The organism is Sulfitobacter indolifex (genome assembly GCF_022788655.1).
GTDB lineage: Bacteria > Pseudomonadota > Alphaproteobacteria > Rhodobacterales > Rhodobacteraceae > Sulfitobacter > Sulfitobacter indolifex.
In genome coordinates this window covers 1,910,700-2,024,111 of sequence record NZ_CP084951.1, presented here as the reverse complement: position 1 = coordinate 2,024,111, position 113,412 = coordinate 1,910,700, and the positions used below count along the sequence as shown (strand labels likewise).

At 58.9% G+C, this 113,412-nt stretch carries 104 protein-coding genes, 3 tRNA genes, 1 pseudogene and 1 riboswitch (2 of these 109 running past the window's edge); of the genes and pseudogenes, 55 read left to right on the top strand and 53 right to left on the bottom strand.

All coding sequences use genetic code 11. The features are described from left to right. The 9 genes from DSM14862_RS09885 to DSM14862_RS09845 all read right to left on the bottom strand — a co-directional run. Positions 1 to 401 carry the beginning of a YihY/virulence factor BrkB family protein gene (locus DSM14862_RS09885; RefSeq protein WP_007120128.1) on the bottom strand. 547 nt of this gene lie to the left of the window's left edge, so only the first 401 of its 948 coding nucleotides appear in the window; it begins with the start codon at positions 399 to 401; the stop codon falls past the left edge of the window. A gap of 75 nt (positions 402 to 476) precedes the next feature. Beyond that, on the bottom strand, positions 477 to 1,748 hold the full coding sequence (locus tag DSM14862_RS09880; RefSeq protein WP_007120127.1) for a DUF3618 domain-containing protein: 1,272 nt from the start codon (positions 1,746 to 1,748) through the stop codon (positions 477 to 479). Beyond that, on the bottom strand, positions 1,738 to 2,136 hold the full coding sequence (locus DSM14862_RS09875) for a phage holin family protein (protein WP_007120126.1): 399 nt from the start codon (positions 2,134 to 2,136) through the stop codon (positions 1,738 to 1,740). Before DSM14862_RS09875 ends, DSM14862_RS09880 begins: the two co-directional genes overlap by 11 nt. Beyond that, positions 2,133 to 2,738, bottom strand: coding sequence for a hypothetical protein (locus DSM14862_RS09870; protein ID WP_243254235.1), 606 nt, complete (start codon positions 2,736 to 2,738; stop codon positions 2,133 to 2,135). Before DSM14862_RS09870 ends, DSM14862_RS09875 begins: the two co-directional genes overlap by 4 nt. Positions 2,739 to 3,019: 281 nt before the next feature. Beyond that, complete coding sequence (locus tag DSM14862_RS09865) at positions 3,020 to 3,820, bottom strand: lytic murein transglycosylase (protein WP_007120123.1); 801 nt, start codon at positions 3,818 to 3,820, stop codon at positions 3,020 to 3,022. A gap of 96 nt (positions 3,821 to 3,916) precedes the next feature. Beyond that, the gene (locus DSM14862_RS09860) at positions 3,917 to 4,147 is read right to left on the bottom strand and encodes a hypothetical protein (RefSeq protein WP_007120122.1); all 231 of its coding nucleotides are present in this window, start codon (positions 4,145 to 4,147) and stop codon (positions 3,917 to 3,919) included. A gap of 85 nt (positions 4,148 to 4,232) precedes the next feature. After that, positions 4,233 to 4,823 carry an exopolysaccharide biosynthesis protein gene (locus tag DSM14862_RS09855; RefSeq protein WP_007120121.1) on the bottom strand — a complete coding sequence of 197 codons (591 nt, stop codon included), beginning with the start codon at positions 4,821 to 4,823 and terminating at the stop codon, positions 4,233 to 4,235. A 154-nt stretch (positions 4,824 to 4,977) separates the two neighbouring features. Further along, on the bottom strand, positions 4,978 to 6,384 hold the full coding sequence (gene glnA, locus DSM14862_RS09850; protein WP_007120120.1) for a type I glutamate--ammonia ligase: 1,407 nt from the start codon (positions 6,382 to 6,384) through the stop codon (positions 4,978 to 4,980). A 47-nt stretch (positions 6,385 to 6,431) separates the two neighbouring features. Beyond that, the gene (locus DSM14862_RS09845) at positions 6,432 to 6,770 is read right to left on the bottom strand and encodes a P-II family nitrogen regulator (protein ID WP_007120118.1); all 339 of its coding nucleotides are present in this window, start codon (positions 6,768 to 6,770) and stop codon (positions 6,432 to 6,434) included. A gap of 212 nt (positions 6,771 to 6,982) precedes the next feature. Between DSM14862_RS09845 and DSM14862_RS09840 the strand changes: the two genes are divergently transcribed. Beyond that, positions 6,983 to 7,837, top strand: coding sequence for an NAD(P)H-hydrate dehydratase (locus DSM14862_RS09840; protein ID WP_007120117.1), 855 nt, complete (start codon positions 6,983 to 6,985; stop codon positions 7,835 to 7,837). Here the strand turns inward: DSM14862_RS09840 and DSM14862_RS09835 are convergent. Further along, complete coding sequence (locus DSM14862_RS09835; RefSeq protein ID WP_007120116.1) at positions 7,834 to 8,355, bottom strand: Hint domain-containing protein; 522 nt, start codon at positions 8,353 to 8,355, stop codon at positions 7,834 to 7,836. The genes DSM14862_RS09840 and DSM14862_RS09835 overlap by 4 nt on opposite strands. A 133-nt stretch (positions 8,356 to 8,488) precedes the next feature. Here DSM14862_RS09835 and DSM14862_RS09830 point away from each other — a divergent pair. Next, a tRNA-Leu gene (locus DSM14862_RS09830) sits at positions 8,489 to 8,572 on the top strand. Positions 8,573 to 8,635: 63 nt separating this feature from the next. Here the strand turns inward: DSM14862_RS09830 and DSM14862_RS09825 are convergent. From DSM14862_RS09825 to DSM14862_RS09795, 7 genes are all read right to left on the bottom strand, one after another. Next, positions 8,636 to 9,565 carry an AEC family transporter gene (locus tag DSM14862_RS09825; protein WP_007120115.1) on the bottom strand — a complete coding sequence of 310 codons (930 nt, stop codon included), beginning with the start codon at positions 9,563 to 9,565 and terminating at the stop codon, positions 8,636 to 8,638. Positions 9,566 to 9,626: 61 nt separating this feature from the next. Further along, a complete protein-coding gene (locus DSM14862_RS09820; RefSeq protein ID WP_040701399.1) occupies positions 9,627 to 10,436 on the bottom strand; it encodes an MBL fold metallo-hydrolase in 810 nt (269 codons plus the stop codon). Next, entirely contained in the window at positions 10,436 to 11,242 is an 807-nt protein-coding gene (locus tag DSM14862_RS09815) for a TatD family hydrolase (RefSeq protein WP_007120113.1), read from the bottom strand. The genes DSM14862_RS09820 and DSM14862_RS09815 overlap by 1 nt, the downstream gene beginning before the upstream one ends. A 13-nt stretch (positions 11,243 to 11,255) precedes the next feature. Next, the gene (locus DSM14862_RS09810) at positions 11,256 to 12,368 is read right to left on the bottom strand and encodes a DNA polymerase III subunit delta' (protein ID WP_007120112.1); all 1,113 of its coding nucleotides are present in this window, start codon (positions 12,366 to 12,368) and stop codon (positions 11,256 to 11,258) included. 52 nt (positions 12,369 to 12,420) lie between these two features. After that, positions 12,421 to 13,065, bottom strand: a complete 645-nt coding sequence (tmk, locus tag DSM14862_RS09805) for a dTMP kinase (protein ID WP_007120111.1) — start codon at positions 13,063 to 13,065, stop codon at positions 12,421 to 12,423. Further along, the gene (locus tag DSM14862_RS09800) at positions 13,062 to 14,252 is read right to left on the bottom strand and encodes a D-alanyl-D-alanine carboxypeptidase family protein (protein WP_007120110.1); all 1,191 of its coding nucleotides are present in this window, start codon (positions 14,250 to 14,252) and stop codon (positions 13,062 to 13,064) included. Before DSM14862_RS09800 ends, tmk begins: the two co-directional genes overlap by 4 nt. 22 nt (positions 14,253 to 14,274) lie before the next feature. After that, positions 14,275 to 15,258 (bottom strand): SPOR domain-containing protein, encoded by a 984-nt coding sequence (locus tag DSM14862_RS09795; RefSeq protein WP_007120109.1) that lies wholly within the window; start codon positions 15,256 to 15,258, stop codon positions 14,275 to 14,277. 169 nt (positions 15,259 to 15,427) lie between these two features. On the opposite strand from DSM14862_RS09795, the gene DSM14862_RS09790 reads away from it, so the two are divergent. Further along, positions 15,428 to 15,517, top strand: a tRNA-Ser gene (locus tag DSM14862_RS09790). A gap of 117 nt (positions 15,518 to 15,634) precedes the next feature. On the opposite strand, the gene DSM14862_RS09785 is transcribed toward DSM14862_RS09790, so the two are convergent. The 4 genes from DSM14862_RS09785 to DSM14862_RS09770 all read right to left on the bottom strand — a co-directional run bounded on the left by DSM14862_RS09785 (position 15,635) and on the right by DSM14862_RS09770 (position 19,100). Then, entirely contained in the window at positions 15,635 to 16,198 is a 564-nt protein-coding gene (locus DSM14862_RS09785; RefSeq protein WP_040701332.1) for a hypothetical protein, read from the bottom strand. A 102-nt stretch (positions 16,199 to 16,300) separates the two neighbouring features. Next, entirely contained in the window at positions 16,301 to 17,680 is a 1,380-nt protein-coding gene (locus tag DSM14862_RS09780; RefSeq protein ID WP_007120106.1) for a DUF6161 domain-containing protein, read from the bottom strand. 98 nt (positions 17,681 to 17,778) lie between these two features. Beyond that, positions 17,779 to 18,345 (bottom strand): hypothetical protein, encoded by a 567-nt coding sequence (locus DSM14862_RS09775; RefSeq protein ID WP_007120105.1) that lies wholly within the window; start codon positions 18,343 to 18,345, stop codon positions 17,779 to 17,781. A gap of 224 nt (positions 18,346 to 18,569) precedes the next feature. Beyond that, positions 18,570 to 19,100 (bottom strand): hypothetical protein, encoded by a 531-nt coding sequence (locus tag DSM14862_RS09770; RefSeq protein ID WP_131541685.1) that lies wholly within the window; start codon positions 19,098 to 19,100, stop codon positions 18,570 to 18,572. Positions 19,101 to 19,644: 544 nt separating this feature from the next. Here DSM14862_RS09770 and DSM14862_RS09765 point away from each other — a divergent pair. Continuing rightward, positions 19,645 to 20,052, top strand: coding sequence for a hypothetical protein (locus DSM14862_RS09765; RefSeq protein ID WP_131541684.1), 408 nt, complete (start codon positions 19,645 to 19,647; stop codon positions 20,050 to 20,052). 791 nt (positions 20,053 to 20,843) lie between these two features. On the opposite strand, the gene DSM14862_RS09760 is transcribed toward DSM14862_RS09765, so the two are convergent. Continuing rightward, entirely contained in the window at positions 20,844 to 21,533 is a 690-nt protein-coding gene (locus tag DSM14862_RS09760) for a recombinase family protein (RefSeq protein ID WP_007120101.1), read from the bottom strand. Here DSM14862_RS09760 and DSM14862_RS09755 point away from each other — a divergent pair. The 11 genes from DSM14862_RS09755 (at position 21,509) to DSM14862_RS09705 (ending at position 36,897) form a co-directional block, all read left to right on the top strand. After that, on the top strand, positions 21,509 to 23,722 hold the full coding sequence (locus tag DSM14862_RS09755; protein WP_322790837.1) for a class I SAM-dependent DNA methyltransferase: 2,214 nt from the start codon (positions 21,509 to 21,511) through the stop codon (positions 23,720 to 23,722). The two genes, DSM14862_RS09760 and DSM14862_RS09755, sit on opposite strands and share 25 nt — an antisense overlap. Before the next feature lie 736 nt (positions 23,723 to 24,458). Then, positions 24,459 to 25,358 (top strand): cation diffusion facilitator family transporter, encoded by a 900-nt coding sequence (locus DSM14862_RS09750; RefSeq protein ID WP_243254231.1) that lies wholly within the window; start codon positions 24,459 to 24,461, stop codon positions 25,356 to 25,358. A 185-nt stretch (positions 25,359 to 25,543) separates the two neighbouring features. After that, the gene (locus DSM14862_RS09745; protein WP_131541682.1) at positions 25,544 to 26,143 is read left to right on the top strand and encodes a hypothetical protein; all 600 of its coding nucleotides are present in this window, start codon (positions 25,544 to 25,546) and stop codon (positions 26,141 to 26,143) included. A 462-nt stretch (positions 26,144 to 26,605) separates the two neighbouring features. Continuing rightward, positions 26,606 to 27,223, top strand: a complete 618-nt coding sequence (locus DSM14862_RS09740; protein WP_007120096.1) for a hypothetical protein — start codon at positions 26,606 to 26,608, stop codon at positions 27,221 to 27,223. Positions 27,224 to 27,341: 118 nt separating this feature from the next. Beyond that, positions 27,342 to 27,848 (top strand): hypothetical protein, encoded by a 507-nt coding sequence (locus tag DSM14862_RS09735; protein ID WP_131541681.1) that lies wholly within the window; start codon positions 27,342 to 27,344, stop codon positions 27,846 to 27,848. Positions 27,849 to 28,119: 271 nt separating this feature from the next. Continuing rightward, the gene (locus DSM14862_RS09730; RefSeq protein ID WP_040701328.1) at positions 28,120 to 28,527 is read left to right on the top strand and encodes a transposase; all 408 of its coding nucleotides are present in this window, start codon (positions 28,120 to 28,122) and stop codon (positions 28,525 to 28,527) included. A 77-nt stretch (positions 28,528 to 28,604) separates the two neighbouring features. Next, positions 28,605 to 28,874, top strand: a complete 270-nt coding sequence (gene tnpB, locus DSM14862_RS09725) for an IS66 family insertion sequence element accessory protein TnpB (RefSeq protein ID WP_243254372.1) — start codon at positions 28,605 to 28,607, stop codon at positions 28,872 to 28,874. 55 nt (positions 28,875 to 28,929) lie between these two features. Next, positions 28,930 to 30,522, top strand: a complete 1,593-nt coding sequence (tnpC, locus tag DSM14862_RS09720) for an IS66 family transposase (protein WP_243254230.1) — start codon at positions 28,930 to 28,932, stop codon at positions 30,520 to 30,522. Positions 30,523 to 31,277: 755 nt separating this feature from the next. Beyond that, a complete protein-coding gene (locus DSM14862_RS09715; protein WP_007120090.1) occupies positions 31,278 to 34,211 on the top strand; it encodes an ABC transporter transmembrane domain-containing protein in 2,934 nt (977 codons plus the stop codon). Positions 34,212 to 34,490: 279 nt separating this feature from the next. Continuing rightward, the gene (locus DSM14862_RS09710; RefSeq protein WP_040701327.1) at positions 34,491 to 35,114 is read left to right on the top strand and encodes a GNAT family N-acetyltransferase; all 624 of its coding nucleotides are present in this window, start codon (positions 34,491 to 34,493) and stop codon (positions 35,112 to 35,114) included. 85 nt (positions 35,115 to 35,199) lie between these two features. Continuing rightward, positions 35,200 to 36,897 (top strand): adenylate/guanylate cyclase domain-containing protein, encoded by a 1,698-nt coding sequence (locus DSM14862_RS09705; RefSeq protein ID WP_007120088.1) that lies wholly within the window; start codon positions 35,200 to 35,202, stop codon positions 36,895 to 36,897. A gap of 31 nt (positions 36,898 to 36,928) precedes the next feature. Here DSM14862_RS09705 and DSM14862_RS09700 read toward each other — a convergent pair whose 3' ends face one another. The 4 genes from DSM14862_RS09700 to DSM14862_RS09685 form a co-directional block, all read right to left on the bottom strand. Further along, positions 36,929 to 37,417: a hypothetical protein gene (locus tag DSM14862_RS09700; RefSeq protein ID WP_007120087.1), complete on the bottom strand. Its 489-nt coding sequence runs from the start codon at positions 37,415 to 37,417 to the stop codon at positions 36,929 to 36,931. Between the two features lie 75 nt (positions 37,418 to 37,492). After that, complete coding sequence (locus DSM14862_RS09695; protein WP_007120086.1) at positions 37,493 to 38,749, bottom strand: gluzincin family metallopeptidase; 1,257 nt, start codon at positions 38,747 to 38,749, stop codon at positions 37,493 to 37,495. A 68-nt stretch (positions 38,750 to 38,817) separates the two neighbouring features. Beyond that, the gene (locus DSM14862_RS09690; protein WP_007120085.1) at positions 38,818 to 39,594 is read right to left on the bottom strand and encodes a TfuA-like protein; all 777 of its coding nucleotides are present in this window, start codon (positions 39,592 to 39,594) and stop codon (positions 38,818 to 38,820) included. Beyond that, positions 39,591 to 40,826: a YcaO-like family protein gene (locus DSM14862_RS09685; protein WP_007120084.1), complete on the bottom strand. Its 1,236-nt coding sequence runs from the start codon at positions 40,824 to 40,826 to the stop codon at positions 39,591 to 39,593. Before DSM14862_RS09685 ends, DSM14862_RS09690 begins: the two co-directional genes overlap by 4 nt. A gap of 231 nt (positions 40,827 to 41,057) precedes the next feature. On the opposite strand from DSM14862_RS09685, the pseudogene DSM14862_RS09680 reads away from it, so the two are divergent. Beyond that, a pseudogene (locus DSM14862_RS09680) lies at positions 41,058 to 41,701 on the top strand (IS6 family transposase). A 284-nt stretch (positions 41,702 to 41,985) separates the two neighbouring features. On the opposite strand, the gene glf reads toward DSM14862_RS09680, so the two are convergent. Further along, positions 41,986 to 43,095 carry a UDP-galactopyranose mutase gene (glf, locus tag DSM14862_RS09675; protein ID WP_040701323.1) on the bottom strand — a complete coding sequence of 370 codons (1,110 nt, stop codon included), beginning with the start codon at positions 43,093 to 43,095 and terminating at the stop codon, positions 41,986 to 41,988. 106 nt (positions 43,096 to 43,201) lie between these two features. Between glf and DSM14862_RS09670 the strand changes: the two genes are divergently transcribed. Then, entirely contained in the window at positions 43,202 to 44,413 is a 1,212-nt protein-coding gene (locus tag DSM14862_RS09670; RefSeq protein ID WP_040701321.1) for a glycosyltransferase, read from the top strand. Between the two features lie 270 nt (positions 44,414 to 44,683). Here DSM14862_RS09670 and rsgA read toward each other — a convergent pair whose 3' ends face one another. After that, positions 44,684 to 45,718, bottom strand: coding sequence for a ribosome small subunit-dependent GTPase A (gene rsgA / locus DSM14862_RS09665; RefSeq protein WP_007120080.1), 1,035 nt, complete (start codon positions 45,716 to 45,718; stop codon positions 44,684 to 44,686). Between rsgA and DSM14862_RS21800 the strand changes: the two genes are divergently transcribed. From DSM14862_RS21800 to rlmF, 3 genes are all read left to right on the top strand, one after another. Beyond that, positions 45,685 to 45,816, top strand: a complete 132-nt coding sequence (locus DSM14862_RS21800) for a hypothetical protein (RefSeq protein WP_279291261.1) — start codon at positions 45,685 to 45,687, stop codon at positions 45,814 to 45,816. The genes rsgA and DSM14862_RS21800 overlap by 34 nt on opposite strands. 84 nt (positions 45,817 to 45,900) lie before the next feature. Continuing rightward, positions 45,901 to 46,230: an arsenate reductase family protein gene (locus DSM14862_RS09660; RefSeq protein WP_007120079.1), complete on the top strand. Its 330-nt coding sequence runs from the start codon at positions 45,901 to 45,903 to the stop codon at positions 46,228 to 46,230. A gap of 378 nt (positions 46,231 to 46,608) precedes the next feature. After that, on the top strand, positions 46,609 to 47,535 hold the full coding sequence (gene rlmF / locus DSM14862_RS09655; RefSeq protein WP_007120078.1) for a 23S rRNA (adenine(1618)-N(6))-methyltransferase RlmF: 927 nt from the start codon (positions 46,609 to 46,611) through the stop codon (positions 47,533 to 47,535). 12 nt (positions 47,536 to 47,547) lie between these two features. Here rlmF and DSM14862_RS09650 read toward each other — a convergent pair whose 3' ends face one another. Both DSM14862_RS09650 and DSM14862_RS09645 read right to left on the bottom strand, forming a co-directional pair. Then, positions 47,548 to 48,537 (bottom strand): YHYH protein, encoded by a 990-nt coding sequence (locus DSM14862_RS09650; RefSeq protein ID WP_007120077.1) that lies wholly within the window; start codon positions 48,535 to 48,537, stop codon positions 47,548 to 47,550. A gap of 215 nt (positions 48,538 to 48,752) precedes the next feature. Further along, a complete protein-coding gene (locus DSM14862_RS09645) occupies positions 48,753 to 49,640 on the bottom strand; it encodes a MurR/RpiR family transcriptional regulator (protein WP_007120076.1) in 888 nt (295 codons plus the stop codon). A gap of 189 nt (positions 49,641 to 49,829) precedes the next feature. Between DSM14862_RS09645 and DSM14862_RS09640 the strand changes: the two genes are divergently transcribed. Genes DSM14862_RS09640 through DSM14862_RS09630 form a run of 3 tightly spaced genes read left to right on the top strand, consistent with a single transcriptional unit; the run spans position 49,830 to position 52,171 of the window. After that, positions 49,830 to 50,072 (top strand): FAD-dependent oxidoreductase, encoded by a 243-nt coding sequence (locus DSM14862_RS09640; RefSeq protein ID WP_243254228.1) that lies wholly within the window; start codon positions 49,830 to 49,832, stop codon positions 50,070 to 50,072. Between the two features lie 3 nt (positions 50,073 to 50,075). Then, the gene (locus tag DSM14862_RS09635) at positions 50,076 to 50,846 is read left to right on the top strand and encodes a BKACE family enzyme (protein ID WP_007120074.1); all 771 of its coding nucleotides are present in this window, start codon (positions 50,076 to 50,078) and stop codon (positions 50,844 to 50,846) included. After that, positions 50,843 to 52,171 carry an aspartate aminotransferase family protein gene (locus tag DSM14862_RS09630; protein WP_007120073.1) on the top strand — a complete coding sequence of 443 codons (1,329 nt, stop codon included), beginning with the start codon at positions 50,843 to 50,845 and terminating at the stop codon, positions 52,169 to 52,171. Before DSM14862_RS09635 ends, DSM14862_RS09630 begins: the two co-directional genes overlap by 4 nt. Before the next feature lie 281 nt (positions 52,172 to 52,452). On the opposite strand, the gene DSM14862_RS09625 is transcribed toward DSM14862_RS09630, so the two are convergent. From DSM14862_RS09625 to DSM14862_RS09565, 13 genes are all read right to left on the bottom strand, one after another. Further along, positions 52,453 to 53,205, bottom strand: coding sequence for an ABC transporter permease (locus DSM14862_RS09625; protein WP_007120072.1), 753 nt, complete (start codon positions 53,203 to 53,205; stop codon positions 52,453 to 52,455). After that, on the bottom strand, positions 53,205 to 53,942 hold the full coding sequence (locus DSM14862_RS09620) for an ABC transporter ATP-binding protein (protein WP_007120071.1): 738 nt from the start codon (positions 53,940 to 53,942) through the stop codon (positions 53,205 to 53,207). The genes DSM14862_RS09625 and DSM14862_RS09620 overlap by 1 nt, the downstream gene beginning before the upstream one ends. Further along, positions 53,939 to 54,622: a TenA family protein gene (locus DSM14862_RS09615; protein ID WP_007120070.1), complete on the bottom strand. Its 684-nt coding sequence runs from the start codon at positions 54,620 to 54,622 to the stop codon at positions 53,939 to 53,941. The genes DSM14862_RS09620 and DSM14862_RS09615 overlap by 4 nt, the downstream gene beginning before the upstream one ends. Next, positions 54,619 to 55,566: an ABC transporter substrate-binding protein gene (locus DSM14862_RS09610; protein ID WP_007120069.1), complete on the bottom strand. Its 948-nt coding sequence runs from the start codon at positions 55,564 to 55,566 to the stop codon at positions 54,619 to 54,621. The genes DSM14862_RS09615 and DSM14862_RS09610 overlap by 4 nt, the downstream gene beginning before the upstream one ends. Positions 55,567 to 55,603: 37 nt before the next feature. Further along, positions 55,604 to 56,566 carry a HesA/MoeB/ThiF family protein gene (locus tag DSM14862_RS09605; protein ID WP_007120068.1) on the bottom strand — a complete coding sequence of 321 codons (963 nt, stop codon included), beginning with the start codon at positions 56,564 to 56,566 and terminating at the stop codon, positions 55,604 to 55,606. Further along, the gene (locus DSM14862_RS09600; protein ID WP_007120067.1) at positions 56,563 to 57,159 is read right to left on the bottom strand and encodes a thiamine phosphate synthase; all 597 of its coding nucleotides are present in this window, start codon (positions 57,157 to 57,159) and stop codon (positions 56,563 to 56,565) included. Before DSM14862_RS09600 ends, DSM14862_RS09605 begins: the two co-directional genes overlap by 4 nt. After that, positions 57,156 to 57,917, bottom strand: coding sequence for a thiazole synthase (locus DSM14862_RS09595; protein WP_007120066.1), 762 nt, complete (start codon positions 57,915 to 57,917; stop codon positions 57,156 to 57,158). Before DSM14862_RS09595 ends, DSM14862_RS09600 begins: the two co-directional genes overlap by 4 nt. A gap of 3 nt (positions 57,918 to 57,920) precedes the next feature. Then, complete coding sequence (gene thiS / locus DSM14862_RS09590; protein WP_007120065.1) at positions 57,921 to 58,118, bottom strand: sulfur carrier protein ThiS; 198 nt, start codon at positions 58,116 to 58,118, stop codon at positions 57,921 to 57,923. Then, complete coding sequence (locus tag DSM14862_RS09585) at positions 58,108 to 59,088, bottom strand: FAD-dependent oxidoreductase (RefSeq protein WP_007120064.1); 981 nt, start codon at positions 59,086 to 59,088, stop codon at positions 58,108 to 58,110. The genes thiS and DSM14862_RS09585 overlap by 11 nt, the downstream gene beginning before the upstream one ends. Continuing rightward, positions 59,081 to 59,884 carry a bifunctional hydroxymethylpyrimidine kinase/phosphomethylpyrimidine kinase gene (gene thiD, locus DSM14862_RS09580; RefSeq protein ID WP_040701317.1) on the bottom strand — a complete coding sequence of 268 codons (804 nt, stop codon included), beginning with the start codon at positions 59,882 to 59,884 and terminating at the stop codon, positions 59,081 to 59,083. The genes DSM14862_RS09585 and thiD overlap by 8 nt, the downstream gene beginning before the upstream one ends. 66 nt (positions 59,885 to 59,950) lie before the next feature. Then, a riboswitch (TPP riboswitch) is annotated at positions 59,951 to 60,047 on the bottom strand. A 111-nt stretch (positions 60,048 to 60,158) separates the two neighbouring features. After that, positions 60,159 to 63,488, bottom strand: coding sequence for an error-prone DNA polymerase (locus DSM14862_RS09575; protein ID WP_007120062.1), 3,330 nt, complete (start codon positions 63,486 to 63,488; stop codon positions 60,159 to 60,161). Next, the gene (locus tag DSM14862_RS09570) at positions 63,488 to 64,975 is read right to left on the bottom strand and encodes a Y-family DNA polymerase (protein ID WP_007120061.1); all 1,488 of its coding nucleotides are present in this window, start codon (positions 64,973 to 64,975) and stop codon (positions 63,488 to 63,490) included. Before DSM14862_RS09570 ends, DSM14862_RS09575 begins: the two co-directional genes overlap by 1 nt. Continuing rightward, positions 64,923 to 65,657: an ImuA family protein gene (locus DSM14862_RS09565; protein WP_131541679.1), complete on the bottom strand. Its 735-nt coding sequence runs from the start codon at positions 65,655 to 65,657 to the stop codon at positions 64,923 to 64,925. The genes DSM14862_RS09570 and DSM14862_RS09565 overlap by 53 nt, the downstream gene beginning before the upstream one ends. A 138-nt stretch (positions 65,658 to 65,795) precedes the next feature. Here DSM14862_RS09565 and DSM14862_RS09560 point away from each other — a divergent pair, with 138 nt between their 5' ends. Continuing rightward, a complete protein-coding gene (locus tag DSM14862_RS09560; protein WP_007120059.1) occupies positions 65,796 to 66,434 on the top strand; it encodes an SOS response-associated peptidase in 639 nt (212 codons plus the stop codon). On the opposite strand, the gene DSM14862_RS09555 is transcribed toward DSM14862_RS09560, so the two are convergent. Further along, on the bottom strand, positions 66,431 to 67,861 hold the full coding sequence (locus DSM14862_RS09555) for a UdgX family uracil-DNA binding protein (protein ID WP_007120058.1): 1,431 nt from the start codon (positions 67,859 to 67,861) through the stop codon (positions 66,431 to 66,433). The two genes, DSM14862_RS09560 and DSM14862_RS09555, sit on opposite strands and share 4 nt — an antisense overlap. Then, entirely contained in the window at positions 67,861 to 69,096 is a 1,236-nt protein-coding gene (locus tag DSM14862_RS09550) for a putative DNA modification/repair radical SAM protein (RefSeq protein WP_007120057.1), read from the bottom strand. Before DSM14862_RS09550 ends, DSM14862_RS09555 begins: the two co-directional genes overlap by 1 nt. A 227-nt stretch (positions 69,097 to 69,323) precedes the next feature. Between DSM14862_RS09550 and dctP the strand changes: the two genes are divergently transcribed. The 14 genes from dctP to choV all read left to right on the top strand — a co-directional run bounded on the left by dctP (position 69,324) and on the right by choV (position 84,682). Then, positions 69,324 to 70,295 carry a TRAP transporter substrate-binding protein DctP gene (gene dctP / locus DSM14862_RS09545; protein WP_007120056.1) on the top strand — a complete coding sequence of 324 codons (972 nt, stop codon included), beginning with the start codon at positions 69,324 to 69,326 and terminating at the stop codon, positions 70,293 to 70,295. Positions 70,296 to 70,302: 7 nt separating this feature from the next. Then, positions 70,303 to 70,797, top strand: coding sequence for a TRAP transporter small permease (locus DSM14862_RS09540; RefSeq protein WP_007120055.1), 495 nt, complete (start codon positions 70,303 to 70,305; stop codon positions 70,795 to 70,797). Position 70,798: 1 nt separating this feature from the next. After that, positions 70,799 to 72,115 carry a TRAP transporter large permease gene (locus DSM14862_RS09535; RefSeq protein ID WP_007120054.1) on the top strand — a complete coding sequence of 439 codons (1,317 nt, stop codon included), beginning with the start codon at positions 70,799 to 70,801 and terminating at the stop codon, positions 72,113 to 72,115. A gap of 159 nt (positions 72,116 to 72,274) precedes the next feature. Continuing rightward, positions 72,275 to 73,792, top strand: coding sequence for a malonate--CoA ligase (locus DSM14862_RS09530; protein WP_007120053.1), 1,518 nt, complete (start codon positions 72,275 to 72,277; stop codon positions 73,790 to 73,792). A gap of 226 nt (positions 73,793 to 74,018) precedes the next feature. Continuing rightward, positions 74,019 to 76,877: a monovalent cation/H+ antiporter subunit A gene (locus DSM14862_RS09525; RefSeq protein WP_007120052.1), complete on the top strand. Its 2,859-nt coding sequence runs from the start codon at positions 74,019 to 74,021 to the stop codon at positions 76,875 to 76,877. Between the two features lies 1 nt (position 76,878). Next, the gene (locus tag DSM14862_RS09520) at positions 76,879 to 77,226 is read left to right on the top strand and encodes a Na+/H+ antiporter subunit C (protein WP_007120051.1); all 348 of its coding nucleotides are present in this window, start codon (positions 76,879 to 76,881) and stop codon (positions 77,224 to 77,226) included. Then, positions 77,223 to 78,767 (top strand): monovalent cation/H+ antiporter subunit D, encoded by a 1,545-nt coding sequence (locus DSM14862_RS09515; protein WP_007120050.1) that lies wholly within the window; start codon positions 77,223 to 77,225, stop codon positions 78,765 to 78,767. Before DSM14862_RS09520 ends, DSM14862_RS09515 begins: the two co-directional genes overlap by 4 nt. 1 nt (position 78,768) lies before the next feature. Further along, positions 78,769 to 79,269 (top strand): Na+/H+ antiporter subunit E, encoded by a 501-nt coding sequence (locus DSM14862_RS09510; RefSeq protein ID WP_007120049.1) that lies wholly within the window; start codon positions 78,769 to 78,771, stop codon positions 79,267 to 79,269. 68 nt (positions 79,270 to 79,337) lie between these two features. Further along, a complete protein-coding gene (locus DSM14862_RS09505) occupies positions 79,338 to 79,553 on the top strand; it encodes a K+/H+ antiporter subunit F (RefSeq protein WP_243254371.1) in 216 nt (71 codons plus the stop codon). Then, positions 79,550 to 79,945, top strand: a complete 396-nt coding sequence (locus DSM14862_RS09500; RefSeq protein WP_007120047.1) for a Na+/H+ antiporter subunit G — start codon at positions 79,550 to 79,552, stop codon at positions 79,943 to 79,945. The genes DSM14862_RS09505 and DSM14862_RS09500 overlap by 4 nt, the downstream gene beginning before the upstream one ends. A gap of 120 nt (positions 79,946 to 80,065) precedes the next feature. Next, complete coding sequence (locus tag DSM14862_RS09495; RefSeq protein WP_007120046.1) at positions 80,066 to 81,697, top strand: caspase family protein; 1,632 nt, start codon at positions 80,066 to 80,068, stop codon at positions 81,695 to 81,697. Between the two features lie 128 nt (positions 81,698 to 81,825). After that, on the top strand, positions 81,826 to 82,746 hold the full coding sequence (locus DSM14862_RS09490) for a choline ABC transporter substrate-binding protein (RefSeq protein ID WP_007120045.1): 921 nt from the start codon (positions 81,826 to 81,828) through the stop codon (positions 82,744 to 82,746). Between the two features lie 86 nt (positions 82,747 to 82,832). Beyond that, on the top strand, positions 82,833 to 83,666 hold the full coding sequence (gene choW, locus DSM14862_RS09485; protein ID WP_007120044.1) for a choline ABC transporter permease subunit: 834 nt from the start codon (positions 82,833 to 82,835) through the stop codon (positions 83,664 to 83,666). Beyond that, positions 83,663 to 84,682 (top strand): choline ABC transporter ATP-binding protein, encoded by a 1,020-nt coding sequence (gene choV / locus DSM14862_RS09480; RefSeq protein ID WP_007120043.1) that lies wholly within the window; start codon positions 83,663 to 83,665, stop codon positions 84,680 to 84,682. The genes choW and choV overlap by 4 nt, the downstream gene beginning before the upstream one ends. 76 nt (positions 84,683 to 84,758) lie before the next feature. Here choV and cueR read toward each other — a convergent pair whose 3' ends face one another. Together cueR and DSM14862_RS09470 are read right to left on the bottom strand one after the other, a co-directional pair. Continuing rightward, positions 84,759 to 85,154 (bottom strand): Cu(I)-responsive transcriptional regulator, encoded by a 396-nt coding sequence (gene cueR / locus DSM14862_RS09475; protein WP_007120042.1) that lies wholly within the window; start codon positions 85,152 to 85,154, stop codon positions 84,759 to 84,761. 9 nt (positions 85,155 to 85,163) lie between these two features. Continuing rightward, positions 85,164 to 87,689 (bottom strand): heavy metal translocating P-type ATPase, encoded by a 2,526-nt coding sequence (locus DSM14862_RS09470; RefSeq protein WP_007120041.1) that lies wholly within the window; start codon positions 87,687 to 87,689, stop codon positions 85,164 to 85,166. A 283-nt stretch (positions 87,690 to 87,972) separates the two neighbouring features. Here DSM14862_RS09470 and DSM14862_RS09465 point away from each other — a divergent pair, with 283 nt between their 5' ends. Further along, positions 87,973 to 93,198 (top strand): DUF11 domain-containing protein, encoded by a 5,226-nt coding sequence (locus DSM14862_RS09465; RefSeq protein ID WP_007120040.1) that lies wholly within the window; start codon positions 87,973 to 87,975, stop codon positions 93,196 to 93,198. A gap of 54 nt (positions 93,199 to 93,252) precedes the next feature. Here the strand turns inward: DSM14862_RS09465 and egtB are convergent, their stop codons facing one another. Both egtB and DSM14862_RS09455 read right to left on the bottom strand, forming a co-directional pair. After that, positions 93,253 to 94,515 carry an ergothioneine biosynthesis protein EgtB gene (gene egtB / locus DSM14862_RS09460; RefSeq protein ID WP_007120039.1) on the bottom strand — a complete coding sequence of 421 codons (1,263 nt, stop codon included), beginning with the start codon at positions 94,513 to 94,515 and terminating at the stop codon, positions 93,253 to 93,255. 368 nt (positions 94,516 to 94,883) lie between these two features. Beyond that, a tRNA-Thr gene (locus tag DSM14862_RS09455) sits at positions 94,884 to 94,959 on the bottom strand. A 127-nt stretch (positions 94,960 to 95,086) separates the two neighbouring features. On the opposite strand from DSM14862_RS09455, the gene DSM14862_RS09450 reads away from it, so the two are divergent. Further along, positions 95,087 to 95,962, top strand: coding sequence for a hypothetical protein (locus DSM14862_RS09450; protein ID WP_007120038.1), 876 nt, complete (start codon positions 95,087 to 95,089; stop codon positions 95,960 to 95,962). Between the two features lie 3 nt (positions 95,963 to 95,965). Here DSM14862_RS09450 and DSM14862_RS09445 read toward each other — a convergent pair whose 3' ends face one another. Together DSM14862_RS09445 and DSM14862_RS09440 are read right to left on the bottom strand one after the other, a co-directional pair. Then, positions 95,966 to 97,372 (bottom strand): pyridoxal phosphate-dependent decarboxylase family protein, encoded by a 1,407-nt coding sequence (locus DSM14862_RS09445; protein WP_007120037.1) that lies wholly within the window; start codon positions 97,370 to 97,372, stop codon positions 95,966 to 95,968. Beyond that, the gene (locus DSM14862_RS09440; protein ID WP_007120036.1) at positions 97,369 to 97,566 is read right to left on the bottom strand and encodes a hypothetical protein; all 198 of its coding nucleotides are present in this window, start codon (positions 97,564 to 97,566) and stop codon (positions 97,369 to 97,371) included. Before DSM14862_RS09440 ends, DSM14862_RS09445 begins: the two co-directional genes overlap by 4 nt. On the opposite strand from DSM14862_RS09440, the gene hpaR reads away from it, so the two are divergent. After that, on the top strand, positions 97,559 to 98,011 hold the full coding sequence (gene hpaR / locus DSM14862_RS09435; protein WP_243254227.1) for a homoprotocatechuate degradation operon regulator HpaR: 453 nt from the start codon (positions 97,559 to 97,561) through the stop codon (positions 98,009 to 98,011). The genes DSM14862_RS09440 and hpaR overlap by 8 nt on opposite strands. Positions 98,012 to 98,023: 12 nt before the next feature. Here the strand turns inward: hpaR and DSM14862_RS09430 are convergent, their stop codons facing one another. Beyond that, positions 98,024 to 98,902, bottom strand: a complete 879-nt coding sequence (locus tag DSM14862_RS09430; RefSeq protein ID WP_007120034.1) for a 2-dehydro-3-deoxygalactonokinase — start codon at positions 98,900 to 98,902, stop codon at positions 98,024 to 98,026. Between the two features lie 171 nt (positions 98,903 to 99,073). On the opposite strand from DSM14862_RS09430, the gene DSM14862_RS09425 reads away from it, so the two are divergent. The 14 genes from DSM14862_RS09425 to DSM14862_RS09360 all read left to right on the top strand — a co-directional run bounded on the left by DSM14862_RS09425 (position 99,074) and on the right by DSM14862_RS09360 (position 113,287). After that, complete coding sequence (locus DSM14862_RS09425; protein WP_007120033.1) at positions 99,074 to 101,365, top strand: bifunctional salicylyl-CoA 5-hydroxylase/oxidoreductase; 2,292 nt, start codon at positions 99,074 to 99,076, stop codon at positions 101,363 to 101,365. Next, positions 101,362 to 102,093 (top strand): SDR family NAD(P)-dependent oxidoreductase, encoded by a 732-nt coding sequence (locus tag DSM14862_RS09420; protein ID WP_007120032.1) that lies wholly within the window; start codon positions 101,362 to 101,364, stop codon positions 102,091 to 102,093. Before DSM14862_RS09425 ends, DSM14862_RS09420 begins: the two co-directional genes overlap by 4 nt. Next, a complete protein-coding gene (locus DSM14862_RS09415) occupies positions 102,090 to 102,551 on the top strand; it encodes a MarR family winged helix-turn-helix transcriptional regulator (protein ID WP_007120031.1) in 462 nt (153 codons plus the stop codon). Before DSM14862_RS09420 ends, DSM14862_RS09415 begins: the two co-directional genes overlap by 4 nt. After that, entirely contained in the window at positions 102,541 to 103,341 is an 801-nt protein-coding gene (locus DSM14862_RS09410; protein ID WP_007120030.1) for an enoyl-CoA hydratase family protein, read from the top strand. Before DSM14862_RS09415 ends, DSM14862_RS09410 begins: the two co-directional genes overlap by 11 nt. Before the next feature lie 49 nt (positions 103,342 to 103,390). Continuing rightward, positions 103,391 to 104,542, top strand: a complete 1,152-nt coding sequence (locus tag DSM14862_RS09405; RefSeq protein WP_007120029.1) for an acyl-CoA dehydrogenase family protein — start codon at positions 103,391 to 103,393, stop codon at positions 104,540 to 104,542. Then, positions 104,539 to 106,161: an AMP-binding protein gene (locus DSM14862_RS09400; protein ID WP_007120028.1), complete on the top strand. Its 1,623-nt coding sequence runs from the start codon at positions 104,539 to 104,541 to the stop codon at positions 106,159 to 106,161. The genes DSM14862_RS09405 and DSM14862_RS09400 overlap by 4 nt, the downstream gene beginning before the upstream one ends. Continuing rightward, positions 106,158 to 106,985, top strand: a complete 828-nt coding sequence (locus DSM14862_RS09395; protein ID WP_007120027.1) for a tryptophan 2,3-dioxygenase — start codon at positions 106,158 to 106,160, stop codon at positions 106,983 to 106,985. The genes DSM14862_RS09400 and DSM14862_RS09395 overlap by 4 nt, the downstream gene beginning before the upstream one ends. Further along, positions 106,986 to 108,176 (top strand): kynureninase, encoded by a 1,191-nt coding sequence (gene kynU / locus DSM14862_RS09390; protein ID WP_007120026.1) that lies wholly within the window; start codon positions 106,986 to 106,988, stop codon positions 108,174 to 108,176. An 87-nt stretch (positions 108,177 to 108,263) separates the two neighbouring features. Continuing rightward, on the top strand, positions 108,264 to 109,409 hold the full coding sequence (locus DSM14862_RS09385) for an ABC transporter substrate-binding protein (protein WP_007120025.1): 1,146 nt from the start codon (positions 108,264 to 108,266) through the stop codon (positions 109,407 to 109,409). A 95-nt stretch (positions 109,410 to 109,504) separates the two neighbouring features. Beyond that, positions 109,505 to 110,422 (top strand): branched-chain amino acid ABC transporter permease, encoded by a 918-nt coding sequence (locus DSM14862_RS09380; RefSeq protein WP_007120024.1) that lies wholly within the window; start codon positions 109,505 to 109,507, stop codon positions 110,420 to 110,422. A gap of 1 nt (position 110,423) precedes the next feature. Continuing rightward, complete coding sequence (locus DSM14862_RS09375; protein WP_007120023.1) at positions 110,424 to 111,407, top strand: branched-chain amino acid ABC transporter permease; 984 nt, start codon at positions 110,424 to 110,426, stop codon at positions 111,405 to 111,407. Positions 111,408 to 111,423: 16 nt separating this feature from the next. Next, positions 111,424 to 112,179: an ABC transporter ATP-binding protein gene (locus DSM14862_RS09370; RefSeq protein ID WP_040701378.1), complete on the top strand. Its 756-nt coding sequence runs from the start codon at positions 111,424 to 111,426 to the stop codon at positions 112,177 to 112,179. Continuing rightward, the gene (locus tag DSM14862_RS09365; RefSeq protein WP_007120021.1) at positions 112,176 to 112,865 is read left to right on the top strand and encodes an ABC transporter ATP-binding protein; all 690 of its coding nucleotides are present in this window, start codon (positions 112,176 to 112,178) and stop codon (positions 112,863 to 112,865) included. The genes DSM14862_RS09370 and DSM14862_RS09365 overlap by 4 nt, the downstream gene beginning before the upstream one ends. Positions 112,866 to 112,888: 23 nt before the next feature. After that, positions 112,889 to 113,287, top strand: a complete 399-nt coding sequence (locus DSM14862_RS09360; RefSeq protein ID WP_007120020.1) for a RidA family protein — start codon at positions 112,889 to 112,891, stop codon at positions 113,285 to 113,287. Between the two features lie 57 nt (positions 113,288 to 113,344). On the opposite strand, the gene DSM14862_RS09355 is transcribed toward DSM14862_RS09360, so the two are convergent. Continuing rightward, positions 113,345 to 113,412, bottom strand: the 3' end of a protein-coding gene (locus tag DSM14862_RS09355) for a metal ABC transporter permease (RefSeq protein ID WP_007120019.1). The gene runs 727 nt beyond the window's last position; 68 of the gene's 795 nt are visible here — the last part of the coding sequence; its start codon lies beyond the right edge, outside the window; it ends in the stop codon at positions 113,345 to 113,347.

The following is a 113,412-nucleotide window of genomic DNA, read 5'->3' as shown; positions in this document are numbered from 1 at the left end:
TCGTAGGCGACGTTGAGACCTTCCATCAAACTGCCCACACCTTTCGAAGCTGAGTAGAGCGCAAGCCCGACACCAATCAGAAAGGCCCAGCCCAGACCGGTTTCTTCGGACCCTGTCACGGCGATGGCCTGATCAAGGATGATCGTTGCAGCTTCTTCGGGGATAAGCCGGGTAATCGCTTCTAGCTGTTCGGTAACCTGCGCGGGCTCCATCACCAGACCAGCAAGCGCCATCAGCGCGGTGACGGCGGGAAAAATCGCCAAGAGCGCGTAAAACGCCACGCCAGCGGCAACCAATGACACATGGTCGGCCGCGATCTCGTCCTTAACCCGGAATAAAATGTCTTTCCATCCGGGGGCCGGTATCTCAATCGGCGTCTCCGCTCCACGTCCGCGCGCCATAGGTGTACCTCTGTCTTTTTGGAATTTATTAGAAAAAATGCCCGCCCCCAAAGTAGGGGACGGGCTGTGAGTGGATTAGCTTTTAACGTCGCCCAGCTTTTGCTTATCAGCTTCGTCTTTCGCTGCATCGGCCACGCGCTGGCCGCTTTCTTTGGCCTTTTTCACCGCGGCGTCGGCGGCGGTTTCTTCGTCGGCTGCGGCATCAGCGTTGGCTTTGGTCTCTTTCAAGACTTTGCCTGCTTCATCTGTCGCGGCCTTGGCCACTTTACCAAGCTTTTCGCGCTCGTCAGCGTAGATACGCTCGGCTTCGCTAAAGAGCGCGTCGCTATGCTCGCCCATATAGGTGTCTTCGGTGCGGCTGCGGGGCAGGGCGGCGCCGAAGGCGGCACCAACGGCCAGCGCCAGTGCACCAGCGACCAAGGGATGCTCTTCGAACATGTCGGAAGCTCGCTCGCGGCCCTGACGGGCATAGCGACCACCAGCGTCCCAAGCGTCCACTGCACGGGCGCGGGCCATAACGATCCGCTCGCGGGCTTCTGCGCTCATCTGCTCGGTGCCTTCGGATAGGCGATCCCGCAGCGCATGTGCGCGCTCGTTGGCGGCGCTGGCACCGTCGCGGACGCTGTTCGCGGCACCGCTGGCTGTGCTGCGCACACTAGCGACAGCAGAGCTTGCACCGTATGATGCGCGATCACGGGCATAACGCGCACCGCTTGCAACGGACGACCCGGCAGAGCGGGCACCATCGGATACCGAGCTTGCAGCACCCTTCACGCCACCCGCGGCAGAGCTTGCAGCACCCGAGACACCGCTTGCCGCAGAGCCTGCAGCGCCTTTGACGCTACCAGCGGCAGAGCGGGCACGATCACCCAAGCCCCGGCCATCGTCATCATCGTGATGTACGTCGCGGGCCCATGCGGGCACGTTGTCAGTTGCGTTGCGCTCAGAGCCATAGCTGGATGCATAGGCGCTTGCAGGGGCAGACGAACGGCGAGCGTCGCGCACGGCGGGGCGATTGTCGGTGTTTGTCACGGGAACTGGCACGGGATGTGCGCGCTCACGGTCAAGACCTTCATAGCCACGGTTGTCGCGGGTGTTGCCGCTGCCGAAAACCAACCATGCAAGGCCAGCGCCTGTCAGTGCCAGAGCCACCGGGTTGCGCTTGGCCGCTTCAGAGACCGAGCGGCCCCAGTCGCCACCATGCTCGCGGAACTGATCCGAGAACTGGCGCGCGATGCCTTCGACCGAAAAGCGGTCTTGCAGATCGTCCAGAGTGTTGGCCAAACCGGCGCGCTCCCGTTCGATTTCGCGTTCAATTTCTTCGGGATTTCTGGAGTCATTTGTCATCGTAAACCTCCTTCATGGTCTGTGCGTCACGCTTGACGTTTTTGGCTGTGCGGGTCGGCGCAAGGCTGCTCAGTTTCAGGTCGTTTGTGCCTTTCTGGACCATCACGTAAGCAACGATCGCAAGCAGCACGCCGACAATCACAGCGGACCAACCGGCGGGGATGCCAGCCTCGGTCAACGCGGCGACGAGGGCGGCACTCAGCACATTCAACGCTGTCAGAGCGACGACGACTGCGCCGACGATCAAACCAATGGCCACGCCTGCGTGCTTCAGATTTTCGTTCACTTCTGCGCGGGCCAGATCGACCTCCTTGCGCATCAGCGAGCTCACGTGGGAGAGCGCTTCGGTCAGCAGGCTCCCGGCAGATTTATTGCTATCGGTGGTCATACTTTATCTCCTGTTACGACTGTAGGCGCGGCAGGTTGGGCGGTTGCGCGGCTAGGAACGGCGCTTGCGGCGCCAGTCGGCGGCGTGCCGGGCATGGGCCGGTCAATACGGTCGTCATCGTCATATTCAACGCCGGACCCGCCGTATCCACCAGCTGGCCGATCGCTTGAGGCTTTGGCAAAACGGGTGGCCACAAAGCCCAGAAGGGCTGCACCACCAAGGAAGACCAGCGGATTGCGCTTGGCGAACCCGTTCAGGTCACCCACCACTTCGCCGAGGTCTTTGTCGCGCATGGTTTCTGACACATCGGCCAAACCATCGGCGAGTTGGCTAAAGCTACGCTCTTGAGGGGAGCCGCTGCGCAACTCGTCTGCGGCTGTGCGCAAAGCCGAGGCCACGCCTTTGACTTCATCCGCAGCTGTATCGCGGGCTTGATACGCATAGTTGGTGGCTTCGGTCGAAACGGTGTCGGCCAAGTCACGGGCCTGCGCTTTGGCTGTCTCGGTCGCACTGCTTGCAGCGGCGGCGGCTTTGTCTTTTGCGGCAGTCGCTTGCTCTTTAGCGGTGCTGCTTTGTGTCTGTGTATTCTTGTCTTCGGGCATGGTGACCTCCATTAAAATACGAGATTCAGGATCGCGAGAACGACCACGATAAGGCCGATAAGGTAGAAAATTCCGTGCATGGGTCCCTCCATTCGTCTTCGTCAATTATATCATCTACAGCCCAACGGCTGACGCTGCTGGCGGTTCCCCCCGAAACTCAAAAGAATGCCGGGAACCTCTTGGTCTGCGGCGATTAAATGCCCGTAAGGGCATAGCGGGGTGTACAAACGCAAACGGCGCGCCCCGTGGGACGCGCCGCCGCTTAACAAAGATCAAGTCGTTCAGCCGTCGATGCGGCCTGCCATGATCGCGATGGCCTTTTGGTAGACGCCCGCTGCATTCCACGCCTGAATGACACGGAAATTTGGTTGGCCTTCTTGATAGCCAGCACCGGGCTGCCAACCTTTCTGGCGCAGAAAGTTGGCGGTGGAGGCGAGTGCATCGGTTTCGCTGTAAAAGTCCACACGCCCATCCCCATTGCCATCAACGCCGTAGCTCAGCGCGTTACCGGGCAGAAACTGGGTATGGCCCAACTCGCCATGTTTCGCGCCCTTGGTGCTGGGCGTGATAGCGCCTTGATCAACCAATTTCAAAGCGCCAATGGCATGGGGCACGAAAAAGTCGGAACGGCGGCAGTCATAGGCCAGTGTCGTGATGGCCGAGACAACCGCGCTGTCGCCCATGAACCCACCAAAGCCTGTTTCCATGCCGTGGATCGCCAGAAGAACGCCGGCAGGGACGCCGTAGCGCTGCTCAAGCGCGGAGTAAAAGCCAGCGTTGCGGGCTTTGCGCTTGCGGCCTTGGGCTACAATCGTATCCGCGCCACGCACCTGCATGAACTTGGACAATGAGTATTTGAATGACTTCTGATTGCGGTCTGCGGCAATGGTTCCGTTGGCATAGCGCGCGCTTGCCAATGCATTCAGGCCGGATTGGCCAACGCCGGCGGCGCGGGCCTCTTGGGCAAAGGCGCCCTTCCATGCATCAAAGCCATTGGCCGTGTTTCCGCACTGCGCGGCCAAGGTGGGAGCTGCCATGAACGTGCAGATGGCCGCGGTGGTAGTGAAAAGTGATTTAATCATGAGTTTGACCCTCTGCGTCTGTGTACGAGGCAAAGGTTAGCCCAATTGAACACCGGTTCAACTGAGTTGACCGATGAGATTGAAAATCTTTTTCCGTTACCTGGGCAACAGCGCGCTGACATGTTCAAGGGCAGCCCCGGCCCATACGCGAACCTGCGGCATGCTTTCTTGCGCAATGCTTGCCCCTGCCACGAGCACACAGATCGCAACCAATACCACCAAACCCTTGCGCCCGCGCTTTGCACCGCGTCGCTTGCTGTGATTTTTCTTGGCGCGGTCTTCGAGACGGACAAGCCGCTCGTTAAATGTGGTCGTGGAAATCGGCATCGTAACTGCGTCCTCTGCAGGGTTTTGTTAGATATTGGTTAAGCGCTGTGGCTGATTTATGGCGAAGATTGGGCGCGCGAGAGGATTAGCCGCCAAGAAGCAGGGTCGCCCCTGCAAAACCCGCAATGCCGGTGGCGGCGAAACCCAACAGCATCAGCAAACCATCATGATAAAGCAGCGCCAGTCCGAAGATTGAGATGGTGACCATCGGCACGGATGTTGCGAAGGGCACCACCTCAAGTGGGAGCACCGCAAGGCAGAGGCAAAGGATCAGAATGCTGGCCGCTTTTCGGCCCGTGGAGCCGGTAAGGGGGGCAAGTCGGGTGTGGAGCTTTTCGTCGATCCATTCTGAGATGGGCTTTAGCCACTCGACCGATTTCAAAACCTTTTTGGATTTCAGGCTCCGGTTTCGCAGCCAATCAGGGGCCCAAAAATGCTCATAGCCCATGAACATGCGCAGAACGAGAATAGCCACCAAAAGTGCCAGCATGGTGGGAAAACCGGGGATACCGCCAAGCGGGGTCAGCTCCATCAGCGGAAGCACAGCAAGGGCCGCGCCGTATCCACGCTGGTCCAGCGCGTCGATCAGATGACCGACCTTGACGGTATCTGTTCCTTGGGAGGCGTCTTCGAGCTCTTCAACAACATCCGTAAGGGCCGTTGAGTCGTCAGCCATAATACGCACCCCTTATCGCGCTGCTCTGCCAAGGTAACGCGGTGGGGCATCCTGTGTTCCACGTTCCCGAAAGCAAATGGGCACAAAAGCAAAAGGGCGCGGTGTGACCCACGCCCTTTCAAATTTCAGCTAACTGCCCCGTGGGGCGAAAAAATTAGCAGCTGTAGTACATGCCGAATTCAACCGGGTGCGGGGTCTGTTCGAATTTCAGAACCTCTTCCGTCTTCAGCGCGATATAGCCATCGATCTGGTCGCGGGTGAACACGTCACCGGCCAGCAGATAGTCCATGTCCTTGGACAACTCGTCCAGCGCTTCGCGCAGCGAACCCGCCACTGTTGGGATGTCTGCCAGCTCTTCTGCAGGCAGGTCATAGAGGTTCTTGTCCATCGCCTCGCCGGGATCGATCTTGTTCTTGATGCCGTCAAGGCCGGCCATCAACAGGGCCGCGAATGCCAGATAGGGGTTCGCTGCCGGATCGGGGAAACGGGCCTCAACACGCTTGGCTTTGGGGCTTTCGGTCCATGGGATACGGACGCAGCCCGACCGGTTGCGCGCGGAATAGGCACGCAGAACGGGTGCTTCGAAACCGGGGATCAAACGCTTGTAGCTGTTGGTCGTCGGGTTGGTGAAGGCGTTGAGCGATTTGGCGTGGCTCAAGATACCGCCGATGAACCACAGAGCTTCTTGGCTGAGGTCGGCGTATTTGTCGCCTGCGAACAGGGGCTTGCCGTCTTTCCAAATCGACATGTTGACGTGCATACCAGAGCCGTTATCGCCAAAGATTGGCTTGGGCATGAAGGTGGCCGACTTGCCGTACGCATGGGCCACGTTGTGAACCACGTATTTGTACTTCTGGATTTCGTCAGCTTGCTTGGTCAGCTCACCAAAGATCAGACCCAGCTCATGCTGGCAGGACGCAACCTCGTGGTGGTGCTTGTCGACCTTCATGCCAAGGCGCTTCATGGTCGACAGCATCTCGGCGCGCAGGTCTTGCGCTTCGTCCACCGGGTTTACAGGGAAGTAGCCGCCCTTAAGGCCCGGGCGGTGGCCCATATTGCCCATCTCATAGTCGGTGTCAGAGTTCCACGAGCCGTCGGACGCATCAACTTCGTAGGATACCTTGTTGACTTTGTTAGAGAACTTCACATCGTCGAACAGGAAGAACTCGGCCTCAGGGCCAAAGTAAGCGTTGTCACCGATGCCGGAAGACTTAAGGTAGGCTTCGGCCTTTTCGGCGGTGCCACGCGGGTCGCGCTCATAGCTTTCGCCGGTGTCTGGCTCAGCGACAGAGCAGTGCACGCAGATCGTGGTTTCGGCATAGAAGGGGTCGATATAAGCGGTGCTCACGTCGGGCATCAGCTTCATATCGGAGGCTTCAATGCTTTTCCAACCAGCGATGGACGAGCCGTCGAACATAAAGCCTTCTTCGAGGAAGTCTTCGTCAACCAGATCGCTCACGATGGTAACGTGCTGCAGCGTGCCGCGGGTGTCAGTGAAACGGATGTCGACATATTCAATGCCTTCATCCTTGATTTTGCTCAGGAATTCCTGGTTATCCATCGAGTAGGTCCTTTTGGTATTTTGTAGTCTAGGCCAAGGGGCCGATTTTAGAGCGCGTCTGAACCGGATTCCCCGGTACGGATGCGGATTGTCTGTTCAACAGGGGAGACGAAAATTTTACCGTCGCCGATTTTCTCCGTTTTAGCGGCGTCGACGATAGCTGCGATAGCTGCGTCCACCTGATCGTCATCCAATACCACTTCAACCTTCACTTTGGGAAGGAAATCTACGACATACTCAGCACCGCGGTAGAGTTCGGTGTGGCCTTTCTGACGGCCAAAGCCTTTGACTTCAATGACGCTAAGACCCTGAACGCCCACATCTTGAAGGGCTTCTTTGACTTCGTCGAGTTTGAATGGCTTGATGATGGCTTCGATCTTTTTCATGGTATTCCCCTGACAATTCCCGCGCAATTATGCTCTGGTTTTTGACAGAGCATCCCGCCCGCGTAACGTCCAGCACCGGGCAGGGGGTTACATGGCGCGGGGGGCGCATTTGCCAAGGGGCGATTAGAATTTGCGCAGGTTGATTAAATAATAGGCGTTCGTGAAACGGCATCGGGCTGTACCTTTGCAAAGCACTTGCTAGATCCCTTTTCATGAGAATTTCAGAGATCACCCGCGAGACCCTTGATGTCACCCTGCTGCGCAAAAAGCCGGGGCATAAATATGAGCACGGCCATGCGCTAGTTTTGTCTGGTGGTCCGGGCAAGACCGGAGCCGCGCGGATGGCGGCGCGGGGTGCGCTCAGGATCGGCGCAGGGGCGGTGACCATCGGCGTGCCGCCTGCCGCGCAGCTTGAAGTGGCCATGCAAGTCACGGCGATTATGCTGCAGCGCATTTCCGATGGCGCGGCGTTGATAGAGGCCTTGAAAGACAGCAGAATAAACGCGCTTTGCCTCGGGCCCGGATTGGGACTGGGCGCGCGCGCTGCTGAATTGGTAAAGTCCGCCCTATCCGCGCCCAAGGTCGTATTGGACGCTGATGCGCTAAGCCTATTGGCGCAGGATTCAGACCTGCGCGCAGGGCTTCACCGGGGGTGTATCTTAACGCCGCATATGGGGGAGTTCGCGCGGCTTGCCCCTGATCTGGCGGACGCCGCTGAGGGTGAGGGGCAGGACGCCAAAGCGCAGGCGACCCAAGCGGCAGCCGCGCGTTTCGGCTGCGTGGTTTTGCTGAAAGGGCCAGAAACAATCATCGCCACGCCCGAAGGAGAGATAAGGCGCCACCGCGCCACCGAGGGCCGCGCGACGCCGTGGCTGGCCACCGCCGGAGCGGGAGACGTATTGGCGGGGTTCATCACAGGGCTTATCGCGCGCGGGGTTGCACCGGTTGAGGCCGCGTCACTGGCCACCTGGTTGCATGCCGAAGCGGCTCTGACCCACGGGCCGGGGCTGATCGCAGAAGACTTACCAGACCTGTTGCCGCAGGTGCTGCGGCAATTAAACGTTTAAGCGGCGTGAAGCACCGCGCCACGGGCACGGGCGGCATCGGCGGTGCCAAGTTCAAGCCCGTCGGCGTAGATAATATGCGGCCCGTCACAGAAAATCTGGATCAACGTTGTTTCTTCTTCACCCAAATCGGTGATGAATTCGTCGTCCACCAAGGTTCGCGCCGCGACCAATGCGCGTTCGGCGTTGAAAAGCGCACGTGCCCGCCAATCCCGAATAAGTACCATTTGATCCCCGGCAAGCTGCACATCACGTTCGGGCCGCGTATGGCCCAATGATCCAGCCGCCAGCGCAATGCGTCGCACTTTCCGGGTAGAGCGCTGAATATGCATGATTTTCGCAAAACCGCTGTCGCGTGTAATGACCCGATCCCCGACAGAGATATACTCAACCGGGATCTCACCATCCAATGTCAATATAAGGGCGCCCTGCACAAGACCTGTGTCTAGCGCAGCATACGGGGAAAACTGGCCCGCACGGCGATCTTCGCCGATAACGCACCCGACCGTATTCGGTTTCATGGGCGTCTCTTTCTGTTGTACCTGCCTCAGGTATGTTCAACCATATGCAAACATCTAGTTAATGTCTTGTGTTTTTTGCTCTCGCATATGTCGCGCGGGTTTGCTAATCAGCGCGGGCACCGGTTGGTGCAGTGCGGGTGTGGCGGAATTGGTAGACGCACCAGATTTAGGTTCTGGCGCCTATGGCGTGGGGGTTCGAGTCCCTTCACCCGCACCACTTATCCCCCAAACTGTCGAATTCATCATGATGCCCAGCGATGAGCCGAGGGTGACTGCATCCTCAGCCAAGCACGGTCAGCCACAGCCAAACTGTCAGGATCGAACTGCCAGTCGCGATCAGCACCGAACTGGCTGCTACACGCCGCGCGCGGCCGTACATATTGGCGAAAATATAGGCGTTGAACCCCGGTGCCATGGCTGCGGTCAGCACACCTGACCGGAAACCTGCCTCGGGCAGGTTGAGGGCTGTGCCAAAAGTCCAGACCAGCGCAGGATGCACCAGCAAAGCGATGGCGCAGACCATCAAAATGGCCTTCATATCGCCTTCGGGCTTGTACTGAAGCAACACGCCGCCAAGCGCAAAAAGGGCGGCGGGCAGGGCGGCGCGGACGATCAGCGACAGGGCGTCATCCACCACACCGGGGATAGGCAGACCGCTGATGTTGACGGCAAAGCCGCCCAGGATCGCCAGCACCAACGCGTTGCGGAACATCGCGCGGCTGACATTGCGCAGCAGCGACAGGCCCGATTGGCCGCGGTTGCGCACAAACTCCATCACCGTGATGCCCAACCCGTAGCAAAAGGGCGCGTGGAACGACAGAATCGCATAATTCCCGGCCAGCGCTTCAGGCCCGTAGGCGCGTTCGGTAATCGGCAGGCCCAATAGGATGGAGTTCGAGAACAGACAGCAAAACCCGATGGCGACGCTGTCCTCCCACTCGCGGCGAAACAGCACCCGCGCGCCAAGGATGCCAAGCGCAAAGCAAAGCGCCGCACCGCCGTAGAAACTGCCCAGCAGGCGCGGGTCATAGCTGCTGGAGAGGTCGATCTTTGCGATGGCTTGGAACAGCAGGCAGGGGATCGCGAAGTTCTGGGCGAATTTCATCACCCCGTCGATGCCAGAGACGGGGAACAGACCGCGCCAGACCGCCGCATAACCAAAGCCAATGACCAGAAATACTGGCAAGATGACGTCTATGAGAGTGTGCACTTAAATGGGCCTTTGAGGGGCTCGCCAAAGCGCTGACCCTGTGGCCCGCGCCCGGCGCTGCCTAGTCAGAAAAGGGTAGGGGGAAATGTAAGGTCAGCCCGTCATAGGCCGGTTGAACATGGTCCGCCGTCTCAGCGGCGAGGGTCTGGTAATCAAGATCGTTATGTAAATTAGTCAGCACCGCCGTTTCGGGCTGCACCCGGTCGATCCACTCTAGCGTCTGCGCGAGATGGCTATGGGTTGGATGCGGATCGCGGCGCAGGGCGTCGACGATCCAGCAGCGCAGATCATCCATCAACGGCCAGCACTCATCGGGGATGGCCGAGACATCAGGCAGGTAAACGATATCATCAAAGCGAAAGCCGAGCGCGTCGATATTGCCATGGGCCACGGTGAAGGGCGTGAATTTCAGCGTGCCGCCGGGGCCGTCGATGCTGACCTCTCCGGTGATGTCGTGCATGTCGAGGATTGGTGGGTAGCTGGACCATTCGGGCTGCACGAAGGCATAGCCGAACCGTTCGATCAACGCATCGCGCGTGGTTGCATCGGCCCAGACGGGCAGGCGCGCGCGCATGTTCATTACCACCATGCGCAGATCGTCCAACCCGTGCACGTGGTCCGCATGGGCATGGGTGTAGATCACCGCGTCAAGCCGCCCGATACCTGCGTCCAGAAGCTGGCTGCGCATGTCGGGGGAGGTGTCGATCAAGACGGTGGTGGTGCCTGCGTCGGTCACGCGCTCGACAAGGATCGAACAGCGGCGGCGGGCGTTCTTGGGCTCGGTCGGATCGCAGGCGCCCCAGTGGCCGCCAATCCGCGGCACGCCACCTGACGAGCCGCTGCCCAATATGGTGACGCGCAGGTCGGCCATCAGCGGGTCGGCTCCCACGCGGCCGCCTTCGTGAACAGACGCTCGAAATTCTCCTGCGTGCGGGCAGCAAACTCAGGGTATTCGAGACCAAAGGTTTCCGCCGCGCGGCGGGCGGTATGGGCGGTGAACGCCGGCTCGTTTGGCCTGCCGCGATGCGGTGGTGGCGCGAGGTAGGGGGCGTCTGTTTCCACGAGAATACGGTCCAGCGGAGCGGCGGCAAAGATGTCGCGCAGCTCTTGCGACTTGGGGAAGGCGGTGATGCCGGACATCGACAGGTAGAACCCCAGATCCAGTGCCGCGCGGGCAAGATCAGCCGAGGATGAGAAGCAATGCATCACGCAGGAGTAGGCACCCTGAGCGTGTTCTTCGCGCAGGATGCGGGCCATATCGTCATCCGCATCGCGGGCGTGGATGATCAGCGGCAGCCCACTTTCCCGCGCCGCCGCGATATGGATGCGCAGAGAGGTCTTTTGCACCTCGGCACTCTCGGCGGTGTAGTGGTAATCAAGGCCCGTCTCGCCAATGCCTACCATCTTAGGGTGACGCGTGAGGGCGAGCAGCTCATCGACAGAAGCGAGCGGCTCTTCGGCGGCGGACATCGGGTGGGTGCCGGCGGCGTAGAACACTGGATCATGCGCCTCGGCAATCGCGCGGACGCTGGGCTCGTTCTTCAGCCGGGTGCAGATCGTGACCATGCGCGTCACGCCAGCTTCAGACGCGCGGGCGATGACGCCGGGCAGGTCAGCGGCAAGGCTCTCGAAATCGAGATGGCAGTGGCTGTCGGTGATGTGGGGCGTGTCGGTCATGCTGTCCTTTCGGCTATCTTGGTGCCGTCTGGCCTATTTGCCGCAGGGTATCTAGGACCAATGCGGCAGGGTCAAGGTTCACTGCCAGCCCGTGGCGGGCACGCTCAGATATCTGCTGCGCGGCATCGGCCCATGCGCGGCCCTGCGCGGGGCTGGGGGAGAGGCGCTGTAGCACGGTGATCTCATCGGGGCAGGCGGGTTGCGCGGGCGGTGCGCCAGTGGCTCCGGTGCGCGCCAGACGGACCAGCAGCAGGTCGAGCAGGGTAAAGAGCAGGTCAAGCTTTGCCTCGGCTCCGCGTTGCGCGGCGGCTTCGGCAAGTTTAATGGCACGCCCTCTGTCCATCTGCGGAAGCGAAGAGATTAGTCCGACGAGATCGGCATAAGTTCTCACGCCGCCCATCAGCGAGAGCCGCAGCGCCCCGCCGACCGAGCCGCCGGAGAGCTCGGCCAATGCCGCCGGGTCGCCTTCGACCTCCACACCGGACCCGGCCAGCGCCTCGGCCATCTGATCCGCGTTTAGCGTGCCGAGCCGCAGGGTGCGGCAGCGTGAGCGGATGGTCGGCAGAAGGCTGGAAGGTTGGTGGCTGAGGAGTAGTAGAATGGCCCGCTCGGGCGGCTCTTCGAGCATCTTCAAGAGCGCGTTGGCAGCGTTGGGGTTCATCTCATCGGCGTCGTCGATGATGACCACGCGGCGGCCCCCATCGGCGGCGGACATTTGAAAGAACCCGTTCAGCGCGCGGATGTCGTCCACCACGATCTGCTTGCGCATCCGCTTGGTGTCGGGGTTGATCGTGCGGGTCACGGATTTCAACCCCGCTTCGGCCCCGGCGGCCACGCGGCGGGCGACGGGGTGTTCGGGGTCAATGTCCAGCGTCTCAGCCGGGGGAAGGTCAAACATCCCGCCATCTGGGTCAGGCGTGGCCAAGAGAAACCGCGCAATGCGCCAAGCGAGCGTCGCCTTGCCCACACCGCGCGGGCCGGTCAACATCCAAGCATGGTGCAGTTTGCCGCTGTTGAAAGCGTCAAGAAAGGCCGCCTCGGCCGCGCCTTGGCCGATCAATTTCGGCGTGTCGCGCGGGTGGCGGGCACCTTCCACGCGGTCTGGTTGGGGGGCGTCATCTGTCATGGCATCGGTCTAGCATGTTTCGCCGCAGAGGGAAGCGGGCAGGGCGCGTGGATCAGCCCAATCGCGCGGCGACGGTTGCGGTCACGTCGCGCGCCACTGTGTCGATCTCGCGGCCCCCGTCGATCACGTGAAAACGGTCGCTGAATTCTTTGGCAAGATTTAGAAAACCGGCGCGCATTTGCGCCTGCAACTCGACCCCGAAATCCTCGAAACGCTCCTCGGCAGTCTGGCGTGACAGGGCGCGTTCGAGACCATTGGCCGGGTCCATATCAATCAGAACGGTCAGGTCAGGCTCTACCCCGATCATCAGGGCGTGCAGATCATCCACCATCTGCCGTAAGTCCCCGCGCGACAGACCTTGATACATCCGGGTGCTGTCGGCAAAACGGTCGCATATCACGATCTTGCCAGCGTCAAGCGCGGGGCGGATGGTCCGCTCAAGATGGTCACGCCGCGCAGCGGTGAAGAGCAGGATTTCCGTCTGGGCCGACCAGCGATCCGGATCACCTTGCAACACAAGCGCGCGTATTTCCTCGGCCCCGGGGCTGCCGCCCGGCTCGCGGGTCAGGACCACGTCATGCCCCTGTGCTGTCAGATGATCCGCCAGCAGCCGCGCCTGAGTGGATTTGCCGGAGCCGTCGATGCCTTCGAACGTAACAAACAGGCCCGATCTGCGGGCCTTTTCTGCCTGCGTCACGAAGCTTCTGCTTCTACCGCAGGTTCCGCCTGCGGACCCGCGTTGAGGCGGTTCATCAGGTGCTGCGCCGCGGCAGTCATCTTTACCATGAACCCGCCCGGCGCGATGGAGGCCGAAGCCACCAGCGGCACACGTAGGGCAGGCAGTTCGCCCCGGTCCACCACCAACTCACCCAATTCATCGCCCTTGGTAATTGGCGCTTGGAAGGGGCCCGTATAGATCACTTCAGCAGCGATCTCATCACCACCTGTAACAGGCACCAGCATTGAGAGATCGTCCTTAAGCTCCAGCCCTACGGATTGTGTCGTGCCAAGTGCCACAGGGGCATTGGCGATCTGCTTGCCCGCTTGGCCCAAATCGCGCTGAGTGAACTGACGGAAGGCCCAGTTGACCACCGATTCAGCCTCTTGAGCGCGGGCGGCAGCGCTGTCGAGACCCGACAGTACAAAAATCACGCGACGATCACCTTGCTTGGCAGACCCAACAAGACCGTAGCCCGCTTCGTTTGTGTGACCTGTTTTTAGTCCATCCGCGCCGATGCCAAGGCCCAGTAAGGGATTGCGGTTTAATTTATTCTGCGGCGCGCGGCCATCAAAGGCGAACTCTCGTTCGGCAAAGAGGGGGTAGAATTGCGGATAGTCAGAAATGATCCGGTTCGCCAGCAACCCAAGGTCACGGACCGACATCAAATGCCCTGCCTGCGGCCAGCCGTTGGAATTGGCGAAGGTAGAATTGGTCATCCCCATCTGCTGCGCGCGCTGCGTCATCAACCGGGCGAAGCCGTATTCCGTGCCATCGGGGCTGAGTGCCTCAGCGATCACGGCACTGGCGTCGTTGCCAGATAGGACGATGACCCCGCGGATAAGATCTTCGACCGAAACGCGGTCGGTGGTATCCAGAAACATGGTCGAGCCGCCGTAGGACATGGCGTGTTCTGACACGGGCAATTCCTCAACCAGATCAAGCCCGCCGTTCTGCTTGCCACGCTCGACGGCCTCAAACGCCATATAGAGCGTCATCAGCTTGGACATCGACGCAGGCGGCAGCGGCTCGTCCGCGTTCTTGGCCAGCAATACGGTGCCGGTCGTCTGGTCCAGCACATAGGCGGCGGTGGCGCGGGTGTCGAAGGCGGCGGCAGGTTGGAGCGTTAACACCAGTGCCACGGCGGCGGCAAAAAGACGGATCATAGGAAGCATTTCCTCCGGTTTGTCAGTTCGACACGGCGTAGGCGTCGGTAAAGCCCTCAGCTTTGACCTTCTTGAGAAGGCTGTCGAGTTCGGATTGGCTTGTGGCGGGGCCGATCACCACGCGCCAGAAGGGTTTATTGTTGATAGAGCTTTCTTTGACGGTGGGCACCATGCCCGCGCTGCGCATCTGTTTGGCGGTGCGGGTGGCGTTGGCTTCTACGCTAAAGATGCCAAGCTGCACGTAGGGTTTTGATAGCTTGGCGCTGGACGCAGGGCGGGCCGGTTTTGGTGCTGCAGCCACAGGTGGCGTAGCGACCGGGGTGGTGTTGGTCGCAAGCTCGGCTGACGCACCCGCCGAGGCCGTCGCGGCAGGCTCCAACGCCGTGGCTGTCACAGGCGCCGGGGCGGCAAGGGCACTTGAGGCATCACCTGTATTTTCCGCCTCAAAACTCTCTTCGGGCGCGCCACTTTCTTCGCGGCGCAGCGCGGTCACATTCAGCGGTGCCGGAGCGCCCGCCAGAATACCAAGCGCTGCCGCTGCATCTGAAGAGATTTGCAGCTTCGGCCCGGGCAGTTCCCGCTCACGCCGGAACAGAGCGCCGATCACGAATTTGCCGTTGGCCTCGTTGCGCACGATCACGCGCTCAGGCTCGGTCACGTCCGGATGCGCCACCCAGACCCCGCCAAGCGAAGGCCGCCCGTCCCAGAGCCCTTCGTCGGTGGCAGAGAAGACTTCAGGCGCTTCGACATCGCGCTCAACCAGTTTGGTCGAGGTGCTGCGCGGGGCGCTGGCGCCGTCTTTTGCGCCGAAGGGCAAGCTGAAATCGCCGCCCTCACAGCCTGCCAGCAAACCGAGTGCCAGTATGCTTACACCCAAGCCCGCTGCGCGGCGTTTCTTAGTGCGCAGCGGTTGATTGTCCCTGCTCATGCCTTTGATGTCCTTGCCTGCTGTCGTCGCGCGCCGCGACCCATGTCCCGCGAGAATGTCGCGCCGTTGGATCGGCACGCCCTGCGCCCCTTTGAGAGGGGCTTTGGCGCACAGTAACCCGCCCAAGCGGCTGTGAAAAGACCGCCGACAGCAGATCGGCGAATTTCCCCAAGGTTGCGATGAAGGTTAGTGGGCAAAATTGTGCATTTGCCGAATCAATCAGGGCGCTCTAGGAGGAGCGTGCTGCGGAGGAGTGGCAGAGTGGTCGAATGCACCGGTCTTGAAAACCGGCGTGCGTGAGAGCGTACCGTGGGTTCGAATCCCACCTCCTCCGCCAGCCCATATCTCCCTTTTAAAACAACGCACTAGGAGATCAGCGAATCTCCTTATTGCACCTCTTATTGCAACTCAAGTTGACCTCGCTTGAGGGAGAACTGGCTGAGGCGGGCCGGTTTCAGGGTATGCCGCTGTCTAAGAACACTTGCGTACACATTGGGGTCGTAAGTGCTCGAAAACGGTCTTTGTAGTATTCGATCTTGCAGATACGTTTCACCGCGGCGGCGTAATCGCGGCTACGCTGTGCCTTCTCAATTCGTACCTGTTCTCGCTTCTGCCATTCCTCGTCAATGCGCTTCGCTTCTGCGGCAGCTTTGCGGGCGTCAAGTTCTGCCAGTAGCTCATCCACAGCCCTTTCTTCTTCGGCCTGCTTCTCCGCTTGCGCACGGTTCATCTTTCCCGGTTTTTCGTAGCTATAGAACTGATCACCACTATATCTATAAATCTCGTCAAATTCCCGCGTGATGCAGTTAATCCCATCAATGATTTCTCCGCCGCTCAAGTTTAGGCCTAAGCGGCTTTCAAGCTCTACAGCATACCTCTCTCCATCCTCATCATTCGCTTGCGCCGAAATGCAGAGTTCGATCAGTTCGGCGGCGCTAAGTGCTTGGAGCTGCGGCTCTCCGCGCAGCAAAGTTGTGGACCAAAAGAGGAGGGCAATGGAGATCGATAGATTTTTCATTTTATACAGTCCGAGTGAATTGAATTCATTGATTGATGAAGGGGGTCGCGCTGTAACGCAGTACACTGCAAAAGATGGCGAAAATTTCCACCTGTTCATTGGCTAGTTTCTTCCGAGTTGCTTTGCTAGCAATGCAACTGCTGAAAGGTCCATCCCCGTCTCATCATCCCTTATGATGCCGTCTTGCGTGGGGCGGAACAGAGACGCCAGTACGATCGCTTCGTTATCTTGCCCTACGTCCTCGCCTTCCTTCATCGCTAAGTAGGTTTCGGCGAAGGCCTTCTTCTCACTAGCATCAAGCGCGAGGTGGCGTTCACTTAGGTGAATGCGGTACTGAAGGCGTGTAATCCAAGTGAGGATCGACATAACGAGCAGGAGGCCTGTCACGGTTAAAGGACCCTTAGCAGAGAAAAAGCGTTCGCAGCTTAGGTCTCTCGAACCTTCGGCCCCCTGTGGCGAGCAAACTATCTCGAAAAAGCTATCGGCAATGTAGTCACCAAAAAATACAGGCGCAGCGATTGCTATCGCCGCAGTAAGCGCGCCGAAGAGAAACAGTCGAACTAAAGCAGCCTTTGAATTCGCACTGTGACTATTCTCACGCCCCTCCCAGAGCTTGACCGGGGCGCGCAGTCGGAGTTGAGTAGAAAACAGATCCTGAAGCCTTTCGAACTCCTCCTCCTGTTTTTGCAGTTTAACTCTGCTTAAACGCTCCATGCCTACGATACGCCTCTCAGCCTCTTCAAAGCGTTCCGAGACTTCGGACGTGATCTTCAGTTTCCATTCGTCAAATTGACGAGCGCGGCGCTTGTTAAGACGGCGGAACGCATTGTCGAGCTTTGAACCGCGCTCACGCTGCTGCTGCAGGACTTCAGCAAGATTAGTTTCATGGGCCCTGTTGATCTCTATTGCCTTGGCGACTTCTTGCCCCAAGGCTGCGTTATGGTTCTCTGCTTTCCGGGCTGCACCAGCGAGCTTTGCCGAAGAAACTTTACTGAATGGCAACACAGATGCGACAGTCGCGGCTTCCAATAGCTGTCTTCCCCGGTTTGCAACGGGGCCATAAACGGGGTGGTTGACTACATTTCCTTTAAAGTTGTCTACGATGAAGCTTGTGTAAGCTGCCACAGCCAGATCATTCCTCCCTACGTCGAAGAGAGCAAGTATCAGCTTTCCTTCTTCACTGTCCGAACTGGGTGGCACTGCCATTCCGTGGCCTACCAATGCTCGCGCGGTTAGTTCATTGAACTGCGCGGGGTCATCCAAGCGTTTTTCTAAGACATCCAGAACCGTTGATAATCCTTCCACCGTCTGGTGTTTATTGCGTTGGAATGGAATTGGCGTTTCGATAAGTTTAGGGAGTTCTTCCAAGAACGGCCCCCAAGCTTTTCGCTCTTCCGCAAGATAAGCGCGCATTCCCGCTTTGGTTGGAAAACTTGCGGTAGGATGCACCACATATTTGATCTGGTAAGGTGTCGATGCCATCTGGAAGTCACTTATCTAATAAATATAGGTTAACGGTGGCATACGGTATGTACCATTACAACTTCGGATCGTGGATGAGTGAGGCCGCTAAGGTATGCTTAGCGGGCAGGCACCTCACCAAGAAAATCTTTATAGACCTTGTTCAGGTCAAAAATTGAAAACCGTTCTTTAATCTCGGGTGGTAATTCAATGACTTTTTCACGCATCAATACTGCCATTGCAAAAAGGTGTAGCGACACTTCTCTTGAAGAAAATCTTTCATCAAGGGCCTCCATAAATATCCGCTCGACTTGCCTTCCGACCTCGACGATAAAGTAAACATGATAGCCATATAGTAGTTGTGAGAGTTCTGCGTTGTATTTCGGCGTCAAGCTTGGCGCACAAAGCTCTCCTTTTTCAATTGCCACAAGCTGGCGCGCGAATCCTTGCCGGGAAACATGCGCGATTCCATTCAGATCTCCATAGATCGATCCGAAGTTTTTGGTGACTCCCTTGCCTATATTGGGCGTTTTTCCTTCTTTTCTTCGATTGTTTTCAAACTCGTCGATAGCCGCAATCGTTTCAAGCTGTTGCTTCAGTAAAGCGGCTGCCTGTGCGTACAGGCCCTCAGCAATTGAAACCTCACAAATATCAATACCTTGAATAAATTGAGCGGTGAGGCTCATTCTACCTTCAATACTTGCGGATGTTTTTTCGAAGCGTCTACCAGAAAAACGGTTAATGATAGAGCAAATGGAAGATAGCGCGCATTCATGCGCCTTAGGTAAGTCCCCCGCGTCTCGCATCCAAGATTTGCGCACCCGTTTCCTAACTTCTAGCTGTGAACCAAGAAGCTCCACTGCAGGTGAATATCTAAAAGGCATGTATTATCTTTCTCACTTTCATGCTATCAGTATTGGCCAGCGGAAACCATTTCCCAAGTAAGAAAGTCTATAGGGGTTGGCCATCCGGGGGCATTTCCGGGAATAAACCGTCGTTCTTTTTCGTCTCGCAGACCACGCACAAATGATAGCTCGATCCCCACTTTCGCTGAGTAATCAGATGCCCCACTCAACCATTCAACAATTAAATTGAGCAACTCCCCCTCTAAGAGAAGCCCCTTGCCCTCATGACTCGGACTAAAGGTGTGCTTGTGTAAATGCATTTTTTGGTCATGCAAGCTGTCAGCCAGCTCATGCACAATCCTATTCCTCAAGGATTTTCCATTTTGATACACTTTGATCAGGTGCCGAATAGCGTCTTCGCAGCCGATAGCCCCGTGAGAAAGCTCTTGTACACAGGCAAACCGACGAAGGTTCTTTTCGAGCTCTACTCCATTAAGGCTCTCACAAAGACCCAAAATAACTCGGTCATTAAAGTCTTCAATGATGAACTGCCGCAGCACCCCGCTGGTGTGTTTTTCAAGTGAATTGAAGTGCATGATTATTCTGCCAACCTGAGCTAATTCGCCGTCAAGTTCTATTGGGGGCCATAGACTATTACACACTATTTCGAACCTTTCGTTAATCCTATATTACGCTTCTTAAAAATTGTCTTAGCCTTCAGTGGCTGCCGCCATTTTGCATAGAGCAAGCTCTATATTAGACGGGAGAGCTTCCCAGTATTTAAATAAGGACGAGAGAACGGATATTGGCAAGCTGCTGCCTTACTGGATCACCATTTTTAATGAAAAATCTCGTGTGCTTGTAGCCGATCCTGAGCAATGAAGAAGCCAGTGATTCGTCCTCACAACGGCCTTTGTCTGGCGCTCAGAGAACAACGGCATTGCCGCCAAATCGACAACCAGCCTAGATTGGCTTGGGCCTAACGTTCCTCATCCTCCCTCGTACACATAAGCGCAAGTCGGACTGTGCGTATGCGTTTCTCCAACATGAGGGGGGTCAGCATGCGGTATGATGAAGAGGCCCTACTTGTAGATTCCGCGCTGCTGACCTAGCGTGACCAAAATTTTGGGGGCATACTTCATGGAACTTGAGACGTTTGTGGCGCAAACGCTGAGCGAAATTATCCGGGGGGTTCACAAGGCTAAAGTCGATAATTATCAATTGAGCGCAATTATTCCCGGCTCCATAGATGGGCAAGCCCAAGATATTGACACGAAAGTTTCCTTTGATATCGCGGTCACTACCGTAGACACTACGAACAAGGCCGCTTCGAATGAGCTTAAAGCCGGTGGAAAAATTAAAGTTCTGGGCGCCGAAGTGGGACTTCGGAATAAGAGTATTCTAAATTGGGGAAAGTCGAAATCAGATACTCGTGTGTCTCGAATTGCATTTGATGTTCCTATAAAGCTTAACAAACATCATCGAAACGACGATTCCATGCCTGATGAGCGCAAATTCGTCTATTCCTTACTAGAAGCCAAAGAGTGATCGTTTCGAAGAGTCAGTTTCTGCTTAAGGCAGTCGCTGCCCATAAGCGATTTCTGTCACCTTTTGATGAGCTAAAAATGGCGGGCCGCGAGAAGAAACTACAGATTGCGCCTCTTGGGGTGGAAGCGCAGGAAGATGCAACTCATGACCGCTATAGTATGCCATTGGTTGAACGCTGGACCTAGGAATCTGGCAGGACGGTTTCGATAAAAGACAACGGTTTGGCCCCAATTTTTCTACTATCGAGGCGCGGTTCGCGAAGGAAAAGAACGAAAAAAGGCAACCCTTCGGACCGAATGAAAAATTTTCTGGAGGTCGATTTGCGTTCTAAGAAGGGGGGGTATGGACGCCAGAGAAAAACCGATTCAAAACAACAGCTAGGTGCTCAATTTCCCGCCCACGGCACCCGAGGCGCGAACCGGCCCCCAGCGGGCATCCCCTGACGGGACCCCCGATTATTATTATTTTAAATCAATGATTTATACGAAGTATTTAATGTAGAACGAGTGGTCCGCTAACGCGGACAACACCATCTCAACCACGGGACCATCTCCCATCAACCATACTACCTACATTCCCTCACACACTGCCCGGCGCCACGGGTCAGATTGCGTTGGGAGTTCGATGTGTAGGAGTGAGGGTTAAAGCCTGCGATTGCAGGCCTCTGGAGGCGGTCTAGGGCGTCGGTACCCGCTGACGCGGGGGATGGGTAGGACAGTGTGTCAGCGGCGCTGTGAGGCGGCGTATTGGTGCGCTGGCGTGGGGATGGGTGGCGGAGGCGGTGAAGGCCTTCAAGCGGGTTTGTAGACACCTACTTTAACCAGCATCTGGCGAACCGAATTCGCGTTGTACTCCTTGCCGGATGGAGCCGTAAAACCCTCCTTGGCAAGCTCTGTAGCGATCTGGCGTAGGGATCGCCGCTTACCCTTGCGGGGGGCGCGGTAGAGGGCTTTGGCGCGCGTTAGCGCGTCCTCTGAGTACTGTCTTGATCCTCCTTCAACCCTACGCCCCAAAGCCTTCGACTTGATGTCGCGGCCTGTCTGTAGACGCTTCACAAGCTTCCTCTTTTCAAGCTCAGCGAAGACCATGCCAATCTGCGACATGGCGCGGCGCATGTCGTCTTCCTCTTCGAAGAGCGGTTCGCCGTTGGCGCAAATGACCTTAACGCCAAGGCCTTTCAGCAGCACCTCGCCAAAGATGCTAGCGTGCATGGACCGCGCGAAGCGGGAAGGGTCTTCGATGATGATGGTACGGACGCCGTTTCCTGCGATATGTTCCAGCATTGCCTTGAACTGGGGGCGGTTCTCAATCAGCTCAGCGCCGCTGACAGCTTCGTCATAGTACTTCGCGACGATCTCGAAGCCCTGTTCGGTGGCGCAGCGCTCGATTGCCTCGCGCTGGCGTTCGCCAGAGGTCTTGTCTGCCCCAACGTTCGTGGCGCTGGAGGTCCTGAGATATGCGATTGCCGGTGTTTTCCTCATCTTCTCAATGCCTTAGTTGTGATTTCGTTATGGTACTTGAGATGATGAAGCGCCTTGAGGGCGAAGTCACCGCGCTGTTGGAAGAACTGGGCGAAACCCAAGCCGGCTTTATCACCGTTGACCCCCACCAGTCCCTAGGCATCGAGTTGAACCCGTGGGCCGCAAACGTGGCCGAGCTGGTGCTGTGGATCGGCTATCTGCAATGGCACTTTCGCACCCACGGGCAGGCGGCCCCGTCCGAGCCGGTTTTGCGCGACTTCAAGAACATCCGTAACGGCGATGCAGTGCTGGAATGGTCAGGACGCACCCCGCGCATAGACGCGGACGGCGCGCCGGTGACCCGCTGGGACGGCGTGACGACGATCCGGCATAACGTTACGGGCGAAGAAGTGCCAGACCCCGCTGCGCGCATTGGCGTCTATGATTATGCCGAGCCGAAACCGACGAAATGTTCAGAGGCAGAGTTCATCGTGGGCAACCCGCCGTTTATCGGGGCGTCACGGCTGAGGGACTCTCTGGGCGATGGCTATGTCGAGGCGCTGTGGGAAGCATACCCGAAGATGCCGCAATCGGCTGATCTGGTGATGTTCTGGTGGGAAAAAGCGGCCATCGCGGCGCGGGGCTGGAATGCCAAAACAGGCAAGGGAGCGCGGCGGTTTGGGTTGATCACGACGAACAGCCTGCGCCAGACGTTTAACCGCCGCGTGCTGGAGCCACATTTGAACGATCCGAAAAAGCCGCTTTCGCTGTTGTTTGCGATACCGGATCACCCTTGGGTGGATAACAACACAGGTGATGCCAAGGTCCGCATTGGTATAACCGTTGCAGCTGTTGGAAATCGTGCAGGTCGTCTTCTAACGCTTTCTTCCGAGAAGAAGGGCGAAAGCGAGGTGGATGGGCGGACAGTTACTTTTGACCATAGTATTGGTAAATTATTTGCGAATTTACAGATTGGTGCAGATGTAGCAAGTACCAAGCCACTGCAAGCGAACGAAGGATTAGCTCACAAAGGCGTAATGCCCTACGGAATGGGATTTGTGGTTTCACAGTTAGAAGCATCTGAATTGATTGCTTTTGAGAAGAAGTCGCCGCCGATTTTTCCATATGTGAATGGGCGAGACGTAAATGGTCTTTCTCGGGGTCTGATGATCATCGACTGTTTCGGAATGCAAGAGGCCCGATTGCGGCAAGACTATCCAAATGTTTTTCAGTTTTTATATGACCGTGTGAAACCTGAACGTGATGCCAAAAGAGAAAAAGTTCTTCGAGAATCTTGGTGGACTTTCGGTCGTGCGCGCCCAGAAATGCGAAAAGCACTACACGATTTAAAGAGATACATTGCTACAACCGAGACCGCGAAGCACCGCATCTTTGTTATGATGGATAAAGAGACGTTACCTGATCAAAAGGTGCGTGTGGTAGCCAGTGGAGATGCTCGTCATTTTTCCGTTCTTGCGAGCCGTATTCACGAAGTATTTTCTCTTGCTAGGGGGAACTGGCAGGGTGCAGGCAATGATCCAGTCTATATCCATAGCATTTGCTTCAACCCATTCCCCTTCCCAACCCTCACCGATGACCAGACATCCACCCTCCGCACACTTGGCGAAGACCTCGACACGCACCGCAAGCGTCAGCAGGCCGCGCACCCCAAGCTGACCCTGACCCAGATGTATAACGTGTTGGAAAAGCTGCGCGCGGGGGACACCATCGAAGGCAAGGACAAAGACATCTATGATCAAGGCCTCATCGGTATCCTGCGCGACCTGCACGACCAGATCGACGCCGCCGTGGCAGATGCCTATGGCTGGCCTGCGGACTTGAGTGACGAGGAAATTCTCCTCCGCCTTGTCGCCCTCAACAAAGAGCGCGCAGAGGAAGAGGCACGCGGCCATATCCGCTGGCTCCGCCCCGACTATCAAAACCCAACTGGCCAGCAAGTTGCCAAAGGCAAAACCGGCGATATGGAACTTGGGATGGTCGCCAAGATCGAAAAAGCCCCCTGGCCCAAAACCATGCCCGAACAAATCGCCGCCGTGCGCGAAGCCCTTACCGAGATGGGCGAAGCCACCCCCGAACAAATCGCCCGCCGCTTTGTCCGCGCAAGGGCAGGGACCGTCGAACCGCTTATGGAAAGTCTGGCCGCGCTTGGTCAGGCAGAGAAGGGCGGGGATGGTCGGTTTGCGGCCTAAACACCTGCGCCACCGGATTAAGCAACTAGATACAAATACACCGCGCTACCGCGAGTTGGAGTTAGCGTTGGAGGAAGGTGTTGGATTTGGCGGGGCGTGGTATTCCAGCCAGAAGGAGCATTGGTTGGGATGGTTGGGCGAATATGACGGACCGGGCGCGTATGGTCGGGCAAGCATTCCCAGCCGCGATGCACGTTTTGTCTACAACCACATCCAATGCGCCCCAATGCTGTTTTGGTTAGCAGAGGCGGTTCATGTCCCCAGTGATGATCTGGACTGTGCTTTCGAGGCAGTAGTCACCGCTCCAAAGCGAAACGCGAGCCAATGCGCTGCTCTGAGGAGGTTCTTGCCTTGGGAAGATGTTTGCGAGAAATTAATTGATCGAACACATGGGGCCTTTTGGTGTCGGTTTCGAATGAACTCGACGCGATAGAGAAGAAAAAGAACCACACCTCTTACAAGCCAGACCATGCTGTAAATGTCGATCACAATTGGCTCCGCCGCATGTTTCATGGAGCCGCTTCGCTGGAACTAAATGCTGCCGTCCGTCTTCCGCGCGGCGAAGTTCCGGTTCGAGCCCATTTCGACATTTGCTGCGCTACGCACGAATGTCTGCAATCTTTCAAGGACACGGTTGCCTGTTCAGTGAATGGCACCACCTTTCTAAAAAACCGAAAGGATAAGAAATATGGGTGCAGGTCACGATCACGGCGATGGGCATTCTCACGGACCAACTTTGTCAAAAGATGCTCCTAAAGATGAGCGTCGGTCAAAAGAACGTGCGATTGCCATAGCGGCGATCCTGACCGGCGGCTTCATGGGCGCAGAGGTTGTAGGCGGTCTGATCTCTGGGAGCCTCGCACTTCTTGCAGATGCGGGGCACATGCTGACGGACTTCGCATCGCTCATTCTCGCGTGGCTCGCATTCCGCCTTGCCCGGCGACCGGCGGACTGGAAGCGCACTTACGGTTTTGACCGATTCTCGGTTCTTGCGGCGTTCGTCAACGGCTTGAGTTTGTTTGCCATCGCCATCTGGATTCTTATCGAGGCAGTGCAGCGATTGCGAGACCCTTCCGAAGTCTTGGGAGGACTCATGCTCTGGGTCGCCGTCGGCGGTCTTGTCGTAAACATCTTGGCGTTTTGGGTTTTGTCACGCGCCGAAGGGGATAACCTGAATGTGCGCGCGGCGGCCCTCCATGTAATGGGAGACCTGCTAGGATCGGTTGCTGCCATCATCGCATCTTTGGTTATCATTTGGACCGGATGGACGCCTATCGATCCAATTCTCTCGGTCGTCGTCGTTACGCTGATCCTGCGATCCGCTTGGGCTGTCGTGCGCGAAAGCGGGCACATTCTCCTTGAAGGAGCGCCTCGCGGTTTTGACGCCCGCGCGATCTCGTCTGACCTCGAAGCGAGCGTTCTCGGTGTCGAACGTGCACACCATGTCCACGCTTGGTCGATTACACAGGAACGCCCGATGGCAACGCTAGAGATTGATCTCGAAGCAGGCGCGGATGCCCACGTCGTGAAACGCGCCGTGAAAGCACGAGTTCAGGAGCTATCGGGCGTAGATCATGTGACTGTAGAGATTTCTGACAGAGACCAAGCTGAAGATACCCCCGAAAGCAGACATTGAGGTCACTTTCTCGGAATAGTGCTTCGTCCCGCGTGGACGACCACCATGCGAAGCGCAGCTAACGACCGCTCCGAGCCCAAAGTTACCAAATGCTGCCGTGAGCACCAATGTCTGCAATGCGGGCGCAGACAATGAGTTGGCGTTACGATAGAACGAAGCAACGGTTCGCCCTCGTGAGGAAATTGATGCCACAGCCCGAAGAAAAAATTTCACAGATTTTCATCCTTGTCGTGGATGAAACCTATGGTGGAGATGAGGAAACTTGGGAAGAAGACAGCGAGCGTTATCGACAGGACCTTGAACGCGATTTCAAATGTAAATTTGCGGAAGCGAACATCGGTCCCGGCGCTGATATACCTGCGTTTCTGACGGTTATCGCCACCACGACAGTTCCGCTTTGGACTGTGCTCCTAAGTGCCTTTTTTCTTGGCAAACCCATCAATGACAACCTCTCCGCTTGGGCAGAGATCAGCAGAAAAGTCAGGTCGTTTTTTGGGAAGCCGGTCGTGCTTGCACGAAACGGGGCGGCTGCGATTGCAGTTGAAGCTGTTTGCAACGAAATGGGCGGTCTTCCTAAAACCGTTCGCCTTCTGAGCTACCGGGCCGGACACATTGGTGATAGCGAAAGCATTGGTGAAATACCTCGAAGTGACGAAATACGGGAGAATGTCCCAACGTTGAGCCTTAGATATGTCCGCCACATTTTTGAAATTGAGGCTGACGGTGTTCTGCACAGAGTAATCGTCGATGGAAAAGAGACAGAAGTTATAAAGCTCCAGTCGTAATTTCCAATGCATCGGGCGCCTCGACCACCTGTAGTCGCGAAAGCGGACATTGAGATGAACGACGTCAAATGTCTGCTCCGTCCGCAGTGCGAACCTTGGCGTGTTGGGCCGCAAACGTCCGGAGTAAGCCCACTTTAACTACTGCTGCGTTTTGCACGAGCGTCCGGTTTTCGGGGAGTGGCCAAAGGCCCGCCAGAACCTAACAGGTAATCGCAAAAAGTTTGTGGTCTAAACGTATTCAGTGATGTTGGACATCGCCCAAGGAGCTACAAGCACTTTCGTCGAGCCCACAAACCCCAAGCTCGCTACACTGTAAAAATGGACGTCTGCTTGAATCTCGAAATGGTTCGAATGGTGGTCTGTCGGTCGGGTTACAAGGCGCGAGAGTTTCGCTGTCCGAAGAAGTGTGCTATAGTGCAACCAGAAGTTTAAACGTAATTCGCCTTATTTTCTGGTTCTCAGATGCAAGACGAGCCCGCGCTACCCCGCACGCCGGAAGACGCTGTCGCAGCGCTGCAGCGCAGCAATGCTGCACTTGAGGAGCGGCTCTCTCAAATTGAGACGCTTGCCATTCAGCCAGGTGCTAGCGACGAGGCCACCATTGCGGTTCACCTGACCAACAATGAGAACCGCTTCTGGATGTTCGTATCGAGAGCTGGCCAGCTTCTAAGCCCACTTGCGGTGCTGGTGGCTGTTCTAGGATTCGCTGTCACAACCTGTTCATTCACAAGACAAGTCGACCAGATCAGCGCAACGACAGTTTACCAGCTGGCTCGCGAGGGGCGTCAGTTGGGTCGGGAGTTGAAGAACGGCTTGGCGACTACCGGCGAAGGGATCAATTTTCATTTCTCTGCGCAGCACCTGATGGACGAAGAGGTCGTCGGCGATGGGATGCGCGCACTCTATCTTGTTGACTACTGCGGGTTCGTTTTCGGTCAGCCGGATTTCGAAGCGGTCTGGACCAAGCTGAAGAAATTTTATCCTGAACCTTTTGTTGCGCGAACTCACACCATTCTTGGGCTGTCGGGCAGTGAGGCTTGTACCGTAAAAAATTTGGAGGCACTTGAAGATGGGCAATAGGCAATTCGCTTTCCCCGCCGTTGTGTTCTTAGCGCGCGTGCTATTGGTGTCATGTGCCTTGGTATTGGCCGCCCCCGTGTCAGCCACTCTGACCTCGAACAGTCAGTCGAAGAGCCAAATGCCGGATGAGGTGGAGCGAAGCGTGTCGATCCAAACGGCGACCGCCATCGCAGCCGTCGCCGAAATGGTAAGGGCTATCGAAGAAGCGGGTTCTTTGACGGTGGGCTCCGAGAGTCTCGAGAGTGCGATCAAAGCTTTAGATGATCTGATCAGCATATTGGATGATAACCTCGGTTCGGCATCCGAAGAGGTACTTCTGATAGGTGACGTCGTCCCGCCGGACGAGAACGCAGAAAACGCTGACGATTCCGGACGAAGCGCGCTGGCGCTAAAAGCGGCCGTGAACTTTGTGACCACGAACATCGACGGCGAAGTAACCGACCGGGCGTTGGCAGAGTTCTTGTTGCGCGAGGCGCGACAGGCGCAGCGGGCCTTGGCCTTGGCTCGGGTAGCTGCCGAAAACCAAAACGCGGATCTGATGCGGCTTGCGGTCCTGCGGTTCGACCAGTTCACGTACGCGGCAGTGTCTTACTCCGTCGTCTGGAGCCTCGTGCCCCCGAGTTGAAGCATGCCGCCCAAGGGACCATTTTGACGTTTCTGTCAAATGCTCCATGACGGAACTTTTCAGCCAAAAATACAGTTTCTTACCCTTCCATCCGCCAAAGCCGACATTGGCGCAACAGCCTCGAATGTCAGCACAGTCCGCATGTCGGTCGTTGCTATGTGCCATAACAACATTTGCGTTCAAAACGTAAGCGGTGGCCCGAGGGCACGTTGTAGGGTGTGATCAGGACTGCGAGAACGAACCCATCTTATGATGGGGAGTGCGTTTCGCAATGTGCGCTACAAATTCGTTTCTCAGATCACTGGGCGTTGAGATTTATGCGTCCGGCCACCGCCGTTGGTCGGATACCGCAAAGGCGCGGGCGGTGGCGGACACGCTTGAGGTCGGCGCAACGGTGAACGCTGTCGCTGAGCGGTATGGCATCCTTCCGAACCAGCTATCGGCGTGGCGCCGACAGGCTAAGCAAGGGAAGCTGTTGTTACCCGCCCCGGAGACTGACGAGCCACTCTTCGCTCCGTTGGTGGTTTCTGCTGCGCCGGAAGAGCCCACAGAAGCTCTGACTGTTCCGAATGAGGCGATCAGATTAATCTTTGGACAGATCGCCATCGAGCTGCCGTTGCAGACACCGGCGGTTAGGATTGCAAAGATCGCTCATGCGCTTGAAGCTTCTTCATGCTGATGCCATCGCAAGGCATTCGGATATTGGTTGCAACGCGGCCGGTGGACTTCCGTAAAGGACACGATGGATTGGCTTCGATGGTGCAGTCGGCATTGGCCCAAGACCCCTTTACCGGAACAGTCTTTGTATTCCGCGCCAAGCGGGCTGACAGGATGAAGATTTTGTTCTGGGACGGGAGCGGGCTCGTGATGACCTACAAACGACTTGAGGAGAACAGCTTCATTTGGCCAGCCATTCGAGATGGCGCGATCACCTTGAACCGCCCCCAATTCGAGGCGTTATTTGCAGGGTTGGACTGGCGCCGGGTGCGTTCGTTAGAACCCCGCAGACCGGCTGCGGCAGAGTGACTCGGGGGCGCAAAAAGCCTGCCCATTTGGGCGTAAATCAAGCTATAATCCGGGCATGTCTAACTTGCCGCCCATCGATTTATCTGCCATCCCCGAGAGCCAGCGTGAAGCTGTCTTGGCGGTGCTGCGCGAGAACAAATCGCTGAAGCAAGAGACGACCGGGCTGCAAACCAAAACATCTGAGCTGGAAGTTTTGGTTAAGCGTCTGGAGCACCTTATTGCCGAACTCAAGAACGCCACACATGGCAAGCGGTCGGAGAAGTTAAGCGAGGATGAGCGTCAGCTGGCTTTTGAAGACCTTGAGGTGGCCGTCGCCGAAGTTGAGACTCAGCAAGCTGAGCAGACCTTCTCAGAGGCACGGCCTCGCAAAGCTGCCCGGCGTAACCGTGGCAATCTTCCCGCAGACCTTCCACGGGTTGAACGGGTGGTCGAGCCTCAGAGTTTGAACTGCCCCTGCGGATGTGGCGAGATGCACCGTATAGGCGAAGACCGCACCGAGCGGCTGGATATCATTCCAGCGCAGCTGCGTGTCATCGTCACCGTTCGCCCCAAATATGCTTGCCGTTCCTGCGCTGAAGGTATCACGCAGGCCCCGGCTCCTGCGTATCTGATCGAAGGCGGGTTGCCGACTGAGGGTGCCATCGCACATGTGCTGGTCAGCAAATTCTCAGACCACCTGCCGTTGTATCGCCAAAGCCAAATCCTTGCCCGCTCCGGCGTCGATATCCACCGTAGCACTTTGGCCGATTGGGTCGGCACAGCGGCTTTCCATCTTGGCCCTGTCGTGGACCGCTTGGCTGAGCATCTAAAGAAGTCCGGCAAGCTATTTATGGATGAGACAACGGCCCCCGTCCTGGACCCAGGTCGAGGCCGCACGAAGACCGGATACCTTTGGGCACTGGCGCGCGACGACCGAGGATGGGGTGGAGATGATCCACCAGGCGTTGTCTTCACCTATGCCCCGGGTCGTGCGGGGCAGAATGCAGAACAGATCTTGCAGGGCTTTGACGGCACTCTGCAACTGGACGGCTATGCTGGCTACAATCGGCTGACGCGCCCGTCGCGGAAAGGCGGCGCGCCGATCTCCGTCGCGTATTGTTGGGCACACGCGCGTCGCAAGCTGAAAGAAGTCTTTGATCGAGACGGCTCAGAGATCGCCGCAGAAGGGCTGCGTCGGATCGCGGAGTTCTACCGCATTGAAAGCGAGATCCGTGGGATGGGTCCCGGTCAGCGCCTCTCGGCACGCCAGACCCGCACGGCGCCATTGATTGCAGAGTTCGGCGAGTGGCTTCAGAACCAACGGCGCCGGATCTCCTCGAAGTCCCGCCTCGGCGAAAAGTTGACCTATATCCATCGGCAATGGAGCGGGCTGCAAACCTTTCTGCACGACGGTCGGGTCGAGATTGACTCCAATGCCGTCGAGAACTTGATCCGCCCAATTGCCCTGACGCGAAAAAATGCGCTTTTTGCCGGTCACGACGAAGGTGGTCACGCCTGGGGCCGCATCGCATCTCTCATCGCCACCGCGAAGGTCAATGATGTCGAACCGTTCGCATACCTCAAAGCGACCCTTGAAGCGATTGCGTCAGGTCATCCTGCCAATCGCATCGACGACCTTCTTCCTTGGAATTTCCAGCCGTCAAGCTGATCCCAAGTGCTGGCCAGACACCGCTTACTTCAAAACGCTATGCCGCCTCGAAGAAATTTTATGGTGGAAACGATCACAAGAGCCCGTCACATCAGGGATGTTCCAGAGCTCTTTCAACATTTACGGCAGGGGCTGGCTCTTACGAGGGGTGGTACTTTTTGTGGTATTAGAGATATATTTCAGAATATAAGTGTTTATAATCAGATTGTTCAAGGAAAGTAATCGCGGACACCCCCTCCGCCACCCACCCTAGTCTCTCCTATGTGCGTCGCATTCGAGCTGTAATTGATGGGTAATTACAGTCACTCGCGTTGCGATTTGCGAAGCAGAGACGCCTAATGCTTACTGCAGATTATCTTCAACATTTAGATGGCTAATTGGCGTCGCTCCGCCGTCCAGCAATTCGATTAAATACGAACGGTTAAAAGCCCAGATCGACTGATCATGGACCAGATGGTGGCTTAGCTGTAACGCAATGCAAGACCAGACCGACTATGTAGATGGTGCTGTCAACGATGCAGCGAGAGCAGGCAGTAGGCTGTTGCGGCATCCGCCGCAGCGTTTGCCTTGCCGCACAGTGCCGGCTCGGCTTGAGGGGTGTCCGACATAGGCACGCTGGCGCATTTTCTTGGAATACAACGAGGGGTGCCGTAGAGTGAAACCTACGCTTGTTCAGAACTACTCTGGAAGGATAGAGTATCGAACGCTCACTCTTTGCTTTCATCTGGAAGTTCTCGAAGCGCGAACAGCTAATCTTGCTTACGGCAACGCTGGTCCTCTTTCCTTTGCTGTATCTGACCCTCGAACTACCCAAGCGCATTATCAACGATGCCATCGGTGCGGAGGGCGGAACCGTTACGGTTCAGGGCGTTGAGTTCGGTCAGATCACGTTTCTAATGATGTTGTGTGGCCTGTTTTTAGCGTCGGTGCTGGCCCACGGCGCGATGAAAATGCGGATCAACACAATGACCGGTGTGCTTTCCGAGCGCATGCTACGGCGGCTGCGCTATACGCTCATTGCGCGGATCTTGCGGTTTCCGTCCCCCTACTTTGAGCGCACCAGTCAGGGTGAGTTGGTCAGCATGGTCACATCGGAGGTTGAACCGATGGGCGGGCTCATGGGGAACGCGGTTTCCCAGCCTATCCTTCAGGCGGGGCAGATGCTCACGATTTTGGGCTTTCTATTTGTCCAGAGCTTTGCCTTTGGCATCGCCGCCTGCGCCATGATCCCTTTACAGGCATGGATTATTCCAAGGATGCAGCGCCAGATCAATGTGCTGAACAAGGCCCGCGTCATTGAAGTGCGCGCGCTCGCCAGCGAAATTGGGGAGAGTGCGGCAGGTGCCTTGACACTGCGTCTGAACCGCGGCTGGCGCCACCGTCTGGCGATGATTTCAGCCCGTCTGGGGCGCCTCTATCACGTTCGTTTCCAGATCTATCGAAAAAAGTATTTCATGAAGTTCGTGAACAACTTCATCGGTCAACTCACGCCATTCCTTTTCTATACGATTGGCGGCTTTCTGGCGATTAAAGGCGAAATCACGGTGGGCGCTTTGGTGGCCGCCCTGGCAGCATACAAAGATCTCTCTAGCCCTTGGAGAGAGCTTCTAATCTACTACAACCAATCGCAGGATATGGCGATGCGATGGGAAACGATTATAGACCGTTTCGCGCCGCAGCAGATGATAGATACATCACTATTTGAGGGCGCAGCGTTGGACAATCCGCAGTTGGTTGGTGACATCGAATTGCGTGGCGTTAGCGTAGTGGATGCGGAAGGGGCAACCGTTCTAAACGATCTGAATGCCACTTTCCCAGCTGCCAGCTCTATCGCCATCACCGTGCCGGACGAGCAAGACCGTCGCGCTTTGTCGATGTTACTAACACGCGAACTTCTGCCATCGCACGGCCAGGTGCACATCGCGGGCCAGAACCTCAGCGCGCTCCATCAAATCACAATCGCTAGCCGGATCGGCTACGTCGGCACTGCACCCGTCCTGTTTGAGGGCCTGTTGGGCGACAACTTCAATATGGCGCTGCTCACCAGCCCACAGGTTCCGCCACCTGATATGGCGGTTATTGTGGAGAGTGAGCGCACCGGTAACAGCACCGATCCGCTGGATGTGCCATGGCTTGACGCTGCTGCCGCGAAAGTAACCGACATCGAAGCCTTGCAAGATTGGTGGATCGAACTGATCACCAGTATCGGATTGAATGATTTCTTGTTAGATCGTGCCATTGAGCAAAAATTGTTCCCAAAGCGGCATCCCGAACTTGCTCGCAAACTCACCGATCTGCGCGCGGAAATTGCCACAGAAGTGCGCGGTGCCGGACTGGCGGATCAGGTCGCCTTTTTCGACGAAACGACATACAACCCCGCATTGCCGGTGGCAGAAAACCTGATTTTTGCGATGCCGCTGGTCCCCGTCACAGCGCAGGTCCTGATTGAACACCCATCCTTTGCGTTGCTTTTGGACAAGCTGGACCTAGAGGACGATCTACTTCAGCTGGCCGCAGATGTCGTTGATCTCTTGGATAAAATCTTTGGAGTAGACGGTACCGATCACCCTCTGTTTCGCAAGCTCGGCCTGCAGCCATCGTCTTTTGAAGCGGCGCTGGAACTCTTGCCCGTCTACCGCCGGGGCGCCCCTCTGTCACTAAGTCAGAAAGCGCAGTTGCTTGCTGTTTCTCTCGTAATCCCCGCGGAGAAAATTGGCCCGGCATTTCCTGCTGATATTATGACGCGGGTCATGCAAATGCGCCGCGCACATTCCGCCACCCTACAGGAAACAACCCAAGACATATTTGTACCGCTAAGCACCGATGCACCGGTTGAAGGGCTCTCCGTTCTTGAGAACGCCTTGTTCGGCAAAATCAAAGATGGCGTAAACGCCAAAGCTCTCCTGTCGCTCGTCGGGAAACGGCTGCGCTCTGCTGGGCTGCAGGGGGCTATTCTAGGACAATTATTCTATCTCCCAGTCACCTTGGGGGGGAGGAATTTGTCAGCAATGCTTTCCGAAACGGTCGCTCTGGGCCGGGCGACTGTCAAGCGGCCAGATGTTTTGATACTGGACCAACCGCTTGCGAGTTTTGATGCGGAAATTAGCAAAAACTTGCACGTTCAGCTCCGCAATCTTTTACCCCAGACCATAATCATTTGTTTAGGCTCTGATATCGCGCTACCCGAAAAATTCGACCATCATCTCCTCATGCAGCAAGGGCGGTTGTCTGGCATGGTCAGCGATGGGGAGGGGGAGAAACATCAGACGTTCAGTGCAGATATGGCGCGGAAACTGCGCGCGCTGCAACGCGCCGAATTGCTTTCAGGTCTTGCGCGCAAGCAGTTGCAACTGCTTGCATTTGGTGCACGCTGGTATCATGCCGCCGCCGGCGACTACGTCTTTCGTCAAGGCGACGACCCGTCGATTGGCGCATTTCTGATATTGGAAGGGACGGCGGAGTTGCTGGACCCCCGACAAGATGGCGACAACCAAATTGTCACTGTTTCGTCACCGGGCGATCTCGTGGGGGAACTTGGTTTAATCCGCGGCGTGCCACGGGCCCTCGATATGCGCGCCACAACCGATCTAACATGCCTGCGCATCAGCGCGGAAGATTTCTTTGCGGTGGTCAAGAACGACGCGCCTACCGCCTACAAGCTTTTGCAGGTCGTAGCTGGCTATGTCTAGCCGCGGCGCCGTGGGATGCAGTCGTACATCTCACTAAACCATTCGTGAGGCCGGGGCTCAGGTCGCCCAAAAACCGATCCTTTGCGTTCGAATTCACGTACAACTGTGACAGCCGCGGTCGACAGGCGAAGAAAGTTGGCATCAGGACGCAAAAACAGGTACAGTCGGAGTTACATCAGAAAACTGTGTTAGTGAGTGCCACGCGGGTGTCATACCAAACTTTTCCGACTGCTTGATTGGTTTCCCTTCGATTGGCCGGAAAGACTAGGGCAAAACCGTATGGCTGCGAAACCAAGTGTTGATTGCTTTACATTCCGCCCGATGTCTTTGGACGATATATCGACGTTTTCCGAATGGTTTTGGGACTTCAAAGATGTAGCGCTGTTTGAGCGAAGCAGTCCCATTCCAACAAATCTGGACGCTATGAAAGGCAGCTGGAAAAAGTCGTTGGAGTACGCGACCAACCCGACAGCCTTTTGGTTCATCGCGATCAGCGCTGATGGGCGGCCGGCGGGCATCGCGGGACTGGAGGCCATCAATTACATCCACGGTGATGCCATCGTTCCCGCATTTGTGGGGCGGCAGTTTCGCCGGAAAGGCCTTGCGACGGCCATGTCGATCAGCCTGCTGGAACTCGCGTTCAGGCAGCTTCGGCTATACCGGGTGTCGACCTATTACAGAGAAGACAATTCAGCGACCCGGTCCACTCTCACCTCGCTAGGATTTCAGGAAGAGGGGCGGTTTCGGGGGGGGTGGTTCTCGGACGGCAAAAGGCGTGATGTCATTATTGCCGGGCTGCTTAGTTCTGAGTGGGAGCAAACACGGAAGTCGGTTTTTGAAGCTTTAACGCAGAATTCCAAGGTCGTGTTTAAGCCCACATGCTGGACGAACGCAGGTGAGTAAGCTCAAAGCATCAGCGCGTTCGACCTCCAGAAAGAAGAGGAGGCTGGTTGCAATAGTATTCGCAGACGTTGCGGACTTTAGCCGAATGATGAGCGTCGACGAAGAGGGAACCGCAGACGCAGTGCGAGAGCGGCTAGATATTTTTCGGAGCGAGATCGATGCGTTCTCTGGGGAATTTAAGGGGTCGGCGGGTGACAACGCGTTCATGATTTTTGAAAGCGCCGTTGATGCCGTCACCTTCGCCGTCGAGATGCAGAAGATCTGCAGCGAGATGAACCAGAGCCTGGCCGCAAACGAACAGATATGGTTTCGCTTCGGCATCAATCTCGGCGAAGTTCTTGTTCAGGGAGACGATATTTCGGGTGAGAGCATCAATATCGCTGCCCGGATTGAGGCGTTTTCAAATCCCGGACGAATTTGCATTTCGGGCGCGACCTACGATCATGTCAGCAACAACCTTCAATATGGGTACGAATATCTTGGCGGCCACGATTTCAAAAATATCGGCAAAACAGTCGATGTCTTTCAGGTTCATGAAAACCCGGCCTCCGCGGCAATGACGCCGGGATTGAGGCGCGATATCAACAGATCGGTCGACTACCGGGAAAGGGCTATTCCAAATCAGTCCATTGTTGTGCTGCCCTTCGAGTTTCAGGGCAACAGCGAGGACGACAAATGGTTTGCTGAGGGCCTAACGGAGGACGTTACCACCAGCCTGTCGCGCTTTCACAATCTCTTCGTTATCTCTCGCGATTCCGCTTACATGTACCGCGACCGGCTCAAAGCGCCAAAGCAAGTGGCAAGCGAACTGAGGGTGCGCTACGTTGTAGAGGGGTCCGTCCGAAAATCCGGAGCCCGGCTGAGGATTACCATCCAGCTACTGGACGCGCTGCTGAACCGCACGATTTGGGGCGAGCAATACAATCGCAATATCGAAGACCTCTTTGATTTGCAGGACGAAATCAATCAAGTCATCGTGTCGGCGACAGCGGCCCAAATCGAGGTTACTGAACAAGAACGAACGCGCCTGCTGCCGCCCGCAAATTTGCTGGCCTATGGGATCGTGCTCAAGGGTGAAAGGTATTTGTCACGGTACACCCAAAAAGACGTGCAAAACGCCCGCTCGCTGTTTGAGGCCGCTTTGGAGAGTGACAGTTCGTACTCACGGGCCTACGCCGCAAGTTCGCGGACGTCCAATTTAATCTGGCGCTACGACTGGTCTGAGGACACCGCGAACTCGCTTGACGAAGCCCTAGTATTTGCGCAGCGCGCCATTGAAATGGATGGAAGCGATGCGCGCGGGTTCGGCGAGTTGGGCTTTGCGCATCTTTACCGGAAGGAGCATGAAGCGGCGCTCAATGCCTATGACCGTGCTCTGAAATTGAACCCCAACGATGCCAATGTGATGTCCGACATGGCTGACGCATTAGCGCATTCAGGTCGGTCAGAAGAGTCCATCGATCTTTTACAGAAAGCTATGCGGCTCAACCCATTTTATCCTGATCAATATGTCTGGCACCTCGGGGGGGCATATTTCAACCTTAAGCGCTATGATGACGCAATCAAAACAATCCAAAAGATGCAAAATCCGACCGAAGGAAGACGGATATTAGCTGCCTCCTATGCGTACCTTGGGCGGAAAGACGAAGCCCAGTCCGAAGCGGATCGGGTACGCAGAGCGCATCCGGACTTTGCTGCCGAACGTTGGGCCGATGTTCAACCGGACAAATACCCAGAAGACGTTGAGCACTTTCTGGAAGGCCTAAAACGTGCTGGACTATAACGAATAGTAAGGCCAGCAAACGCTAATTGGATCAGTCGCTGGCATCTCCGCGTGCACCGCTGATCCGAGCACCCGAGACCCGCGCACCCGATACCCGAGCGCCTGATACGCGCGCTCCTGAAACCCGAGCGCCTGATACGCGCGCACCCGACACGCCAGCCCCGCCATCGCCGCCGGTATCGGGCAGAAGGTTTTCGAACCTACCAGAATCAACATCCAATCGGATCGTCTCATCCGTGCGCTTGACCGTCCAAGCGCGCAGGTTTTCATAGAACTTCTTATCGCGCGGATTAGGACCCGGAAGCTCGATATCGTCCGCCTCTTCGCCATTTCCATCTACTAGAAAGAGTACAGGAGACGTCAGTTCGAGATACGTGCCGTCAAAAGTAAAGCCATAGGCCCGCGCAAATTTCGGGTCTCTCTTTGCCTTTTTGTCTTCCGCAGAAATGCTCACCTGCAAATCATCAACCACACGACCAAATATAACGATCGTTGCTGAGGAGTGGATTGACTCTTTCATAGCGACATTCCTTAAATGAGAATCCTGGAAGAAAATTCAACCTAAAGCATTGAAATGGTAGCGCAGTATTCCGTTTTAGTCCATCGGCACCATAGTCCGCACGGAATTTGCGTGGCTGCCCTTGTCGAGCGGCTGGAGTTGTGGCCCGACTTTCGCATAGCCGATGTCACGCATATCAAAGTTGCCGCGGATCAGCCGTGCAAATCGGCCTCCCGTATGTCGGCGGTCAATTTCCACGAATAAATCAGCCACTTCGACAAAATCGAGTTGAACATTTTTTAACTCTTTCCAGGTGTCCGCCAGATAGGTCCCCAAGATGTCACGTGCATCAACCAGGGCCAGATTAAACGCTGCCGGATTGGCGGCAAACGCTTCGTCGAACATAGCCTGCATGACAGTCGCATATTCAGGCGTCGCCAACAATTTGTCGGACAACTCTTCAAGCTCAGGTGAAATCGCACCGTAGTCGAGCAGCATCTCATGAAAGATATCCACGAAGATATCGAAGAATGCACCGGTAAGCGGCTGGGCTAGATGGTGTTCCTTGACCCAGCCCTTAGCAAAATCACTCAGCCGCGAGTCGTTGGCGGCCACTCGGATCTGCTTGTTCTCGGACAGTTCGGCGATCCGACTTGCCGCGTTAAGCGTGTACAGATTACCGCGCGTTTGTTCGAGCAGTTTATCTACCAGCGAGTTAAAATGCAGCGACGAGAGGAGCGCAACAAGATCGGCAGCGCTTTCGTGAAACCCGAAATACTCCCCGGTCACGTTTTCTGGATCGGGGACGCCCACTTCAGAATAGATGATCGCGTGACCCAATTCATGGGCAATAACATCAAAGTTGAGACTGAAGGGTGTATATCCCCCATCGCTACGGTCGCCGCCCATCTCAAGAAATCCAAAGCCGGAATAGGCGTTTTCAAGCGAGGGCAGGATGGTCAGTTCGACGCGGTCATAAGTGCCGTCGCTCTGCCAAGGGATCTCCCGCCCGAAATATCCCTCCCAAATATCCATCACAAATCGAACAGTTCCGAATAGGTGCGCAGTTTCGAATTGTGGAGTGCCAGGTTCGAGGTAGTCGAAATTGCCGTATTCGTCAGGATAAGCAGGATCCTCAACCTGTCCCTGCCATGCAGGTGTCAAAACCGCAGAACCGTCGGGCGCAATGCCATAGGGGGCGGTCTTACCGATGGGAAATATTGCATACATGCGATCATCCGAGGGGCCCGGCCCAAGGCTCCCTGCGACGGATGAGACAAGAACAATTTCTGGCTCAGAAAAATCTTTCAGAAATTGGGGTTGAGGGAACAGTCGGAACCGCGTGCCCTGCATGGATTTGCTTCCCTCTCGCTACGTGCGCCTTAATTTCTGAGACGCAGCTTACCACATGCCGACTGAAATTAGCTGAGAAAGTTGTTATTCCCCAATAGGTTGTAAGTTCCGCTGTCCGCGTTATTGCACTTCGTTTGGCGACTTTTCCAAGTCCGGGTGGCGTGGACCCAAAGATCGGTACGCTCAAAATGAAAGTCGATGTCAGGTGTTTCCAACCCAACCGTGATCATGCGCTCCAGAAGAAATCCGGCATCAATGCGTTTCTGATCGACCTCGTTCGCTGCAATCCAAGCCTTTAGGTTTTCGCGATCGTTTAGCCCCGTATCAGTTTCTGACAGAACGCTCTCCCATGTTCTGTCTTTAAAAAAGATATTCTTGGCCCGGACAGCTAATTCACCGGCTTCGGTCCGGGAAAGTACGTTTGCGAGAACCGCTGCCTTGAGAGTTGCCCGAACGTTAACCATTGCAACGCTCAACCGCGTGAAACCAAGTTCAGCCGGTCCGTGTGCTAGTGCGACTTCATCATCACCTTCCAATATTCCGTCGCGGTAGTCGACATAGATCGCCCCAACACCAATCATGCCAAATGTATCAAGCTCAGCAGCGCGCAAGGCACCCATGCTGGACGCGCCAAGCACTGTAATACCTTGTGATATCGCCCATAGGATTTCCTTATGCCAGACTGAGGGAGTTCCGTCGAAATACCCATCGATAATGCCGATCGCCTTAGGTTTTTCGAGCGTTGCCAAATAGACATCGCCCTGACGCACGGGGGGCCGGATTTCGAGTGCGGAACCCTGCAAGAAATCGGTATCGCAAAGAGATGGCCCGGCAAAGACGATCACCCCATAGTTCCTTCTCCACTGAGACGGCGGGCGCGGACGCCCGCGACATACCCTTCGTCGTCATGCGGAGCTTCAAGCCCCGGCACGATCACCCGTACAACTGAAATTCGGAATTCTTCACGCCCAAGACCGACAACAGCAACCTCATTGATTCCAGCACTCCACAAGCACTTCTTGAGAAAATTAAGATCGCTTTCCAGATCAATGTTGGAAGATGAAGGGACATCGCAAAATTTCAGCGAAGGCATCGGTCCGCTAAGAGCAACCGCAAATTCCGTCATTTTCTGCGCTCGGCCGGACGCGCTGTATTCTTCAAATGACAGGTCCTCTCGGGCACCGGAGATATAGTTCAACCGCGTCTGCGCCGCTTCGTTTAGCGCTCTTTCCAGCGCGACCGAGCGGTCCGGATGGGTTCCTGATCCTAGCCCGAGATGGTCCGTTTCTGACTGGCGGTCAAAGATCACGCACATAAAGGAGGCCACTGCGACATCGGACGTCACATTCCATACAAAACACTCCAGACCAGCTTCCGCGAATTTCCGTAAGGCCTCCAAACAAATTGGATCATCGACGGTGTTTAGGTCAAGCTGCGACGACTTCTGCGCGTCGGGAGAGCCATGATGCCACAAAGCCAAAGCATCACGTTCGATCACTTCGCATATCGCATGGCATGTCGCCTCAAGCTCACTGTTCCCCGAGGCCAGACCGTTGGTACTTGAGGGAAAACATCCTGTGCCGGGAAAGAGCGGGTGGGTGTAATCAGTTTGCACCATTTCTACGGGAACAAGCACCTTTCTACCGCTCATCAATTCCTGTGCGTAGACCCAGTGTAGGCGTTCTGCGCTGTTGCGGGTGCGCCCACGAACTTCCGGCAGTCGTGTCAGGTCAATAAAATCATGTTGCTCAGACAGATCGTCAAAACGCGCAAAGAAAACTGGTCGGTCAAAATGCTCTGCATGCCAGATTTCGATCGCCTCCATTAAAGCGGAGACCTTGGCAAGAACAAGCGTCGAACCTTTTCCCTGAGATACCGAAATGGAGCGTGCATTGGGTCTGATGGCCAATACAACCGGTAACCCGACACGATCCAAACCTGTAACATTCGCAATGCGGGTAATCCCAAATTTATGCTTGATCGGCAGAATTCGATCGAGGGTTTGCTGGGCCGTGCAAATGCGGTGCAGCCCGTCTCTGAGCAGCTTTTTTGTGCCGCCAGAAATACCGAAATCCATTTGTTTACCGCCCGTTTGCGCATTCCCCAGAAGAGAATTCTATCATCCTTTCGATCCAATAGAAAAATAATTGAAATGTCTGCCATGAAACGATCCGGTATCGGTGGCATCGGCGCTGTCGAAAGAGAACTTGTTGAGGCGGGCAGGGCGAGCACTTAGCTTCTGTGTAAGACAATACGTTCCCTCTTTTGTTTTTTCTAGACGAGCCCCGAGATCATCCGCTTGGCCGTGATGATGTATGTTAGGTTTCCACTTTCGCTCCGGAACGTGGAGGACCTTTGAACGAACGCGGCATCGACATCAGTTATGAGACGGTTCGATTTTGGTAGAACAGATTTGGCCCTTCGTTTGCCGCAGAGATCGGCAAGAATAGGGTCAGCCAGATGCACGCATATTCAAATTGGCGGTGGCACTTGGACGAGGTGTTCGTGAGGATCAACGGCGAGACGCACTACCTTTGGCGGGCTGTGGATCACGAGGGGGAAGTCCTGGAAAGCTTTGTCACAAAGCGCCGAGATCGAAAGGCAGCATTGAAATGCTTACTAAGAACAATGAAACGTCATGGTCGACCACAGATCTTCGTCACCGATAAGCTACGTTCCTACTGCGCGGCGATGAAGGTCGTGGGCAATGTCGATAAACAGGAAACCGGCCGATGGCTCAATAATCGCGCTGAGGATTCACGCCAACCATTTAGGCGAAGAGAGCGGGCCATGCTTCGCTTTAGACGCATGCAAACTTTACAGAAATTCGCCGCCGTTCATGGCTCAGTCCACCACCATTTCAACGCGGAGCGCCACCTTTACAGCCGATCAAATTTCAAGCTGAACCGTGCCGCTGCTCTTACCGAGTGGCGCGGTCTCTGCGCAGCCTAACAGATTGAGGTTGCTGGAGAACAGAGACTGGTTCGCATTGGTCTGACAGCGCCTGTTCTCGGGCTGCTTCAATCTTGTCTGCGTATCTGCCCAGTCGGTTGCCGGGGTTGCTTCGCAATTTGTAGGCCATGGTCTGGCCTTTCAGCGGCCTCTTGCCGCTGAGTTCTGTATTTCTAGGCAAACACTCCTGAGGCCTGCTTTGGTGTATCGAAGACCGAAGACGTTTCGTGTTCACCTGCCGCGAGTTCTCTTGGAATATTCCATGGTGCTGAAGCTCATGCGCCTTAGCTGGCGTGGGCACCGCGCCATTCTGCCAAAGTGTCCAAGGCCGCACGGATCGTGACATCCATATCCATATACCGATAGGTCCCCAACCGTCCTATGAAGGTTACGCCTTCCTCTGCGGCGGCGGCCTCTTGGTACTGTTCTAACAGCGTATCTCCATCGGTGCGGTGGATCGGATAATACGGGATGTCGTCGGGTTCACAGGAACGGCTATATTCGCGGAACAGAACTGTTTTGTCATGCGCCTCCCACGGACTGAAATGCTTATGCTCTGTGATCCGAGTCCAAGGCACTTCTTCATCGGTGTAATTCATTACCGCGCAACCTTGGGCGTCGCCGCTTTTCTCGATGCGCTCGAAGTCCAGGGTGCGGTACTGCAAACGTCCGAACTTGTGCTTGAAATAGGCGTCTAGCGGGCCCGACCAGAAAACGTGATCATAATCTTCGACATCAGAGGGGTCCAATTTCGTGTTCAGTTTCACCTCAATGTTGGGGTGATTGAGGATATTCTCGACCATCGACGTATAGCCATGCTCCGGCATGCCTTGGTGACGGTGGGCGAAGTAATTGTCGTCATAGTTGAACCGCACCGGCAGCCGCTTTAAGATTGAGGCTGGAATTTCTGTGGGTTCCTTGCCCCATTGCTTACGCGTGTACCCTAAAAAGAAGGCTTCATAGAGTTCCGGCCCGATGAACTTCAGGGCTTGTTCTTCAAAGTTCTGTGGCTCTTTGATGGATGTGTCTGCACGTTCTTCGATAAATTCACGTGCTTCGTTAGGCGACATCGTGGAACCAAAGAATTGGTTGATCGTCAGCAGATTGATCGGGAGCGAAAACACCTTGCCCTTTGTCGTCGCTTTAACCCGGTTTACGTAGGGTTTAAAGCTCATGAACTGGTTGACGTACTCCCAGACTTCATCATCATTTGTATGGAAGATGTGAGGGCCATAGGCGTGCACCATCACGCCAGATTTTGGGTCTCGCTCCGTGTGACAATTCCCAGCGATATGAGAGCGCGATTCAAACATCGTGATCTTATGGCCACTCTCAGCAAGGCTCCGCCCGATCACGGCGCAGGATAATCCTGCCCCTGCCATTCCAATGTGCATATGAATAAACTCCCTAGCCCCGCAACAGTGTGTAGCCTACACAGCTTAAAGTTGCCTAGCATGGTTTTCTATGTGCCAATGCCCTTTATTCCGATCAGAGGCAGATATGTCCAAACTTACCCTAAGCTCAGACGCTGGCGTGCCTTCGCCACTCGTGCGCAAATCAAGGCGTGCGATACGTTCTTTGCTAGATACAGGCGTTGCCACACGCATTGCTGTTAAACGGGCCTCTGTGTCCGGGCGCAAATCCCGCAGGGTTCTACTTCTCAGTGACGGCATGAAGGGGACCAGCGAACAACAATTTGCCCCCCTGCGTCGGTTCCGTCAGACGATTGCGGCCGAACTAGGCCTGATTTTTGAGTTTGGTTCCACAGACCGAATTGCGTCGATCAGCAAGGAACAACTGTCTGGCTATGCCGCCGTTGGATTGAAGCTGGCCTTTGACACGCCCGCCGACAAGGCAGCGGCGCTTGCGCAAACCTTGTTTGACGCGGCACGGGCGGCGGGCGCGAAATGCTTGGTTTTTGACGGCGATGACGATCAATGTGTGATCTGGCCGCAAGTGATAGATGCCTGTGATACCTATATCAAAAAGCACAAGTTTTCTGACTTGAAGGCGTATAAGCGCAGCTACCACGGTAAGACCAACTTGACCGACTACGCACATCAGACCTTCGGTGTGGATTTTAGCGACAACATCATCTCCGAGACTGACCCCCTCAACGACGATCAAATCGCCAAGATCGTATTGGGTTGGAACATTGGGCTGGATGACAAAATCTACGACCTTTCTCGGGATATCTCCGCAGAAAGTTTATGCAAACCTAAGACGATCGACATCTCCTGCCGCGCCAGCGTCACGCCCGATAATTGGATCTACGGTATGCGCAATGGTGCAGTAGAGGCCATGCGCGCCCTTGAGGGTAAGATGCGCGTGCATGCGCCCAACAACCGAGTGCCCCAGCAAGAATATTACAATGAGATGCTCAGTTCTTGGCTTACGCTTAGCCCGTTCGGCTATGGTGAACTCTGCTGGCGGGATTTTGAAGCCATCCTCTGTGGCAGCATTCTGATAAAACCGGACATGTCCCATGTGGTTACTTATCCGGATATATTTATACCTGGTGAAACCTATCTTCCGGTGGCCTGGGATTACAGCAACCTCGAAGAAGTCTGTACCGGAGTGTTGCAGAACACGGAACAGCGCGACCAAATCAGACGCACTGCGCGTGAAACGCTTTTGAAAGGGCTGACTGCCCAAAGCTTCATCGCGCGCCTGGAAAACACCATGAAAGCTGCCGCCGTACTGGACGCATAAGATCAAGAGGGGGGGGAGCGAGGGCGCATTAGCTACACCTTGGAGCATCTGGCGGCCAAAACTCATACGTCATCGGCGAAAGCGACCGATTTTGACCAGCTCTGATCACCAAAGCGGACCTTGGCGAAACTGCAGCGAAATGGTGCATCGTCCCACTCTGCCGACCTTCACCGGCCGAAAATGCTGCAAGATAAAAGAATGGCCGATCTGGTGAAGCGGCACCGCAGCGCTCAGACACGAGGCGAACGGCAGGTTAGGGCCGAAAGCGCGTCAGCGGCGTTTGCCAGGGGTCTTCGTAACCTTGTTACCGCGAGGTCCGGTCTGGATGACCGTATTGGTTGAGTTTTCCTCCGTAAGCTTACGCCACCGGTCAAGGCGGGCCGGATCGAGCGTCCCATCGGCGGTGGCAGCCTGAACCGCGCAACCGGGTTCATGAGCATGTGTGCAATCGCGGAAGCGACACTGCGACGCAAGCTCGACGATCTCTGCAAACAGAGTGTTCAGCCCGGCTGAGACATCGCTCAGATGCAGCGTTCGCATTCCCGGCGTGTCGATCACCCAGCCGCCACCGGCGATGGCATGGAGCGATCGCGAGGTGGTTGTATGCCGCCCTTTCGCATCCGCCGCGCGAATGGCACCTGTTGGCTGTGCATCCTCGGGAGACTTCTCCGACAGCGTATTGAGCAAAGTCGACTTACCGACCCCGGACGACCCGACAAGGGCGACGGTCTGCCCTGGACCACACCAGTGCGCCAATGTGAGTGCTGCATCAGGTGATTTTGCGTTCAGCATGACGGCATCCAGATCGGTTTGAAGGGCTTGCGCCTGCCGAAGATACCGTGCGGGTTCTGCGGTCTGATCGATCTTGGTCAGGACGATCACAGGGACCGCCCCAGCCTCGTTTGCCAACGCCAGATACCGCTCCAATCGTGCCGGATTGAAATCATCATTGCACGATGTGACGATCAAAAGAGTGTCGACATTCGCTGCAATAAGCTGCGCTTGTCGCCGGCCTTCGGCTTTGCGCTGTAACTGCATCCGTCTCGTGAGACGCCGGACCAGCAGCCGGGTTTCGCGCGCCACCAGAACCCAGTCGCCCACGGCGAAATCCGTCGTATTCGTCTGTGCGGCAAGTTTCAGCCTCATTGGGCCATGCTCAGACATCGCAGTGACCCGGTCTCGGTGGACGGTTGCGATGCGCATGGGCGCAAGCTCGGCTTCGCCGGGCTCCACTTGCTCGTCAAAAAACGTTGACCAACCGAGAGTGGCTAATGAAACTGCGTGCTGAGCTGATGAATGGGTCATTCCCGACTGAATGGCGGTGGAAACACCTTGTTGCAAGCTTTCCTTTAAGCCAGCGCAAGGGCTATGACGCGACAGAACCGGTCGAGCATGCCCGTTAGCTGACGCATATGGCTGTTTGGATGGTTGTGTTGCGCACATCAATGCATGAGGCTACGGGATCGATGCTTAAAGGGAATTACGCCATGATGATCTACGGCTTACAGACTTGCGCAATCTGTCAGAGGGCCCGCAAAACATTAGAAGCGAAGGGAATTGACGTCATTTTTCGTGATGTTCGGTCGGAGCCGTTGAGCGAGGCGGAACTGTCGAAGTTGATCGTAGAATTCGGAGACCGGCTTGTGGACCGCAAGTCAAATGACTACCGCGCGCTTAATAACTGGTTGAAGAATTCGGAGGCAGAGGCGCAGATCGCGGCCCAACCCAAAGTAATGGCCCGCCCAGTAATCCGTGACAACGACAGGTTCTTTCTGGGGTGGGATGATGATGTTCAGGAAGCTTTACTCGCGGACTGATGCCCTGAACTGGACTGCACCCTACGACAATCCCAGTTGAACTGCTTGGGCCCACGGATGCGGCCCCAAATGGAATTAAGTTACGGCAGTTGAATGGTCGACTTAGGTTTGGTCTGGGCACATCACAGTAAACGGATGCAAAAAATGTTGGCTCGGGGCCGTAGGTGCGAAAGAAGCTGCCGGATTACCGCAATTTTGGGGATGGCCATAGTCAGCTTCGCGACCTAAATGCGTGATATTGCATCGCGCAGGTGCGGCCGTACCGCCGCGGCGCCTGAAGATTTGCCACAACGATAGTTTTACTCTTTGCACCTGAAAGCTTAAACTCAAAAAGCCCTCTGGCCCGTGACGCCCTCCAAACTTGAACAAAGGGGCCCCATGGCCAGTAAAACAAAGCTTCACCCCCGCAATCTGCACTTAGATGGCTATGATTTTGAGCGGTTGGTTGTCCAGACACCTGAGCTTGAGGCCTTCATGATCAAAAATCCCGTCGGTCAGTCGACGGTTGATTTCCAAGACCCGATGGCTGTTCGCATGCTAAATCGGGCCTTGCTAAGAACGCATTATGATATCGAATTTTGGGATTTCCCGGCTGGGTATCTCTGCCCTCCGATACCTGGCCGTGTCGACTACATTCACCATCTCGCGGACCTGCTTGCTAAAGATAATAACCTCCAAGAAGCCCCTCGGGGACGCCATATCAAGGCGTTGGATATCGGCACCGGTGCGAGCTTGGTATACCCCCTGATAGGCCAGAGCGCTTATGGCTGGCGTTTTACGGGCGTCGATGTTGACGCAAACGCGATTAAATCGGCACGTCAAATCCGTGACGTCAACAAGTTGGACATTGACCTTAGGCTACAGAATAACTCTGAGAACATCTTTCGCGGCGTGATCCAGCCCGACGATGTCTTTCACGTCACCATGTGTAATCCACCGTTTCACGGATCTAAAGAGCAGGCGAACAAGGGCACCCAACGCAAGTGGGCGAGCCTTGGCAAAGGACGCTCAACCAAACTCAACTTTGGCGGCCGAGACGCTGAGCTTTGGTACCCGGGTGGCGAGATAAAGTTCATCGCACGCATGGTTGCTGAGAGCATGGACTTCGCCAAACAGTGCCTGTGGTTTACTTCGTTGGTGTCAAAAAAGGACAATCTTCAACCGCTCCATCGAATCTTGGGCAAAGCGCGGGTTGCTGAATATAAGGTCGTCGAAATGGCACAGGGGCAAAAAACAAGTCGCTTTATTGCCTGGACCTATTTCAAGAAAAAACAACGCACCTTGTTTGATAAACGAGGGGCATAAGGACCTCTAGCCTTACTGACCTGGGCCAGGCATGGCAGCGCGTAGATCGTCTTCGCTGATCTTCAGCGCCTGAGCCGCAGCTGCGAAGTCGGGCGGCGTTGATGTGCCGAGGGCGTTCATCAATTCGACTTCCGCGATGCCCAACTGCGCGGCCACCGCCGCAAAGTCAGGGCGGCCTCCGGCACCGGGCCCTCTCTCCGCCACTTCGATCGCGCCGTGGTAGCAATCGATCATGTAAGGGGCCTCGTCCGCCGTCAGATGGTAATGGTAGATGCCTTCGGGAAACTCTGGCGTCACGCCAACGTGGCCGCTGCAGGCGTCCAGATCGGCGTTCGTCACGATGACGCCACCTTCGCCCTGATTGCTGTACACCGGAAAGCCATCTTCCAACACGCCGATCATGACCGAATGTTCGCCCGGCTGGCCCAATGCTTCGGAGATGCAGACCGGAATGCCATGATAGTGATAGTCGGACCCGTTAACGAGTGTGTGCCCGTTGCATTCGTCCAGAAACGGCACATGATCGTGAATGACCTGATCGTCCTGCGCCACGACTGCGCGTTCCATGTCCTCGTAATCATTGAAAAGCTGCGCGCCGCTGAGCGCCACGCCGATGCGCCCCAGTGAAGTCTCCGTCGTATTCTCGACTAAGACTGGCCGCGTGGTGATGGTCGTGTCGACCTCGGTTTCTGTGAAATACTCTGCGGAATTAACGACATCGAAGAATTCGGCTGGCTTGTCTTTGAAAGGCTGATCGGTCGGGTCACTGGGGATCAAGTATTTTTCCGCGAACCCATGGCTAGGAATGCCATTGGATTGGTAACGGAACGTGTTGGCATCGGCATCCATGGTGATGGTGACGTTGTCGGCCCAGCCCGCTGCCTTTACCGCGGCAGAGGTGTCAACCGCGGCATTCTGCGCAGACAAGAGCGCAGGGGCCAGCGCGGCAGTGGCAAGCAGAAAGGACGCGATGGCCGGCCTGAAAAGAGCTTTGTTCGACATGGTCTGGATGTCCTTTATGATAACGAGGTCGGCAAGAGCGCTGTAAGACTAAATCTGTTGCAAGAATGGTTGATTGCCAGCGTTATACGGTCACGCAGCGTAGGTCCGTCGCTTCTCCCTCGAAGAAAAGTGGACAGAGGATGGGCCATGACCAAAGCATGGCGGTTCGCCCCGCTCGATCCCGCACGTACAATCAGACGATGCCCTTCTGATGCCTAACGTTTTTTTTTGGCCACCCAATAGGCCTGTGTGCCTTTACGCAGGTCTTCATATGACTTGATTCGTTTTTTGGATTCTTCACCTCCATGATCCACAAGCAAGGCGATGAGGGTTTCAATCACGGCCATTGCACCAGCGTAGCACCCGAAATGATGCGGAGAGAGGACCGAGACGATCAGGGTTTCATCTGGCGTAAATTGCGTGTCTACGATCTCGCTATCTGAGATCATGATCAACTTGACGCCTTTGCTATGCGCGAACCGACAGGCTTCAATCGTCTCACGGGAATAGGGGGTGAATGTGATAGCGATCATCACATCGTTTTCTGCTGCTGAGTTCAGATCATCAATTGGGCTGGTCATATGCCGTGGGATCAATTGCAAGCTCGGCAATGCCATTCTGCCCACATAATGTAGGTAGTAGGCCATCGAATAACTGGCGCGGGTGGCGGTTAGATACACGGTATCTGCCTCGAAAAGTAGCTTCACAATCCGCTGCAATTGTTCGGGGATTTGCCGTTGCAGTGATCTTTGCACAATCGCGAGCGTGTTGTGCGCCGCTGTGGCCTGGACCTGCCCGAGGGGCCCGTGTTCTTTGAACGCATCGACCCAATCTGGCTGCTCAACCGCCGCGGCGGAGGAGACGAGAGCATGGCGGAAGGGTTCGCGCAGCTCTTCAAAGCCACTGAATCTTATCCGCTCTGCCAGTCGTACGAGGGTGTAGGGGCTTACCCCAGCTTTGCGGGCTGTTTCGCGGATCGGATCTAAGCCAAAGTCGGATGGGTGATCGACAATATATTTTGCCGCCGTCCGCAAGCCGCGGGGCAAATCCGGCAGGATCGTCTTCAGGTCTGATAGAACACGGTTTTTCAGGGTAGGGTCCATATCAATGGCCTTGAGGTTAGAGGGAGCCGGAGGCGCAACAGGTGCCACTATGTCCAATGAAAGAAGTGAAAACAAACGTTCTTTTTTCCAAGCATTGACTGAAACTGTTTTTGTGGCCAGACAGGATGTAATGAATGTTTGCCCATCCGGGCCTACGCGACAGTCACAGACTTTCTTCAAGAGCCGCTGATGGCCAGCTCTCTTCCGTCTCACGCCTCAGTCGTCGCTATCGGTGGCGGTATAATGGGGTGTTCTACGTTGCATCACCTGGCGAAAATGGGCGTCACTGACGCTGTTTTGGTTGAGCGCAATACGGGGCCAGAAAGTGCACGTATCGCAGCCCATTTGGATGCCGAAAACATGCTAGAGCTTGGTACAACTGTAATCGAAGGGCCGGTGTTTGATCCTGACGGTTCACGCATGAAAGGTTAATCCATGGACCACAGCTATATCATGGTCGCCCCGAACGGAGCGCGGCGTGGCAAGGCGGACCATCCTGCTTTGCCGGTCACCCTGCAAGACACTGTTGAAACGGCAAAATCCTGCCAGATCGCTGGTGCGCAAGCGCTACACCTGCATGTTCGAGATGCAAAGGGCGGGCATTCCCTTGATGCTGGACGCTATTTGGAAGCTTTGGCCGAATTGGCGGTGCAAGTACCCGCAATGCGCGTGCAAATCACAACCGAAGCTGCAGGTATCTTTGATGTGGCCGCGCAGTTTGAATGCCTCGCAAAGGTGCGTCCCGATTGGGCATCTATCTCTGTCCGCGAGATCGCCCGCGCGCCTAAGATGGCACAAAAGCTATATGCCACTTGCGCCGAGCAGGGCACAGAGGTGCAACATATCCTCTATAACACTGACGACATCGCGCTGCTGCGCGACTGGCAATCGCGTGGAATTATTCACACCGCGCCTGAGGCAAAGCAGGGTTCGGTGCTGTTTGTGCTAGGCCGCTACAGTGATGGCCAGATTTCTGAACCTTCGGATCTTGACCCGTTTCTGGCAGCACTGCCGGACGCGTCCCGGTGGATGATCTGCGCTTTCGGGCCACAGGAACACGCCTGTTTGGCCGCTGCCGCGCAACGGGGCGGTGATCTGCGTGTCGGCTTTGAAAACAGCCTCTGCAATTCCCAAAATTTCGTTCATGAAACCAACGCCAGTTCCGTCGCGGCGCTGCGCGAACTGCTTCAAGGAAACCCCGCATGAGCCATGTTTTTCCTCGCCACTGCAACGCGACCCTGCCAACAGCCACTGCCGGAGATGGGTGTTTCTTGATCGACCAAGACGGAAAACGGTACTTCGACGGCTCTGGCGGTGCGGCCGTATCTTGCCTTGGCCACTCAAACGCCCGCGTGCGCGACGCGGTGAAGGCGCAGGTGGATCAAATGGCGTTCGCCCATACGAGCTTTTTCACCTCTGATCCTGCCGAGCAGCTTGCCGATCTGTTGATTGAGCATGCGCCGGGCGATCTGGATCGTGTGTATTTCGTATCCGGCGGCTCAGAAGCTGTTGAAAGCGCTATCAAATTGGCGCGCCAGTTCCATTTGGAAAACGGAGAGCCGGCGCGCAAACACCTGATCGCCCGGCGCCAAAGCTACCATGGCAACACCATCGGGGCCCTGTCCGCTGGCGGTAATGCGTGGCGGCGTCAGCAGTTTGCGCCATTGCTCGTTGAAATGAGCCACATCGCCCCTTGTTACGAATATGCAGAGCGACCAGAGGGCGAGAGCCTTGAAGATTACGGCCAACGTACCGCGAATGAGCTAGAGGCCGAAATCCTGCGACTTGGGCCTGAAACCGTTATGGCATTTATCGCCGAGCCAGTTGTCGGTGCCACATTGGGTGCGGTGCCCGCGGTGCCGGGATACTTCAAACGCATTCGCGAAATCTGCGATCAGTATGGCGTGCTCTTGATCTTGGACGAGGTGATGTGTGGCATGGGGCGCACAGGCCATCTGTATGCCTGCGAGGCGGATGGGATTGCCCCCGATATTCTGACCATCGCCAAAGGGTTGGGCGCAGGGTATCAGCCGATTGGCGCAATGCTCTGCACCTCGCAAATCTACAATACGATCGCGCAGGGCACCGGCTTTTTCCAACACGGTCATACCTACATTGGCCACCCTGTCGCCGCCGCTGCGGGCCTTGCTGTGGTGCAAGAGATTTTAGAAAATGATCTGATCCCTCAGGTCAAGGCACGCGGCACCTATCTGCAACAGCAGCTTGAAGCCCGTTTGGGGCAGCATCCCCATGTTGGCGATATCCGTGGGCGCGGTTTGTTTCGGGGGGTCGAGCTTGTGGCGGATCGCGACAGCAAAACGCCGTTTGATCCGAAATATGGTGTGGCGGCAAAGATCAAAAAAGCAGCCTTTGCCGAGGGTTTGATCTGTTACCCCATGCCCGGTGCACGCGATGGCCGTGTTGGCGATCATATCCTGTTAGCGCCGCCGTTTATCGCCTCTGAGGCGGAGCTTTCGGGTCTCGTCGATATGCTCGCAACTGCCATTGATAAGGTGCTCGCGGAGCTTTGAAGACCTCTATCGCTGCGCTCTGTCCCCCGCAATCGGCGGAGCGCATCTCCTTCGCATAAATGTTAGCCGTCCACTACATAGGCAGGGAAACCGTGTTGGGCGCACCGAAATGCTCAAGCTTATCCGCAGCGGTGGAAAAGTTTGGTCACGCCCCAAACCTTGCGCTGGACGGCCAGCCGCTGCGCGAACTGGCGCTTAGCTTACCGGCAGTGCGAGATGATAACCCAGGCGCTATTCGGCACTGCCCTTGGTCCTGCCGAAGCTGACTGGCTTTGTGCCCGCTAGATATAAGATCGCCGCGCTGCCCAGCGGGCTAGCGCCTCTACCACCACCCACAACACCAACGACAGCGCCGCCAGCACAACCAACGCCGCAAACATCAGCGCCGTCTGGCCACGGCCATTGGCCATGAGCATCAGGTGCCCTAACCCACGCGATGATCCGACCCATTCGCCGATCAGTACCGCCAGCGGCCCATAGACCACAGCAAGGCGCAGGCCAGAGATCAGGCCCGGCACGGCGTGGGGCAGGCGTAGCAACAGCGTTTCGCGCCAGCGGCTGGCCCCGGCAAGGCGTGATAGATCGCTCAGGCCGGGGGGGAGCGCCATCAATCGGTCGAACAAAGCCGAGGCGATGGGGAAATAGGTAACAAGAGCGATAGTGACGATTTTGGACGGCATGCCGTAGCCAAGCCAGAGGGTAATGACAGGGGCGAGAGCGAAAACTGGCACGGCTTGCGCCACAACCAGCATCGGGCGCAACAGCCAGCGCGCACGGCGGGATAGCGTCAGCAACACCGCTGTCTCTACCCCTAGAATAATCCCCACTCCAAGGCCGAGCGCGAGGTTGCCCGCTGACCAAAGGGCGTTTTGCCACAGCAGCGCAGCATTCGCGCCCAGCGCTTGCAGCACAAGCCACGGCCCCGGCAAGATAAAACGGGGCACACCACTGAGTGTGACCACTAACTGCCAAATTGCCATCGCGAGCGCAAAGCTGACCGCGCCGCGCCATACTCTATGTCCGGCAAATGGCATCAGGCGACCTTGTCGGGAGAGGCAAGGCCCATCCGGCGCAGTAAATCCGCCTGGGCGGCGAGGGTTTCGGGCGCGTCGATACGGCGGGGGGGCGGCGTGCAGGGCAGGGCGCAGGGCGAAATCCCGCGGCGCGCCACGATCCATGCGTGATCGGCCAGCCGCAGGGCTTCGGCAGGGTCATGGGTGATCAAAACCACGGTCCGACCCGCCAGCAGCCGCGCGGCCAAACCCTGCATCTGATGGCGGGTGACCACATCAAGCGCAGCAAAGGGCTCATCCAGCAGGACAATGTCGCGCCCTTCAAAGAGCGTGCGGGCTAAGGCGACGCGCTGGCGCTGACCGGCAGAGAGTTCGGCAGGTTTGCGTTCCGTCTCTGCGCCCAATCCAACCTCGGTCAAAAGCGCCCCAGCGCGGTTAAGGTCGGGGCGTTCTCCCCGCAGGCGGGCAGCGATTGTGACATTCTTTAATGCGCCAGCCCATGGCAGCAGTTGGTCGTCCTGCGCCATCATTGTCACGCGCGGCGTAAGGGGCGCGCCGTCCTCTGCAATGATCTGTCCTTGCAGCTGTGCCGCACAGGGCAGCCCAGCCAGCAAACGCAAAAGCGAGGTTTTCCCGACCCCTGAGGGGCCGAGCAGCACGCTCCATTGGCCGCCGGGCAGGGTAATGTCAAAGGGTTCAATCAAAGCTGCTTTGGCCCCTTGCAAAACACCCGCAAGATGGATCGCGGGGGCGGTCATGTGGATATGGGCGAAAGCGCTATATCCCAGAAGCCCACTTCAAGCAGCGTGGCGGTATCAAACCGCGACTGTAGCGTCGTCGCGCGCGGCAAGGTCTGCCAATCCGGCCCCAAACGCCGCTCTACTGCACCATCGACCAATGCCCCCACATCCCGGCACAGGGATTGGTATTCCTCCCCCCCATAGACAGCGCACCAATCGGCATAGGGGCCGTCATTGCCCCGCAGGCTCAGCCCAATCTCCCCATAGCCCAACACGCAGGGCGCGAGGGCGGCCATGAGATCAAGGAAATCCCCAGAATACCCCGCCTCCAGCACATAGCGGGTATATGCGAGGTTGCCGGGTGCTTCTGTTGTGGCCTCAAGTGCCGTGCGGTCAATGCCGTGGCTTGCGCAGGTTTGCACATGCAGCGGCATTTCCACATGGACCAGCGCATGCACAGTGGCGCTGGCGGCGGCCATCTCATCTATTGTCTCTGCTTTGGCTGCGGCCAGCGCCCAAGCGCGGGCGAAGTGGATCAGAAAAACGTAATCTTGCCGCAGATAATGTAGGTAGCTTGCCTGTGGCAGGGTGCCGTCGCGCAGCCCTTCGACAAAGGCGTGTCGGGTGTAGCGTTGCCAATCCTGCCCCGCAGCACCACGCCACGCGGCGAAAGCTGTACCGTAATCGGGGGCGGTCATTGCCCGACCTTCGCGGTTACATCTACCACCAGATCGGCGGCGGGGATCGTTGCCTCAACCACACCGCTTTCCAGCATGAAGGTCTCAAACCGGTCATACCGTCCATGGTCCACGGCGGCAGGGCGGGTGGCGAAACGGGGCCATGTGTCTTGCCATGCGCGGGTGTTCAGCTCATTGCGCAGCTCGGCGTCGGAGGCAAAGAAGGTCTCCCCGCTGCCGGTCGGATCATTCACGATATCGGCAGCGGCCCGTTCGGTGGCGCTCAGGAAACGCGCAATCATATCGCGGTTCATGTCGTCAGCATGAGCGACGTAGATCAGCTCATCATAGGCGGGCACGCCTTCGGCTTCGGGATAGAAACAGCGCCCCTCATGGCCTTCGATCGCCATCTGGTTCAGCTCAAAATTGCGGAACGCACCGATCACCCCGTCGACTTGGCCCGACATCAGCGCGGGCGAGATCGACCAACCGATGTTGATCTGCTCAACCTCCGACGGGGCCACGCCATTGTTGCTGAGCATCGCGTCCAGCAGCATCTCTTGTACGCCCGCCACGGCAAAGCCGACCTTGCGGCCTTTAAGGTCGGCCATCTCCTGCACCGGGCCAGCGGCGCGCACGACAAGGCAGGTCAGCGGCGTCTCAATCAGCGTACCCACGCGGCGCAGGTCCAGTCCTTCGCGCTGGGCCAGATGCAGTTCCGGCTGGTAGGAGACAGCCAGATCGACCCGGCCCGCCGCCACCATGCGCGGAGGCTCATTCGGGTCGGCGGGAGAGATCAGTTCAACGTCAAGCCCTGCATCGGCGAAATAGCCCTTTTCTTCGGCCAGAATGATCGGCCCGTGATCGGGGTTGATGAACCAATCCAGCATGACGGTCATCTTGTCTTGGGCCACAGCGGGTGCGGCAATCAGTGTGAAGGCGAGGGGGACGAGGATGTTTTTCAAGGGAAAGGCTCCAATATAGTGTTTGTTAAGGAAAGGGTTAGGCGCCGGGCAGGGCCAGTAGGGCGATCTCACCCGGCCAGCGGGCGCGAAGGGTGTTGGCCGCATGATGGGCGCGCAGGCCGGTGCGGCAGGCGAGCACGATGCGCGATGTGTCGGGCGGTAGCGGCAGGTCTGGCAGCGCCTCAGGGGGGACATGGCGTGCTTGGGCTAAGAAAGGCGCGGGCGCTTCGGTGCGCAGGTCGATAACCAGATCGCGAGGGGTGATCTGGCATTCGGCTATAAAAGACGTCAGCGTTTCAGGCTCGGGCGCGGCGTCGAAACGAAAGCCCGACATGCGCCAGTTCGCGGCATCCCAGATCATCAACTGCCCAAGTGGAGAGGGCGACAGCCCCAGCAGCACCGAAAGCGCCATCTGGGCCTGCGCCGCGCCGATCAGGCCCACCACCGGCCCTAAGACGCCCGCCGTGGCGCAGGTGGCCGCTGTCTGTGGCAGATCAGGGAAGACCGCACGCAGGGTAGGCGCAGCCCCGCAGAAGCCGCCAACATAGCCCGAAAGCCCAAGCGCCGACGCCGATATCAACGGCTTACCAGCCGCCAAAGCCACATCCGACAGCGTCAGGCTCGCCGCGAACGTATCCGCGCAATCCAGCGCGATATCGCAATCCGCTACCAGCGCGGGCGCATTGGCAGGGGTGAGCCATTCGGCGCGGGGCGTGACTATGACCTCGGGGTTCAGCGCCGCCATGGCCTCAGCAGCGGCGATGACCTTGAACCGGCCGATATCGCTCATCCGGTAGAGCGGCTGGCGGTGCAGGTTACTCTCAGCCATCACATCGCCGTCAATCAGCGTGATCTGTCCGACACCGGCCCCGACGAGATATTGCAGCACCGGCACCGCCAGCGCTCCGGCGCCGACGACCAGAACCCGCGCCGCAGCCAACTGCGCTTGGCCTTCCGCGCCAACCTCTGGCAAGATCGTCTGGCGGACATAGCGGCTCATGCCGTCACCTCGAGCCATTCGCGCATCCGCGCTTCGGGGTCGGCGTTTAGGGTGATATCCGTGACCGCCGCCACCATATCGGCCCCAGCGGCAAAGGCCCCCGGCGCGCGGGCGACACTCATCCCGCCGATGGCGCACAGCGGGATATCCCCGATCCGAGCCTTCCATTCGGTCAGCCGGTCGAGACCTTGTTCAGTCCATTTCATCTTTTTCAAGATCGTCGGGTAGACGGGGCCAAGCGCGATGTAATCAGGGGCGAGGGCAAGCGCACGCTCAAGCTCGGCATGGTCATGGGTCGACAGGCCCAGCTTCATCCCCGCGCGGCGGATCGCGGGGATGTCGGCGGTATCCAGATCCTCTTGGCCCAGATGCAGCCAGTCGACCCCCAGCTCAATCGCGAGCTGCCAATGATCATTCACCACCAGCTGCGCGCCGTGCTGGCGGCAGAGGTCAAGGGCGATGGTAATCTCGTCCCGCAGCACGTCTTCAGGCGCGTCCTTGATCCGCAACTGCACCAGTTTCACGCCCAGCGGCATCGCCCGCGCGACCCATGCGGCACTGTCAAAGACAGGATAAAAATGCGGCAGGTTCATAGCCAAGCCTTTCCGATGACAGGGGTTGAGGGCACAGCCATGTCACGTTGCCCCATGGGGCCAGAGGCGGCGGCGAGCGCACCTGCGCGGCAGGCCAATGCAAAGGCTTCGGCCATGGCGGCGGGGTCTTCGGCCTCGGCCACGGCGGTGTTCAGAAGCACCGCGTCAAACCCCATCTCCAATGCCTGTGCGGCATGGCTGGGCAGGCCGAGACCTGCGTCAATCACCATTGCCACATCTGGAAATGCCGCCCGCAAGCTCCGCAGCCCGTGGAGATTGTTCAGCCCCAGCCCCGAGCCAATCGGCGCGCCCCATGGCATCAGCACACGGCATCCCGCATCGACCAGACGCGCGGCCAGCACCTGATCCTCGGTCGTATAGGGAAACACCTCGAACCCATCGGCACAGAGCACTTCGGCGGCCTCGACCAACCCGAAGGGATCGGGCTGCAGCGTGTCGGCATGGCCGATGACCTCCAGCTTGATCCAATTCGTCTGGAAATACTCCCGCGCCATCTGCGCGGTGGTGATTGCCTCACGCGCCGAATGGCAGCCGGCAGTATTGGGCAGCAGATGCACGCCAAGCCCGCGCACCATGTCCCAAAACGCCTGACCCGCGCCCTGTTCGCGGCGCAGTGAAACGGTCGCGACAGGTGCGGCGCTCTGGCGAAAGGCGGCCTCCATCACCGCCGGTGACGGGTAGCGCGCGGTGCCCAGCATCAGCGGCAGGGGCAGGGTGGTGCCGTAAAAGTCGCGCATCACTCAGCCCCCCTGCATGGCGCTGAGCACTTCGAGCCTGTCGCCGTCGTTCAGCATCGTCTCGCCCCGCGCGCCTGCGGGGACGAAAGTGCCGTTGAGCGCCGTGGCGACTTTCGCCGCGCCCCAGCCAAGCTCCGCCAAGACCGCATCAAGCTGAGAAGCCGCGACCTCACGCGCCTCGCCATTCACTTCAATTTTCACGGAATAGATCCCCCGTTGTCGCTGTTGCAAGAAAGGCCGCAGCCTGTTCGGCCAAGGCCGGTGCCATCAAAAACCCATGCCGAAACAATCCGTTAAGGTGCAGCACTGCGCTGCGTTGCACGATGCCGGGAAGGTTGTTGGCAAAAGCCGGGCGCAGGTCCGCGCCCATCTCGACGATCTCCCCTTCGGCAAAGCGCGGGTCGAGCGCATAGGCCGCCGAGAGCAGTTCCAGCGCCGAGCGCGCGGTCATTTTGGCGCGGCTGGCGCTCTCAATCTGGGTCGCGCCCAGCATGAATATCCCGCTCCCACGCGGCACCACATAGAGCGGGTGACGCGGATGGAGCAGGCGGATCGGGCGGGTGAGCGTAACATCAGGCGCGCGCAGCAGGATCATCTCGCCGCGCACCGCACGCAGGCCAGCCAGGTCCGCGCTGGCGGCCATGCCACGGCAGTCGATCACCGGGCCTGCGACCTCCGATGGGGTGAGGGGCGTGGTCTCGACCTTCACGCCCTCGCCAGCGAGCGCCTGTGTCAGATCATGCAGGGCTTGGCGCGGGTTCAGATGCGCTTCGTCGGTGAAGAACAGGCCGCGCCGGTGGCGGGGGGCAAGGTCTGGCTCAAGCGACGCGATGGCGTCCGCATCGCAGGCGGCATGGCCCTCGGTTCGGGCCGCGAAACGCTGGATTTCAGCGCGGTCGCGTTCGGGGGCAAGGACCAGCGTGCCGCGTCGGGTCACCTCGGTCACTTCAGACCACATGTCAGCGGCACGCTTCCCATGGCTCACGACCGCAGGCTCGCTCAGCGCCCCTTCGCAAAAGGGGGCAAGCATCCCGCCGGCCCACCACGAACACCCATGCGGGCCGGGCGGGCCTTTGCGGTCGACCAACCGAGGCCGCAGCCCTTGCGCCAGACAGGCCCGCGCGGCCCAAAGCCCCGCAACGCCCCCGCCGATGACGGTGACGTCACTCATCGTGCCAGATCGCGTGGAAGTGGTGCACCGGGCCGTGGCCGCTGCCGATGTTGAGGGTGTCGGCAACCGCGATGGCGCGTTGCAGATAGGTGTGCGCAGCCTGCACGGCGTGCGGCAGCGTCTGCCCCCGCGCCAGACCTGCGGCAATGGCGGCGGAGAGGGTGCAACCGGTACCGTGGGTGTTCGTGGTGTGCTGGCGGGGGGCGCTGAGGCGTAGGGTTTCGGCCGTGGTGATCAGCAGGTCCACACAGGTCTCCCCCGTACCATGCCCCCCCTTCATCAACACCGCGCCGGGACCGGCCGAGAGCAGAGCACGGCCCTGTTCCAGCATGGCGGCTTCATCGGTAGCCTCCTGCGTGTCGAGCAACCGAGCGGCCTCGGGCAGGTTCGGGGTCAGCAGATGAGCGAGGGGCAGCATCCGGTCGCACAGGGTCGCCACCGCTTCGGGGGAAAGCAGCGCATCGCCGGATTTCGCCACCATCACCGGGTCGAGCACCACGGGGGCGCGGCAATTGGCGAGCCCGTTTGCGACGGCATTGATTGTCTCAGGATCGCCCAACATGCCAACCTTGACCGCGCCAATCGCCAGATCATCGAATACCGCCGCCATCTGCGCGCGGATCATCGCGGGAGAGATCATCTCGACCCCGGTCACAGCGCGGGTGTTCTGCGCCGTCACGGCGGTGAGCACGCTGGCCCCGTAAACGCCAAGCGCGCTGAAGGTCTTGAGATCGGCCTGAATGCCTGCCCCGCCGCCACTGTCAGAGCCCGCAATCGTCAGTGCTTGAAACGCCATATGGCCCCCATTCGTCAGATGGGCCAAGGGCATGTGGATACGGGATAAACGACGGGCCGCATGGGGCCGATGCTTGGTTCCGTTCCCTACGCCGGTACGACCCGGATCAGGTTCGATGGGTCGGTTTTCACCTCTCAGCCTTGCGGCACCCCAACGGATTGCGGGCAGGCTAGCGAGGCGGGGTCGCGGGGTCAACTGGTGACGGTTACTTTATGTGTTTCGTGTGAATTTCAACTTCTTGCGCGATTTACTTCATCCAGAGCATGAAGATTTGTTAATGAAAATCACGCGACTTGGGGATCACGCGCGCGTCGCGGGGATGGGAATGCATCGCCACCTGACCGGGCAGCGGATGGGTCGGATGATCGCCCCGCGTGGTGATGCCGGGCATCGGCGCATCCGACAGCGCCGCCAGCCGGTCAGAACGGTCTTCTAACCGATCGGCCACCACATGGATCACCCGCCCATCGGTCTGCACGCGGCCCTCCACGACCAGCAGACGCGCCGCCATGATCGTGGGACGGTAGAGCTTGAACATATTGGGCCAGATCACAAGGTTCGCGACCCCGCATTCATCCTCCAGCGTGATGAAACAGACGCCCTTGGCGCTGCCGGGTTTTTGGCGCACCAGCACCAGCCCGGCGAGCTTGACCCGCCGTCCATGCCCCATCCGCCCCAAATCGCGGGCCGAGGAAAACCCCTGCGCGGCAAGGCTGCTGCGGTAAAAGGACATCGGATGCGCTTTAAGTGAGAGCCGCAGCGTCTGGTAATCGGCGACCACCTGTTCGGCTTTCGGCATCACCGGGAGCGTCACCTCAGGCTCCGGCCCCTGAGACGCCGCCTCGGCATGGTCAAAGATCGGCAGAGCAGGCGCGTCGCGCAGCCCTTGGCTTTGCCAAAGCGCTTGGCGCCGGTCGATCCCCATGCTGCGCATCGTGTCGGCGGCGGCCAATTGGCGGATCGCCTTGGCGTCGAGGCCGGCCCGGGTCTTGAGGTCTTCGACATCCGTATAAGGCGTCTCGCGCCGGTCCATGATCCGCGCGGCGGCTTTCTCCTGCAACCCGTCCACCATGCGCAGCCCCAGCCGCAGGGCAAAGCCCTCGCCACAAGGCTCCAACGTGCAGTTCCAATCCGAGAGGTTCACATCCACGCCGCGCACCTCAACCTGATGCTCGCGCGCATCGCGCACAATCTGCGCCGGCGCGTAAAACCCCATCGGCTGCGAGTTCAGCAGCGCGCAGGCAAAGGCCGCCGGGTAGTGGCATTTCATCCAGCTTGAGACATAGACCAGCTTGGCAAAGCTCGCGGCATGGCTTTCGGGGAAACCGTATTCTCCAAAGCCTTTGATCTGATCAAAACAACGCTGCGCGAAGACCGGGTCATAGCCGCGCTTGGTCATCCGGCCCACCATCTTGTCCTGCAGCTTTTCAATCGTCCCGCGCGAGCGGAAGGTGGCCATGGCCTTGCGCAGCTCGTTGGCCTCAGTCGGTGAAAACTGTGCCGCGTCGATGGAGATCTTCATCGCCTGTTCTTGAAAGATCGGCACGCCCAGCGTCCGGCTGAGGATGCTGAACAATTCGTCCTGCGGATAGGCCGGGCCGGGGGCGGGGTAGACTACGCTTTCCATGCCCTGACGGCGACGCAGATAGGGGTGCACCATGTCGCCCTGAATGGGGCCGGGGCGGACGATGGCGACCTCGATCACCAGATCATAGAAGACGCGGGGCCGCAGTTTCGGCAGCATCGCCATCTGCGCACGGCTTTCGACCTGAAACACCCCCAGACTGTCGCCCCTGCAGAGCATATCGTAGGTGGGCCGCCCAGTGGCGTCGTCCTCATGGTCCTCCACCGGGACGGTGGCCAGTTCCAGCGGGCGGTCGTAATGCGCCTCGATCAGATCAAAGCATTTGGCGATACAGGTGAGCATGCCAAGGGCCAGAATATCGACCTTGAAGATTTGCAGCGCGTCGATGTCGTCTTTGTCCCATTCGATAAAACTGCGCTCGGGCATGGCGCCGTTGCCGATGGGGACGATCTCGGTCAGGGGGCGTTCGGTGAGGATAAAGCCGCCGACGTGCTGGCTCAGGTGCCGCGGCATGCCGATCATCTGTTTGGCCAGCGTCAGCACCATGCGCAGGTAGGGGTCCGACAGGTCCAACCCCGCCTCGCGGGTGCGCTCGTCGTCCATCTGGCCTTCAAAGCTGCCCCAGATCGTGCCCGCGAGTTTCGAGGTGACGTCTTCCGACAGCCCCATCGCCTTGCCGACCTCGCGAATGGCCGAGCGTGGGCGGTAGTGGATCACGGTGGCGCAAAGCCCGGCGCGGTGACGGCCATATTTGCCGTACATGTACTGGATCACTTCCTCGCGCCGCTCGTGCTCGAAATCCACGTCGATGTCGGGCGGCTCGTCGCGTTCTTCCGACAGGAACCGCTCGAACAGCAGGTTGTGTACGGCGGGGTCAACCGAGGTGATGCCGAGGCAGAAACAGACGGCGGAGTTGGCCGCCGAGCCGCGCCCCTGGCAAAGGATCGGCGGCTGCGCGTCCTGCCGGGCAAAGCGCACGATGTCGTAGATGGTGAGGAAATAGCGGGCGATCTTCTTGCTTTCGATCAGGGCGAATTCCTTGTGGATGGTCTTTTCCACCGCCTCGGGCACGCCGTCAGGATAACGCCGCGCAGCGCCCTCCCATGTGAGGCGCGACAGTTCCTCCATCGGTGTGCGGCCTTCGGGGACGATCTCATGCGGGTATTCATAGGCCAGATCGGTGAGTTTGAAGGTGATCCGGTCCGCCAGTCTGCGTGTGGCGGCGATGGCATGTGGCCAGTCGGCAAAGAGGCGGCACATCGCTTCGGGGGATTTCAGGTGCCGCTCGGCATTGGCCTCCAGCAGATAGCCCGCTTTCGGCACGATGACCCCTTCGCGGATCGCTACCATCACGTCCTGCAAGGGCCGCCGGTGGCGGGCGTGATAGAGCACGTCGTTGGTCGCCAAGATCGTCAGACCCTGCGCACGGGCCAGCGCATCCAGCCGATTGATCCGCGCCCGGTCATCGCCCCGGTAAAGGAAACTCGCGCCCACATGCCGCATCCCCGGCAGCGCCTTGACCAGGCGCGGCAGGCCAGCGGCAAAGACATCAAGGTTCTCGGGCGGCATGACGATCAGGTGCAGCCCTTCGGCGTGTTGGGCCAGCATCTCCAGCGTCAGATGGGTCTCGCCCTTTTGCTGCCATTCGCCGTCCACCGATTGCATCTTGCCCGCCGACAGCAGCGTCGAGAGCCGCGCATAGGCGGCGCGGTCTTGCGGATAGGCCAGCAGTTCGGTGCCACAGAGCAGCACCAGCCGTGCCCCGATCAGCGGGCGAATATGCGCCTTTTCGGCCTCCACATGCAGCCGCACCACGCCCGCCAGCGTGTTGTGATCCGCGATGCCGAGGCTGTCATAGCCGTGGTAATGCGCCGTCTCGACCAGATCGACGGCGTCCGAGGCGGCGCGGAGGAAGGAAAAGCAACTGGCCAGTCCGAACTCCACATATTCCGCACGGGGCGGTGCGCTGAACCCGTCCTCGCCCAGCGTCCGGCGCTTATGTCCCTCCTGCTCGGGCATCAGGCGAACATCCCATGCAGAAACCAGCGCGGCTCGGCCCCGCGGCCATCGTGGATTACCCCTTCACGGTAGAGCCAGAAGCGCTGGCCGCCTTCGACCTCCACTTTATAATAATCGCGCAGACGGGTGCCGGGGCGGTCGCGCCACCATTCGGGCGCGATGCGCTCCGGCCCCGCGTGGCGCATGGTTTTATAGGTCACGCGCCGCCAGTTGAATTGCGAGGGCGGGCCTTCGGGCACGGCATAGATCACGCGCACTTCCTCGGGCGGGGTCAGCAGGCGCAGGGGGCGGTCGCGCAGCAGGGTGGGTGCTGCGGCGGGCGTGCCTTGCAGCGCATCGACACGGCGCTCCACCCGCTCGGGCCTGTGGCTCTCTTGCCAATCGGGCCAGCTGACCTTGTCCGCCCCCAGTTTGGCCGCAAGACGGTCGAGCAGCCCTGCCACATCCGCCGACGGGTCGCGTTTGCCTTCGAGGTGGTCTTGGATCAGCGACAGCGGCTCGCAGGCCAACGCCTCCAGCGTCAGCAGATCGAAACCAAAGCCGCTGTCGATGTTCTCCAGCTTGCCGTCGAACAGCCTGCGCAGGTGGGATGGGTCGCGGCTGGCCCGCGCCGTGGCCACCCCAAGGGCGCGCCAATCGCCGTCGATGCGGTAGATCGTCAGACGCAGCCGCCGTGCGCCCAGTTCGGCGCGGGCCAGAAGGGTGCAGAGGTCATCCACCAGCGCGGGCAGATGCGGGGCGGGGTCGATCACCGGCTCGGGCAGGCGGCTGCGGGTCATGAAGTGGCGGTGATCCGGCGGGGCGTTCAGCGGGTCCGATGCTTTACCCAAGGCCTTGTCGAGCAGGATCAGCGGGTTGCGTGCAGGCTTGAGACTGGCGAAGCGGCGCATGAGCGCGGCGCGGGGCAGATCGCTCAGCGCGCCGATGGTCTTGAGGCCCAGACGGTCCAAGAGCCGCGTGGTCTGGGCATCGAGCCGCAGGGCGACGACGGGCAGGGGGGCGAGGGCGGTGGCCACATCCCTAGCGGTGCAAATCTGCGCGCCGGAGCCGAAGCGTGCCAGCGCCTGCGCGGCACCGGGGGTGGGGGCCATGGCGACCCGTGCCGTCAGTCCCTGCAATGCAAAGCGCGCCCGGATGTCGCGCAGCATCGCCGCCTCACCACCAAACAGATGGGTGCAGCCGGTGACGTCCAGCAGCAGCCCATGATCCACGTCCCGCGCCGTCCAGGGGCACCAGCGCCGCGCCCAATGCACCAGCCGTTGGATCAGCGCCTCGTCGCCCTCCAGATCCGCAGGTTCCACATGCAGATCGGGGTGAATGGCCTGAACATCGACCACCCGTGCGCCGGCATCGATCCCGCGCGCCTGAGCCGCCGCGCTCAGCCCATGCACCACCGGCCCATGGCTGCCGTCGCGAGACAGGACGACCGGCACGTCATTCCCCGGCACGCTGCGGTATTGGGCGATCACCCGGCGCCACCGCTCCATCGTCAGCATAGGGAACCAGACGGAGACGATCTGCGGCGCGGGGGCTTTGGCGTTTGTCGGGGTCATGGCTGGCCACCCAACGCCCCGGCGGATGCCCACGGGCGCGAAACAGGTCGAGATCCCACCGTGCGGCACCCGGGGCTTGGGCATCCTGCGGATGGGCTTGCGAGGGCAGGGCAGAGATGCGCCAACGCATCCGCGCCGCACTTAAGCCGCCCGGATCGCCGCTGCGAATGAGGTACAGCGGCACGCCCGACGCCTCGGCCCTGAGCGACAGCCGTTTGGTGGCGGTGAAATCCAGCACCTCCGGCCCGCCATGCACCTCGCCGATCACGGCCGAGAGGCCCGCGCAGGCCGCCCCTTCCTCCATCGTCCAAAGCACGTCGCGGGGATGGCTGACCGTGACCAGCAGCACCGGCTGCTCTAGCCCGAAACCGCGCAGGCTGGGCGTATACGGCGCCCCATTCTCGCGCCGCGACAAGAAGTCCTGCACCCAAAGCACCGGCCCCGCGCTTTGGGGCAGCAGCGAGAGCACAAAACCGGTGGCCGAGGGCGCGGCAAAACCCGTCGGAAAGACATCCGTCAGCGGCGCATGACTGGCCAGCACCCCCGGCTCTGGGGGCGTCGACGGCTTGCGCCGTGGCAGGGTAAGGACCTGCCCATATGAAGAATCTGTTGTCATGCACGAATCCATATGTTCACATTTTGTTCTATTTATAAATCACGAACTGCGCTCCTGTCAAAGATCGCGTGGCCCTTGCCGGGGACGCATAAGATCGCATCTACTGAGCACAACCACGCCGGCAAAGGGGCCTGATCCATGTGCAATCTCTATTCCCTGACCAAGGGCCAAGACGCGATCCGCGGCTGGTTCGACGGGATCGACGATCAAGCGGGCAATCTGCCGCCGATGCCCGGCATCTACCCCGACTACAGCGCTCCCGTGGTGCGCGGCGGCGCGGAAGGTCCGGTGCTCAGCATGATGCGGTGGGGGCTGCCGTCGCCTGCCTTTGCGCTCAAGGGCAAAAAGACCGATCGCGGCGTGACCAATGTGCGCAACATCGGCTCGCCCCACTGGCGGCGCTGGCTGGGGGCAGAGCATCGCTGCGTCGTGCCCTTCACCAGTTTTTCAGAGCCGCATAACCGCCCCGGCCAGCCTTCGCGCCCGGTCTGGTTCGCGCTGGAAGAGGACCGCCCGCTGGCGTTTTTCGCCGGGATTTGGACGCAGTGGACCTCTGTGCGCAAACTCAAGGACGGCGAGACGACCGACAACCTCTATGGTTTTCTGACCACCGAGGCCAATGCCGAGGTCGGCGCGGTGCATCCCAAGGCGATGCCGGTGATCCTGACCTCGCCTGACGCCGTGCAGGCGTGGCTTACAGCCGAAACCGCCGATTTGCCCGCCCTGCAACAGCCCCTGCCGGATGGGACATTACAGGTCATCGACCCCGAGCATTAAGCCGCCTCCGCCATCATACGCGCGGCCATGGCGAGGTCGGAGCGAAACTGTGCCTCGGCCTCTTCGCGCAGAGCTGGGTCCGGTACTCGAAGCAGGTAGGATGGGTGCAGGGTGATCAGCACCGGGATGCCTTCCGGCCCCGCCTCAATGGTGCCGCGCCGCTTGAGGATGCCCGCACCGGAACCCGTCAGGCTCTGAGCCGCCGTGGCGCCCATGGCGAGGATCAGTTTAGGCTGCACCTGCGCCACCTCGGCGTTCACCCACCAACGGCATTGATCAATCTCGGAGGTCTCGGGGCGCTGGTGGATGCGGCGCTTGCCACGGGCGGTGAATTTGAAGTGTTTGACGGCGTTGGTCACGTATGCTGCCTCGCGGTCCAGCCCGGCCTCTGATGCCACGCGGTCGAACATCTGCCCGGCAGGGCCGACGAAGGGACGGCCTGCCAAATCCTCCTGATCGCCGGGCTGTTCGCCCACCACCATCAAATCCGCACGCGTCGGCCCTTCGCCCGGCACGGCTTGGGTGGCGTGGCAATGCAGTGGGCAGCGGGTGCAAGCGCGGATCGCGGCGGGCAGTTCTTCCATCGGGCCGTCCCATGCGGAATCAAAGGCGCTGAGCTGTGCTTGCACCCGATCCATGCGGACGGGGGGCAGGGTCGGCGCGGCCTCGGCCATCGCGCGGGCGCGGGCGGGGGCTTCGGCGATCATCTGGGGAATGAAGGCGGCCTCGGGCATGTTTTTCCAGTATTTCTTGGGCATCTCGGACTGCATCGCCTTCACCATCAGGCGGGCGGGGTTAAAGATGTTCTGGAAGTAGGTGATCCAAAGCTGCTCGCCCGCGTCTTCGGGCAGGTCGGGCTTGCTGTGGCCTTCTTGGAAAGTGAGTTTGCCGTTCTCGAAAATCGCCGAGACATCGGGAGTGAGGATGCGCCAGTCCATGTCAGAAAACCGCCGCACGAAGAAATCCGCCGTCGGCTCTACGGTGTGATGCGTGGGCTCGAACCACGCGGCAAAGCTGCGGCGCGGGGCGTCAGGCACGCCGATCTCGCGGAAGCGGACAAAGGCTTTCATCTTGTGCTGGCAGCGGCGGACGTTTTTCTCCATCCCCCGCAGCACGGCGAGGTCGGCATCGCCTCGGTCCGACATCAAATGCGGCGCGTCTTTCACCCGCCACAGAAAAGCATAGAGCCGGGCAAAACGCTCAGGGTCGCTATGCCAGACGGCGGTCTCGGCCATTGAGATAAAGCTGCGCGGGACCGAGACCTTCCCGCCTGAGGGGGGAGCGCTTTCCCCGCCGAACAGATCAGGAGCCGCGGCGTGATCCCCCCAGAGGATTTGCTCGGGCGGCACGCCAGCCGCAAGAAACCCGCGCGCGGCCTCGCGCCACGCTTTGGCGGTGCCGATGGGGGGCAAGCTGACGCGGTGCATCAGAACAGGGTCAACTGTTCGGGCGGCGGGGCAAAGCGCGCGCGCAGGTTGGCGCTGTCGGTCAGCCCGCCCGGTGTCCAGCCTCCGGCGGTGATGAACGCACGGGCCTTTTTCATCGACGCACCCATGCGGGTCAGGTCTTCGTAGCGCAAGCTACGGTGCCGCCGTGTGGCGAGGATGCGGTTGACCGTCTTGACGCCAAAGCCCGGCACCCGCAGCAGCATCTCGCGGCTGGCGCGGTTCACATTGAGGGGGAAGTGTTCGCGGTGGACCAGCGCCCAAGCGAGCTTGGGGTCGATCTCAAGGTCAAGATTGCCGTCGCGGGTGACGGAGGTGATCTCGTCCAACTGAAAGTCGTAAAACCGCAGCAGCCAGTCGGCCTGATAGAGCCGATGTTCGCGCTGCAAAGGCGGGCGGATCAGCGGCAGTTTGGCAGAACTGTCGGGGATGGGCGAAAAGGCGGAGTAATAGACGCGTTTCAGCTTGTAACTGGAATAAAGCCGCGTCGACTGGCCCAGCACCGTGGCATCGTTGGAGCCATCCGCGCCGATGATCATCTGGGTGGATTGGCCCGCAGGGGCAAAGCGGGGCGGGCGCTTGCCGGTGAAGGATTTATCTTTGCTGGCGTCCTTGACCATCCGCACATTCGCCATGGCCCGGCGGATTTGCTCGGGCTTCTTTTCTGGCGCATATTGCTCGACCGCGCTGTCGGTCGGCAGTTCGACGTTGATCGACAGACGGTCGGCCAGCAGCCCGGCTTCTTCGATCAACTCGGGCGAGGCGTCGGGGATGGTCTTGAGGTGGATATAGCCGCGAAAGTTCTCTTCGTGCCGGAGCTTGCGGGCGATCTGCACCATGTCGGACATGGTCGCATCGGGTGAGCGGATCACGCCCGAGGACAGGAACAGCCCTTCGATGTAATTGCGGCGGTAGAATTCGATGGTGAGCTTCACCACCTCATCCACGCTGAACCGCGCGCGATCCACGTTAGAGGACACCCGGTTAATGCAATAGCTGCAATCGTAGATGCAGAAATTGGTCATCAGGATTTTAAGCAGACTGATGCACCGCCCGTCGGGGGCGTATGCGTGGCAGATGCCGCTGCCTTCGTTTGAGCCCAGCCCTTTGCCATCACGCGAGTCGCGTTTGGTCGAGCCGGAGGAGGCGCAGGAGGCGTCGTATTTCGCCGCGTCGCTGAGAATCGCCAGTTTTTGATCGAGTGTCTGTTTTGCCATGTGTTCTATATATGTTCTCAGCGCGGCGCCGTCATTAATCTATCTTAATGCCGCGACAATTTGCGCAAAGGACCGCCAATGTGCGCGCGGGAGCAGGAGGGCGAGAGTTTAAATTGACGCGGCGAAATCTTGCCGCTACGAATTACATGCAGATACATATTATGCATATGCATGCGAGAGCACCGGGGCAGAGATCGCGGGCTTTTGGTAACAACTGGGAGACGACCATGAAAACAACAACCACGCTCAGCGCGGCGCTCTTTGCCGTGAGCACCATCGCCACCACCAGCACCGCCAGCGCCGAAGAAGTGACCCTGCGCGCGGTGTCGGCCTTTACCCTCGGCACCGCTTTTAGCCGCGAGTTTGAATCCTTTGTCGATTGGGTCAACGAAAACGGCAAAGGCGTCGTTCAGATTAATATGGTCGGCGGGCCAGAGGCCGTGCCGCCCTTTGAGTTGGGCAACGCGGTGCAATCTGGCGTTGTCGACATCGCCAACAACACCACGGCCTATTACCCCAATTTGTTGCCCACGGGCGACGCGCTGCATTTGGCGGAAAACACCATTCAAGAGCAGCGCGAGAACGGCTGTTATGAGTTGGTCGACCGCATTCACCAAGAGCAGATGAACGTCAAATACCTCGGCCACGGCGGGGACGGGATCGGCTATCACCTCTATCTGACCAAGCCGATTGAGGGGCCAGACCTTAGCGGTCTGACCATCCGCACCACGCCAGTCTATCAGGCGATGTTCACGCAACTGGGCGCCAACCTCGTGCGCACCGCACCGGGCGAAGTCTATAGCGCGCTGGAACGCGGCGCGATTGACGGTTACGGCTGGCCCTCGCAGGGTGTGCTTGATCTTGGCTGGGACGAGCAGACCAAATACCGCGTCGATCCGAGCTTTTACAATGTCGACGTGAACACTCTGGTGAACCTCGACACTTGGAACTCTCTGACCGATGAGCAGCGCGCCAAGCTCGAAGAGGGCGCGGCTTGGATGGAAGAGCTCAACAACGACAATGCGGACCGAAACGCATCGGAATACGCGGCACAGGCCGAAGCCGGGATCGAGACCATCACGCTGAGCGATGCGGATGCCGAAACCTGGACCAATGCCGCGCGCGATGCGGGCTGGGCTGCGGTCGAAGAGGTCGATGCCGACCTTGCGCAGCAGATGCGCGCCTGCATGACCAAGTGATCTCCCGATGATCTCAACACTGTTTGACCGGACGCTCCGGGGGCTGGCCGTCTTTTCGGCCGGGATCCTCGGGGTGATCGCGGTGTTTATCGCGATCAACGTGGTGCTGCGCAATCTCGGCTTGCCTGTGGTCTATGGCGCGCTGGATGCGATCCAATATGCGTTGATGATTGCCACTTTCCTTGGCGCGCCTTGGGTGCTGTCAATCGGCGGGCATGTGAAGGTTGATCTGATCACCAGCAACCTGTCGCAGCGCACTGCCTATGCTTTGACCCGCTTGACCAGCGCCATTGGCGCGGTAACGGCAGGGGTGCTGGGCTGGTACGGGCTGCAAGCGGTGCTGGCCTCTGCCGCGCGCGGGTCGATGATCCGCACCTCCTTTGTGATCCCAGAGTGGTGGATGCTGGCATTTGTGCCGCTGTCGCTGGCGCTTTGCACGATCATCTTTATCCGACGTTTGCTCTATCCGGAAACGGCCGAGCGTAGCTTGAGTGGTCTTTGACATGGATTGGGGCCTGACATTGACCTTGATGCTGGGCGGATTGGCGGTTTTGCTGCTGATCGGCCTGCCGGTCGCCTTTGCCTTTATCGCCGTGACGACCGTAGGCGCTTACTTCGTGCTGGGCGGAGACCGCGGCATCCTACAACTGGCGCGCAACTCGGCGCAATCGGTGGCGAATTTTCAGCTAGCGCCGATACCACTGTTTATCTTGATGGGAGAGATCCTGTTTCAAACCGGGGTCGCGCATCGCGCCATTGACGCGATTGAGCGGGTAGTGACGCGCATTCCGGGCCGCATGTCGGTCGTGACGATCTTTGGTGGCACGATCTTTGCCGCCCTTTCCGGCTCGACCATCGCCAATACCGCGATGCTGGGCGGCACGCTGCTGCCGGGGATGCTGAAACGCGGCTATCACCCGTCGATGGCGATGGGGCCGATCATGGCATCGGGCGCGATTGCCATGTTGATCCCGCCTTCGGCGCTGGCGGTTTTGGTGGGCTCGCTTGCGGGGATTTCCATCGCCGGGCTGCTGATTGCCGGTGTGCTTCCGGCGCTGCTGCTGGCAGTGCTCTTTGTGGTTTATGTGGTGGGGCGCAGTGTACTGGACCCGAAGGTGGCACCGCCAGATGTCTATGAGGAAATGACTCTTCGTGAACGTTGGACGCCTTTCGCGATTTACGTGCTGCCGCTGTCGGTTCTCTTTGCTGTGGTGATCGGTTCGCTGCTGGCCGGCATCGCCACGCCCACGGAAAGTGCGGCTCTTGGCAGCATCACTGCGGTGATCATCGGTGCGGCTTACCGCGCGCTGAGTTGGGAGAAGATGGGCCGCGCGTTGATGGAGACGCTAAAGCTTTCGGTGATGATCTTGTTCATCATCGCGGCCAGCCAGACCTTTGCGCAGGTGTTGTCGTTCTCGGGCGCTACCAATGGCTTGATCAATGCGATCAACGCGGTCGATCCGACGCCGCTGATGGTGCTTTTGGGAATGATCGCGATCCTGCTTTTTCTGGGCTGTTTTATTGATCAGGTCTCAATGCTGATGGTCACCGTACCGGTCTTCGTGCCGCTGGCGGGTGCGATGGGGATCAATGAGTTGACGCTCGGCGTGGTCTATCTGCTGACCATGGAGATCGGCTTGCTGACCCCGCCCTTTGGCCTGCTGCTGTTTGTCATGCGGGGCGTGGCGCCGCCTGAAATTCGCATGCCGCAGATCTATGCGTCGGTCATGCCGTTTTTGCTGATCAAGCTCTTCGTATTGGCGTTGATCGTTTGGCTGCCAGAGGTTGCGACTTGGCTTCCGAGCCTGATGGGCCGCTAACACCTAAAACGGGGCGGCGCACATCAGCGCTGCCCCGCAAGACATTGGCCCGCATCGCGTTTTCACGATCTTCGACTGGCGGGCTTCGCCTCAAACGCTTGCATTGACCGGTGGAATGCGTTTGTCATCTTCTTACAGAAAACCGCGAGGAGCACCGTGATGGCAAACCCCCTTTATGACGCATTGTTCGGCCGTCACGCCGGAAAGACGACGGCCTTTCTGCATCTCGAAGGCGGGGTCGTCCTGACCCACGCGGGTTTCCTTGGACGCGCTGCGCGGTTTGCCCATGCGCTGACCGATCTTGGTCTGAAATCGGGTGACCGGCTCGCGGTGCAGATCGACAAATCCGCCGACGCATTGGCGCTCTATGCTGCTTGCGTCCAGGCGGGGGTGATCTTTTTGCCGCTCAACACTGCCTATACCGCCGACGAGGTGCGCTATTTCGTGACCGACAGCGGGGCGGCCGCCTTTGTCTGCCAGCCTGCGCGCCGCAATGAGATGGCCCCGGTGGCCAAGGCTGCGGACTGCCAGCTTGAGACGTTGGGGGCGGAGAACGACGGCAGCTTCGCGGATCGTGCGACCTCGGCCTCCGATACCTTTGAGACTGTGGCACGGGACGCCGATGACCTTGCGGCCTTCCTCTATACCTCTGGGACCACGGGGCGCTCGAAAGGGGCGATGCTGACGCAGGCCAACCTTTTGTCGAACGCGCAGACGCTGGCCGAACTGTGGCGCTTCACCGCAAATGACGTGCTGCTGCACGCGCTGCCGATCTTTCACACCCATGGCCTGTTTGTGGCGACGAATGTGACGCTGGTGGCGGGGGGCGCGATGATCTTCCTGCCCAAGCTCGACATTGACCGGCTGATAGAACGGATGCCCCACGCCACCGCGATGATGGGCGTGCCGACCTTCTACACCCGGCTTTTGGACGACGCGATTTTCACCCGTGAGACGACGGCGAACATGCGGCTGTTCATCTCTGGCTCGGCACCGCTTTTGGCCGAAACCCATGTCGATTTTGAGGAACGCACCGGCCACCGCATCCTCGAGCGTTACGGCATGACCGAGACCAACATGAACACCTCAAACCCCTATGACGGCGAGCGCCGCGCGGGCACCGTCGGTTTCCCGCTGCCGGATGTCGAGCTTAAGATCACCGACCCCAAGACCGGCGCGACCCTGCCGGACGGAGAGATCGGCAGCATCGAAGTGCGCGGGCCCAATGTGTTCAAAGGCTATTGGCAGATGCCCGAAAAAACCGCCCAAGAACTGCGCGAAGACGGGTTCTTTATCACCGGTGATCTTGGGCGGCGCGATGCGGATGGCTATGTGAGCATCGTTGGGCGCGACAAAGACATGATTATCTCGGGCGGGTACAACATCTACCCCAAAGAGGTCGAACTGCTGCTCGACGACCAGCCCGGCGTGCTGGAAAGCGCGGTGATCGGCGTGCCGCATCCTGATTTTGGCGAAAGCGTCGTCGCCCTGTTGGTGGCGCGCAAGGGGGCGGAGCTGGACCTTGATGGGATCGCAAAGGATGTGGCTGCATCGCTGGCCAAGTTCAAGCAGCCGCGCAAATTGATCGTCCTGCCAGAGCTGCCCCGTAATACGATGGGGAAAGTGCAAAAGAACGTCCTGCGCGAAACCTATCGGGAATTGTTTCAGACAAGTTAAGGGACATGGGGTAAGGAACATGGGTTAAAGGGCAAGTGCGGGCAGGGGGCTGACACCTGGACGGCGTTTGGCCCTGCGTGGAATCGGCGCTTACCTGAGCGCCACGCGCCCGTCACGGAGCCGTAACCTGCGACAAACTGGCCGTTAATGCCCGGTTTCGCTTGAGGTGCCGGGCAAATTTCTCCAGAAGGTGATGACCTTTCAGTCCGCCAGATCAGGAGTTCGCGTGTCCCTCTTCCTTATCGTTGCCTTGCCTTTCCTTGGGGCGTTGTTGCCCGGACTGATGAATTCCGCAGGACGTCAGGCCTGTGCCGGGGTGACCTTTATGGTGACGCTCGTGGCATTGATTGGCCTGCTCACACATCTGCCCGCCGTGCTGGCCGGAGAGTTGGTCACCGCGCGGGTTGATTGGATCCCGCAGCTTGGTCTGAACATGACCTTGATGCTCGACAGTTTGGGCTTTTTCTTTGCCTGCCTGATCCTCGGCATCGGTCTGTTGATCATCGCCTATGCGCGGTCTTACCTGTCGCGCGATGATCATATGGGCGAGTTTTTCACCTATCTGCTGCTGTTCCAAGGCGCGATGGTGGGTATCGTGCTAAGCGATAACGTATTGATCCTGCTGATCTTCTGGGAACTGACCTCGCTTTCGTCCTTCCTGCTGATCGGCTATTGGAAGCACCTTCCCGAAGGCCGCCAAGGCGCGCGCATGGCGCTGACCGTGACCGGCATGGGCGGCCTTGCGATGATCGGTGGCATGTTGCTGCTGGGTCAGATTGTCGGCAGCTATGACCTGAGCGTGATCCTAGAAAACCGCGAGTTGATCCAAGCCTCGCCGCTCTATCTACCCGCACTGATCCTGATCCTGCTGGGCTGTTTCACCAAATCCGCGCAATTCCCGTTCCACTTCTGGTTGCCCCACGCGATGGCCGCGCCGACGCCGGTCTCGGCCTATCTGCACTCTGCGACAATGGTGAAGGCGGGCATTTTCCTGATGGCGCGCATGTGGCCGGTGCTGTCGGGCACGCCTGAATGGTTTGTCATCGTCACAACGGCAGGGCTGATCACCATGGTGCTGGGCGCGGTGATTGCGCTGTTTAAACATGACCTGAAGGCGCTGTTGGCGTTCTCAACCGTCAGCCACCTTGGCCTGATCACCATGCTTTTGGGCACCGGCACGGCCTTTGGTGCGATGGCGGCAGTGTTTCACATCTTGAATCACGCGACCTTCAAGGCGGCGCTCTTTATGTCGGCGGGCATCGTCGATCACGCGGTGCATACGCGCGACATCCGCCGCTTGGGCGGGCTGCGGCATTTGATGCCAGTGACCTTTGTGATTGCCACGCTGGCGGCGCTGTCGATGGCCGGTATTCCGTTGCTGAACGGGTTCTTGTCCAAAGAGATGATGCTGGAAGAAACCCTGCACACCACGCTTTTTGACATGCCATGGCTGGTGCCGGGCCTCGCAACCTTTGGCGCGCTGTTCTCTGCAGCCTATAGTTTCCGGCTGATCGGCCATGTCTTCTTGGGCAAAGAGCGTGACGACTATCCTGATCATCCGCATGATCCCAAACCCGGTCTGTGGCTGCCGCCCGCGCTGTTGATCATTCCCGTGGTGGTGATCGGTCTCGCACCTTTCTTGGCTGAGCCGTTCGTCAAGCTGGTGACAGCTTCGGTTCTAGGCGGCGCAGCCGAGATGCCCTCGGCGCATTTCAAGATTTGGCACGGGTTGGGCCCGGCGCTTTACATGTCGATCATCGCGGTTGTCGGTGGTTTGATCCTGCTGGCGCTCTTCACCCCGCTTCTGCGTCTTTGGGACGCGACGCCGCGGCCCGAGGCCAAGTCGATCTTTGACCGTATCATCGCGGCCTTTGTCGGCCTATCACAGGCGATTTCGCTGCGACTCCACAACGGCGCCTTCTCGCGTTATGCCGCGATCATGGCGGTGACCGTGGTGGCAGTGGGTTATTACGCTTGGGCGACCGGCACCGTCGGGGCGGCGACTCGCGCGGTGCAGCCGACCAACGCAGTGCAGATCGCGGGCTGGCTGATGCTCGTCGCGGCGGCAGGAGGCCTTGTGTTCCTGCACCGCAACCGCCTGTTGTCGCTGATCCTGATTGGCATCGTCGGTCTGATCGTCTCGGCTGGTTTCGTCTTCTTCAGCGCGCCTGACTTGGCGATGACCCAGCTGACGGTTGAGGTGGTCACGATCATCCTGCTGCTGCTTGCGCTGAACTTCCTGCCCAATCACACACCCATTGAAAGCAGCGTGCTGCGCCGCAGCCGTGATGTGGTGGTGTCGGTCGGTGCTGGTTTGGCGACCATGGCACTGTCCTATCACTACTTGTTACGCGACACCGTGGCGCCGAGCATTTCCGAATTCCACCTCGCCAACGCCTACAAAGGCGGCGGCGGCACCAATGTGGTCAATGTGATCCTCGTCGATTTCCGGGGCTTTGACACCTATGGCGAGATCATCGTCTTGGGCATCGCGGCGCTGCTGATCTATGCGCTGACCGAAACGCTGCTGTCGGGCCCCGTGCGGGCGCGTTTGCTGAACCGCAAGCCAGATCAGCCGCGGGCAGGGGACAGGCACCCGATGATGATGGTGGTCATGACCCGCGTCATCATGCCAGTGGTGCTGATGGTGGGTTTCTACATCTTCCTGCGCGGCCATAATGAGCCGGGTGGCGGGTTTATCGCGGGTCTGATCGTGTCGATCGCTGTGGTGATGCAGTATATGGCGAGCGGCTTTGCATGGGCCTCGGCGCGGCTGCGGTATCCTTATCACGGGATCATCGGCACCGGCGTGCTGATCGCGGGGCTCACGGGCATTGGCTCGTGGTTCTTTGGCAAACCCTTCCTGACCTCGGATTTCACCTATGTGCGCATTCCACCTTTCGAAAAGTTCGAACTGGCCACGGCGGCGCTCTTTGATCTTGGGGTGTTCCTTGCGGTCGTGGGGGCCGTGATGCTGACGCTCGAAAGCTTCTCGCGCCTCGCGCGTCGCGCTCATGTGCCGGAGGCGGATCACCCGATGGACATCGACCCATCCCGCGAAGACAACATCAAGGCGGAGGCATAAAATGGAACTTCTCGTCGCTTCTGCCATCGGCATCCTGACGGCTTCTGGCCTCTATCTTGTGCTGCGTTTGCGGAGCTTTCCGGTCATCATGGGCACATCGCTGCTGACCTATGCCGTCAATGTGTTTTTGTTTGCCTCGGGCCGTCTGACCGTCGGCGCACCGCCGATCCTGACGGACGCCGCGCGCTATACCGATCCCTTGCCGCAGGCTTTGGTGCTGACGGCCATCGTGATCTCTTTCGGCATGACTGCCGTGGTGGTGATGATCGCGCTCGGCGCATATCTCGGGGGCAATGACGATCATGTCGATGATCCGCTGATCGATACAAAGGCGGAGGACCGCACATGACCCATTGGCTGATCCTGCCCATCGTGCTGCCCGCTTTTTTGGCACCTTTCATCGTGTTGGCGGCGCGGTATCACATTACCATTCAGCGGGTATTATCGTTGTTTGGAGCGTTGGCGCTGATCGCTGTTGGGCTTGGCCTTTCGGTCGAGGCGTCAAGCGGTACGGTGATGCTCTATCAACTCAGCGATTGGGCCGCGCCCTTTGGCATCGTGCTGGTCGGCGACCGTCTGTCGACGCTGATGGTGACGCTGACGGCGGTGCTGGCGCTGTTTGTGCTGCTCTATGTCATCGGCTCGAAATGGGACGAACGCGGGCGGCATTTCCATGCGCTGTTCCAGTTCCAATTGATGGGGATCATGGGTGCGTTCCTGACCGGCGACCTTTTCAACCTTTTCGTCTTTTTCGAAGTGCTGCTGATCGCCTCCTACGGGCTGATGATCCACGGCGGGGGCACATTCCGGCTGCGGGCAGGGGTGCAATATGTGCTCTATAACCTGCTCGGCTCGACGCTGTTCCTTTTTGCGCTCGGCGCGATCTATGCGGAGACGGGCACGCTGAACATGGCCGATCTGGCGCAGCGTGTGGCCCTGATCGACGCAGGTGAGACGGTGGGTATCCGCATCGCAGCGGTGCTGCTCTTGATGGTCTTTGCGGTCAAAGCGGCCGTGGTGCCGCTGCACTTCTGGTTGCCCTCCAGCTATGCCGAAGCACCCGGCCCGGTGGCGGCGCTTTTCGCGATCATGACCAAGGTCGGCGCTTACGCGATCATCCGCGTCTATACGCTGATCTTCCCGCCAAGCCTTGCCGCAACAGCAGATCTGCACACCACATGGCTGCTGCCTGCCGCGCTGCTGTCGTTGGCGCTTGGCATGGTCGGTGTGCTGGCAGCCAAGCAGCTGGACCGACTGGTCGCCTTCTCGGTCATCGGGTCCATGGGGATGGTGATGATCTCAATCGCACTGTTCACCCCCGAAGGCATTGCCGCAGCACTTTACTATATCGTGCATTCGACGCTGGCCGCAGGCGCGCTGTTCCTGATTGCCGATCTGGCACGGGCCGGGCGGGACAATCTTGATCTGACGGCCCAGCCGCAAGTGGCGGGGGCCAAGCTGACCGCCGCGTTGTTCTTTGTCGCGGCCATCGCCATGGTCGGTGTGCCGCCGCTGTCGGGCTTTGTTGGTAAGCTGCTGATCATGGACGCCGCTGCCCAGAATGAGTTCTGGGTCTGGATCTGGGCCGTGATCTTGGGCGCGAGCCTTCTAAGCCTCGTAGGCTTTGGCCGCGCGGGCAGTGTGGTCTTTTGGAAATCCCGCAGCATTGCGCCGGAAGAGGGGGCCACCCCTGCCGAGGCGCCCGCGGCGCTGAGCTATGTTGCGGTGGGTGGCCTGCTGGCGCTGCTGGTCGCGCATACGCTGCTGGCGGGCCCGGCCACGCAATATGCCACGGCGATCTCAAAACAACTGTTCAGCCCTGAGCGCTATCTGAGCACCGTGCTAGAGACCCCCGGCAAGCTGTCGGACGGCAAAGAGGAGGCCCATTGATATGATGCGACCTATCCGTTGGCTGTTGCCGCACCCGTTTCTGACCCTGTTGCTGACGGTGGTCTGGGTCCTGCTGCAAAACAAATTTAGCGCGGGCATGCTGGTCTTTGGTCTGATCCTCGGGATTGTGATCCCGGTGCTGACCGCGCGTTGGTGGACCGACCGGCCCCAAGGCATTCGCCCGCTACGCATGATCGCCTATGTGATCTTGGTGCTGTGGGACATTATCATCGCCAATATTCAAGTGGCGTGGATCATCTTGACCAAATCCAACGCCAGCATGTCGCCCGCTTGGGTGGTCATACCGTTGGACCTGAAAGAGCCCGAAGCGATCAGCATTCTGGCAGGCACCATCACCTTGACGCCCGGCACCGTCTCGGCTGATCTGTCGGACAATGGGCGCTACCTGCTGGTGCATGCGCTGGACGCCACCGACCCCGATGCGGTGCGAGATGAGATCAAAGACCGTTATGAACGCCGCCTGAAGGAGATTTTCCTGTGACCCAAGCAAGTGATTTTCTCACTCTCACGCTCTATGGCGCGCTTGTATTGGTGGCCATTGCGCAGTTCATGGCAATGATCCGACTGTGGATTGGCCCCGGCACCGGGGACCGCATTCTGGCGCTGGACACGATGTTCATCAACGCCATCGGCATCATTGTATTGCTGGGCATCCTGCAAGGCACACAGATTTACTTTGAAGCGGCGCTGATCATCGCCATGCTGGGTTTTGTCTCGACAGTGGCCTATGCCCGTTTCGTCCTGCGCGGAGATATCATCGAATGAGCCTCGACATCATCGCCACCTATGCCGTCGCTGTTTTGTTAATCATCGGCAGTTTTTTTGTCGTCGTCGCCGGGATTGGCTTGCTAAAGCTGAACGATCCGATGACCCGGTTGCACGCGCCGACCAAGGCCGCCACGCTGGGGATCGGCGCCTATCTGTTGGCCGCTATGGTCAGCTCGTTCCTGTCGGGCACAGGCTCACTTCATGAGCTTTTGATCATGGCGTTCATCTTTGTTACCGCGCCCGTGTCGGCCAATTTCATGGCCAAGGCGAATATCCACCGCCGCGATTGCCTGCCCAATCCGCCTGAGTTGCCTGATGGCGATACATGGGCCACGCTGAACGTGCCCGAGGTCGACCGCGAGATCGAAGAAACGCCGCCGCACGCCTGAGGTTTCAGCGCGGCAATAGATTTCACTTCAAAGCGTTACAATGGTGGAAACCTTTTCGTGACAGCATAGGTTAATGGGCGGTGCTGCCCAATCCGATGCTGCCCGAAAGGAGCCTGCTTTATGCGTCTGACCACGATCCTACTGATGCTGATCCTGCCCATCGCGGCCGCGGCCCAAGACCGCGTTGCGATGGTGATCGGTATGTCCGATTATGAAGGCGCGGCCGCATCGGACGGTCCGCGCGAAGACGCTGAGGCACTGACCGATGCGCTCAGCGCGCAGGGGTTTGATGTCACCACGCTGATTGACGCTGAAAGTGACGCGCTCAAGCAAAGCCTCTCTGACTTTGCGTTTCAGGCGGAAACGGCGGATATTGCACTGATTTATTATGCGGGTCAGCGTATCGCTTCGGGCGGGCAGAGCCTCTTGGTCCCGGCAGATGCCCCGCTCGCGCCCGCGTCGGCGCTTAGGAAAGAGGGGGTGGCCCTGCCGGTGCTGCTGCGCGCCGCGGGAAAGGCGCGGGAAATTCGGCTCGTCGTGCTCGACAATTGTCATGCTGCCCCGCTCCAGATGACGGGCCCGTTGCCTCCGCCAGAACCACGCCAAGGGACATTGGTCATCACCTCCGGAGAAGTTGGGGCCTGTGATGATAGCGGTGAAAGCCCCAGCATTTTTGCCGCGACACTGGCAGATGCCTTGGCCGAACCGGAGGTCGAGATCGGCGCCATGCTGGATGGGTTCCGCACAGCGCTGCGCAGCCGCAGCGGCGGCACCCTTTCCGCGCGTCGCTTTGGGCGGCTTAACCCCACGCCGACCTTCATCGGCGGGTATGATGCGGTGAAAGGGGCGGAAAATCCGCGCCTCAAATGGTCAGACTTGGATGACACACAGAGCGAGCGCTTGATTGAATTGGCAGGCAAGGGGGATACCCGGTCTCAGTTAGGCTTGGCCGCTATGCTTAGTGATCCCGATAGTCCGCGATATGACCCTGAAACCGCCGCGCAAAACCTGCAGCGCGCGGTAGCGACCGGATCACCCGAGGCGCGGTTTCAGCTGGCACAGCTTTACGAGCAGGGGCGGGGCGTGGCGCAGGATCAGCCGCGCGCCCTCGCGCTTTATCAAGCGGCTGCGGCGCGGGGCCATGCCGGGGCGCTGAACGACCTGGGGTTCATTCATTTGCAGGGTGAGCTGGGCCAAGAACCCGACCCCGAGGCCGCGCTTGATTACTTTCGCCGTGCAGCCGATAGGCGACATCCTGCGGCCATGTTCAACTTTGCCGCGATGATTGACGACGGCAAGGTGCCCGGTCGCGGGGCCGCCGACGCCGCATTGTATCTCTATCGCGCGCTGCGCGCCGGGGACGGCACGTTGCTTGGCCTGATGCAAGATGAGCCTCAGCTTTTCAACAGCGACACCCGTAAGGCGCTGCAGCGCAAGCTTTCGGATTTCGGGTTTTACGACGGCGCAATTGACGGACTTTACGGGGCCGGAACCCAAGCTGCAATTCGTGCGGCATTCGGTTTGGAGGCATTAGAGATGCAGGGGGAGGCTACTGAAAACAAAACAGAAACAGAGCTTACTGACCCTGTGGGAGAGGCGCCCACGCCTGCGGTTTCGTCGCCCGAGGATACGCCCGCCAAAGAACGTTCTACGCAGGCGGCAGAGGCGCTGAAAGTGAACGCCAAACCCGAGCCCGGCGCCGATGACGACGTGACCCCGGTCTTGCGCCCAAAACAGGCCGAACGGGAGTGACCTTTGAAACAAGTAGTATTGATTTTCACCCTGAATTAAGTTGGCGAAATTAATCCGGTTGCAATATCAGGGCCGATGGCTTTTGATTGGCGCATCAGTCAATAAAAACTTCTCTGGGGAGAACACCAATGAAAAAACTGCTTACGACTTCCGTTTTGGCAATGACCGCCGCGACATCGCTCGCCGCTGCTGAATGTAACGAAGTCACCTTCTCTGACGTGGGTTGGACAGACATCACCGCAACCACCGCTGCCGCTTCGGTCGTGCTTGACGCGCTTGGCTATGACACCGAGACGAAAATCCTCGCCGTGCCGGTGACCTACACCTCCATGGCCGCGGGCGACATCGACGTGTTCCTGGGCAACTGGATGCCAACCATGGAAGGCGACATCGCCAAATACCGTGAGGAAGGCAGCGTCGACACCGTGCGCGCCAACCTTGAAGGCGCGAAATACACGCTGGCCGTTAACAAGGTCGCCGCCGACATGGGCATCAAGACCTTCGCCGACATCGCCGCCAACAAAGACGCACTCGAAGGCGAGATCTACGGCATTGAGCCGGGCAATGACGGCAACCGTCTGATCCAATCGATGATCGACGACAACGCTTTTGATCTGGGCGATTTCGAGGTCGTTGAATCCTCCGAGCAGGGCATGTTGGCCCAAGTTCAGCGTGCCACCCGCAAGGAAGAGCCTGTTGTCTTCCTCGGTTGGGAGCCGCACCCGATGAACGCCAACTTTGAGCTGACCTATCTGGAAGGCGGCGATGACTTCTTTGGCCCCGATCTGGGTGGTGCGACGGTTTACACCAACACCCGCGCCGGTTTTGTTGAGGAATGCCCGAACCTTGGCAAATTCCTGAACAACCTCGAGTTCACGCTGGCCATGGAAAACGAGATCATGGGCAAAATCCTTGATGATGGCGAAAAGCCGGAAGAGGCGGCCGCCGCTTGGATCAAAGCGAACTCCGACGTTCTCAGCACTTGGCTTGACGGTGTGACCACCGTTGACGGTGGCGACGCGATGGAAGCTGTCGCTTCGCTGAAGTGATCTTCACGGTATGATGGAAAAGACCCGCCCCAAAGCGATGGGGCGGGTCGTTCTCATGCGCAATTCTCCAAGTCTGAAGGACTGACATGGACTGGCTGACAGAAAACAAGATCCCCGTGGCCGATGTGGCCGAAGACGCGCTGGATTGGCTGCAAACAAACGGAGCGTGGTTCTTTGACGGGCTGGCGGACCTGATGGAACGGCTGATTGAGGCGATCCTTTGGGTGCTGCAAACCCCGCATCCGCTGATCCTCATCGCCGTTTTTGCCGCGATCACTTGGGGCATTCAGCGCAATTGGAAGACCGTTGCCTTTGTGGTGCTGGGCTTCCTGTTTATTCTTAACCAAGACTACTGGGAAGAAACGATGGAGAGCCTGACGCTGGTTCTCTCGGCCTGTGTGGTCTGTATGGGTGTGGGTGTGCCGATTGGCATCGCCGTGGCGCATCGGCCCCGGTTGTACGCTTGGGTGGCCCCTGTGCTTGACCTAATGCAAACGCTGCCGACCTTCGTCTATCTGATCCCTGCGATTGTCTTTTTTGGCATCGGTATGGTGCCCGGCCTGATTGCTACGGTGATCTTCGTGCTGCCCGCGCCGATCCGGCTGACCCAGTTGGGCATCTCCTCGACCCCCAAAGCGTTGCTTGAGGCGGCGCAGGCCTTTGGTGCCAAGCCGCGCCAGACGCTGTGGAAGATTGAGCTGCCCTATGCCTTGCCGCAGATCATGACGGGTCTGAACCAGACAATCATGCTGTCGCTGTCGATGGTGGTAATCGCAGCACTGGTGGGCGCAGATGGATTGGGTGTGCCGGTGGTGCGCGCCTTGAACCAAGTCAACACAGGCTTGGGATTTGAATCCGGGTTGGTGATCGTCGTCGTGGCGATCATGCTCGACCGTATCCTGCGGGTGGGACGGAAATGAGTAAAGCAGTAGAATTTGATAATGTGTCCATTGTCTTTGGTGACAAGCCTGAAAAGGCTCTGCCGCTGATGGACGAAGGCCAGAGCCGCGCCGAGATTGAATCGGCGACGGGTCAGGTGCTGGGTGTGCATGACTGCTCGTTGAGCGTCGAGAATGGTGAAATCCTTGTGCTGATGGGCTTGTCAGGCTCGGGCAAATCGACGCTTTTGCGCGCGGTAAATGGTCTGAACCCGATGGTGCGCGGCACGGTGCATGTGCATGCCGAAGGGTGGTCTTGTGACATTCATGGCAGCAACCCATCAGAGCTGCGCCGGGTGCGCCGCGAGGGTGTGTCCATGGTGTTTCAGCAGTTCGGCCTGCTGCCATGGCGCACGGTGCGCGACAATGTGGCGCTTGGGTTGGAGCTGTCGAATGTGCCCAAGGCCGAGCGGTTGGAACGCGCAGAACGGCAGTTGAAACTGGTGGGCCTGAGCGATTGGGCCGACCGCAAGGTGGGCGAGCTTTCGGGCGGGATGCAGCAGCGTGTGGGCCTTGCCCGTGCCTTTGCCACCGAAGCGCCGATCCTGCTGATGGACGAGCCATTCTCGGCGCTTGACCCGTTGATCCGCACGCGGTTGCAGGATGAGCTGCTGGATCTTCAGCGCGAACTTAACCGTACGATCATTTTCGTGAGCCACGACCTTGACGAAGCGTTCAAGTTGGGCGGGCGCATCGCGATCATGGAAGGGGGCCGCATCGTGCAGATCGGCACCCCGCGCGAGATTTTCTCGAACCCGGCGTCGGACTATGTGGCGGAGTTCGTGGCAAATATGAACCCGCTTGAGGTTCTGACCGCGCGCGATGTCATGGGCATTGTCGATGGTGCCCCCACCCAAGGCGAAACCTCAGCCGAGACGCCAGTGCGTGAATTGATGGACCGTCTGCGCGGGGCCGATGCGGCGATTGAGGTCATGGAAGACGGCGCGCAGATCGGGACGGTCACGGCGCATAGCATTGTGGACCGGCTCAAAGCCTAGGTTCAGGGTCTGACACGAACGCAAAACGGCGCCGCCCGGCTTGGCTGGGCGGCGCCGTTTGTTTTTGGAATGATGCCTATGACGCCGTCGCCGTGCCAAGCGTCTTGAGGATCGGACAGTCGGGCCGGTCGTCCCCGGCACAGTCGCGGACCAGCGTACTCAGCGTGTCGCGCATATCTTGCAAGCCGCTGATCTTGGCTTCGATCTGTGCCAGATGCTCTTTCGCAATCGCGCGCACATCCGCACTGGCGCGGTTCTTATCCTCCCAAAGCGCCAATAGGTTGCGGCAATCTTCGATGCTGAACCCCAAGGTTCGGGCGCGGCCCAAAAAGGCCAGCTTGTGCATCTCGCTCTCGCGGAAGGCGCGGTAGCCATTGGCATCGCGCAGGGGTTTGACCAGCCCGATATCTTCGTAATAGCGGATGGTTTTCGGCGGCAGGCCAGTCTGCTGTGAGACTTCTCCGATGTTCATGTTGCGCTCCTATTCTGCGGCCACGGGGGCAGCAGCCCGTGGTTCATTTTGTGGGGTGGCGTTTTCGGCCAAGGGGGCGGCAATCCAGCGCAGACGCAGCGCGTTGCTGAGGACAAAGACGCTCGACAGGGCCATCGCGCCGGCGGCCAGCGCGGGCGACAAAAGCCAGCCGGTCAGCGGATAGAAGGCGCCCGCCGCGACCGGGATCAGCAGCACGTTATATCCGAAGGCCCAGAAGAGGTTCTGGCGGATGTTGGCCATGCTGCGCTGGCTCACGTCGATGGCATTGACCACGCCGCGCAGGTCGCCCGACATCAGCACCACATCAGCCGCCTCAATCGCCACATCTGTGCCCGTGCCGATGGCAAGGCCCACGTCGGCCTGCGCCAGCGCCGGGGCGTCGTTGATCCCGTCTCCGACAAAGGCGATACGGTTGCCGCCCTCTTTCAGCTTGTCGATGGCGGCCACTTTGCCGTCTGGCAGTACTTCGGCGACGACGCGATCGATGCCCAGTTGCGCGGCGATGGCCTCTGCCGTGCCACGATTGTCACCGGTGATCATTGCCACCTGAAGTCCGAGGTCATGGAGGCGCGCGATGGCCTCTGGCGTGCCGGGCTTAATGGGGTCGGCGACAGCGATCACAGCGGCCAACTGACCGTCAATTGCAGCATAGAGCGGGGTTTTCCCCGCTTTGGCCAAGTCTGCCGCGATCGGCCCGGTGGTGTCCAGATCGATCCCTTCGCGGAGCATAAGACGGTCAGCCCCCAAGATAACCTTGCGGTCTGACACCGTGGCACTGACCCCATAGCCGGTGTGCGATTGAAAATCACGCAGGTCGCTGGGCAGTTTGCCCGCAAGCTCAGCCCGGCGCACGATGGCTTGGGCGATTGGATGCTCTGAACGCACCTCAACCGCGCCAATCAGGGGCAGCACCTCGTCTTCGGTCAGTTCGCCCACCAGCACCAGATCGGTGAGTTCGGGTTTGCCCTTGGTCAGCGTGCCGGTCTTGTCCAAGGCCACGGTCTTAACACTTTGCAGCGTTTGCAACGCATCTCCTTGGCGGAACAACACGCCCAATTGCGCCGCCCGTCCGGTGCCGACCATGATCGAGGTCGGCGTGGCCAGACCCATCGCACAGGGGCAGGCGATGATCAGCACCGCGACCGCCGCCACGAGAGCGTGGCCAAGCGACGGGCCAAAGGCCAGCCAGACACCAAAGGTCACCAACGCCACGGCGATAACAACAGGAACGAACCACAGGGTGATCCGGTTTACCAAATCTTGGATGGGCAGTTTTGCGCCTTGGGCCTCTTCGACCATGCGGATGATCTGCGCCAGCATCGTGTCGCCGCCAACTTTGGTCGCGCGGAACGTGAGGCTGCCGGTGCCATTGACTGTACCGCCGACAAGCTCTGTGCCGATGGCTTTCTCCACTGGCACAGGTTCGCCCGTGATCATGCTCTCGTCGACGTAGGATTGCCCTTCGGTGACAACACCATCTGTGGCGATCTTCTCACCGGGGCGGAGGTGAATGATGTCCCCCGACACGATATCATCGATGGCAAGCTCAACGATTGCTCCGTCACGCTCAACCCGTGCACTGCGCGCGCGCAGACCCATCAATTTTGTGATGGCCGCCCCGGTGCGCCCTTTGGCGCGTGCCTCAAGATATCGGCCCAGCAAGATCAGCGTCACGATCACCGCCGCCGCTTCGAAATACACCACGCGGCTGCCGTCTGGGAGCAGACCCGGCGCAAAAAGGGCGGTCACCGAGAAGAGCCAAGCCGCTCCCGAGCCGAGCGCCACCAGTGAATTCATATCCGGCGCGCCCTTCAGCAGGGCAGGCAACCCCTTGGTATAGAAATGCCGCCCCGGCCACGCCAACACGAGGGTTGTAAGGATAAATTGAATAAACCAGCTTGTCTCCATCCCGATGGTCGCCAGCACCCAGTGGTGGAACGCCGGGATCAGGTGACCGCCCATTTCCAGCACGAAAACCGGAAGTGTTAAGGCCGCTGCGAGCAACGTCATACGCCTAAGCTGCGCGGCTTCCGCTTCTTTTCGGGCGGCGGCATCGGGGCCGGGGGTGCCTGGCGTATCAAGGGTCGCGGGATAGCCTGCTTGAGCTGCGGCATCGCGCAGGGCCGTGAGGAGGTTCGCATCCTCCAAGGTCTCAACCTGCGCTTCTTCTGTCGCAAGGTTAACAGAGGCCGAGAGCACGCCGGGCACCGCGGAAAGAGCACGCTCAACCCGACCCACACAGGAGGCACAGCTCATATTGGAAAGCTTTAGCCGATGAGTCGTCGTGCGGGCTGGGTAGCCGGCTTGGGTTAACGCCGCTTCGACCTTCGCCGCGTCGAAACCGGGGGCTGTGCTCACACGCAGGTTTTCCGCAGCCAAATTCACCCGCGCTTCGCGAACGCCTTCAACCGCGTTCACCGCCTTTTCCACACGTCCCACACAAGACGCGCAGCTCATATTTTGCACCCCAAAGGTGAGTGTATCCGCATCGTCCATTTTTTGATCCTCTTTCATTGATGACCTTTATATGGGCCTTCCAGTCACTGGAGGGTCAAGGGCCTATTTCACAAATAAACCGGGCGGAGTGGAAAAAGGAGAATCGTGGTGAATGACCTGGAGAGCGCGCCGCCGTTCAGCCCAAAACACAGATCGCTTTGGGTGAAATAGCCTATTTTACGGGATATCTCGGCCTCATGCGCGCTGCATCGCTATTCGGAAGCATATCTTAATACCTTTCTGCGCAACTGCTTCTAACTCGCTTCGTCGGTAAGTTGTGTCAAAGGTAGTGAGCACGGATATGCATTTTGAACTAAGTTTTATTGGCGTCTTTCTAGAACGCATTTTTGGCGGTTTCTTCTCGGTGGCCCGACGGGGACGCGGGGGCGCGGCGCTTGGCTTACGGATTTTCTGCGCCACGCTTTTGCCGCTGGTTTTCACGACAAAAGGAGCATTTGCGCAGCAGTTGATTCTGAACACTGTCGGGGCGCCAACCGTTGTGGGTGCCGGAATTGGAGAGCGTGCACTGTGGTCCAACGCCGGCACCGTGGGCGGCGTGCCGGTGGATATCGTGGCTGAGATGGTCTTTGCCAGCCGGGACCATATTTTCACCACTGGCAACGGGCAGATCCAGATTACGTCGACGGGGCAAGATCCGCATTTTATGGACTTCTACCTTTATGAGGCGGGCACCCATAATATTACGACCAACTCTGGCGGTGTGCCGGTTGTCGCGGATGTATTTTTTCAGATTAACGACATTGACGGGCCTCTCAACGAACAGGTCTATGTCAATATCTGCGATGGCACCGTCGAATACGTTCGGATCGATAGAAGTGCCACAACCTATCGGGGCTATATCGAAGGGCCGGATGCGAACCTCGGGACAGAGGTTTTCTATCTCGCGGGGGATCGTGGTTATAGCAACCAGCCGGTTTCAGGGCTGGAGATTTTCTATCCGCAGACGTCGACTTTCAACTTTGGCCGGACCGCGAACAACGGGTTTCTCGTTCTGCTGTCCAACCCGACCTATAACGAAACACAGACCTATGACCTTCAATGTGGCGATTTCAAAGCGCCCGTGTTGCAGGACGACCTGAAAGAGCAGGTTCTGAGTGAGCCGGTCGTGTTGAACATCCTCTTCAACGACAGCGTCGCAACAGAGAACAACAACGCCCCCGCAAATAATTCCGGCGAGCCGAGCGAATATGCCAAACAGGCCGTTGATCTGATCCCGCCCACAGGTGCGCTTAACATTGTGACCGATTCCGAAGGCCACCGGGTCGGGTTTGATGTGCTCGGGGAAGGAACATGGAGCTATGACGATCTGACTGGAGAGTTGACCTTTACCCCTTTCGCAGCCTTTTTCGCGGCGCCGACGTCGATTAACTACCGCTATCAGTCACCCATCGTCCTGCCAAACGAGCCGCAGACCTATTCCGCCCCGGCCCAGGTCTCTATTGATGTGGGCTCTGTCGGTCTGCTGAAACTCGCGCAGTTGGTGGATACAAACCTAAACGGCTATGCCGACGCGGGGGAGACGATCGCCTATGTCCTCACCGCAGAAAACTTCGGCAACGTCGATCTGACCAATGTGCAGCTTGCCGAGACGCAGTTTAGCGGTAAGGGCGTGCCGCCCGTGATTACCTTTCAGGCCGCAACATCGTTGTCGCCCGAAGGCACGCTATTGGTCGGGGAGAAGGCCGTCTATACGGCGACCTACACGCTGGTGCCCGAAGATTTGGACACTACGATCTCCAATCAGGCAGAGGTGACCGCGCAAACGCCGGGCGGGACGGTTGTGTCTGATCTCTCCGACTCAGAAAACCCCGGCGATGGGGATGGCACCCCTTCGAACGGGCCGGGAGCAGGGCGCGACGATCCCACCACGATCTATGCGGGGTCTGGCCCTGACCGAGGCGATGCGCCGATCACCTATGGTGATCCGCAACATGCCGACACCTCGCAATATTGGATTGGCGCGCTCAATGGCGATGGCGACGGTTCAGCGCAGCATTCGGTTGACGGGACGGGCGATGACTTGGACGGCAACGACGACGAAAGCGAAGAGGCGTTTCCGCAGCTGTATGGCGATCTGACCCGCACGGCCACGGTGGTTGTGAATGAACCTTCCCCGGGCAGTGGCTATCTACAGGCATTCGTCGATTTCGGGGGCGATGGCCTCTTTCTTGGGGATCAGGTGGCGACCGACATCCAAGACGGTGGCCCGCAGGATCTCGACGGGGCGGTGAACGGAGAGATTTCCTTTCCCATAAGTGTTCCCGCGACGGCGGTGCTGACGCCGACATTCGTCCGTCTGCGTTGGTCGTCGGCGGCCGGGCTGGATGCCCTTACCGCTGCGCCCGACGGGGAAGTCGAGGACTACGGCATCACCATCAAGACGCCGCCCGACGCTGACCGTGGTGATGCCCCGGCCAGCTATGGCGATCCACAGCATATCATCGAAGGCCCCGGCGCGCCCGAGGTCTATCTGGGCACGGTCCCGCCTGATATTGATCTGCTGGCACAGAACTCTATTGGGGCTACGGGCGACGACGCCGATGGGTCTGATGACGAAGACGGGGTGGTCCTGCCGCAGTTCTATCGCGGTGGGCTGGCCGAGATTGCAGTCACGGTCAACGACCGAAGCGGCGCGCCAAGGTCGTCGTATCTTCAGGCTTTCATTGATTTTAATGGCGATGGCACCTTTGGCCAAGCGGGGGAGCAGGTTGCCTTGAACCTCCAAGACGGCGACGCAATTGATAAAGATGGTGCCACCAATGGGTCTATCCTCTTTGAGGTGGCGGTCCCTGCCGGGGCCACAACCCTGCCGACCTATGCACGGTTTCGCTGGTCAACTGACAGCGCCGGTCTTGCAACGGCCTTCGAGGGGGAGGTCGAAGACTACACGTTGACCATTTCCAGCGATCCGCCGCCTCTTGTCTGTGATGCGTCCCTCTATGCTATCGTGGATAGCCCCTCGACCCTTATACGAATGACCTTCCGCGATGCCGGCGGCAGCTATGCTACAACGGTGGATCCCTCAGGCTCAACTGGAGAGAACCGGGACGGGGCATGGGGGTATAATGCGCTCGACGGCTATATCTACGGTGTGGAAGAGAATACCCGCAGGCTATATCGGATTGATGGGGCCGGTAATATTGCCGATCTGGGCAACATATCAGGTGCAGACGATGCGCTGAACGCAGGGGATATTCTGCCCAATGGCCGATTTATTTATGAAGTTGATGCAAATACTTGGCAGATCGTTGATCTGACCAACCCTACTGCACCGATTGGATTGGGTGCGATCGCCCTAACCATTGGCGTGAACCCAGAGGACCTCGCCTTTAATCCCGTTGATGGCATCATGTATGGGATCGACAGAAACTCCGGCTTTTTGTTCCGCGCGGCAGTCAACAACGGCACACCGGGCAGCGTGACACCACAAGCGATTGGGCCTGCGGTCTATGCCGGAATGTTCGATGCATTGTGGTTTGACCGCGATGGCAGGCTTTATGGCTATTCAAACACCACCAACAATCTTTTCATTATTTCCACCGCGACGGGTGTGCCGCGACTGATTTCGAACATCCCTGGTGATGAAGGCGATCGGAGCGACGGCATCTCCTGCCGGGGGCCGGCGCCGATCCCGTTGGGAGGCATATCCGGCAATATCTACGAGGACGCAGATGCCTCTGACGTGAAGGATAGCGGAGAGACCAATTTCGGCGCAGGTGTGGGCATCTCGGTCTATGCCGACAATGGCACCCCGGCCAATACCGCCGATGACGTGTTTCTAGTGACAACCGATACGCTGGCCGATGGCACCTACGCGGTGGGTGATCTGATGGTAAACACGACCTACCGTGTTGCGCTGGATGAGGCCGACGCCGATCTGCCAAGCGGGCTGACCATTGGCACCTCCAATCCTTTGATTGGCGTGGCGGTCTCTGGCAATAGCGTTACCACAGATCAAGACTTTGGTTTTGACCCGGCGGGAAGCGACCTTGAACTCACTAAAATCGCCGCGGCAACCGGCACCATCACACCCATCACAAATGTATCCGAAGGCGACACGATTGATTGGATCATCACAATAACCAACGTCAGCGGCGGCTCACCCTCAGGCGTTAAGGTGATTGACCAGATTCCCAGTGGCTTTGCCTATGTTTCCGACGATGCCCCTTCCACTGGGGACACCTATGACCCCAATACCGGCCTGTGGTTTGTGGATGAGCTGCTCAGCGGCGCCAGTGAGACGCTGACGATTACCACCACGGTGCTGGGCAGCGGCGATTTCACCAATCAGGCCGAGATTATCTATAGCTCGCTACCCGATCCTGACAGCGATCCCAACACCGGGCCATTGACCGACGACCTTTTTGACCAACTCCCCGATGATGATGAGGCGTCCTATTCGGTGAACTTGGTAACGGGGGAGCGGATCTTGTCGGGCCGGGTCTTTATCGACAACGGGGCAGGCGGCGGCACCGCACATGACGCGCTGCGCAACGGCAGCGAAAGCGGGGCGTCATCTGCGGTTTTTGAGATCCTTGACAGCAGTGGCACAGTGCTGGCCACGCCCGGTGTGGCGGCCGATGGAACTTGGAGCTATGGGCTCTCAGGCACCTACAGCGGGGCCATCACAATCCGTGCAATACCAGCCAATGACTACCGCGCGATCTCAGAAGCAACGAGCGGACTTCCCGACTTGGTGGACGCGAACCCGCATGATGGTGAATTTACCTTCACACCCGAAGCCTTTGGCAATCGCATGGGGTTGGACATCGGCCTTCTGCAATTGCCCAGCTTGACGAATGACCAGACCACCACGGTCGCACAAGGCCAAGTGGCCACCTTGCCGCATATCTATACCGCCACGTCTGAAGGGCAGGTGACCTTCTCCTTCGCCGGGGCCACATCGACCCCGACCGGCGCTTTCAACGCGGCGCTTTATCAAGATGTCGGCTGTGACGACAGTCTTGATGGACCGATCACCGGTCCCATCGCAGTCATCACGGGGCAAACCATCTGCATCGTCTCGCGCGTCTCTGCGGGATCGGGCGCTGGGCAGGGCAGCACCTATGTCTATCAAGTGTTGGCCGCGACTGCATTTGCGCGCACCACGGTTACAAGCTCAGTCAGCAATACCGATGAAATCTCAGTCGGGGGGCAATCCACCCAGATTGAATTGCGCAAAACGGTGGAGAATGAGACCCAAGGTACGTTGGAAGGGACCACCAATCTCGGCAGCATCAATGATATCCTGCTCTACCGGATTTACCTGCGCAACAAGGCGACCACGCAGGCCTCAAACGTCAAAATCTATGATATGACACCGCCCTATACGAGCCTGTCAGAGCCAATTGTCGATCCGCAGCAGGTGTCGCCCAATCTCAACTGTGATCTGGTGCGACCTGCAAGCAATGTGGCGAGTTATGCAGGCGCGATCGAGTGGAACTGCACGGGGCAAATGTTACCCGGAGAAACCGGAGCCGTGCAGTTCAGGGTGGGAATTCAATAGCAGGGCCGGCACCTAAATCCCGTATCGGGGCGCGTCCATGTTGCTAAGCCAAGCCTAGCGCGCATCGCGGGCCAATCGCAGGCCCATCATCTGCCAGCGTTGATGCGGATAAAAGAACGTCCGGTAGCTGGGACGCAGCTGATCTTTAGGCGTGGCACAGGAACCACCGCGCAGCACGCGCTGGTTGACCATGAACTTGCCGTTGTATTCACCTAAAGCGCCTTCAGGCGGCCGGAAGCCGGGATAGGGGGCAAAGTCAGAGGATGTCCACTCCCAAACATCGCCCCAAATGCCCTGTCCAGGCAAAGGCCGGAGCGGCCCAAGGTCACCCGCATCGCCCATCAAGTTGCCGCCCATCGGCACGTCGCGAAAAGCGACCTCATGCTCTGCTTCGGTGGGCAAACGGCCCCCGGCCCAACGGGCAAAGGCTTCGGCCTCATAGTAGCTGACATGTACCACGGGCGCGTCAAGTGCTACGGGCTGGGGGCCGCGCAGGCTGAAGGTCCACCATTCGTCATCCTGCCGCCACCAATATAGCGGGTGCTCCCAGCTTTCGCGCTGCGCAACGGCATGACCTTCCATCAGCCAAAGCCGCGCGTCGCTGTAGCCGCCATCCTCCATAAAGGCGATCCATTCGCGGTTGGTCACCGGCCGGTCGGCAATCTCATAAGGGTCAAGCCACGTCTTGTGCCGCGGTCCTTCGCAATCATAGGCAAAACCGTGTCCGTCATGACCAATTTCGATAAGGCCGCCCGCGTGGCGCGTGAAATTGAGGGGGGTTTGATCGGTCACCGCAAGCGGCTCGGGGTCTTTATAGGTCGGCAGGAGGGGATTAAAGCTCAGCCCATGCAGCAGGTCCGTGATCAAAAGTTCTTGATGCTGCATTTCGTGGTGACAGCCCAGTTCGACCAGATGCGCGATCTCATGTGAATCGTCGCGGCTGGCGTTCATTAAATCGTTCAAACTGTTTTCGACATGATCCCGGTAGGCCCGTACGGCGTCCCCGTCCGGGCGCGACACCAATCCTCGTTTGTCACGGGCATGGCGCGGCCCGGCTCGGACATAGTAAGAGTTGAACAGCACGGCGAAACGGTCATCAGGTGACCTATAATCCGCAACCCGCGGTTTGAGGATGAACTCTTCAAAGAACCACGTCGTATGCGCCAGATGCCATTTCACCGGAGAGGCGTCTTCCATACTTTGCAGCATCATATCTTCGGGACAGAGCGGTGCCGCCAATGCCCGCGTCCGGCTGCGGGTCGCGGTGAAAAGGTTCAACGCCTCATCAGGGGACATTTCCAGAGGGGTGGCATTCATATCGCGCGCTCCTTTGATGGTCCACTGACGGGCTCCACTATGGGCAAATTTAAGGCCGATGCGCAGATTTCAAGTGGTAAGTAATGCTTAACAGGTGGGGCGTGGAGGACTTTCGCGCTTGGCCTAGCGCAACAGAGCGCCTCGGGGCACGTCGCCCAGAAGCGGCGCGCAGCAGGTGCTGACTAACTCTTCGCTGTCTTTTCGACACGCAAAAGCGGCGCGGCGGTTAAAACCAAAGCGTACGCTGAAGGGCTCCTTAAGGCGCCCAGCCTTGCCCTCAATAGCAAAGTAAGACCGAAGACGTCGCGCGGATCATCAACACGCGAGACGGGCCTAAGCATAGGGCGTTTAAAGGTATTCAGAAGAAGTGGTGCCCCCACACGGACTCGAACCGCGGACCTACTGATTACAAATCAGTTGCTCTACCAGCTGAGCTATAGGGGCACTGGGGGCTCATTTAGAGAAAGGACGCGGGGGGTGCAAGAGGAGAAATGCGGGTTTCTTTCGGATTTTACACGGGCCACGGGACGGGCTATTCAACGCCAAGGTTTTAGCGGTTGAGCGGAGTATCATGCAGCTCGTTTTGCACACAGGCGTCCATTTCACAGAAGACGAGCGGCTGCTTAAGTGCCTGCTGCGTAACCAAGATGATCTTGCCAAAGCGGGGATCAAGGTGCCGGGGCCCAGCACCTACCGCAACCTGTTTCGCGACACGCTCAACGCCATGCACAAAGCCGAGCCGTCGGGTGTGGCGCGTGATGTATTGCTGGATGCGTTTTTGGATGATGGGACGGCAAACCGTGTGATCCTGTCGGATGCCAATTTCTTCCGCTCTCCGGCGACGGCCCTGCAGCAGGGGATGCTATATTCGGCAGCGCCTGTGCGGATGCTGCGCATGGCGCAGCTTTTCCCCGAAGATGAGATCAGCATCTTTATGGCGATTCGAAACCCGGCGTCGCTGGTGCCCGTGCTATATGAAAAAGCAGCAGATAAAACCTCGGCGGCGTTCTGGGGCGAGCGGGGCCCGGAAGACCTGCGGTGGTCCGAAACAATTAGCCAGCTGCGCGAGGCGGCACCGGATGTCCCAATTACAATTTGGTGCAACGAAGACGCGCCGCTGATCTGGGCGCAGATCATCCGCGACATGGCCGGATTGGCACCTGAGACAAAGATCAAAGGCGGCTTTGATCTGCTGCATGCCATCATGTCCGAAGAGGGGATGCGGCGTTTTCGCAGCTATGTCGACACGCACCCTGAGATGTCTGAGGCGCAGAAACGGCGGGTGATTACCGCTTTTCTCGACAAATACGCGCTCGAAGAAGAGATCGAAGAAGAGCTCGACATGCCCGGCTGGACCGAAGAGTTGGTCGAGCAGATGACTGCGCTTTATGACGCGGATGTCGAGATCATCCGCGCCATGCCGGGTGTCACCTTTATCACGCCCTAAGGCTTAGTCTGCACCGGCCAATTCGGTGATCACGTCATAGGCCATGGCCACATCCTCGGCCGTGGCGGTGAAAGCGCCCGCTTGGAAACGGATGACCAGCGCCCCGTCGATGCGGGTTTGGGTAAGGTAGATGCGGCCATCTTCGTTGATGCGATTGAGCAGGTCTTGGTTATGCGCGTCTAGGTCTGCTTCCGTCGCCAAATGGCGGAAAGTGAAGAGCGATAGCATCGGTTGCGTGACAATCTCAAAGCCTTCCGTCTGCTCCAGCCGTGCGGCCAAATCCTGCGCCCATGCCACATGGTTGCGGATCATCTCACGCAGCCCTTCCAGCCCATGCGCACGGATCAGGAACCATAGTTTCAGCGCCCGAAAACGGCGACCCAGTGGCACCGACCATTCGGAATAGTTAACGATCCCATCCGCGCCGTGGGTTTTCAGATACTCCGGCTGGATCGCCAGCGTGCGGACCAAATCCTCGGGGTCACGCAGGAAGTGGGTCGTGCAATCAAACTGCGCACCCAGCCATTTATGGGGGTTCATCACCACGGAATCGGCACGCTCCACCCCGGCCCAGAGGCTGCGGAACTCAGGGCAGATCATCGCCGATCCGGCCCAAGCCGCGTCGACATGGGTATAAAGCCCTTCCGCCTCGGCCACATCCATCACGGCGGCAATGTCGTCACTTGCGCCCGCGCTGGTGCCGCCAGTGCAGGCGATGATACCCGCAGGCAGATGCCCTGCTGCGCGATCGGCGGTGATGGCGGCGCGCAAGGCGTCTGCATCCATCGCGCGGGTTGGGCCGTGGGTCGGGATGCGGACAAGGTTCTCTTCGCCCAATCCCGCGATCCAGATGGCCCGGTCGATGGAGGTGTGCACCTCTGCTGAGCAATAGACCCGCAGGCGCGGCTGACCGGAAAGCCCCGCTTTGTTGCCCTGCCAATCCAGCGTCCGTTCGCGCATGGTCAGCACGGCGCAAAGCGTGGCGGAGCTGGCGCTGTCTTGGATCACCCCGGTAAAGCCATCGGGCAGGCCGATGGCTTGGCGCATCCAGTCGCAGACGCGGGTTTCCAATTCGGTCGCCGCCGGAGAGGTCTGCCACAGCATGCACTGCGCCGCGATGGCAGAGACGAAATATTCCGCCAACACCGAAACCGGGGCCGCATTGGCCGGGAAATAGGCAAAGAACCGGGGGTGCTGCCAATGGGTCATGCCGGGCATGATGGTCTGCTCAAAATCGTCAAAGATTGCCTGCATCGCCTCGGCCCCTTCGGGCGGGGTGTCGGGCAGGGCAGAGAGCACCGCGCCGGGGGTGACCTGTGCGCGCACCGGGCGGCTGCGCAGGCCCGCGTGATAATCTGCGGCCCAATCAGCCGCGCGGCGGCCCCAATGGCGGAAGTCTTCCCAGTTCATGCGCGGCTCCCGTGGTTCTGTGTGTTGGTTTTGTTGCGCATTTCCTGCCCCTTGTTGTTGTATTGTCTCACTATAGTCCCGCTCTGCATCGCCTCTTCAAGAATGGCATTACAGCGGTTATGGTGATCGTCACGCCCTAAGGGGCGGTAATTGACTTGGTAAGTAGCGATCAGGAAACCGTCAAGAATGGCCACAATGCCCCCCCTGCGCCGCACGGCCCGTACCCTGCCGATCGCGCTGTTGCGCGCCCGCGAAAGGGTGATGGGGCCAATCCGCGAAATTCTGAACAAAAGTGGCATCTCGGAACAGAAGTTCCGCGTGCTGCGCGTGGTCGACGAATCTGGCCCGATGGAGCAGACTGCACTGGCGCAAGAAGCCTGCTTGCTGTTGCCCAGCCTGACCCGGATGCTGCGCGCGATGGAGCAAGAGGGACTGCTCAGCCGTGCCAGTGATCCAGACGACGGGCGCAAGTCTATTGTCACGATCACCGATCAGGGGCAGCAGATTCTGCAAGACCATGCGGGCGCCGCCGCCGCGTTGTTTTCGGATTTCGAAGCGCGTTTCGGCAAGCAGCGGATGGAAGACCTGCTGGATATGCTCGAAGACCTCGTCAATCTGGATATACAGAAGAAAGACTGACGGGCAGGGTGCTTAGCCCCCATTGACCGCCCGCCGCACTGCGCAAATCCCGGCCAATGCCATGCGGCTGCCGTCAGTGTCGGTCGCGGGCGCGCCTTGCTGCGACAAGGCCCGCAGGTATAGCTGCGCCGCGCCGCCTGCGCTGATCACCGCCAAGGTTTGTCCCAACCAATATGGCCGCGCTGCCGCCAGTTCTGCGCCGATAAGTGTGCCAGCCAACCGTGCCTCTGCGGTGGGGGGCGGAACCTCTCCCAATGTCAGATCGGCACGGATGGAGGCCAGCCGTCCCGCCATACGCTCGGGCCGCGACAGCCCATCGCTGAGGGCGTCGTCGAAGGCCGTGTCGTCCAGCGCGGTGCCCTCGGCGGGGGTGCCTTGGCCCAAGTGGCCCAGCAATTCTCTGGTCAGGAAGGTCTGAAAGCTCACCACTTCGCCCGCGCTGATCTGGGCCCAAACCGAAGTCGCCCCCGGCAGGCAGATGACCCCGTCCCAATCCTTGTTGAGGCTCAGAAACCCCGCGATCCGCGTCTCTGCCCCTTGCAGCAACCCACTTGGCTCACGCTGGCGCAGGGCTGGGATAATCTGAAGGTCGAAGTTCTCTGTTGTAATGGGCGTTGTTGCTTGGGCAATCGCATTGCAAGGAACCGCGCGGGGGGTGGCATTGGCCCAGCCCGCAGAGAGCCCAGCCACAAATGTCGGCAGGCGGGTCAGGTGCCACGGCGCGGTGAGGGTTTTCAGTATCGCGTCGAACCCCTCAACGGAGGACTGCTGCGCGGCGTCGCCATCCGCTGTGGCGGTCTCTAGGACTGAGCTGCCCTGCATCGCCCAGAGGTTCAAACGGGTCTCCTGTACCTCTACGGCCAGCCAGTCTGCCTTGCTCACATCCGTCATTTTGCCGCCCTTCGTCGTGAATCTCCTGTCTGCCATAGGCCCTGTGACCCTTGGGTTCAATCCTTCTGCCCGCCGTCTTGCCGATATTACTTTAAGCCTAAAATATTTACTCTTGAACGAAAAAGCGACTCGGCTTACGCTCCCTCCAAACCGAACCAGAGGGGAATTTCGATGCGTGCAATCTGTCTTGGCGGTGGTCCTGCGGGGCTGTACTTTGCGATTTCGCTAAAGCTGCGCCAGCCCGACGCCGATGTGACCGTGATGGAGCGTAACCGCGCCGATGACACTTTCGGGTGGGGCGTTGTGCTCTCGGATGAGACGCTCGATAACCTTGAGGCTAACGACCCGGTATCTGCCAAAGAGATCCGCAGCCATTTCGCCTATTGGGACGATATTGCCCTGCATCATAAGGGCCATGTGATCCACAGCACTGGGCACGGTTTCTGTGGCATCGGCCGCAAACGGTTGCTGCTGATCTTGCAAGAACGGGCGCGCGAACTGGGGGTGAACCTTCAGTTTGAAAGCGAAGTGAAAGCCGCGTCTGACTATATGGATGACTACGATCTGGTGGTCGCTGCCGACGGGCTGAACTCCAAAACCCGGATGGAGTTCGAAGATACGTTCCAGCCCGACATTGACGTGCGCCGCTGCCCCTTTGTCTGGCTCGGCACGCATCAAAAATTCGACAACGCCTTTACCTTCATCTTTGAACAGACCGACAAAGGCTGGATTTGGGTCCACGCCTATCAGTTCGACAAGGACACGGCGACTTTCATCGTGGAATGCAGCCAAGAGACCTTTGACGCTTACGGCTTCGGCGAAAAAACCCAGGAAGAAACCATCGCGATCTGCGAAGAAATCTTCAAAGACCACCTCGGCGGCCATAAGCTGATGACCAATGCCAGCCACATCCGCGGCTCGGCTTGGATCAAGTTCCCCCGCGTGCTTTGTGAAAAGTGGAGTCATGAGAATGTCGTGCTCTTGGGCGATGCCTCGGCCACGGCGCATTTCTCGATCGGGTCGGGCACGAAACTGGCGCTGGAGTCTGCGATCTCACTGGCCAAGCACGTTAGCGATGATGCGGACCTGCCCACCGCCTTTGAGAAATACGAAGAAGCCCGCCGCCTTGAGGTACTGCGTCTGCAATCGGCGGCGCGCAACTCGGTTGAATGGTTTGAAGATGTCGAGCGCTATCTCGACCTTGACCCGGTGCAGCTCAACTACTCCATGCTGACCCGCAGCCAGCGGATCAGCCACGAGAACCTGCGCGAACGCGATGCCAAGTGGTTGGAAGGGGCCGAGAAATGGTTCCTCGAACAGGCGGGCGCCGACAGCAACGGCCCGGTGCGTGCGCCGATGTTCGCGCCGTTTCAGCTGCGTGACATGAAGCTTGAGAACCGTATCGTCGTCTCGCCGATGGCGCAGTACAAGGCCGTCGATGGCTGCCCGACCGATTGGCACCTGATCCACTACGCCGAACGCGCCAAGGGCGGGGCAGGGCTGGTCTATACCGAGATGACCTGCGTCTCGCCCGAGGGCCGCATCACGCCGGGCTGCCCGGGCCTTTACGCGCCCGAACATGAGGCTGCGTGGCAGCGTTTGACCGAATTCGTCCATGCCGAAACGGATGCTAAAATCTGCTGCCAGATCGGCCACTCGGGGCGCAAAGGCTCGACACAGCTCGGCTGGGAAGAGATGGACGCGCCGCTGAAAGCCGGCAACTGGGACATCATATCGGCCTCCGCGATCCCGTGGTCGGAAAACAACGCCGTGCCAAAGGCCGCGACCCGCGACGACATGGACACGATCCGCGACGAATTCGTCGAAGCCACCCGCATGGCCGAGCGCGCCAATTTCGACATGGTTGAGCTGCACGCGGCGCACGGTTATCTGATTTCGTCGTTCATCTCGCCCCTGTCGAACCAGCGCGACGATGAATACGGCGGCAGCCTGGAAAACCGCATGCGCTACTCACTGGAAGTGTTCAAAGCGATGCGCGACGCATGGCCCGAAGGGAAGCCGATGGCAGTGCGTATCTCCGCAAACGACTGGGTCGAAGAAGACGGCGTTACCCCCGAAGAAGCCGTTGAAATAGCCCGCATGTTCAGCGAGGCGGGGGCCGATATCATCGATGTGTCCGCAGGCCAGACCTCGAAACAAGCCAAGCCGGTCTATGGCCGCATGTTCCAGACCCCCTTCAGCGACCGCATCCGCAACGACGGCGGGATCAAGACCATGGCGGTGGGCAACATCTTTGAAGCGGACCACGTCAATTCGATCTTGATGGCGGGCCGTGCCGATCTGGTCTGTCTTGCCCGTCCGCATCTCGCCGATCCTTACTGGACGCTGCATGCCGCCGCCGCAATTGGCGACCGCCATGCCGACTGGCCGCTGCCCTACGGGCCGGGCCGCGATCAGGCTTGGCGTCTGGCGGACCGTGCCGCAGAGATGGAGAAAGTATGAGCCATGTGATCATCACCGGCGGCGGCTCTGGCGTCGGGGCAGAGATTGCCCGCGCCGTGGCCGCCAATGGCGCCAAAGTCACCATCATGGGCCGCCGTGAAGCGCCACTGCGCGAACAGGGCCTGCCGTTTCAGACCTGTGACGTGACCGATGCGCAGGCCGTGGCCGATGCCTTTGCCGCCGCCCGTGCGGAAAATGGCCCCATCACCGGGGTCATCGCCAATGCGGGCGCGGCCCATTCCGCGCCCTTCCACAAGATCACCGCGCAGGACATGAGCGACATGCTGGCGGTCAACGTCACCGGCGTTTTTAACGTCTGGCAGGCGGCGCTGGCGGATATGAAAGAGGCCAAACAGGGTCGGCTCATCGCCGTCGCCTCCACCGCCGGGCTCAAGGGCTATCCTTACGTTGCGGGCTATGTCGCGGCGAAACACGGCGTGGTCGGGCTCACGCGCGCGCTGGCGCTGGAAGTGGCGCGCTCCGGGATCACCGTGAACGCTATTTGCCCCGGTTTCATTGACACGCCACTGCTGGAGCGTTCGGTCGAGAACATCACTGCCACCACCGGTAAATGCGCCGATGAGGCCCGCGCCATCCTGAAACGCGCCAGCCCGCAAAACCGCTTTGTCGAAACCTCGGAAGTCGCCGCCGCGGCGCTTTATCTGCTGTCGGACGCCGCCGCTTCGGTCAACGGCCACGCGCTGTCGCTGTCGGGGGGCGAGGTGTGAGCAGCGCGGCCAAAGATCGCGTGCGCCTCTGGCTGCGGCTGCTGAAAGTCGTGCGCGGCCTTGAGCAAGAGTTGCGCGACACGCTGCGCCGCGAACACAATACCACGCTGCCGCGCTTCGATGTGATGTCGGCGCTCTCACGGCATCCGGAGGGGCTGAAGATGAGCCAGCTTTCCGGTGTGCTGCGGGTGTCTAACGGTAATGTCACCGGCATCGCGGACCGGTTGAGCGAAGAGGGGCTGGTGGAACGCATCCCCGTGCCCGGCGACCGCCGTGCTATGATGCTGCGCCTTACGCCCGAAGGGGCTGCCGAATTCGCGCTTCAAGCGCAGGCACATGAACATTGGATCAACGAAAAACTGCGCGGCGTCTCCCCCGAGGAAGCCCGCGCTATGGCGGCCCGCCTGCAGGCTTTCGCCGCCGAAACGGAAAAAGAGGAAAAAGCCCATGCGCAGTGATGTGAAGCACTTTCAATGCGAGATCAAAGACCGGATCGCCACCGTGCGGCTCGACCGGCCCGACCGGAAAAACCCGCTGACCTTCGACAGCTACGCTGAGCTGCGGGATTGGTTCCGCGATCTGGTCTATGCCGATGATGTCGATGTTGTGATCTTCGGCTCCAACGGGGGTAACTTTAGCTCCGGTGGCGATGTCCATGATATCATTGGGCCTTTGACCCGGATGAACATGAAGGAACTGTTGCGATTTACCCGTATGACCGGCGATTTGGTCAAGGCGATTGTGAATTGCGGCAAGCCGGTTATCGCCGCTGTGGATGGGGTCTGCGTCGGCGCGGGCGCGATCATCGCTATGGCCTCTGACCTGCGGCTGGCAACGGCGGAAGCCAAGACGGCCTTCCTTTTCACCCGCGTCGGTCTTGCAGGCTGCGACATGGGCGCTTGCGCGATCCTGCCGCGCATCATCGGCCAGACGCGGGCTGCCGAACTGCTCTACACCGGGCGGGCGATGACGGCTGAAGAGGGCGAACGCTGGGGCTTCTACAACCGTCTGGTGACGGCCGAAACGCTGGAAGAGGAAGCGCTGAAGCTGGCGCAGAAAATCCAAGCGGGCCCAAATTTCGCGCATATGATGACCAAAACGATGCTGGCCCAAGAATGGGCCATGTCCATCGAACAGGCCATTGAAGCCGAGGCGCAGGCGCAGGCAATCTGCATGCAGACCGGCGATTTTGAGCGCGCTTATAACGCATTCGTTGCGAAGGAACGCCCAGTCTTTGAAGGGGACTGAGCCAATAACAACACGCCAAATGACAAAACAACGCGGGGAGGCGTAAACCATGGCTGACAAAAGTTTTCTCGACTGGCCCTTCTTTGAGCCGCGCCACAAGGAACTGGCGCTGGCGCTTGATGACTGGGCTGGGCAAGAACTGAAGAACGTGGATCACAGCGACACCGATGGCGCCTGCCGCGATCTGGTGACGATGATGGGCCAAGACGGCTGGCTGCGCCACAGCGGCGCCGAGGGCGATGAGGTGCTAGATGTGCGCTCTCTCTGTCTGATCCGCGAGACGCTGGCACGTCATGACGGGCTGGCTGATTTCGCCTTTGCGATGCAGGGGCTTGGCACCGGGGCGATCTCGCTTTTCGGGACGGGCGAGCAAAAGGCCGAATGGCTGCCCAAGACGCGCTCGGGGCAGGCGATCTCGGCCTTCGCATTGACCGAACCGCAGTCTGGATCCGACGTGGCAAACTCCACCATGACGGCCAAGGCTGACGGTAACGGCTATGTGCTCGACGGGCGCAAGACGTGGATTTCCAACGGTGGCATCGCGAATGTCTATACCGTGTTTGCGCGCACCGGAGAGGCACCGGGGGCCAAGGGGCTGTCGGCGTTCATCGTGCCCGCCGATACGCCGGGTCTCAAGGTCGAGGAACGGCTCGAGGTTATGGCACCGCATCCGCTCGCTACGCTGCATTTTGACGGCGTGAAGCTGCCCGGCTCGGCGCTTTTGGGCGAAGCGGGACGCGGCTTTGCCATCGCCATGTCGGTGCTGGATGTGTTTCGTTCCACCGTGGCCGCTGCCGCACTGGGCTTTGCCCGCCGTGCGCTGGACGAAGCGCTGGCGCGGGTCACCAGCCGGCATGTGCAGGGCGCGCCGCTGAGTGAGTTGCAGCTGGTTCAGGGCCATATCGCTGACATGGCCGTGGACGTAGATGCCGCCGCCTTGCTCGTCTACCGCGCTGCTTGGACCAAAGACAGCGGCGCACCGCGTGTGACGCGGGAGGCGGCAATGGCCAAGCTCTTTGCCACCGATCAGGCGCAAAAGGTCATCGACACAGCTGTTCAATTGCACGGGGGCGACGGTGTGCGACATGGTGAGGCCGTCGAGCGCCTTTACCGTGAAATCAGGGCCTTGCGCATTTACGAAGGCGCGTCAGACGTGCAACGTGTGGTGATCGCCCGCCAGACATTGGGAGCCATGACATGAAGCTGCACCCGACCGGGCATGAAGACACATTCGCCCGTGATAACCTGCCGCCGTTTGCCCAATGGCCGGACCTTTTGCTTGAGAAGTTCGACTATCTAGAGCGCTTGAATATTGGCGTTGAACTAACTGATTCCATGGTGGAAAAAGGGTTCGGGGACCGCACAGCGTTGATCGGCAACGGGCGGCGGCGCACCTACAAAGAACTCGCCGATTGGACCAACCGACTGGCCCGCGCGATGGTGGATGATCTGGGGTTAAAGCCGGGCAACCGGGTGCTCATCCGCTCGGCGAACAACCCGGCGATGGTGGCTTGTTGGCTGGCCGCGACCAAGGCGGGTGCGGTGGTCGTCAACACCATGCCGATGCTGCGCGCAGGCGAGTTGTCGGCGATTGTCGATAAAGCCGAGATCAGCCACGCGCTTTGTGACACGCGGCTGATGGATGAGATGACGACCTGCGCGAAGTCGTCGAAATTTCTGAAAACGGTTGTGGGCTTTGACGGCACCAGCAACCATGATGCAGAGCTTGACCGTTTGGCGCTCGAAAAGCCGGTGCAGTTTGAGGCCGCAGATACCGCGCAGGACGATGTGGCGCTGCTTGGGTTTACTTCAGGAACGACTGGTAACCCCAAAGCAACAATGCATTTTCACCGCGATCTTTTGATTATTGCGGACGGCTATGCGCGTGAGGTTCTGGGGGTTACGCCTGAGGATGTCTTTGTCGGCTCGCCGCCTTTGGCCTTTACCTTCGGCCTTGGTGGGCTTGCGGTTTTCCCGCTCCGTTTCGGGGCCGCGGCGACGCTGCTGGAAACAGCCAGTCCGCCCAATATGATTGAGATTATTGAGAAATATAAGGCGACGGTCTGTTTCACCGCGCCCACGGCCTACCGCGCGATGTTGCAGGCGATGGAAGAGGGTGCGGACCTTAGCAGTCTCCGCGCCGCTGTTTCTGCCGGGGAGACATTGCCCGCACCGGTCTATCATGAATGGAAGGAGAAGACCGGTAAACCCATGCTCGACGGGATCGGCGCCACAGAGATGTTGCATATCTTCATCTCCAACCGGTTTGATGACCACCGCGCTGCTTGTACCGGGAGACCTGTCACGGGCTATGAAGCGCGGGTGATCGACGCCGACGGGAATGAGGTGCCGCGCGGCGAGGTAGGGCGTTTGGCTGTGCGCGGGCCTATCGGCTGTCGCTATCTGGGCGATGCCCGGCAGGCTGACTACGTCAAGGACGGCTGGAACATCACCGGCGACAGCTTCACAATGGACGAGGACGGCTATCTTCATTTCGCAGCCCGCAACGACGATATGATCATCAGTTCCGGTTACAATATCGCCGGGCCAGAGGTTGAAGCGGCATTGCTGAGCCACCCGATGGTGAGCGAATGCGGCGTCGTCGCCGCGCCGGACGAAGCGCGTGGGTCTATCGTGCAGGCGCATGTGGTTCTGGTTGACGGAGCGCCAGAAGATGCCAATACAATCAAAACATTGCAGGACCACGTTAAAGCAACAATCGCGCCCTATAAATACCCGCGCGACATTCGCTTTATCAAGGAACTGCCCAAGACTGCGACCGGAAAAATTCAGCGTTTTGCGTTGAGAGAGGGTAAATGAGTACGTTTGACGAAGCCTCCAAAGGCGCGAAGATGAGTTTCGCCAAGGATAAGTCCTATGGCGATTATCTGGGGTTGGATCAAATTCTGACCACTAAAAACCCGCTGGATATGGCGCATGACGGGTTGTTGTTTATCATCCAGCATCAGACGTCAGAGTTGTGGATGAAGCTTGCGATCCATGAATTGACCGCCTGCCGTAAGGCGCTGCAAGCCGGGGAATTACGCCAAAGTTTCAAGATGTTGACCCGTGTTGCGCGAATCTTTGAGCAGCTTAACTCCGCGTGGGATGTGCTGCGTACGATGACGCCGAGCGAATATACACAATTCCGTCCGTATCTAGGTGCATCGTCGGGGTTTCAGTCGTACCAATACCGCTTGATTGAGTACCTACTTGGCAACCGTATCGCCGCGCTGACCAAGCTGCATGAGCATACGCCAGAACCCCATGCCGAACTTGTGGCTGAGATGGAGCAGCCCAGCCTTTATCAGGTGGCGATTGATTTGCTGTGTGAACGGATGGGGGCGCCGTCCCTCGCAGGCAGCCCAGAGCCGAAGGCTTGGGAGGCCCGGCCAGAGGTACAAGACCTGTGGCAGAAGGTTTATGAAGACCCGACAACCCATTGGGAACTCTATGAATTGGCGGAAAAGCTCGTCGATCTCGAAGACTATTTCCGGCGCTGGCGGTTCAACCACGTCACCACCGTGGAACGCATAATCGGTTTCAAGCGCGGCACCGGGGGCACGTCGGGCGTGACCTATCTGCGTAAAATGCTCGAAGTGGAACTTTTCCCCGAGCTTTGGCATGTGAGAGGAGCACTGTAAGTGTCTGACGTATTGAAGAAAGATCAGTTTATCCTGCCTGAGGGCGTGATCTACCTCGACGGCAACTCGCTGGGGCCGCTGCCCAAGGCCGCAGCGGCGCGGGTGCAGGAGATGATTACCGCTGAATGGGGTGAAATGCTGATCCGCGGCTGGAACCAAGCCGGGTGGATGGAACAGCCCACGCGCGTCGGCAATATGGTCGCCGGGATCGTCGGTGCGCCGGAAGGGTCGGTCGTGATGGGCGACACACTGTCGATCAAGGTGTTTCAAGCGCTGGCCTCGGCGGTCAAACTGCGCCCCGGTCGCAAGGTGATCTTGTCGGACACCGGCAACTTCCCGTCGGACCTTTATATGGCCGAAGGCTTGGTGGGGCTGCTGGAGCAGGGGTACGAGTTGCGCACCGTAGCGCCTGAAGAGGTGAAAGACGCGATCAATGAAGACATCGCGGCGGTGATGCTGACCGAGGTCGATTACCGCACCGGGCGCAAGCATGACATGAAAGCGATGACCGAACTAACCCACGCCAGCGGTGCTGTGATGATCTGGGATCTGGCGCATTCCGCGGGCGCGTTGCCGGTTGATCTGGCGGGCAGCAACTGTGAGTTTGCGGTCGGCTGCACCTATAAATACCTCAACGGCGGGCCGGGCGCACCGGGGTTCATCTATGTGCGGTCTGATTTGGCCGACAGCGTGCAACCGGCACTGGCCGGGTGGCTGGGGCACCGGCAGCCCTTTGCCTTTGATCTGGAATACAAACCCGGGCAGGGCATTGAGCGGATGCGCGTTGGCACGCCGCCGGTGATCCAACTGACCGCGCTGGAAGTGGCGATGGAGCTTTGGGCCGATGTGGACATGCAAGACCTGCGCGCGGCCTCGATCGCGCTGCAGGAGCAGTTCATCGAAGAGATTGAGCGTGACGTGCCGCAGCTGACCCTCGCCAGCCCGCGCAACAGTGCGGAGCGTGGCAGCCAAGTCTCCTTCCGCTTTGAAGAAGGCTACGCCGCGATGCAGGCCGTGATTGACCGAGGCGTGATCGGCGACTTCCGCGCGCCGGACATCATGCGTTTTGGCTTCACGCCGCTCTATCTCGATGCCTCCGACGTATCCAAAGCCGTCGCGATTATCCGCGATGTGATGGTAAATCGGCTTTGGGATGACGAAAAATACAAGACCCGCGCGAGGGTGACCTGACAGGGTCAATTCCCCTCGTTAAGCTGGCGATACGACCCAACAGAACGGGCCCATCAAAGAGGCTCAAACCAACCAAGGGAGAATAAAATGAAGATGAAGTCTTTTGTGATGGCGGCCTCGGTCGCGGCACTGGCGGCGGGCGGCGCATGGGCCGAAGGCGGCAAGGTGAAGGTCGGTATGATCACCACCCTATCAGGCGGCGGCGCGGGCCTTGGCATCGACGTGCGCGACGGGTTCATGCTGGCCACGAAAATGGCTGGAAATGAGAACCTTGAGGTCGTTGTCGAGGACGACCAGCGCAAACCCGAGATCGCCGTGCAGCTTGCTGACAAGATGATCCAGTCCGAGAAGGTCGACGTGCTGACCGGGATCATTTGGTCGAACCTCGCCATGGCCGTCGTGCCAGCAGCGACCGCGCAGGGCAAGTTCTACCTTAGCCCTAACGCTGGCCCTTCGGCGCTGGCAGGCAAAGGCTGTAACAAGCTTTACTTCAACGTCGCATGGCAGAACGACAACCTGCATGAGGCAGCGGGCGCTTACGCCAATGACGCAGGGTACAAGAACACCTTCATGCTGGCGCCGAACTATCCAGCGGGCAAGGATGCGCTGACGGGCTATAAGCGCACCTATGAGGGCGAAGCTGCGGGTGAGGTTTACACTGATCTGGGCCAGACCGACTACGCCGCCCAGATCGCGCAGATCCGTGCGTCAGGTGCGGATAGCGTCTTCTTCTTCTTGCCCGGCGGCATGGGGATTTCCTTCCTCAAACAATACGCCAACTCCGGCGTTGATCTGCCCGTTGTTGGCCCGGCCTTCAGCTTTGACCAAGGCATCTTGCAGGCTGTGGGCGAAGCCGCCCTTGGCATCAAGAACACCAGCCAGTGGAACAAGGACTTGGACAACGAGGCCAACAAAGAGTTCGTGGCCGCGTTCCAAGAAGAATACGACCGTTTGCCATCGCTTTACGCGAGCCAAGGCTACGACACCGCGAACCTGCTGCTGAGCGCGATGGGCAAGGCGGATGTCTCTGACGCCGATGCCTTCCAAGCGGCCTTGAAGGAGGCGGATTTCGCCTCCGTGCGGGGCAAGTTCAGCTTTGGTAACAACCAGCACCCGATCCAAGATTACTACGTGCGTGAAGTGGTGAAAGAGGGCGATGTTTACACCAACAAGCTCATCGGCCCCTCGCTGACGGATCATGCTGACGCCTACGCGGCTGACTGCAAAATGTAATCCCGCGCGGCCCCGACGCAGATCTCGCGCCGGGGCCGACATTTCACCACTTACACGCCGGGCCACGTGTCCGGCGCGCCGGGAGACTTTGCTAAATGTCATTCATCCTGCTAATCGAACAGGTGTTAAACGGGGTTCAATCCGGGGTCATGCTGTTCTTGATGGCAGCGGGGCTGACGCTCATCTTCGGGGTCATGGGGCTGATTAACCTCGCTCATGGATCGCTTTATATGGTCGGCGCTTTTGCGGCTGCGGCTGTCGCTGCGGCGACGGGGTCATTCCTGCTGGCGCTGGTGGCGGCCTTGGCGGCGGCTGCTTTGGCTGGCTGTCTCATTGAGATGACGGTGATCCGCAGGCTCTATGACCGCGACCACCTTGATCAAGTGCTGGCCACCTTTGCCTTAATCCTGATTTTCTCGGAAGGGACGCGGTTTCTGTTCGGCTCCTTCCCGCTGTTTCTCGAAATTCCCTCGGCGCTGTCCGGCCCGGTGATGCTGCCCGGGGGCATTCAATATCCGCTCTACCGTTTGGTCATCATCGGTGTCGGGTTGGTGATTGCCGCGGGGCTGTTTTTGCTGATCGCGCGGACCCGCATCGGCATCCAAATCCGCGCAGGCGAGGCGGATCGCGAGATGATCGCAGCGCTTGGCGTCGATATCGCCAAGCTCTACACACTGATCTTCGCGCTCGGGGCGGCGCTGGCCGGGCTTGCCGGCGCGCTGGTGGGGGCCATTCAATCGGTGCAGGTGGGCATGGGCGAGCCGGTGCTAATCCTCGCTTTTGTGGTCATCGTCATCGGCGGCATCGGCTCGATTAAAGGCGCGCTCATTGGGGCGCTGCTGGTGGGGCTGACAGACACGCTGGGGTCAGTCCTGCTGCCGCTGTTCTTTGCCAATTTCATGGAGGCGTCGGCGGCCACATCCGTAGGCTCTTCGCTGGCATCCATGTCGATCTATATTTTGATGGCGGGGGTTTTGCTGTTCAAACCCACCGGCCTCTTTGGGGAGGCGTGAGATGACCCGCGAAACCATTCTTAACACCTTCCTCTTTCTGCTGCTGCCCGCCACGGCACTTGCGGCCTTTGCGCTGGATGAGCCGTTCATCATCACGCTGGCGACCAAGGCTGCAATCCTTGCGCTGGCGGGGGTTGGGCTGAACATCGCGCTTGGCCTCGGCGGGCTGGTCAGCTTTGGCCACGCGGCATTCTTTGGCCTTGGTGGCTATGCCATGGGCATACTGGCGGCTCACGCGCAGAGTTATACGCCGCTGATGGAAAGCCCCATTTTGATTGAGGGCACCAAGTCTATGCCGGTGATCTGGTTGGTGGCGCTGGTGGTCTCGGCCCTTGCGGCGCTGCTGATCGGGGCGCTGAGCCTGCGCACCTCTGGCGTATACTTCATCATGCTCACGCTCGCCTTTGGGCAGATGCTGTTCTATTTTGCGATCTCTTGGCCTGCCTATGGCGGCGAAGACGGTCTGTCGATCTATGTGCGCAACGGGTTTCCGGGGTTGAACACGCTTGATCCGCTGACGTTTTTTGCTGTTGCTTTTGCGATCCTAGCTGTGGTCCTTTTCTTTGTCGGTCGACTGGCCCGCGCACCCTTCGGGCTGGCGCTGTCGGCGGCGCGGCAAAACGCCGAGCGGGTAGAGGCCGTGGGCCTTGCGCCCTTCCGGCTGCGGCTGGTGGCCTTTGTGATCTCTGGCGCGGTCACAGGGCTGGCGGGGGCGCTTTTTGCTGACCTCAACCGGTTCGTTAGCCCGACGATGTTCTCTTGGCAGACGAGCGGGGAAATCATGGTCTTTGTGATCCTCGGCGGGGTGGGGCGGCTCTTTGGCCCAGTGGCCGGAGCGGCGCTGTTTATCTTGCTTGAGCATGTTTTGGGGGGCTTAAGCGAGTTCTGGCACATCTATCTGGGGCTGCTGTTGCTGCTGGTCGTGCTCTTTGCCCGTGGCGGCATGATTGGCCTGATCGCCGGACGGGAGGTGGCCCATGACTGAACAGATGCCCGAACAGATGACTGAGGCGCTTTTGGACATACGCAACCTGCACAAAAGCTTTGGTGCGTTGAAGGCGACTGACAATGTATCGCTGACCCTGCGCAAGGGTGAGATCCACGCACTGATCGGCCCCAATGGCGCGGGCAAGTCGACGCTGATCAAACAGATCGCTGGCGGGCTACGCTCAGACAGTGGCACGGTTCATTTCGCGGGGCAGGACGTGACGCCCCTGAGCACCGTGCAGCGTGCGCGGGCGGGGCTGGGGCGGACGTTTCAAATCTCTTCGCTCGCGATGGAATATACCGTGCTGCAAAACGCGGTGCTGGGCGCGCTTGGGCAATCGGGCCGGGTGATGCGCTTCTTCGCGCCGGTGATGCGACAGGCAGAACTGCGGGCCGAGGCGATGCGCGCGTTGGAACTGGTGGGGCTGGCGGACCATGCGGCCAAGCGTACGGCGGACCTTTCTCACGGCCAGCGGCGGCAGCTAGAGGTCGCCGTGGCGCTGACCCTGCGGCCAAAGGTGTTTTTGATGGATGAACCGATGGCGGGCCTTGGGGCGAGTGGATCAAAGGAAATGACAGGGTTTCTTGATACGCTCCGGCAAGAAGCGCCGATCTTGTTGGTGGAACATGACATGGATGCGGTTTTCGCCCTCGCGGATCGTATTTCGGTGCTCGTCTATGGCCAGATCATCGCCAGCGGCACCGCGGCCGAGATCAAGGCGGACCCACAGGTGCGTGTTGCCTATCTGGGCGAGGAGGACGCAGCATGAGCTTGCTAGACCTAAAAGGCATCACCGCGTCCTACGGCCCGACGCAGGCGCTGTTCGGCGTTGATCTGGTGCTGAAGGAAGGCGAGGTCTGCGCGCTGATGGGGCGCAATGGGATGGGCAAATCCTCAACCATCAAAGTGATCTGCCGGATGCTGAAGCACAGTGGCGGCAGCGTGACGTTTGACGGGCGCGACATTGGCGGTCTGCCCAGTTTCCGCGCTGCGCAGGCGGGGGTGGGTCTGGTGCCGGAAGGTCGGCGCTGTTTCGCGCCGCTCACGGTGCATGAAAACCTCATCGCCGCCGCGCGTCCCGGTGAATGGGATGAGGCGCGGGTTGTCGCGCTTTTCCCCCGTCTGGGCGAACGGCGCGATCAGGCGGCAGGCTCGCTTTCGGGCGGCGAGCAGCAGATGTTGGCGATTGGCCGGGCGCTGATGACCAACCCGAAATTGCTGCTGCTGGACGAGGCGACCGAAGGGCTTGCCCCCGTGGTGCGCCAAGAAATCTGGGCTGCTGTGGCCCAGTTGAAACGTGACAGCGGGCTGGCGCTGCTGGTGGTGGATAAATCCCTCGCCGAGCTGCGCCGCGTCGCGGATCACGCCGTTATTCTCGAACGTGGACGCTCGGTCTGGACTGGCCCGATGCCCGCGCTCGATTCCCAAATCGCCGATCAGTTTCTCGGCGTGTGACTGTTAATAAAAAGGAACACGACATGTCGCATCAGACTATCCAGCCCGAAGGTTGGGCGCCCGCAAAGGGCTATGCCAATGGTATGCTCAGCGCCGATGGCCATCTTTTTGTCGGTGGTCAGATTGGTTGGACTGCGGACCAGAAATTTGAATGCCATGACTTTATCGGCCAGATGAAACAGGCGCTGCAAAACATCCGCGCTGTGGTCGAAGCGGCGGGTGGCACGCCCGAAGATATCATGCGCCTGACATGGTATGTGACGGATAAGAAAGAATATCTGGCCGCGCAAAAGGATGTGGGCCGCGCCTACCGCGAGGTGATGGGCAAGCATTTCCCGGCGATGGCCATGGTTGTGGTTGCAGGGCTTGTCGAAGACGAGGCCAAGCTTGAGATCGAAGCGGATGCAGTGATCAAGCGCTAAGCGCGCGGCACCGATAAGATAACCCGCGCGGCCCCATTGGGCCGGGCGGGCAAGGGCCTATGCCCGGCGCAGCAGTGGGGCCAGCGCCGAAGACAGCGCAAAGAGTCCGGCGGCGATGCTGACGA

What these genes read in the sequence shown, in the direction of transcription:
- DSM14862_RS09845 (WP_007120118.1), bottom strand. Translation starts at nt 6,770, where the DNA reads ATGAAAAAGATCGAAGCCATCATCAAGCCATTCAAACTCGACGAAGTC.
- DSM14862_RS09520 (WP_007120051.1), top strand. Translation starts at nt 76,879, where the DNA reads ATGGAACTTCTCGTCGCTTCTGCCATCGGCATCCTGACGGCTTCTGGC.
- DSM14862_RS09515 (WP_007120050.1), top strand. Translation starts at nt 77,223, where the DNA reads ATGACCCATTGGCTGATCCTGCCCATCGTGCTGCCCGCTTTTTTGGCA.
- DSM14862_RS09875 (WP_007120126.1), bottom strand. Translation starts at nt 2,136, where the DNA reads ATGACCACCGATAGCAATAAATCTGCCGGGAGCCTGCTGACCGAAGCG.
- rlmF (WP_007120078.1), top strand. Translation starts at nt 46,609, where the DNA reads ATGGCCAGTAAAACAAAGCTTCACCCCCGCAATCTGCACTTAGATGGC.
- DSM14862_RS09730 (WP_040701328.1), top strand. Translation starts at nt 28,120, where the DNA reads ATGTGCGCTACAAATTCGTTTCTCAGATCACTGGGCGTTGAGATTTAT.
- DSM14862_RS09550 (WP_007120057.1), bottom strand. Translation starts at nt 69,096, where the DNA reads ATGGCAAAACAGACACTCGATCAAAAACTGGCGATTCTCAGCGACGCG.
- DSM14862_RS09560 (WP_007120059.1), top strand. Translation starts at nt 65,796, where the DNA reads ATGTGCAATCTCTATTCCCTGACCAAGGGCCAAGACGCGATCCGCGGC.
- choV (WP_007120043.1), top strand. Translation starts at nt 83,663, where the DNA reads ATGAGTAAAGCAGTAGAATTTGATAATGTGTCCATTGTCTTTGGTGAC.
- DSM14862_RS09420 (WP_007120032.1), top strand. Translation starts at nt 101,362, where the DNA reads ATGAGCCATGTGATCATCACCGGCGGCGGCTCTGGCGTCGGGGCAGAG.
- DSM14862_RS09775 (WP_007120105.1), bottom strand. Translation starts at nt 18,345, where the DNA reads ATGAGCCTCACCGCTCAATTTATTCAAGGTATTGATATTTGTGAGGTT.
- DSM14862_RS09570 (WP_007120061.1), bottom strand. Translation starts at nt 64,975, where the DNA reads ATGGAGCGGTGGCGCCGGGTGATCGCCCAATACCGCAGCGTGCCGGGG.
- DSM14862_RS09565 (WP_131541679.1), bottom strand. Translation starts at nt 65,657, where the DNA reads ATGACAACAGATTCTTCATATGGGCAGGTCCTTACCCTGCCACGGCGC.
- DSM14862_RS09645 (WP_007120076.1), bottom strand. Translation starts at nt 49,640, where the DNA reads ATGGACCCTACCCTGAAAAACCGTGTTCTATCAGACCTGAAGACGATC.
- cueR (WP_007120042.1), bottom strand. Translation starts at nt 85,154, where the DNA reads ATGAACATCGGAGAAGTCTCACAGCAGACTGGCCTGCCGCCGAAAACC.
- DSM14862_RS09510 (WP_007120049.1), top strand. Translation starts at nt 78,769, where the DNA reads ATGATGCGACCTATCCGTTGGCTGTTGCCGCACCCGTTTCTGACCCTG.
- DSM14862_RS09745 (WP_131541682.1), top strand. Translation starts at nt 25,544, where the DNA reads ATGCCACAGCCCGAAGAAAAAATTTCACAGATTTTCATCCTTGTCGTG.
- DSM14862_RS09760 (WP_007120101.1), bottom strand. Translation starts at nt 21,533, where the DNA reads ATGAGGAAAACACCGGCAATCGCATATCTCAGGACCTCCAGCGCCACG.
- thiD (WP_040701317.1), bottom strand. Translation starts at nt 59,884, where the DNA reads ATGGCGTTTCAAGCACTGACGATTGCGGGCTCTGACAGTGGCGGCGGG.
- DSM14862_RS09835 (WP_007120116.1), bottom strand. Translation starts at nt 8,355, where the DNA reads ATGAAACCGAATACGGTCGGGTGCGTTATCGGCGAAGATCGCCGTGCG.
- DSM14862_RS09815 (WP_007120113.1), bottom strand. Translation starts at nt 11,242, where the DNA reads ATGACCGACACGCCCCACATCACCGACAGCCACTGCCATCTCGATTTC.
- DSM14862_RS09685 (WP_007120084.1), bottom strand. Translation starts at nt 40,826, where the DNA reads ATGGATTTCGGTATTTCTGGCGGCACAAAAAAGCTGCTCAGAGACGGG.
- DSM14862_RS09470 (WP_007120041.1), bottom strand. Translation starts at nt 87,689, where the DNA reads ATGAAAGAGGATCAAAAAATGGACGATGCGGATACACTCACCTTTGGG.
- DSM14862_RS09400 (WP_007120028.1), top strand. Translation starts at nt 104,539, where the DNA reads ATGAAGCTGCACCCGACCGGGCATGAAGACACATTCGCCCGTGATAAC.
- DSM14862_RS09445 (WP_007120037.1), bottom strand. Translation starts at nt 97,372, where the DNA reads ATGAACTGGGAAGACTTCCGCCATTGGGGCCGCCGCGCGGCTGATTGG.
- egtB (WP_007120039.1), bottom strand. Translation starts at nt 94,515, where the DNA reads ATGAATGCCACCCCTCTGGAAATGTCCCCTGATGAGGCGTTGAACCTT.
- DSM14862_RS09785 (WP_040701332.1), bottom strand. Translation starts at nt 16,198, where the DNA reads ATGAAAAATCTATCGATCTCCATTGCCCTCCTCTTTTGGTCCACAACT.
- DSM14862_RS09605 (WP_007120068.1), bottom strand. Translation starts at nt 56,566, where the DNA reads ATGAGCCGCTATGTCCGCCAGACGATCTTGCCAGAGGTTGGCGCGGAA.
- dctP (WP_007120056.1), top strand. Translation starts at nt 69,324, where the DNA reads ATGAAAACAACAACCACGCTCAGCGCGGCGCTCTTTGCCGTGAGCACC.
- DSM14862_RS09710 (WP_040701327.1), top strand. Translation starts at nt 34,491, where the DNA reads ATGGCTGCGAAACCAAGTGTTGATTGCTTTACATTCCGCCCGATGTCT.
- DSM14862_RS09505 (WP_243254371.1), top strand. Translation starts at nt 79,338, where the DNA reads ATGGCAATGATCCGACTGTGGATTGGCCCCGGCACCGGGGACCGCATT.
- DSM14862_RS09860 (WP_007120122.1), bottom strand. Translation starts at nt 4,147, where the DNA reads ATGCCGATTTCCACGACCACATTTAACGAGCGGCTTGTCCGTCTCGAA.
- DSM14862_RS09635 (WP_007120074.1), top strand. Translation starts at nt 50,076, where the DNA reads ATGGACCACAGCTATATCATGGTCGCCCCGAACGGAGCGCGGCGTGGC.
- DSM14862_RS09490 (WP_007120045.1), top strand. Translation starts at nt 81,826, where the DNA reads ATGAAAAAACTGCTTACGACTTCCGTTTTGGCAATGACCGCCGCGACA.
- DSM14862_RS09405 (WP_007120029.1), top strand. Translation starts at nt 103,391, where the DNA reads ATGGCTGACAAAAGTTTTCTCGACTGGCCCTTCTTTGAGCCGCGCCAC.
- DSM14862_RS09380 (WP_007120024.1), top strand. Translation starts at nt 109,505, where the DNA reads ATGTCATTCATCCTGCTAATCGAACAGGTGTTAAACGGGGTTCAATCC.
- glf (WP_040701323.1), bottom strand. Translation starts at nt 43,095, where the DNA reads ATGCACATTGGAATGGCAGGGGCAGGATTATCCTGCGCCGTGATCGGG.
- DSM14862_RS09880 (WP_007120127.1), bottom strand. Translation starts at nt 1,748, where the DNA reads ATGACAAATGACTCCAGAAATCCCGAAGAAATTGAACGCGAAATCGAA.
- tnpC (WP_243254230.1), top strand. Translation starts at nt 28,930, where the DNA reads ATGTCTAACTTGCCGCCCATCGATTTATCTGCCATCCCCGAGAGCCAG.
- DSM14862_RS09700 (WP_007120087.1), bottom strand. Translation starts at nt 37,417, where the DNA reads ATGAAAGAGTCAATCCACTCCTCAGCAACGATCGTTATATTTGGTCGT.
- DSM14862_RS09765 (WP_131541684.1), top strand. Translation starts at nt 19,645, where the DNA reads ATGGAACTTGAGACGTTTGTGGCGCAAACGCTGAGCGAAATTATCCGG.
- DSM14862_RS09735 (WP_131541681.1), top strand. Translation starts at nt 27,342, where the DNA reads ATGCCGGATGAGGTGGAGCGAAGCGTGTCGATCCAAACGGCGACCGCC.
- DSM14862_RS09640 (WP_243254228.1), top strand. Translation starts at nt 49,830, where the DNA reads ATGGCCAGCTCTCTTCCGTCTCACGCCTCAGTCGTCGCTATCGGTGGC.
- DSM14862_RS09770 (WP_131541685.1), bottom strand. Translation starts at nt 19,100, where the DNA reads ATGCACTTCAATTCACTTGAAAAACACACCAGCGGGGTGCTGCGGCAG.
- DSM14862_RS09755 (WP_322790837.1), top strand. Translation starts at nt 21,509, where the DNA reads ATGCGATTGCCGGTGTTTTCCTCATCTTCTCAATGCCTTAGTTGTGAT.
- DSM14862_RS09800 (WP_007120110.1), bottom strand. Translation starts at nt 14,252, where the DNA reads ATGATCCGTCTTTTTGCCGCCGCCGTGGCACTGGTGTTAACGCTCCAA.
- DSM14862_RS09695 (WP_007120086.1), bottom strand. Translation starts at nt 38,749, where the DNA reads ATGCAGGGCACGCGGTTCCGACTGTTCCCTCAACCCCAATTTCTGAAA.
- DSM14862_RS09820 (WP_040701399.1), bottom strand. Translation starts at nt 10,436, where the DNA reads ATGGCCGACCTGCGCGTCACCATATTGGGCAGCGGCTCGTCAGGTGGC.
- DSM14862_RS09555 (WP_007120058.1), bottom strand. Translation starts at nt 67,861, where the DNA reads ATGCACCGCGTCAGCTTGCCCCCCATCGGCACCGCCAAAGCGTGGCGC.
- DSM14862_RS09705 (WP_007120088.1), top strand. Translation starts at nt 35,200, where the DNA reads ATGATGAGCGTCGACGAAGAGGGAACCGCAGACGCAGTGCGAGAGCGG.
- DSM14862_RS09450 (WP_007120038.1), top strand. Translation starts at nt 95,087, where the DNA reads ATGCAGCTCGTTTTGCACACAGGCGTCCATTTCACAGAAGACGAGCGG.
- tnpB (WP_243254372.1), top strand. Translation starts at nt 28,605, where the DNA reads ATGGTGCAGTCGGCATTGGCCCAAGACCCCTTTACCGGAACAGTCTTT.
- DSM14862_RS09865 (WP_007120123.1), bottom strand. Translation starts at nt 3,820, where the DNA reads ATGATTAAATCACTTTTCACTACCACCGCGGCCATCTGCACGTTCATG.
- DSM14862_RS09660 (WP_007120079.1), top strand. Translation starts at nt 45,901, where the DNA reads ATGATGATCTACGGCTTACAGACTTGCGCAATCTGTCAGAGGGCCCGC.
- DSM14862_RS09375 (WP_007120023.1), top strand. Translation starts at nt 110,424, where the DNA reads ATGACCCGCGAAACCATTCTTAACACCTTCCTCTTTCTGCTGCTGCCC.
- DSM14862_RS09500 (WP_007120047.1), top strand. Translation starts at nt 79,550, where the DNA reads ATGAGCCTCGACATCATCGCCACCTATGCCGTCGCTGTTTTGTTAATC.
- DSM14862_RS09625 (WP_007120072.1), bottom strand. Translation starts at nt 53,205, where the DNA reads ATGCCATTTGCCGGACATAGAGTATGGCGCGGCGCGGTCAGCTTTGCG.
- DSM14862_RS09385 (WP_007120025.1), top strand. Translation starts at nt 108,264, where the DNA reads ATGAAGATGAAGTCTTTTGTGATGGCGGCCTCGGTCGCGGCACTGGCG.
- rsgA (WP_007120080.1), bottom strand. Translation starts at nt 45,718, where the DNA reads ATGACCCATTCATCAGCTCAGCACGCAGTTTCATTAGCCACTCTCGGT.
- DSM14862_RS09595 (WP_007120066.1), bottom strand. Translation starts at nt 57,917, where the DNA reads ATGCGCGACTTTTACGGCACCACCCTGCCCCTGCCGCTGATGCTGGGC.
- DSM14862_RS09540 (WP_007120055.1), top strand. Translation starts at nt 70,303, where the DNA reads ATGATCTCAACACTGTTTGACCGGACGCTCCGGGGGCTGGCCGTCTTT.
- DSM14862_RS09465 (WP_007120040.1), top strand. Translation starts at nt 87,973, where the DNA reads ATGCATTTTGAACTAAGTTTTATTGGCGTCTTTCTAGAACGCATTTTT.
- DSM14862_RS09365 (WP_007120021.1), top strand. Translation starts at nt 112,176, where the DNA reads ATGAGCTTGCTAGACCTAAAAGGCATCACCGCGTCCTACGGCCCGACG.
- DSM14862_RS09430 (WP_007120034.1), bottom strand. Translation starts at nt 98,902, where the DNA reads ATGACGGATGTGAGCAAGGCAGACTGGCTGGCCGTAGAGGTACAGGAG.
- DSM14862_RS09535 (WP_007120054.1), top strand. Translation starts at nt 70,799, where the DNA reads ATGGATTGGGGCCTGACATTGACCTTGATGCTGGGCGGATTGGCGGTT.
- DSM14862_RS09840 (WP_007120117.1), top strand. Translation starts at nt 6,983, where the DNA reads ATGAGAATTTCAGAGATCACCCGCGAGACCCTTGATGTCACCCTGCTG.
- DSM14862_RS09370 (WP_040701378.1), top strand. Translation starts at nt 111,424, where the DNA reads ATGACTGAGGCGCTTTTGGACATACGCAACCTGCACAAAAGCTTTGGT.
- DSM14862_RS21800 (WP_279291261.1), top strand. Translation starts at nt 45,685, where the DNA reads ATGAAACTGCGTGCTGAGCTGATGAATGGGTCATTCCCGACTGAATGG.
- DSM14862_RS09600 (WP_007120067.1), bottom strand. Translation starts at nt 57,159, where the DNA reads ATGAACCTGCCGCATTTTTATCCTGTCTTTGACAGTGCCGCATGGGTC.
- DSM14862_RS09575 (WP_007120062.1), bottom strand. Translation starts at nt 63,488, where the DNA reads ATGCCCGAGCAGGAGGGACATAAGCGCCGGACGCTGGGCGAGGACGGG.
- DSM14862_RS09530 (WP_007120053.1), top strand. Translation starts at nt 72,275, where the DNA reads ATGGCAAACCCCCTTTATGACGCATTGTTCGGCCGTCACGCCGGAAAG.
- DSM14862_RS09780 (WP_007120106.1), bottom strand. Translation starts at nt 17,680, where the DNA reads ATGGCATCGACACCTTACCAGATCAAATATGTGGTGCATCCTACCGCA.
- glnA (WP_007120120.1), bottom strand. Translation starts at nt 6,384, where the DNA reads ATGGATAACCAGGAATTCCTGAGCAAAATCAAGGATGAAGGCATTGAA.
- DSM14862_RS09495 (WP_007120046.1), top strand. Translation starts at nt 80,066, where the DNA reads ATGCGTCTGACCACGATCCTACTGATGCTGATCCTGCCCATCGCGGCC.
- DSM14862_RS09410 (WP_007120030.1), top strand. Translation starts at nt 102,541, where the DNA reads ATGCGCAGTGATGTGAAGCACTTTCAATGCGAGATCAAAGACCGGATC.
- DSM14862_RS09360 (WP_007120020.1), top strand. Translation starts at nt 112,889, where the DNA reads ATGTCGCATCAGACTATCCAGCCCGAAGGTTGGGCGCCCGCAAAGGGC.
- DSM14862_RS09740 (WP_007120096.1), top strand. Translation starts at nt 26,606, where the DNA reads ATGCAAGACGAGCCCGCGCTACCCCGCACGCCGGAAGACGCTGTCGCA.
- DSM14862_RS09620 (WP_007120071.1), bottom strand. Translation starts at nt 53,942, where the DNA reads ATGACCGCCCCCGCGATCCATCTTGCGGGTGTTTTGCAAGGGGCCAAA.
- DSM14862_RS09870 (WP_243254235.1), bottom strand. Translation starts at nt 2,738, where the DNA reads ATGCCCGAAGACAAGAATACACAGACACAAAGCAGCACCGCTAAAGAG.
- DSM14862_RS09810 (WP_007120112.1), bottom strand. Translation starts at nt 12,368, where the DNA reads ATGACAGATGACGCCCCCCAACCAGACCGCGTGGAAGGTGCCCGCCAC.
- DSM14862_RS09670 (WP_040701321.1), top strand. Translation starts at nt 43,202, where the DNA reads ATGTCCAAACTTACCCTAAGCTCAGACGCTGGCGTGCCTTCGCCACTC.
- DSM14862_RS09630 (WP_007120073.1), top strand. Translation starts at nt 50,843, where the DNA reads ATGAGCCATGTTTTTCCTCGCCACTGCAACGCGACCCTGCCAACAGCC.
- DSM14862_RS09855 (WP_007120121.1), bottom strand. Translation starts at nt 4,823, where the DNA reads ATGGCTGACGACTCAACGGCCCTTACGGATGTTGTTGAAGAGCTCGAA.
- DSM14862_RS09650 (WP_007120077.1), bottom strand. Translation starts at nt 48,537, where the DNA reads ATGTCGAACAAAGCTCTTTTCAGGCCGGCCATCGCGTCCTTTCTGCTT.
- DSM14862_RS09615 (WP_007120070.1), bottom strand. Translation starts at nt 54,622, where the DNA reads ATGACCGCCCCCGATTACGGTACAGCTTTCGCCGCGTGGCGTGGTGCT.
- choW (WP_007120044.1), top strand. Translation starts at nt 82,833, where the DNA reads ATGGACTGGCTGACAGAAAACAAGATCCCCGTGGCCGATGTGGCCGAA.
- DSM14862_RS09425 (WP_007120033.1), top strand. Translation starts at nt 99,074, where the DNA reads ATGCGTGCAATCTGTCTTGGCGGTGGTCCTGCGGGGCTGTACTTTGCG.
- hpaR (WP_243254227.1), top strand. Translation starts at nt 97,559, where the DNA reads ATGGCCACAATGCCCCCCCTGCGCCGCACGGCCCGTACCCTGCCGATC.
- DSM14862_RS09395 (WP_007120027.1), top strand. Translation starts at nt 106,158, where the DNA reads ATGAGTACGTTTGACGAAGCCTCCAAAGGCGCGAAGATGAGTTTCGCC.
- DSM14862_RS09585 (WP_007120064.1), bottom strand. Translation starts at nt 59,088, where the DNA reads ATGAGTGACGTCACCGTCATCGGCGGGGGCGTTGCGGGGCTTTGGGCC.